Genomic DNA, 115,343 nt, shown 5'->3' on the forward strand with positions numbered 1-115,343 from the left:
TCTGGATGACGCCACCTGTGCTGCAGGAATCGGCTGTCTGGTTCTTTCATACCGCAAAAACGATGAACAAAAAAAGCTTTTTTACGTGTTGATGAAGTTTATTTTTCCGAATGACGATCCGACCTTGGCGAAGCCCCGGCATGGGTCTAGAGTCATATATCAAGCTCAATCGTCATCACCCGCCTGCGCCGTTGCGTCAGCGTCTGCGCCGCGCTCGTATTCCTTGCAATCCTGCCAACCGATACCGCTCTGCACCGTGTGCTGCAGCAGCCACTCCAGCGCCGGCTGAGCCTTGCTCTGGTTGTCATGAAACTGGATAACGCCCTTGCGCCACAACAGCATCAGCGTCACCACACGCTGGGCTGATGCCTCGGCGGTCAGTGCGCCATCGTCCATTGCGTCGATATCCCACAACGACACCTGCAGCCCTTCGCTGGCCATGAACGCCTCACCATCGCTGCGCCGCTGGCCATAGGGCGGACGGAACAGCGGCACGTACTGCTCGGGCAACTCGGCCTGCACCCACGCCTGGCTGCGCCGCAGCGAATCCTGCCACCCCTGCCATTGCGCGTGGGAGCGATACTCCCAGCCCTGGATGCCGACGCACTGCTTGCGGTACACGTCCTGCAATCGGCCAGCGCCGCTGTCGCGGCGCTGCTGCAGGCGGTTGCCAAGGACGAAGAAGGTGGCGTTGAGTTTCTGCCGGCGCAGGTAATCGGCCAGGTTGTCGGTGCTGCTGCCCTGCCCGCCTGGTCCGCCAACAAAGGTCAGCAGGAACATCCGGTCATTCAGTTCATCGCCGTTGCGCTCGCGGCTGGACAGCCGTTCGATCTCGCTGCTGGTCTGCGGGAACAGCGCCGCCTTGCGCAGCTGTTCATCCAGGTAACGCCGATGGAAGCTATGGCTGGGTTCGGTCCAGCCGACGTAGAACTCGCCGACATCGGCATTGAACGTGGCCGCCCGGGTGCGCAATTCGGCCATCGACTCGAGCGGATAGCAGAACGACGCATCCTGCTCGCAACTGCGCTGCGCCTGCTGGTAGTTCTGCCACAGCCGCTGCCACATCCGCGCCCGCACCGCACGCACTACCGGCAGGTTGACCTGCCTGAGCTGCAGCCGCGCCGCCAGCGCCGGCTCGTCGAGCATTTCGCTCTCCTGCAGCACCTGGGCAAACGACAGGATCTCGGCCCGCGACGCCACATCGAACAGCACCGGGCTGTCCAGTTGCTCAGGCCACAGGCTGCGATCAAAGCTGGCCGGGACGACCGGGGCGGCTTGCACGGCCAGGCTCAACACACTGGCCAGCACGGCCAAGGCAATGCGCACGATCAGATTCTCCATTTCATCCTGGCCGGCACTATAGCGCGACCCTCGTCGATGTTCTGTGACTATCGTCGGCATAGTTTGGACTTGCCCGGTTCAGCCCGTAGAATTGGCCCCATTCGATTTCAGGAGCCGACCCGATGCTGACGGTGATTTCCCCCGCCAAAACCCTCGACTACGACACCCCGCCGGTGACCGAGCGTTTCACCCTGCCGCAGTATCTGGATCACTCGCAGGCGCTGATCAGCCAACTGCGCGACCTGAGCCCGGCACAGATCAGCGAGCTGATGCACCTCTCGGACAAACTGGCCGGCCTCAACGCCGCACGCTTTGGCAGCTGGAGCGCAGACCTCACCCCAGACAATGCCAAACAGGCGCTGCTCGCGTTCAAGGGTGACGTATACACCGGGCTCGACGCCGAAAGCCTCAGTGAAGACGACTTCAGCTACGCCCAGGATCACCTGCGCATGCTCTCCGGCCTGTACGGCCTGCTGCGCCCACTCGATCTGATGCAACCCTACCGCCTGGAGATGGGCACCAAGCTGGCCAACCCACGCGGCAAGGACCTGTACGCCTTCTGGGACACGCGCATCAGCGAATGGCTGAACCAGGCACTGGCCGAGCAAGGCGACGACGTGCTGCTCAACCTGGCCAGTAACGAGTACTTCAGTGCGGTCAAACGCAGCGCGCTCAAGGCACGGATCATCAATGTCGATTTCAAGGACTGGAAGAACGGCCAGTACAAGATCATCAGCTTCTACGCCAAGAAAGCCCGTGGGATGATGAGCCGGTTCGTGATCCAGGAGCGGATCGCCGATCCGGAGCAGCTCAAGCAGTTCGATGTGCAGGGTTACTACTACAGTGCCGAGCAGTCGAAGCCGGATCAGCTGGTGTTTCTGCGGGATCATCTGTAGGAGCGGCCTTGTGTCGCGAAAGGCCCGCACGGCGAAGCTGAAAATGAGGGCACACTACGCGCGCCTTTCCGACCGGTCCGGCGTTCCGGCAAGGCCGCTCCTACACGCCAAAGGACGTGCTGACCGCCAGCGTCTTACTCCACCCAGACCCAACCCGCCTCCAGCCCTTGAACTTCGACGCCTTGCGGCACTGCGCGCAGGGGCGTGACGACAACATTGCGCCCTGGCTGATAGTCGTCCGCGCGATACAGCACGTAGTGGCCACTGCCGTCGTCAGTACGCAGCGCCGCTGCGGGCACCGCCAACGCTCGCTCATTGCTGTACAGCAACACGGTCACCTGCGCGCTCATCCCCAGCCGAACGCCCAGCGCGACCGGGTCCGGCTGAGTATCCAGAGCAATCAACAAATCGAACCAGGCGCCCTGCCCCTCCTCGGTCCTGGCCTGCTGACCAACCGCGACGACCCGGCCGTTGAGCGTGTGCCCAGCAAACCCCTCCCCGCTTACCTGCACGAACATCCCCTCGTGGACCTTGTGCAGATCGCTTTGCTCCAGTGCGGCGCGCACCTGTAACTGGCTCAGATCGACCAGCACAAACAGCGGCGTGCCTTGACTGGCCAACTGGCCGACTTGCAGCGCAAGTTGGCGGTCCTCACTTGGCCGAGGCACCAGCAGCCCACTGAACGGTGCGCGTACCTCGCGCTGGTTACGTAACGCCGCCAACTCGCGCTGGCGCGCTTGAGCAGCGTCGAGTTCAATGCTCGCCAGTCGCAAATCTACGCCTTGCCCGCGCTCACGGGTTTGTCGCAGATGCTGCCTGGCATCAAGCAGGTCCTGCTGCAGCATCACCATTTGTTGCTGCAAGGCCTCCACTTCCTGACGGGCGACGATACCCCGGTCGAACAGCCGCTGCGTCTGCTTCAAGGCTGCCTGCGCGAGCTCCAGGCTGCTGCTGGCCATAGCCTGCGCTCGTTTGGCCTGGGCCATCTCCGAGCTGCTTGCCCAGGCTTGCAGTTGCCGCAACGCGCGCTGGCTCTGCAGCAGCTGCGCTTCAGCTTGGCGAAGCTGCGGGTCCAGTTCGGCAGTGTCGAGTACAGCAATGATATCTCCCGCTGCCACCTGCTGCCCCGGCGCTATCGGCAGCGCCTGAAGCAGGCCGGCAAACGGCGCCGCCACGGTCACTTGACGAACAGCCTGAATCCGCCCGAGCACGCCAAGGCGCTGCTCGATGAGTTGCGGCTCGATCCGTAGCCATGACCCGACGCTATTCTCGCTCACCTCTGCCGGCCAAGGGCGCCATGGGCTAAGCAGAAGGCAGCCAAGCACCAGCATCGAAATTGCCAACACCTGCTGCCTAGTCATTGATGGCCACGTCCCAGCTGTCCAATGTCGTGCCCAGAATCAAGTCAAGAGCGGTCTGCGCATTCAAATAGGCGATCTGCGCGTCCAGCCGTGCACTCTGTGCGCCGCGCAGATCGCTCTCGAAACTGAGCACCTGAAAGTTGCTCGACAGGCCGAGCGCTAGTTTCTCCTGTTCGATGGCGAGCTTGCGCCGTGACAGATCCAGTGCTCGCCCGGCGATTTGCAACTGGCGCCAACTGACCTGCACTTCGCGCACGCCATCGACAACCTCGCGCTGCAGTTGCTGACGGGCGTCGGCCAGTTGCAAGCGTCGACTATCAACGGCGACTTGGGCCCGTACCAGCCCTTGCCGCCGGCTCAAGTCAGCAATTGGGATTTCCAACTGCAACCCCAGATAGTGTTCCCAGACCTTGCCGGAACTTGGCCGCTCACGGGCCTGGCTGGTAGCACCGATCAACGACAAGTCCCAGCGCTGCTGATCCTTGGCAAGGCGCAGATCGAGGTCTGCCTGCTGATCGGCCAGCAACTGCAGCAGATAGATCGGCTGTAAGGCTTCAGCCTGGGCTAAAGCCCGCCTCGGATCTAGCCCGGTCGGCTCGGCTTCCGCCTCTTCGCTAACGCGCAAGGGCGTGTCCAGGTCCAGAGCCAGTGCTTGCAGCAGCGCCAGGCGGCCAGCGTGCAGGTTATTACGACTGCCCTCCAGAGCCAGTTCCTGATTGGCCAGCTCTGCTTCGGCCTGAACAATCTCGAACGCGGCCATGCGCCCGGCGTCAATCAGCTCGCGGTTGACGGCAATCAGCTGGCTGGCCCGTTGCCGTGCATCATCGGTGATGTTTAGTCGTTCCTGCGCACGTAACAGGTCGCGATACAAGCCAATGATGCTGGTGATGGTGTGTGACACTTGATCTTTGAGGGCCAGTCGATTGGCCTGCTCAGCCAGTTCCGCCTGATGCAACGGTGCCATGGCTATGTCACGCCCTGCACCTCTGAGCAGCGGCTGGATCAGCACAAGGTTAGCGCCGTCACGGTAACGCGGCCCAGCTGCATTGCCCCGAGTCTGGCCGTAGGCCCAGTCGAGACTCACGCGGGTGCCGTAAGCCGTCAGCACACTCGCGCTGGGCGTTAACTCCCCCTGGCGATAGCGATCGTCCTGATTGCGGTTGGCCTGATACTGCGCCTTGAAGGAAAGTTGTGGCGCGTAGCGGTCAGCTGCAACGCGCAGCTCGAACTTGTCAGCAATGCGCTGCAAGTAAGCACTGCGAATACTGCGGTTGTCGCGCAAGGCCAAGGCAATCGCGTCGCTCAGACTCAACACCAGCTCGTCACGAGCTGTAACCGCCTTGGCCGAAACCGCCCCGGGGATGATCTGGCCAGGCGAGCGCAAGGCGGCTGCGGTGATACCAGGCAGCAGGCACAGCAGCAGGCAGCAGCGCATCATCCGGTCATTCATCACGCAGCGCTGCCACGGGTTGCAAACACGCAGCAGCCAGCGCCGGCTGCAGGCCGAAGAACACCCCGATCAGCAGCGCACTGACCACGCCCAGCGGTATCGACCAGGGATCAAGGGCAAAATCCCAGCCCGACAGCCAAGCGAACAACCAGGCGGCCAGTACCCCAACCATCGAACCAAGCACAGCCCCGCCACTTGCCAGAATCACCGCCTCGAGCAGAAACAACCAAGCGATATCCACAGGCCGTGCGCCGAGCGCCATACGTACGCCGATCTCACGCCGCCGCTCGATGACGCTCATCAGCATTACATTCATGACGCCTACGCCGCCAACCAGCAGTGCGATAGCGCCCAGGCCTGCCAACAACCAGCTGAACAGACGCGCCTGGCTGGCCATGCCATCAAGCAACTGCTGGGGTACCTGCACTTCGACTTCAGCGCCGGGCAGTTGCATGCGCAGATCACCGGCCAATTCATCAGCAGCAACGCGCACGCTTTGTGAATTGCGCGCCAGCGCCACTACCGCGCTGATCTGCGGTGCCGATGACAAGCGGCGCATGGCTTGCAGCGGTATCAGCAAGCCGTCATCGACCGCCACTGGCAGCAACGGGTTGGAGCCAATCGGAGCAAGGATGCCGATCACTTCGAACAGATAGCGACCCAGCTGCAACTGGTCGCCCACGCACGCCTGCAGTTGCTGCGCAGCGATCGCCCCCAGCAGCAGGTAAGGGCTGTGGGCGTCATGCTCTGACAACAACCGTCCCTGGTCGGCGGTCAGGTCGAGAACAGTGGCTAACGCCGGTGTACTGCCTGTGACCATGAGCGCTTCACTGATAGCGCCCAGACGCACCTCGACCGGCGCCATCGCCAGCGGCGCTGCGCTGATCAGCAGTGGTGAAACCGCTGACAGCTGCGGCGGCTGAACCGTCATCGCCGGGGTCTCGCTATCACGCTGCAAAGTGGCGACCAGCAACTCGCTGCCCATGCCTTGAAATAACTGCCGAGATTGCAAGGCGGCGCTATGGCCGACATTGAGCAACGCCACCACTGCGGCGCAGCCCACCGCAATGCCCAACAAGCCCAGCCAGGCGCGACGCCCCATCGTGCCCAGGTTTGCTATCGATTCGGCCAGCCGCTGAGAAGCGCTCGGCCCGTAATGTTCAGCGAGCATCGCCGACCTGCCCTGCCCGCACGTTCAAGCAGCGCTGCATGTGGCTGGCCATCGCCGGATCATGAGTGACCAGCAACAGCGTCACACCGCGCTCACGATTGAGCGCTTTCAATAGCTCAAGCACATCTGCCGCCGCTTCGCCATCAAGGTTGCCGGTGGGCTCATCGGCGAGTAACAACTGCGGCTCGCCGACCAAGGCGCGGGCGATCGCGACGCGTTGACGCTGGCCGCCGGAAAGCTCGGCTGGCCGATGGCTCATGCGCGCCCCCAACCCGACCGACTGCAGCTGCCGTCGTGCGGCGCATCTGGCCCGCAGCACAGGCATGCCGCGATAAAAAAGCGGCAAGGCAACGTTGTCCAGCACAGTCAAGCGCGGCAGCAAGTGGAAGCTTTGGAAGACGAAGCCGATGCTGCGGTTACGCATCATTGCCCGTTGCGCACCGCTGGCACCGGTCATGTTCTCACCACCGATCAGCACACGGCCCTGACAGGGTTCATCGAGCAGACCGATCAGGTTAAGCAGCGTGCTTTTGCCAGAGCCTGACGGGCCAACTATGGCGCAGGATTGACCATGAGCGATCGACAGCGAGACATCACCAAGGATTACCTCGCCGCCGAGTGAACGGTGGACGTGTTCAAGCGAGATGGCGGCGCTCATGAGGGACTTGCCTCGTTGCCAAGACCTTTGGCGCTGCCCTGGTCGCCGGCCGCATCCTCGCGTTCATTAGCTGGTTTCCATTCGTTGGCGACCATGTCCAGAAGCGACGTATTGAATTCTGGCCACTCTATTTCCACAGCGCCCATCTGCATGCGGATCATGGCCTCGTAGTTACCATACCCGGCAACTTCGATGCGCGGCAGTGAGTCATAGTAATGGATAGTCTCCAGCAATGCGTCATCGCTGCGCCCGGTACGCTGACGCTCAGCATCCATCTTGTCGATTATATATCTGGCCCAGTCCTGATGTTGAGCATCCGCCTCCCATGATGCCGCACGGCGTTCATTAACCGTGAAGCTTCCGCTTTCATCGTAGGTAATCAGGCTTAGTTGATCACGCGACAGTCCCCTGAACGGGTTACTGCCCGTGCCATTGATGAAATCAGTGGCGTGCCGTGCCCTATCAAGTAACTCGACGTTATCGGTATCCGGTTTTTGCGCATCGTAAAACTCCTTTGCCGACGTATAATTCGCCCCACCAATCCTATCCCTGATCTGAGCGGCCAATTCTGCCAACTCCTTGCGTGAAAGCAGGCTATCACGAAGGGCGGCACGCGCGGATGCTTCGCTTAACTGCTTGGCCAATGGTGACAACTGCGGTTCTTCTCGCGCAACGCCAGCATCCAATTTTGCGACAATCTCAGCTTCAGAGGGCTGCACTTGGCGCCTAACGACGGCAGCACTCGCTGAAGCAGAAATAGAAGGTAGTTGCTTGTTAACAGCATCCATATTGCACACCTCCGGTAGTTTAAGAATCCAGCGTCCTTAGTTAAGCCATTACAGGAATTCAGGTAGGGCTTTACAGATCCCTAATTAGCTACTTCATTGAGAATTCGACCTTCCAGCTATAATCGGCAGCGGTACTCGTTATAGTTGCCACGCACGTAGCGCCACCACTGGGCGTTGCTGTTTTTGTCCACTGTGGTTGTTTTATTCCACCTGGCATCATCCGCATCTGAAAGGTCGTACCAAACGCGCAGGTCTTACTGCCAATGGTGTAGCGGACCATCGCTGCATTGACGTCTGGGCTGATAATCCGCTGAACACGGAAGAGTATCGAAGTGTTCGCCTCTACCTTTTCGCGGGGCTTTGGGCTGGCGATCTGATATGTGCTGGATTCGTTAGTTGTAACGATTTTCAGCACTGCCTGCTCGCGTCCCAGATTCTTGAATGTGACATCGACGAGAGGCCCTGCCTGAGCTAACCCAGCCGCCAAAGATGCCAGCGCAAGAATCACGCTCATCACCGATTTTTTCATAGCTGCTTCCATCCTTTTTTCTCAAAGTGATGCAGCCCGCGAACATGCAGGGCTACAGAGGCAGTACCGCATCCCCATCGTTGTGTGCAGGTTCATCTGCAGTGCTCTCACCGTCTCTAACGGCACCCCGCCTCTAACCCTTAGGGTTCGTAAGGTCTTGCTCTGTTACGGCATGTGAGCCCCATTGCAGAGCACCGCGTGATAGACGGGGCGGAGCGGCATTAAACGCCAAACATCAGGCGCCAAATAATCGACAAGCCAAGCTCGACGCCCCCGTGCCGGCAGACCGTTCGTAGTTTTTTGACGAATTTTGCAATTATTTTTCCGGTGATGGCATATAACCATCCCGCTGGGTTTTCACCCTTTATATACCGGGGTGAAACCGTCGCGTGCTATCACCATGCAACTATGCGCACTTAGATAAATATTTAGAAATCTTTCATTTCGTCAGTTTCGGTTCAGGAACTTTGCCCCCAAGGTGCCCCTCATAGGACCCGTAACGAATCTTCATCGCTGCATGTGAGAGATGACTTACAGATGACAAGCGGCAGGTACCTACTACCCGGCCGAAGAACTTAGGCAGACGCCACGGTAACCACCAAGCGCGCTGCCAGCTGAAGGAGATGCAAGCCCCTTAAACGTCCTAGTGGTTGATTTCAAAGGATTTATCCACTTGAAAGAACAAGCACAGCAGTTCGCCACGTAGCGCGCTGCAGTAAAGACGGCTGCATTTCAGGGCACGTTTTTTAATGATCAGTCTTTGACTGCCTACTTAGAGTGCACACCGTTGTGCACTCCGGATTTATTCATGCCTGCGTTCGGTGAAGTGTGCACTCGCCTTGGCAAAGTGCGCCCGAATTAATGCTGGTTAATCAAACCGGCCGGCACTTCCGTGGAAGAGTCGGCGTGATAAACACTTGAGGTGAAAGCGATGCGTATCAGCATTTTTGGTTTGGGTTATGTGGGTGCAGTGTGTGCAGGCTGCCTGTCGGCACGGGGCCATGAAGTGATTGGTGTGGATGTGTCGCAGACCAAGATCGACCTGATCAACAAGGGCAAGTCGCCCATCGTCGAGCCGGGCCTTGAGCAACTGCTGCAACAGGGCATCGCCAATGGCCGTCTGCGTGGCACCACCGACTTCGCCGAGGCCATCCGCGCCAGCGACGTGTCGATGATCTGCGTGGGCACGCCTAGCAAGAAAAACGGCGACCTGGGCCTTGAGTACATCGAATCGGTTTGCCGCGAAATCGGTTACGTGCTGCGTGACAAAGCCAGCCGCCACACCATCGTGGTGCGCAGCACCGTGCTGCCTGGCACCGTCAAGAACGTGGTCATCCCGATCCTGGAAGACTGCTCGGGGAAAAAGGCCGGCGTCGACTTCGGTGTCGCGGTCAACCCTGAATTCCTGCGTGAAAGCACCGCGATCAAGGACTACGACCAGCCACCGATGACTGTCATCGGCGAGTTCGACACCGCCAGCGGCGACGTCCTGCAAGCGCTGTACGAAGAGCTCGATGCGCCGGTGATCCGCAAGGACATCGCCGTTGCCGAAATGATCAAGTACACCTGCAACGTCTGGCACGCAACCAAGGTCACCTTCGCCAACGAAATCGGCAACATCGCCAAGGCGGTCGGCGTCGATGGCCGCGAAGTGATGGACGTGGTCTGCCAGGACACCGTGCTCAACCTGTCGCAGTACTACATGCGCCCAGGCTTCGCCTTCGGCGGCTCGTGCCTGCCCAAGGACGTGCGCGCCCTCACCTACCGCGCTGCCAGCCTCGACGTACGTGCCCCGCTGCTCGACTCGCTGATGCGCAGCAACGAATCGCAGGTGCAGAACGCCTTCGACATCATCGAGAGCCACGACAAACGCAAGATCGCCCTGCTCGGCCTGAGCTTCAAGGCCGGCACCGACGACCTGCGCGAGAGCCCGCTGGTGGAACTGGCCGAGCGCCTGATTGGCAAAGGCTACCAGCTCAACATCTACGACCAGAACGTTGAGTACGCCCGTGTCCACGGCGCCAACAAAGAGTACATCGAGTCGAAGATCCCGCACGTCTCGTCGCTGCTCAACGCCAACTTCGAGCAAGTCATCAACGACGCCGAAATCATCATTCTCGGCAACCGTGACGAGCAGTTCCGCGCCCTTGCCCAGCAAGCGCCGGCCGGCAAGCAAGTGATCGACCTGGTTGGCTTCATGAGCAAGCCCACCTGCAGCACCAGCCGCACCGAAGGCATCTGCTGGTAAGCCAGCCTGACGCGGGGCCGCAAGGCCCCGCTCTCTACTGAATTTCGTGACGGATGCCGAACATGCATAGGTTCCAGACAGTACTGATGCAGTGCGCCGGATGGCTGCTCTACATGAGCTTGCTCATGTTGATCGCCCTCGCCCTGCCCAGCGACATCTTCGATTCCGAGTCGAAGCATTTCATCTTCCTGGTCGGTGCGGTCGGCATCTGGCGTTACTCGATGGGCGCCACCCATTTCATCCGCGGCATGATCTTCCTGTATGGCGTCTATCCGTACCTGCGCAACAAGGTACGCAAGCTGGGCGACGACGCCGCGCCATCGCATGTGTACCTGATGGTCACGAGCTTTCGCATCGATGCGCTGACCACCGCGCAGGTCTACAGCTCGGTGATTCGCGAAGCGATCAACTGCGGCTACCCGACCACCGTGGTCTGCTCGTTGGTGGAAAAGTGCGATGAGCTGTTGGTGAAAAGCCTGTGGGCCAAATACAACCCACCAGAGCACGTCACCCTCGATTTCGTGCGTATTGCCGGTACCGGCAAGCGCGATGGCCTGGCCTTCGGCTTCCGTGCCATCTCGCGGATGATGCCCGACCAGCATGCCGTAGTGGCCGTGATCGACGGCGACACCGTGCTCGGCGACGGCATCGTGCGCAAGACCGTACCCTGGTTCAAGCTGTACCCCAATGTCGGTGGCCTGACCACCAACGAATTCTGCGAAGTGCGCGGCGGCTACATCATGAGCGAGTGGCACAAGCTGCGCTTCGCCCAGCGCCACATCAACATGTGCTCGATGGCCCTGTCCAAGCGCGTACTGACCATGACCGGGCGCATGTCGATGTTCCGCGCCAGCGTGGTGACCAACCCCGAGTTCATCGCCGATGTCGAAAGCGACTCACTGATGCACTGGCGCCTGGGCCGCTTCAAGTTCCTTACCGGTGACGACAAGTCGAGCTGGTTCAGCCTGATGCGCCTTGGCTACGACACCTTCTACGTACCGGACGCGGCGATCAACACGGTCGAGCACCCGCCGGAAAAGAGCTTCCTCAAGGCCAGCCGCAAACTGATGTACCGCTGGTACGGCAACAACCTGCGGCAGAACTCGCGCGCCCTTGGCTTGGGCCTGAAGCGCCTCGGCCCGTTCACCAGCCTGGTGCTGTTCGACCAGCGTGTGTCGATGTGGACCAGCCTGCTCGGGCTGACCGTGGCGGTGATCGCCAGCCTGAAATTCGGCATGGCATACCTGCTGGTGTACCTGCTGTGGATCGGCATCACCCGGCTGATCCTGACGATCATGCTGCTGTGCTCGGGGCACAAGGTCGGCCCGGCCTATCCCGTGATCCTTTATTACAACCAGATCGTCGGCGCAATGATGAAGATCTACGTGTTCTTCCGCCTCGACAAGCAGTCCTGGACGCGTCAGCCGACTGCCCTCAAGCGTGACCTTGCCAGCTTTCAACAATGGTTCAACACCTGGTCCTCGCGGACCATGACCTTCTCGGCGGCCAGCATCTTCGTTGCTGTGCTGTTCATGGTCGTGTGAGCCCCTCCGGATCAGAACTAACAGGAACTTGAAATCGCCATGAATAACGCCGTCAACGTCAATGTCGTGCATGAGTCCGAAGCCCAGCGCCAACACGCCCGGGTGCGTATCCCCGCCAAGCTGCGTTTTGTGGACGGCAACCGTGAGCCGCAAGAGGCCAAGGTCGATGACCTGTCTGCTGGCGGCCTGTCCTTCCAGGCCAAGCGCGCACTGCCGATCGGCGAAGTGATCCGCGGTCGCCTGCAGTTCGTGGTCGACAACCTCGGCCTTTCGATGGACATCGAGTTTTTGGTGCGCACCAGCGACGCCGCCACCGGCCGTACCGGTGCGGAGTTCCAGAACCTCGAGCCACGCGACATCGCCACCCTGCGCCACATCATCACCTCGCACCTGTCGGGCGAGTTGATCACTGCCGGTGACGTGCTCAGTACCCTGCAACGCGACAACTTCACCAAGGCGCGCAAGCAGAAGGACGGCGGCTCGGGTCTGAGCGCGTTTGGCCGCCTGCGTGCCGTGACCGTGACCCTGGGCGTGTTCGTGGTCGGTATCGCCGCCTTTGGTTTTGTCGCCAAGTCGCTGTATGGCATGTACTTCGTCAGCCACGCCGAAGCCGGTGTGGTCGCCGTGCCGACCACCACCGTGACCATGCCCCGCGACGGCACCGTCAAGAGCCTGGTCGAAAGCGGCGGGCAAGTGGTCAAGGGCGCGCCACTGGCAAGCTTCAGCACCAGCATGCTGGACATGCTCAAAGGCCACCTGGACGACTCGCAGCTGGAGCCGGCCAAGGTCGAGGAACTGTTCGGCAAGCAACTCGCCGGCACCCTTACCAGCCCGTGTGATTGCGTCGTCGCCGAGCAACTGGTGGATGACGACCAGTACGCCAGCAAAGGCCAGCCGATCTTCCACCTGGTACCGCGCACCACCAACCCGATGATCGAGGCGCGCTTCAGCTACCGCCAGTTCGACGAGGTAAAGCCGGGCACCAAGGTTAACTTCCAGATCGCCGGTGAAGACGAAGTGCGCACTGGCCAGATCGTCAGCAGCGCAAGCCTCAACAGCGAAGACCTGGCCTCCGACATCCGCGTGCAGATCAAACCCGACGGTGCCTTGCCCGCCGAACTGGCCGGTCGCCCGGCAGCGGTCAACAGCGATCGCGGCCCTTCGCTGGATTGGCTGATCAGCAAAGCTGCGGCCCGTGGGCTGTAAGAGGATCTGACCATGAGCCTGTTCAACCTACCCATGGCGTCGCCCGGCGCGCGCCCAGCCACCTGGTGCTCACTGGCGATCGCCATTGCCCTGAGTGGCTGCGCCGGCCTGCCCGATCAGCGCCTGGCCAACGAAGCGCTCAAGCGTGGCGACACCGCCACTGCCGAGCGCAACTACAAGGCCTTGGCTGATCTCGGCTACAGCGATGCGCAGGTCGGCCTGGCCGATATTCAGGTGGCCTCGCGCGACCCTGCGCAACTGCAGCAGGCCGAAGCCACCTACCGCGCCGCCGCCAGCACCTCGTCGCGGGCCCAGGCCCGTCTTGGCCGCCTGCTGGTAGCCAAACCGGACAGCACCCAGGCCGAGCGCGAAGAGGCCGAAAGCCTGCTCAAGCGCGCCGCCGCCCAGGGCGAAAGCAACACCCTGATCCCGCTGGCGATGCTGTATCTGCAATACCCGCAGAGCTTCCCCAAGGTCAACGCGCAGCAACAGATCGAACAATGGCGCGCTGCCGGCAACCCGGAAGCGGGCCTGGCGCAGATCCTCCTCTACCGCACCCAGGGCAGCTACGATCAGCACCTGGATGACGTCGAGCGCATCTGCAAAACCGCCCTGAACAGCACCGACATCTGCTATGTCGAGCTGGCCACCGTCTACCAGAAACGCAACCAGGCCGAGCAACGCACTGCCCTGCTTGAGCAGCTCAAGTCGGCCTATGCCCGCGGTAGCGTACCGGCCAGCCGGGTCGACAGCGTGGCGCGGGTACTGGCTGATCGCAGCCTGGGCCAGACCGACGAGAAAACCGCCAAGGACCTGCTCGAGCAGGTTGCCCCGGCCAACCCGGCCTCCTGGGTCAGCCTGGCGCAGTTGCTGTATGACTTCCCCGAGCTGGGCGACACCGACCAGTTGCTGGCTTACATCGACAAAGGCCGCGCCGCCGAACAGCCGCGTGCCGAGCTGCTGCTGGGCCGCCTGTACTACGAAGGCAAGACCCTGCCAGCCGATGCGGCCAAAGCCGAAACTCATCTGCAAGCCGCCGCCGCTGCCGGCGAAATCAGCGCCCATTACTACCTCGGCCAGTTGTACCGCCGTGGTTACCTCGGCCAGGTCGAGCCGCAAAAGGCGGTCGATCACCTGCTCAACGCCGCCCGCGGCGGTCAGCTCAGCGCCGACTATGCGCTGGCTCAGCTGTACAGCGAAGGCCACGGCATCCGCCCGAACCCTGGCAATGCCTGGGTATTCGCCAGCCTGGCGCAGGCCAACCCGTCGCAGCAGTCGACCGAACTGCTGCAGCAACTCGATCAGCAACTGACGCCTGAGCAGCGCAGCCAGGCCCAGCGCCTGCTTGCGCAAGAGCAGCAGGCGCGCGGCAGCATGGCCAAAGCCGGCAACAGCATGATGGCCATCGAAGCCCTGCAAGACGATGAAGACGCCGAGGATTCCTCCCTATGACGCTCAACCCCTTCGTGAAGGCCGGGATCGGCCTGAGCTTCGCCCTGCTCTGGTCGTGCCCGACCTTGGCCGATATCACCGCCGAGAAGAACTTCGGCCTCGACGTGAAAATCACCGGCCAGTCGGAAGACGACCGCGACCTCGGCACCCGCTCCGGCGGTGATGTGCAAGGCCTGGGTCTGGACCTGCGCCCTTGGGTCTACGGCGAGCGTGGCAACTGGAGCGCCTTTGCCATGGGCCAGGCGGTCGCGGCCACCGACACCATCGAGACCGACACCCTGCGCCAGTCCGACGATGGCAGCACCGTCGACACCGCTGCCGACGGCCGCAAAGCCGACAAAAGCTACCTGGCCATGCGCGAGTTCTGGGTCGGCTACAGCGGCTTCACCGCCTACCCCGGCGAGCAACTGCGGCTCGGCCGCCAGCGCCTGCGTAACGACGACGGCATGTGGCGTGACAGCAACATCGAAGCGCTCAACTGGACCTTCGACACCACCTTGCTGCGGGCCAACCTGGGCATGGCACAGCGCTTCAGCGAATACCGCACCGACCTCACCGAGCTGGCTCCGGAAGACAAGGACCGCACCCACTTCTACGGCGACGTTGCCACGCAGTGGACCCCCGGGCACTGGGTTGGCCTGCGCGCGCACCACACCCATGACAGCGGCAGCCTGAAAAACACCGGCGAGAGCCTCGACGGCCTGGACAAGCGCCGCACCGGCGACCTGACCTGGCTGGGCCTGGAAGCCAACAGCGATGCCTACAACTGGCGCAACCAGCACACCGTCAACTACTGGGGCAGCCTGACCTGGCTGACCGGTGACCGCGACAAGCTCAACAGCGAGCTGGTCGGCAACGAGCAAGTCGCCACCGGCAAGCAGAGCGGCGACGTCAATGCCTGGGCCACCGATCTCGGTATCCGCCTGCGCCTCGACCCGCAATGGCAAGTCGGCGCGGCCTACGCCCGTGGCAGCGGTGGCGGCGGCAGCAAGGGTTCGAACAACTACGAGCAGACCGGCCTTGAGAGCAATCGCTCCAGCTTCACCGGCACCCGCTCGCGGGTGCACCGCTTCGGCGAAGCCTTCCGCGGTGAGCTGGGCAACCTGCAGGCAGCCACCCTGTTCGCCTCCTGGCAGCTGCGCGACGACTACGACGCCAGCTTGATCTACCACAAGTTCTGGCGCGTCAACGGCCAGCAGAACATCGGCTCCAGCGGCATCAACGCGGTGGTCGATGACGAAGGCGTCAACCGCCCACTGGTCAACGGCGAGAAGGACCTGGGCCAGGAGATGGACGTGGTCGTCACCAAGTACTTCAAGCAAGGCCTGCTGCCAGCATCGCTGAGCCAGTCGATCGACGAACCGTCGGCGCTGGTACGCCTGCGTGCTGGCGTGTTCAAGCCTGGCGATGCCTACGGCAAAGAGGCCGACTCGTACATGCACCGCGCCTTTGTCGACGTGATCTGGCGTTTCTGACGTGCGCCGAGGACTGGATATGAACCTGCAACCCAAGCTTCGCTACAGCCTGCTCGCCAGCGCCCTGCTGCTGGCCGCAGGCGTGGCTCAGGCCGCCGAGCCAGGCACGGCCAAGGGCCTGCAGCAGGCCAAGACCTACACCGTGACCAGCGCGCCAGTCGAGCCGCTGCACATGGAGCCGCCCAAGCTGCCTGATCTGACTGGCTACACCGCGCAAGCGGTGCAAGCCAAGATCGATCGCAGCCGCAAGGGCAAGGTCAGCGTGCGCCGCATGCTTCAGGAAGAATCGCTCAAGGAATTCATCGGCGGCGACAACAAGGCCGCCGAGTGGGTCCAGCGCCAGCAGGGTATCCCCCAGGCGATCTTTGTCGACGACGGCCATGTCGACCTGACCGAACTGAGCAAGCAAGTGCCCAAGCAGTACCTGAGTGAAGTGTCGCCGGGCGTGTATCTGGCACGCTTGCCGATCGTGGTCGGGCAGAAGGGCGTGCTGGAAATCAACGGCAAGGTCAAAGAGCTGCGTCTGTCGCAGGAGCGCGGCGCGTTTCTGGTCAACGACGGCAAGCTGTTCGTCAGCGACACCCAGGTCACCGGCTGGCGCGAGAAGGACAACGGCCCGGCCAGCTTCCGCTCGCCCAAGGAGTTCCGCCCGTTCCTGCTGTCGTGGGGCGGCACCGAGACCTACATCGTCAACAGCAAGATGGCCAGCTTTGGCTACTCGCAGTCCAAGTCGTACGGCGTGAGCATCTCGCAGTACACGCCGAACATGGCGAAAAAGATGGGCCGCGCCGAACCGACCGGCTGGATCATCGGTTCCGAATTCAGTGACATGTGGTACGGCTTCTACTGCTACGAGACCAGCGACTTCGTGGTCAAGGACAGCACCTACCGCGACAACATCGTCTACGGCATCGACCCGCACGACCGTTCGCACCGCCTGATCATCGCCGGCAACACGGTGCATGGCACCAAGAAAAAGCACGGCATCATCGTTTCGCGTGAGGTCAACGACAGCTGGATCTTCAACAACAAGAGCTACGACAACAAGCTCTCCGGGGTGGTGATCGACCGTAACAGCGTCAACAACCTGATTGCCTACAACGAGATCTACCGCAACCACACCGACGGCATCACCGTGTACGAAAGCGGCGATAACCTGATCTGGGGCAACAAGGTCATCAACAACCGTCGCCACGGCATCCGCGTGCGCAACAGCGTCAACATTCGCCTTTACGAGAACATCGCCATGGCCAACGGCCTGGTCGGTGTTTACGGGCACATCAAGGACCTGTCCGACACCGACCGCGACATCGCCCTCGACCCGTTCGACGCCAAGGTTTCGCTGATCGTGGTCGGCGGCGAGTTGACCGCCAATGGCTCCGGCCCCTTGTCGATCGACTCGCCGCTGTCGGTCGAGCTGTACAAGGTGGCCATGCTCGCCCCGCGCAAAGCCAGCGGCATCAGCCTCAATGGCGTGCTCGGCGAGCGCCAGGACGAAATCCTCGACCTGCTGGTGCGCCAGCAGAAGGCTGTGCTGATCGACCCGGTCGAACGCCAGACCGAAATGATCGATTAAGGAATGCTGACCATGACCACTGCACCTTTGATGAAACTGCTCGGCCTGACTGCCGCCCTGCTGGCGATCAGCCAGGGCGTGCGCGCCGAACAGGTCCAGGCGCCGAGCTTCACCGCCGAGCCATGCTGCCAGCTGTGCCCGGAAGCGCACGACGCCAGCCGCTACACCACCCGCTACCAGCAGAACTTCACCACCCTGGTGCAGGCGCAGGGCGACTGGTTGTTCCGTACTCGCGAAGACCTGCGCACCGAGTTCAGCACCAGCGCTGCCGGCTACCAGCGCCTGCAGCAGGTGCACGACGCCTTCAAGAAACGCGGCATCGAGCTGGTGATGGTCTATCAGCCAACCCGTGGCCTGGTTAACCGCAACATGCTCAATCCGGCCGACAAGGCCGCGTTCGATTACCAGAAGGCGCTGGGCAACTACCAGGCCATGCTCAAGCGCTTTGCCAAGATGGGCTACACCGTGCCGGACCTGTCGCCACTGACCAACGAGCAGCTGGCGGCAGCCGATCAGGGCAAGGACTTCTACTTCCGCGGCGACCAGCACTGGACGCCGTATGGCGCTGAACGAGCGGCGAAGATCATCGCCAAGAGCGTGCAGCAGATGCCGGCCTTCGCCGACATTCCGCGCAAGGAATTCGAAACCCACAAGTCCGGGCGCATGGGCAAGACCGGCACCCTGCACAACGTCGCCGGCCAGCTCTGCGGCAGCAGCTACGCGGTGCAGTACATGGACCAGTTCGCCACCGAGCCGAAAGGCGCCGCCGGCGACGACGACCTGTTCGGCGACAGCGGCAATGCCGAGATCACCCTGGTCGGCACCAGCCACAGCGGCAAGAACTACAACTTCTCGGGCTTCCTGCAGCAATACATCGGCGCCGACGTGCTCAACGTCGCCTTCCCGGGCGGTGGCCTGGAAGGTGCGATGATCCAGTACCTGGGCAGCGAAGAGTTCAAGACCCACCCGCCAAAGATCCTCATCTGGGAATTCTCGCCGCTGTATCGCCTCGACCAGGAAACTATCTGGCGGCAGATCCTCGGCCTGCTCGACAACGGCTGCGATGACCGCCCAGCACAGATGAGCGCCAGCACCACGCTCAAGCCCGGCACCAACGAAGTCATGGTCAACGGCAAGGGCGGCGTGATCAAGGACCTGGTCAACCGCAACCTGCAGATGGACATCAAGTTCGAAGACACTTCGGTCAAGGTCCTGCAAGCGACCCTGTGGTATCTGAACGGGCGCCACGAGGACATCAAGATCGAAAAACCAGAGACCTCCGACACCGACGGGCGCTTTGTCTTCCAGCTGCGTGAAGACGAAGACTGGGCCAGCCAGAACCTGCTCGCGCTGGAGCTGCAAGGCCCGGAACAAGGCACCCAGAAAGTCGAAGCCAAGCTCTGCAAACGCAACAACTTCGCCAGCCCTGCGCACACAGCGCAGGCTGGCCAGTGAGGCGCACATGATCAAGCCACGCACGACCTTCGCCCCTGCCCTGCTCGCCCTGGCCCTGTTTGCCGGCGCTGCGCAGGCCGAGCTGGTACCCCCACAGGGTTACTACGCCGGCATCGAGCAGATGAAAACCACCGACGGCAAGTTCCGCTGTGAACAGGCGCCCAAGCCTTACACCGGCGCCTTGCAGTTTCGCAGCAAGTACGAAGGCTCGGACAAGGCCCGCTCGACGCTCAACCTGCGCTCGGAAAAAGCCTTCCGCGACTCGACCAAAGACATCACCACCCTCGAGCGTGGCGTCAGCAAGATGGTCGGCCAGTACATGCGCGACGGCCGCCCGGCGCAGCTCGATTGCGCGCTTGGCTGGCTGAGCCAGTGGGCGCAGGCCGACGCCTTGCTCTCGACCGATTACAACCACACCGGCAAGTCCATGCGCAAATGGGCCCTGGGCAGCATGAGCGGCTCCTGGCTGCGCTTGAAGTTCTCCAATTCGCAGCCGCTGGCGGCGCACAAGGCCGAAGCCGAAGCCATTGAAAAATGGTTCGCCCGCCTGGCCGAACAGACCGTCAAGGACTGGAGCGACCTGCCGCTGGAGAAGATCAACAACCACAGCTACTGGGCCGCCTGGTCGGTGATGGCTACTGCCGTCGCCACCGACCGCCGCGACCTGTTCGACTGGGCCGTGAAGGAATACCGCGTCGGCGCCAACCAGATCGACGAGCAGGGCTTCTTGCCTAACGAGCTCAAGCGCCGCCAGCGCGCGCTGGCCTACCACAACTACGCTCTGCCGCCGCTGGCGATGATCGCCAGCTTCGCCAAGGTCAACGGGGTCGACTTGCGCAGTGAGAACAACTTTGCCCTGCAGCGCCTCGGCGAAGGGGTGCTGGCCGGTGCCCGTGATCCGCGTCAGTTCGTTGCCCGTACCGGCGTCAAACAGGACATGAAAGACCTCAAGGTCGACAGCAAGTACGCCTGGCTCGAGCCGTGGTGCGCGCTGTACCAGTGCGTTGGCGACACGCTGTCGCGCAAGCATGGCATGCAGCCGTTCGACAGTTTCCGCCTGGGCGGCAACATGACCCGGGTGTATGACCCGAGCGCAGCTAGCAACAAGTAACACTCATCCCTATGGGAGCGGGCTTGCCCGCGAATGAGGCTCCGCGTGATGCCAGGCAAAGGCTACGCCTTTGTTCGCGGGCAAGCCCGCTCCCACAGGGTATTAAGTTGCTCCCCGGTCCAGGCTGGGGGGTTTGGGGGGCTGCTGCCCCAGCTACGTACATCCATCAGGAGAACGAGGATGGTCTTCTCGTCAAATGTGTTCCTGTTCCTGTTCCTGCCGATCTTCCTCGGCTTGTACTACTTGAGCGGGCAACGCTATCGCAACCTGCTGCTGCTGGTCGCCAGCTACATCTTCTACGCCTGGTGGCGGGTCGACTTCCTCGCCCTGTTCGCCGGCGTGACCCTGTGGAACTACTGGATCGGCCTCAAAGTCGGCGCCGCAGGCGTGCGCACCAAACCCGCACAGCGCTGGCTGCTGCTCGGTGTCGGTGTCGACCTGGCCATTCTCGGCTACTTCAAGTACGCCAACTTTGGCGTCGACAGCCTCAACGCAATCATCACCTCGTTCGGTTTCGAGCCGTTCATCATCACCCACGTGCTGCTGCCGATCGGGATCTCGTTCTACATCTTCGAGTCGATCAGCTACATCATCGACGTGTACCGCGGTGATACCCCGGCGACTCGAAACCTGATCGACTTTGCAGCGTTCGTGGCGATCTTCCCGCACTTGATCGCCGGCCCCGTACTGCGCTTCAAGGACCTGGTCGACCAGTTCAACAACCGCACTCACACCCTCGACAAGTTCTCCGAAGGCTGCACCCGCTTCATGCAGGGCTTCATCAAGAAGGTGTTCATCGCCGACACCCTGGCGGTGGTTGCCGACCATTGCTTCGCCCTGGAAAACCCTACCACCGGTGACGCCTGGCTCGGCGCCCTGGCCTACACCGCGCAGCTGTACTTCGACTTCTCCGGCTACAGCGACATGGCCATCGGCCTCGGTTTGATGATGGGCTTTCGCTTCATGGAGAACTTCAAGCAGCCGTACATCAGCCAGTCGATCACCGAGTTCTGGCGGCGCTGGCACATCAGCCTGTCGACCTGGCTGCGCGACTACCTGTACATCACCCTGGGCGGCAACCGCAAAGGCACCTTCAACACCTACCGCAACCTGTTCCTGACCATGTTGCTCGGCGGCCTGTGGCACGGCGCCAACATCACCTACATCCTCTGGGGCGCCTGGCACGGCATCTGGCTCGCGATCGAACGTGCGCTGGGCCTGGACACCAACCCGCAGCGCTTCAACCCGATCAAGTGGGCGTTCACCTTCCTGCTGGTGGTGACCGGCTGGGTGATGTTCCGCTCGGAAAACCTCGACGTGGCCGGGCGCATGTACGCCGCCATGTTCAGCTTCGGCGAATGGCAGCTGTCGGAACTCAACCGCGCCAACCTCACCGGCCTGCAGGTGGCAACCATGTTCATCGCCTACGCAACCCTGGCGTTCTTCGGCCTGCGCGACTTCTACCGCAATGCCAAGCCAACGCCCAAGGCAACCCCGGTACAGATCAACAGCGACGGTTCGATCGGCCTGGACTGGAGCCGGGTCATGGCCCGCGTGCTGGTGCTGCTGTTGTTCGTTGCCTCGGTGCTGAAACTCTCGGCGCAAAGCTATTCGCCATTCCTCTATTTCCAGTTCTGAGGCACGGACGACCATGACCCGGACACTTCGCATCACCTACTCGCTGACCTTCCTTGGCCTGCTCACCGGCCTTGGCGTGTGGTCGCTGAGCGGCGCTTCGAGCTTTCAGCGCACCGAGCAGATGACGGTGCTCAACGGCAAGCTGGCCAAGGCCGCCGAGACCCATTACGACGAGCAGTTCCCGATCAAGCGCCTGAGCACCAACCTGTGGGCCGCACTGGACTACAAGCTGTTCAACGAAGGCCGCCCCGGCGTGGTGCTGGGCCGCGAGCAATGGCTGTTCAGCGACGAAGAGTTCAAACCCACCGCCGGTGCCGACCAGCTGATGCAGGACAACCTGGCGCTGATCCGCGGCGTGCGCGACACCCTGCAACGCCAGGGCGTGCAGCTGGTGCTGGCGATCATCCCGGCCAAGGCGCGGATCTACTCCGAGTACCTCGGCGAAGAGCAGCCGGCCAGCCTGCATGGTGACCTGTACAACCAGTTCCATGCCCAGGCACGCCAGGCCAACGTGTTTGCCCCTGACCTGCAGGCGCCAATGGAGCAAGCCAAAGCCCGCGGCCAGGTATTCCTGCGCACCGACACGCACTGGACCCCGCTGGGCGCCGAAGTCGCCGCGCAGACCGTGGCCCAAGCCGTGTCCCGGCAAAAACTGCTGCAAGCCGAACCCCAGGCCTACGTCACCGACGCTGGCAGCAGTGCGCCGTACAAAGGCGACCTGACCAACTTCCTGCCGCTCGACCCGCTGTTCAGCGAGTTGCTGCCAGCGCCGGACAACCTGCAAAAACGCACTACCCGCCCAGCGGCCGGCAACGCCGACAGCGGTGACGCGCTGTTCGCCGACAGCCAGATCCCGGTGGCGCTGGTTGGCACCAGCTACAGCGCCAACCCGCACTGGAATTTCCTCGGCGCGCTGCAGCAGGCGCTGCACAGCGATGTCGCCAACTACGCCGAAGACGGCCATGGGCCGTTGCTGCCGATGCTCAAGTACCTGCAAAGCGACGCCTTCAAGGATGCCCCGCCGCAAGTGGTGGTGTGGGAGTTCCCGGAACGCTATCTGCCGATGAAAAACGACCTCAGCGGGTTCGACCCGCAGTGGATCGCGCAATTGAAGAACACCCGTAAATCCGAAGAAAACCTGGCCCTGTCGTCCAATCGGACGGAACACTGAAAGAGAGGAACACGCACATGTCCAACAAGCCATCTTTTGCCAAAGTCTTCACCCTCGCTGCGGGCCTGTCGCTGGCCTCGCTGCAAGCCTTCGCCGGCGCCGACGCCGCACTGTACGGCCCAAGCGCACCGAAAGGCTCAAGCTTCGTGCGCCTGTACAACGCCAGCAGCGCACCGGCTGCCGCCAGTGTCGGCAACACCCAGATCAAGCAGGTCGGCGCGCAGTCCAGCAGTGACTTCAGCTTCCTCCCGGGCGGCGACTACAGCGCCCAGGTCGGTGGCAAGTCGGTGCCGGTGAAGCTCGCCTCGGACAAGTATTACACCCTGGTCAACAACGCCAGCGGCAGCCCGCAACTGATCGAAGAGCCACCGTTCAAGAACAAGCAAAAGGCTTTGGTGCGGGTGCAGAACCTCACCGACCAGGCGCTGACCCTGAAAACCGCCGACGGCAAGACCGAAGTGGTCAAGCCGGTAGCGGCCCATGCGCGCGGCGAGCGCGAGATCAATCCGGTCAAGGTCAACCTGGCCCTGTACCAAGGCGACAAGAAAGTCAGCGACATCAAACCTGTCGCGCTGGAACGCGGTGAAGCCGCCGTGCTGTACGTCACCGGCTCCGGCAGCAGCCTGGCCCCGGTGTGGGTAACCCGTCCTGTCTCGACCAACTGATTTCTGCCTCTATCAACCTTTGGAGAAACATCATGATTCCGGTAATCCTTTCTGGTGGTAGCGGTTCGCGTCTGTGGCCTTTGTCGCGTAAACAGTTCCCCAAGCAGTTCCTCGCCCTGACCGGTGAGCACACGCTGTTCCAGCAAACCCTCGAGCGCCTGGTGTTCGACGGCATGCAAGCGCCGATCGTGGTCTGCAACAAGGACCACAAGTTCATCGTCAACGAGCAGCTGACTGCACTGAACCTGCAGACCCAGGCGATCCTGATGGAGCCGTTTGGCCGCAACACCGCGCCGGCCGTGGCCATCACCGCGATGAAACTGGTCAATGAAGGCAGCGACGAGCTGATGCTGGTACTGCCGGCTGACCATGTAATCGATGACCAGAAGGCCCTGCAACGTGCCCTGGCCCTGGCCACCGTGGCGGCCGAGCGTGGCGAGATGGTGCTGTTCGGCGTGCCGGCGACCAAACCGGAAACCGGCTACGGCTACATCCGTTCCAGCCAGGATGCCCTGCTGCCGGAAGGCGTCGCCCGGGTTGCGCAGTTTGTCGAAAAGCCTGACGAAAAACGCGCCACCGAGTTCGTCCGCAGCGGCGGCTACTTCTGGAACAGCGGCATGTTCCTGTTCCGCGCCAGCCGCTTCCTCGAAGAGCTGAAAAAACACGATCCGGATATCTACGACACCTGCCTGCTGGCACTCGAGCGCAGCGAAGAAGACGGCGACTACCTGAGCATCGACGAAGCCACCTTCGCCTGCTGCCCGGACAACTCGATCGACTACGCCGTGATGGAAAAGACCCAGCGCGCCTGCGTGGTGCCACTGACCGCAGGCTGGAGCGACGTCGGCTGCTGGTCGTCGCTGTGGGATGTGCATGAGAAAGACGCCAACGGCAACGTCACCAAAGGCGACGTGGTGGTGCAGGACAGCCACAACTGCATGATCCACGGCAACGGCAAGCTGGTCTCGGTTATCGGTCTTGAGAACATCGTCGTGGTCGAGACCAAGGACGCCATGATGATTGCCCACAAGGACAAGGTCCAGGGCGTCAAGCAGATGGTCAACACCCTCGACAAGCAAGGCCGCAGCGAGACCCAGAACCATCTTGAGGTGTATCGCCCATGGGGCTCGTACGACTCGGTGGACATGGGCGGCCGCTTCCAGGTCAAGCACATCACCGTCAAGCCCGGCGCCAGCCTGTCGCTGCAGATGCACCACCACCGCGCCGAGCATTGGATCGTGGTATCGGGCACGGCTGAAGTGACCTGTGACGAGAACGTGTTCCTGCTCACCGAAAACCAATCGACCTACATCCCGATCGCCTCGGTGCACCGCTTGCGCAACCCGGGCAAGATCCCGCTGGAAATCATCGAAGTGCAGTCCGGCAGCTACCTGGGTGAAGACGACATCGAACGCTTCGAAGACGTCTACGGCCGCAGCGCCACGCCGATCGAGCGCGGCGTTTCGGTGAAAACCATCGCCCAGTAATCCTTCCAGCCATACACGGTCCGTGTAGGAGCGGCCTTGTGTCGCGAAAGGCCAGCGTAGCTGGCCCGGCAATGTCAGCGGCGAAGCTGAAAATGCGGGGCCGCTACGCAGCCCTTTCGCGACACAAGGCCGCTCCTACACGCGACCGCGTCGTCCATGTCGCACCGTTTTTCACCCCCACCACTATTTCAGCTAGGATGTGCAAAACCCGCACACCCAAGGCTTGCCCTTCCCATGATCATCGGCGCCCTGCTCATCCTGACCTGGCTGGTCCTGCTCATTCGCTACCCGGCCAAGGCCCTGCCGATTTCCCTGGCTGCTGTACTCGGCCTCGGTTTGATCGCCCTCTGGGTTGCCTGGCAGGACACCCGCGAATCCAACCAGCTGGCCCGCCTCGACCTGCGCCTGCAATATGCCCCTGAACTGTGCCCAGCCGACCGCAGCCTGCGCGTGAGCATGAAAAACGCCAACAGCGTGCCGCTCACCGAACTGCGCTGGCAGGTCGGCGCCTACGCCCCCGGCGACACGGTCAACCTCGCCGAAAACACCTACAGCACGCCGCGCTATCGCGGCCCCGGCGACTTGCAGCCAGGCGCCGAGTGGAACGACTGCCTGCCACTGCCGCCGTTGCGCTCCGGCTACCGCGCGCAAACCCTGGAGTTTCGTGCCGAACGCCTGCAAGGCTCGTTTGCCAACTAGCCGCAGGCTGATTTGTCTGGGGTATGATCGAGTACCTTGCACAGCCCACAGGCCCCGCCATGCCCACAGTCCTGATCACCGGTTGCTCCAGCGGCATCGGCCGCGCCCTTGCCGATGCCTTTCGTGATGCCGGTCATGAGGTCTGGGCCACCGCGCGCAAGCCCGAAGCTGTTGCCCAACTGGCTGCAGCGGGCTTTACCGCGCGACAGTTGGACGTCAATGACAGCGCCGAGCTGGCACGCCTCACAGATGAGCTGCAAGCCAGCCATGGCGGCCTCGATATCCTCATCAACAATGCCGGCTACGGCGCCATGGGCCCTGTGCTCGATGGCGGTGTCGATGGGTTGCGCGAGCAATTCGAAACCAACGTGTTCGCGCTGGTTGGGGTCACTCGCACGCTGTTCCCGCTGCTGCGGCGTAATCGCGGCCTGGTCATTAACATCGGTAGCGTCTCTGGCGTGCTGGTGACGCCATTTGCCGGTACTTATTGCGCGTCCAAGGCCGCTGTGCACGCGCTGAACACCGCGCTGCGCCTGGAGCTGGCGCCGTTTGGCATTCGCGTGATGGAAGTCCAGCCCGGCGCCATCGCTTCGCAATTTGCCAGCAACGCCCAGCAGCAGGCTGAACACCTGATAGCGGCAGATTCACCGTGGTGGCCGCTGCGCGAGCACATCCGCGCGCGAGCGCGCGCCTCGCAGGACAAGCCAACGCCAACCGCCGAGTTCGCCCAAGGCGTGCTGGCGGCAGCGGGCAAGTCACCGGTGCCGGCCCTGGTGCGGCTGGGCAACGGCAGCCGGGCGCTGCCACTGTTGGCGTGGCTGCTGCCGCGACGTTTGCTCGACAGCATCCTGCGCAAGCGCTTTGGCCTGTTACGACCGCTCTGACAGCCAAGCCTTCGGCGGCGCCTCGGCGAACGCTTGCCAGCCGCCACCGAGCGCCTTGTACAAGCCGACCATCGCCTGCGAGACGGCCGCCGAGCTGTCGATCCACTGCTCTTCGCTGGCCAGCAGCGCCGTCTGCACCGTGAGCACGTTGAGAAAGTCCACCGCGCCTTCCACGTACTGCTGCTGAGCGGTGTCCAGGGCGATGCGGTTTTCGCGCACGGCCTCGGCCAGGTGATCGCGGCGCAGCTGGCTGGCGTTGTACAGGCGCAGCACATTGTCGATTTCGTGCCAGGCGCCGAGCACCACCTTGCGGTAGTTCAGCGCGGCCTCCTGCTGCTGCGTTTCACGCAACTGCAGCGTGCCCTTGAGCCGGCCACCTTCAAAGATCGGCAGCGACAGTTGCGGGCCAAAAGCAAACCGTCGTGAGTCCCAGCCGCCAAAGTCCGCCAATTGCAGGGCCTGCATACCGACGTTGCCCGACAGCCGAATACGCGGATAGAAGTCCGCCTTGGCCACGCCGATGCTGGCAGTTGCCGCATGCAGGCGTGCTTCGGCCTGGCGAATATCCGGGCGGCGCTCGGCCAACTCCGACGGCAAGCCAACCGCAAAGCGCTGCTGCGGCACCGGCAGTTCGCCCGGCGCCAGCAGCTCGGCCTGCAAACTGCGCGGCGGTTCGGCGGCGAGCAGGCTGAGGGCATTGATCAGGTCGTCACGCCTCGCTTGCAAGGTAGGTAAACGCGCTTCGATCGAGGCAACCTGAGCGCTGGCCTGGGCAACATCCAGGCGCGTCGCGACGCCCTCGGCCTGACGGTCGCGGGACAGTTGCAGGCTGTGCCGGGCGACCTTGAGATTGTTTTCGGTCACCTCCAGCGTTTGCTGCACGGCCCGCAACTGGATGTAATCGCCGGCGGTCTCTGCGAGCAGCGCCAGCAATACGCCGCGGCGGTCCTCTTCGGCAACCGCCACGCTCGCATCGGCAGCTTCCACCTGACGGCGCACCCGGCCCCACAGATCCAGCTCCCAGCCCGCAACCAGGTCGCCCTGCCAAAGGTTGTAGGCCGATTTGCCGGCATTGCCGGACGGGTCATTCAGACCCTCGGCACTGTTGCGCGCGCGACTGTAGCCGGCATCCAGACCTAACGAAGGCGTCTCGTCAGCTGCAATCGTGCTGCGCAGCGCGCGGCTTTGCAGCAAGCGCGCACTGGCAATCTGCAGATCGAGGTTGTTGGCGGCGACGCGCTGGATCAGCGCGCTCAGCCTGGCATCCTGAAAACTCTCCCACCAACGCACTTGCAGTGGTTCGGCCAGGGGCTGGCTGGCGGCGGCCTCACCTTGCACCGGCGCCCATTGCTGTGGAGCCTGGCTGGCCGGGCGCTGAAAATCTGGGCCCAGGCTGCAACCGGCCAATGCGACAGCGAGCAGCAACGGGCTGAAGCGGACAAGTGCGCTCATCGCGTGCTCACCTGCTGGCTGTCGAGCGAATCGCCCTGTGTGTCGATAGTGACCACCACCGACATGCCCACGCGCAGGCGCGACAGCAACGGCTGGCCATCATCGAAAACGATCTTCACCGGTATCCGCTGCACAACTTTGGTGAAGTTGCCGGTGGCGTTGTCGGGTTTGACTGCGGCAAAGGTCACGCCGGTGGCAGGGGCGATGCTCTGCACATGGCCTTTGAGGGTCACGTCGGAATAGGTATCGACGCTGATGCTGACCGGCTGCCCCGGTTGCACATGGGTCAGCTGGGTTTCCTGGAAGTTACCGACCACGTAGGCCTGCTCCAGCGGCACCACCGACAGTAGTCGGGCGCCGGGGGTGACATAGGCGCCAACCCGCAGGGCGCGCTCGCCGACCATGCCCGCTACCGGCGCAGTAATGCGGGTGTGCGACAGGTCCAACTGGGCCTTGTCGACACCGGCTTCAGCGCGCTTGAGCTGGCCATCGGCGCTGGCGACCTGAGCCGTGAGAATATCCACCTGCTTGCGCGTCGCTACCAATGCGGCCTGGCTGTTGGCTTGTTGCGCCCGCGCCTGATCGACCCGGCTGCGCGCTTGTTGCGCGTTCTGCACGGTGCCCGCGCCCTGCTCGGCCAGGCGGCCGTAGCGTTTGACCTCCTGTTCGGCAAACGCCGCCTGCGCCTGAGCCGCCTTGAACGCGGCCTCGGCCTGGGCGATCAGCGCAGCCTGGCGTTCGAGGGTGGCGCGCGCATCGGCGCTCTGCGCCTGGGCGACCAGCACCTGTGCCTGCGCGGCGGCCAACGCCGCCTCATAGTCGCGGGCATCGATGGTGGCCAGCAGCTGACCAGCCTGGACCTGCTGGTTGTCTTCGACCAGCACCTCCTGGATAAACCCGGCAACCTTGGGCGCCACTACGGTGTAGTCCGCGCTGACATAGGCATCGTTGGTCTGCTGCCGGTGATCACTGCCCAGCAGCCACGGCCCAACCAGTGCAGCCAGCACAGCCACGGCCAGCACCGAGCCGATGACGATAGTCTTGCGATTGTTGCTCATGTTCAGTGTTCTCGAATTCAGTCGGGTTCAGGCCACCGCGCGGGGTGGGTAAACCCGGGTGGGCGCAAAAGGAATCAGGCAAATCAGGATCACGGCGACGCAGGCCAGCAGCAGGTAGAGGTCGGCCGAGGTCAGCACCAGCGCCTGCTGGTGCACGCGCTGAGCCAGCCCGGCTGTGCGGTCATCAAGCAGCGGTGCATTGCCCAGGCTGTCCACCAGGTGATTGGAATGAAAGTGCCGGCGCAGCGTGCCGACGGCTTCCAGCAGGCCCGCAGCGATCACTGCGGCAAGGCCTTTGACGGTGTTGAACCAGGCCGAAGCGAACGGCCCTTCCTGCGGCGACATGCCGTTGGTGGACAGCATCAGCAACGGCAGCACGGCCATCGGTTGGCCGAACACCTGCAACAGGTAAAAGCCGTAGAAATCATTGCGAATCCACTGCGAGGTCAACTGGCTGCTGCCCACACAAGACAGCGCCAGCATGCCCAGGCCCAGCGCCAGCACCCAGCGGCAATCCACCGCGCGGATGTTGCATAGCGCGGCCGTCAACGGCAGCGCGATCAGTTGCGGCATCGCCACCAGCAGCATCAGCGGGCTGGACTGCGCCGGCCGGTAGCCCTGAATCTGCGCCAGGTACGCCGAAGGGATCGAGCCCAGCCCGGACAACACAATCAGCACCCCGGCGAGGGTCAGCAGGGCAAAACTCAGGTTGCGCCGCGAGAGCATGCGCAACTGAAAGAACGGCACCGGCTCGGACCACTCGTTGTACATGAACAGCAGCAACAGCAGCAGGCCGCCGCCGAGCAGCCAACAGATCAGCGGCGAGTCCAGCCAGCCCCAGCGGTCGCCCAGCGACAACCCGAGGACGATGCAGCTCAGTGCAGGCAAGCCCAGCAGCACGCCGCGCCAGTTAAACTGCTTGAAGCGCTCCAGCCGCAACGGGTCCTGCGGCAGGCCCCAGGCCACACAGGCCATGGCCAGCAGCGACGGCAGGATGATCTGCCAGAACGCCCATTGCCAGCCGACGTATTCGGTCCACAGGCCCGCCAGAGGTGTGCCGAGATTGGGTCCGAAGGTGGCGGTCAGGGCATAGCAGGCCAGGCCATAGACTTTGATTCCCGGTGGCAGAAAGCGCAGCGCCACGCTCATCAGCATCGGCGGCAAGGCGCCTGCGGCCAGGCCCTGAACGATCCGCAGCAGCATCAGGCTGTGCAGGTTCGGCGCGTAGGGTTGCAGCAGGCCCAGCAGGGCAAACACGGCTATTGCGCAAAGGGTGAAGCGACGCAGGGAAAAGGTCGTCGCCAGCCACGGCGAAAAGGCCATCGCCGACACCGACGCAGCCGCATACACCGCCAGCAACCAGGCGCCCTCGTCGGCACCAATGCCCATCGCGCCGCGAATGTCGTTCAAGGAAATCTTGGTGACCGCCTCGTTCAACCCGGCGCAGAGCACAGCCAGCAGCACACCGAACAGCCCGACCACCACGCGCAGGCCAAATGCGGCCTGAGCGGGGGCGGTAGCCGCAGGGGTGGCGGAAAGCGAGGTCATATCAGGGAAATCTCCAGCAACAAATTGCACTGGAGGCATTTTAAAAAGATCGAATGCTTACGAAAACTGACTTATCGCCAGCTTTAAAGTGCGTCAGACGCAATCCGCATGTGTCTCGAGTTCAAGGTTCAAGCCCGCAACAGGCCTTCAAGGTCTGGCGCAGCCAACGGTGCGCTGGGTCGCTATCAAAGCGCGGGTGCCAGGCCTGCATGACATTGACCCGCTCCAGCGCCAGCGGGATCTCGAACGAGCGCAGCGGCAGGCCGAGCTTGCTGACACTGCTGAGAATATTCGCCGGCATCGGCAGGATCAGGTCCGAATCGGGCAGAGAAAACAACGCCGAGTGGAAGCTCGGGGTGATCAGCGCTACCCGCCGCTGCACCTTGCAGTGGGCCAGTTCGACATCGATCGGCCCGTTGGCGCGCCCCCGGCGCGATACGCTGATCTGTGGATAACTGGCAAAGCTCTGCGCGGTCACCGGCTCGGCGAAGATCGGATGGTCCTGCCGCGCCAGGCCGATATAGAACGTCTGAAACAGGCTCTGGATCTTGATCTCCGGGCCCAGATCGACAGTCGAGCTGATGATCAGGTCGGTGCGCCCGTCACGCAGCACACTGTCGTCGTCCCCGCCTGGGCTTTCCGGGATGAAGCGCAGCACCGTGCGCGGCGCCTGCTCATGCATCATGCGCAGCAACTGCGCGCCGTACAGGGCAATGAACAGGTCATTGGTGCGGATGTTGAAGGCGCGGTCGAGGTTGGCCAGATCGACCGTATCGGCACTGCGAAAGACCTGCCCGGCCTGCTCCACCAGCACGCTGACCTGCTCGCGCAGGGCGAGCGCCCGTGGCGTCGGCACCAGGCCACGACCGGCGCGGACCAGAATCGGGTCACCGAGCGCATCGCGAATTCGCCCCAAGGTCCGGCTCATCGCCGCCGGGCTCAGGTTCATCCGCTGCGCAGCACCGACCACACTGCCCTCATCAAGCAAGGCATCAAGGGCAACCAGCAGGTTCATGTCCGGGAGTTGCATGGCCGGTTTCCGTGACTGTTGTGGGAATGTGCATGTTAACAGCTCGCACGATTGCGCCAGACGCAACGACGCCGTGCGTGCGGGGCCATTTATCCACAGCTGGCGCTCAGCTCAGAATGGCCTGCCGGCCACATCGCCTCGCGAGGACCCCCTATGCTCCGCTCTGTACTGATCGCCATCGACGCATCCCCTGCCACCAGCAACCTGCTGGCCCTGGCGCAACGCTTCTGCCGCCCCGATCTGCACCAGTTGCATGTGCTGCTGGCGATCGACTCGACCTTCGCCGTGCACGAGCAACCCGCGCCCTTCACCCAGGCTGAGCGCGAGGAATACCCCGCTGCCTGCGAAGAGCAGCAACACGCAGAGGCCGCCATCGCCGCCGCGGTACAGACCTTGCGCGCTGCCGGCTTTGCAACCGACGGCAGCCTGCGTGCCGACCAACCGGTAGACGCCATCGTCGCTCAAGCCCAGGCGCTGGACTGCGAACTGATCGTCATGGGCCACCGCCACCTGTCACGGCTGGGCCGGCTGCTGGATCCGTCGATCAGCGCCAAGGTGCTGGATCGGGTCGAAATACCGGTGCTGGTGGGGGTGACGGATTAGAAGCTTGCGTCTGGTTCGAGTACGCCGGGGGCGCTGCGCACCCCTTTCGCGACACAAGGCCGCTCCTACGGGGACCGCGTAAGTTGATCGTGCGCGGTCACCTGTAGGAGCGGCCTTGTGTCGCGAAAGGGCCGCGAAGCGGCCCCAGCAGTAATGGCCACTATCGCGTTCGCTACTTTCCACCTGGCCTCACCACCACCGTACAGGTCGTCCCCGCCGCCAACAGAAACCCCTCCGGCACTGCATCGATATGAATCCGCACCGGCACGCGCTGGGCCAGACGTACCCAGTTGAAGGTCGGGTTGACATCGGCGATCAGCTCACGGCTTTGTGGGTTGTCGCGGTCGTAGATGCCGCGGGCGATGCTCTCGACATGGCCGCTGAGGCGCTCGCCACTCATCATCTGCAACTCGGCCTGATCGCCGACACGCACGTGCGGCAGCTTGGTCTCCTCAAAAAAGCCGTAGACCCAGAACGAGTGCTCGTCGACCACCGCCATCACCGGCTCACCGATGCGCGCATAGTCGCCGCGGTGGACGTTGAGGTTGGTCACGTAGCCGTCGACGGTGGCAAGGATGCGCGTGCGTTTCAGGTCCAGCTCGGCGGCGGCCAGCTGCGCAAGGGCCTGCTGGTAATCGGCCTGGGCCGAGTTGGCGATGTTGCTGGCGTCGTCACGGTTTTCCTTGGAAATAACCAGGTTGTCGAGATCGGCCCGGCGCCTGGCGTTGACCTTGCGCATCTCCCAGGTGGCCTTGCGTGAAGCCACCAGCGCCTTGGCCTGGTCGAGCGCAACCTGGTAATGCTCGGCGTCGATCTGGATCAGCACATCGCCCTTCTTGACCCGCTGGTTATCGCGCACCGGCACATCGGTGACGTAGCCCGGCACATCGGCGGCGACATTGATGATGTCGGCGCGCACGCGGCCGTCGCGGGTCCACGGGGTAGTCATGTAGTGCAGCCACAGCTGGCGGCCGATGGCCACGGCTGCGACCAGCACCAGCAGGGTGGCGATCAGGCTGAAGAACTTTTTCATCGAGGGGTTCTCACCAGTAGACAGTCAGCGCCAGCGCGCCGAAGAGGCAGATGAACAGGCACAGGCGCAGCAGCGCCGGGTGCCAGAAGAAGCGGTAGCCGTCATGGCTGGCGATAAACCGGTCGAGGCCCCAGGCCAGTCCTGCGGCAAGCAGAAACAACAAGGTCATGGTCGGCATGTACACACCATGGAAGGCAATTTCACGGGGCATGCGGAAGTCCTTGCGCCAGTGGCGATTGCGGGTCGAGCAGCGAGCTGCGGATGAAGTGCAGGTAGCTCTGCGCACGGCGCAGCAGCGAGGTGTCGAAGTGCCGGGCGAACGGCTCGTCGGTGGCCTGCACGCGGCTGATGGCGTGGTCGACGGCGACCAGCGCGCGTTCGTGGTTGCTGGCGCTGGGCTGCAGGAACAACCGCGCCAGGGCACGGCCCATGACTCGGATCGCCTGGCGCCACGGCTGCGACTCGGCATAGGCCGGGTGCACGGGTGCGTTGTGCTGCTCCTTGCGCAGCTCGATCACGGCGTGGCCGATTTCCAGCACGACGAACATCCAGCGCATCAGTTGGCTCTGCACCTGCGGCTTGCCGGCAGCCAGGCCGTAGGCTTGATGGAGCAGGTCGCGGGTGCGGCTGTCGAAGGCCGAACCGAGCCCGCGCAGGCGCCCACCGATGGCGAACAGCACCTGCTCGCGCAAGTCCTGCTCCAGCCGGCTCCATAACCAGCGGCTGTTCGGCGGCAGGATGATGGCCCCGGCGGCGGCGCAGACCAGCATGCCCAGGAGCATGCCGATGTAGTCGTTGATGAAGGTGTACGGGTTGTACACAGTCAGGTTGTTCGGCACCGAGCCGATCGCGAAGAACACCAGCAGGCCGATCCCATAACCGGCATAGGCTGGTCGCGACGAGAGAAACGCGCCAAGCACGAACACCGGCGCCAGCACTATGCACAGCAGCGGGAAACCGTCGATCCAGGGGAACACGAAAAAGGTTTCGAAAAAGCCGATGAAGGCCCCGAGCAAAGTGCCGCAGGCCATCTGGAACGACATGCGTTTGGGGTTTGGCGAAGCCGCCGATAGACCGGCGGTGACGGTCGCGATCAGGGTCATCATCGCCCCGCTCGGCCAGTCGCTGAGCAGCCAATAGCTGCCGAGCAAGAGCAGTACCGCCGAGGCGCGCAGGCCGGCCGCCAGCGACACCAGCCAGTTGGTCCGCGACACGTACGGTTCGTCCCACTGCTCGCGCTGGTGGCTGTGCGCCGACAGTGAGGCGTGGGTCTGGGCATAGCTGAACATCTCGTCGACCAGGCGATAGAGCAGCTCAAAGGCCGTATGAAAATCGAGCAGCTCGGCTTCGCTGGGATGGGTTTGCAGATACTCGCTGCGCAGGCCGCGCACCTGGGCTTGCAGGCCATCTTTGTAGGCGGCCAGTTCGAGGGTCAGGCGCAATGCGTCGGCTTCGGTCAGGGCCCGGCCCACGTAGGGTTCGAGCAGCTCGACGAGGGTTTCCAGGCCCGGCTCGATGGCGCCGACAATCTGCAAAGGGCCGCGCGCGCGCAGCCGTTCGAGCAGTTGATAGAGGGCATTGAAGCGGGTGCTGATGGCCATGAACTCGCTGTTCATGCGCACCAGTCGGCCGCTGCGACGGCGCATGTGCGGATCTTCGAAGGCGGTGACGTTGCGCAGGCTCTCCAGGCCCACCGCCTCGGCGATGAAGCGCACATTGCTGGCCTCGAAACGGTCGCGCGGAGTGTTGCCGCGCAGCGCCTCGACCACCACCCCGGCAAACACGCCAAAGCGCTGGTACAAGGCGTTGCGCATGGCGGCGCTGGCCGACTGCGGCAGGATCGCCGCGCTGACCAGGGTCGACACGAGGATGCCCAGGGAGATTTCCAGCACCCGCCACACCGCCGCCATAAAGGCTTGATCGGGGTGCTCCAGTACCGGCAGGCCGATCATCGCTGCGGTGTAGCCGGCCAGCACGAAGCCATAGGCACGGAAGGTGCGATAGCGCATGGCCCCGGCCGAGCACAGGCCGACCCACAGCGCCAGGCTTGGCAAGAACAGCTCGCTGTTCTGCGGGAAGATCGCAATCAACGCGACCATCATCGCCGAGCCCGCCAAGGTGCCTAACACACGGTAAAAGCTCTTGGCGAAGACATGCCCACTCTGCGGCTGCATGACGATGAACACGGTGATCATCGCCGTGCGCGGCTGCGGCAGTTCCAGGCGCATGGCCAGCCACAGGGTAATGAACGCCGCCACCAGCACCTTGAAGATGTACACCCAGGTCACCCCGTCGGTGCGCGCCCAGGCAAAGAAGCCGCGGCGCCATTCCAGGCTGTGCAGCCAGTTCCAGAGCAGGCTCATCGGCGGTCGCCCAGACGATCGACTATGGCCAGGCTGGCCGGCGGTTTCGGCGCGGCCTGTTGCGCTGGCGCGGGCACGTCGTCCCCGGCCTGCAAGCCGCCGCCCAGCGCCGTGACCAGCTCGGCGTGAGCAGTCAGGCGCGCGGCCTGTACCTGCTGCTGAATCTGCTGCTGGCGAAACAGCAAGGTCTGCGCATTGAGCACGTTGACGTAGTCGGTCAGGCCGCGCTGGAAGGCCACCAGGGCGATGTCGTAGGTCTTCTGCGCGGCGGCCACCGACTGCTCGGCGAAGTGCGCCTGCTCGTGCATCGACTCACGGCGGATCAACTGGTCGGAGATGCCTTTCAACGCGCTGACCACCGTCTGGTTGTAGCGCGCCACCGCCACGTCATAACCGGCCGAAGCCACCCCCAGCTGTGCCCGCAGGCGGCCGCCATCGAACACCGGCAGGCTGATCGCCTGGCCGACGTTGTAGTTGAACTTGCGCCCGCTGAGAAACGCCAGCGCACCACCGCCGGTGGCCATGAACCCCAGGCTGCCGACCAGATCGACATTGGGCATGAAGCGGGCGTGGACGACTTCGATACCGCGCGCCTGAGCCGCCACCTGCCACCGCCTGGCGACTACATCCGGGCGCTGGCCGACCAGCTCGGCGGGCAGTGTCGAGGGCAATTGCAGCGGCGCGGCGAGAGCCAGAGTCGGCCGCTGCAACTGCGCGCCCTCGCCCGGGCCTTTGCCTGCCAACGCTGCCAGCTGGTTACGCGCCAGGGCAATCGCCTCGTTGACTGCATCCAGCTGGCGGTGGGTTTCGGGCAGCGGCGCCTCGGCCTGGCTGACTTCGAAGTGGGTGCCGATGCCGCCGTCAAGGCGACGCTTGGCCAGGACCACGAGCTGCTCCTGCTGCTCAAGCTCGGCCTGGACGATGTCGCGCTGAGCAAAGTGCAAGGCAAACTGGATGTAGACCTTGACCAGGTTGTTTTCCAGCTCGAGCTGGGCCTGCCGCGCTTCGGCCACGTTCATGTGCGCGAGGTCGAGCGCCTGCTCGCTGGCACTGCGCTCACCGCCCCACAGGTCGAGCGCGTAGCTCAAACCAAGGCCAGCGTTGTTGTCCCAGGTGTTGGCACCCGACAGCGCACCGGGGCCGTAGAACTGGTCCTCCGGCCAGTTGTGCCGTTTCAGGTTTGCCTGGCCATTGCCCTGCAGCTGCTCGGCCGCTTGACTGACACCGGCCAGTGCCCGCGCTTCGCGGACCCGCGCGGCGGCCATGGCCAGGCTTGGGCTGCCGGCTATGGCCAGTTCCAGCCAGCGATCCAGCTGGCGATCGCCATAGGCCTGCCACCACTGCTGGCGCGGCCAGTGGGCGTCCGTGGCGGCCTCGGCGATGGCGTGGTCAGTGAGCAGGGTGTTGGCTTGCAGCGTCTGGGTTTGCGGGGCGATGCCCCAGGTTCCGATACAGCCCGACAAGGTCAGGCTCAGGGCACAGGCACTGAGCGCACTCAGCGCTCCGATGATGCGACGCGGCACAGCTGCGATTTCCCGAGAAGTGGATGAGGCCGGGCAATTCTAGGGGGCCGCCGGACTGGCGATAAGCGCATAATCCTGCGAATCTTTGTTACCAAAACAGCGATAATCCGCCTTTGGTCGAAGCAACGAATTCGTAACTTCATGTCACAATTTCGGCCTCTATTTTGAGAGTGACCCATGGACACCCTGCAAAACATGCGTGCGTTCAGCTGCGTGGCCCAGCTGGGCAGCTTCACCGCCGCCGCTGTGCAACTGGATACCACCACCGCCAACGTGTCGCGAGCGGTCTCCAACCTGGAAGCCCATCTGCAAACCCGCCTGCTCAACCGGACCACCCGGCGCATTGCCCTGACCGAAGCGGGCAAGCGCTACCTGATGCGCTGCGAGCAGATCCTTACCTACGTCGAGGAAGCCGAAGCCGAAGCCAGCGACGCCCATGCGCGGCCCGGCGGGCAGTTGAAGGTGCACTCGATGACTGGCGTCGGCCAGCACTTCGTGGTCGATGCCATCGCTCGCTATCGCGAAACCCACCCGGACGTGACCTTTGACCTGACCATGGCCAACCGCGTCCCGGACCTGCTCGACGAGGGTTACGACGTGTCGATCGTGCTCGCCAGCGAGCTGCCCGACTCCGGCTTCGTCTCGCAGCGGCTGGGCATCACCTATAGCATCGTCTGTGCATCGCCGGAATACGTCGCCCGCCATGGCATGGCGCACAAGCCGGCCGATCTGCTCAAGCACGCCTGCTTGCGCATGGTCAGCCCGGTCATTCCGCTGGAAAAATGGCTGTTCGACGGGCCTGAGGGCCAGGAGCTGGTCAACATCAACAGCTCGCCGTTTCAGGTCAACTCAGCCGATGCGATGAAGACCGCGATCCGCTCGGGTATGGGCGTGGGCGTGCTGCCGATCTACTCGGCCATCGATGGCCTGCGCGATGGCAGCCTGGTGCGGGTGATGCCGGACTACCGCCTGCAGGAGCTGAACCTGTACGCGATATACCCGTCCCGGCAATATTTGGATGCCAAGATCAAGACCTGGGTCGAGTACCTGCGCAACTCGCTGCCGGAGATCCTCGCCGCCCATGAAGCCGACCTGAAAACCCACGAGCTGCTGGTTGCCCACTGAAAAAGCTGCTGCATTGGGGCCGGGACCAATGGTAGGTTGCTATGCATTGTTCTGGCGCCAGCCTCGACCTACGCGGTCGAGGCCGGCATACCCGTAGCGCCTTGCAGAGAGTTGCCGATGAAAAAGACCGTCCTGGCCTTCAGCCGCATTACCCCGGCCATGGCCGAGCGCCTGCAGCACGACTTCAACGTGATCGTGCCCAACCCCAAATTGGGTGACATCAGCGCCCAGTTCAACGAAGCACTGCCAGAGGCCCACGGCCTGATCGGCGCTGGGCGCAAGCTCGGCCGCGCGCAGCTGGAAGGCGCGGCCAAACTGGAAGTGGTATCGAGCGTATCGGTCGGCTACGACAACTACGACGTCGACTACTTCAACGAGCGCGGCATCGCCCTGACCAACACCCCCGACGTGCTCACCGAAAGCACCGCCGACCTCGGCTTCTCGCTGATCATGGGCTGCGCCCGACGCACCGCCGAGCTGGATGCCTGGACCAAGGCCGGCAATTGGAAGGCCACGGTCGGCCCGGAGCGCTTCGGCACTGACGTCCACGGCAAGACCCTCGGTATCATCGGCATGGGCAATATCGGCGCGGCGATTGCCCGGCGTGGCCGCTTCGGTTTCAACATGTCGATCGTGTATGCCGGCAACAGCCGCAAGCAGGCACTGGAACAAGAGCTCGGCGCGCAGTACCGCAGCCTCGAGCAACTGCTGGCCGAAGCCGACTTCGTCTGCGTGGTGGTGCCGTTGTCGGAGGCTACGCGCAAGCTGATCGGCGCCCGCGAGCTGCAACTGATGAAGCCCAGCGCGTTCCTGATCAACATCGCCCGCGGGCCGGTGGTGGATGAGGCGGCGCTGATCGAGGCGCTGCAGGCCGGGACCATTCGTGGCGCGGGCCTGGACGTCTACGAGCATGAGCCGCTGGCTGAGTCGCCGTTGTTCCAGCTGCCCAACGCGCTGACCTTGCCGCACATCGGCTCGGCCACCGCCGAAACCCGCGAGGCGATGGCCAACCGCGCGCTGGACAACCTGCGCGCAGCGCTGCTCGGCGAGCGCCCGCGGGATTTGGTCAATCCGCAGGTTTGGAAGCACTGATCACTACCGTTGGGGGCCGCTTCGCGCCCCTTTCGCGACACAAGGCCGCTCCTACAGGGACCCGTGTAGGAGCGGCCTTGTGTCGCGAAAGGGCCGCAAAGCGGCCCCGGCGATCTGAAGGTTACGGCGCCACCGCTACAGCTCCGGGCCGCTTGACCTTGGGCTTGCGAAACACCAGCACGTTGCCTGCCATCACCGCCACCAGGCCCAACAACGCTGGCGTGGTCCATTGGTAGCCTTCGGCAAACGCCGACACGTTCAGCGCTACCAGCGGGAACAGCACCGTGCTGTACGCGGCCCGCTCCGGGCCTATGCGCCCAACCAGGGTCAGGTACGCGGTAAAAGCGATCACCGAACCCGGTATCACCAGGTACAGCAGCGAGCCGATGTAACGGCTGTTCCACTCCATGTCGAACGGAATCCCGCGCAGCACGCAGTACATTCCCAGCATCCCGGCACCGTAGAGCATGCCCCAGGCGTTGGTGGTCAATGGCCGCAGCCCGGCTTTCTGCTGCATGCTCGAGAGCATGTTGCCTGCCGAAAAACACAACGTGCCAAGCAAGGCCAGGCCGATCCCGTACAAGGTTTCGCGGCTGGCGCCGTGGCTACTCAGTTCTGGCGAAAATAGCAGCCCCAGCCCGAACAGGCCCAGTGCACCGCCGGCCAGCACGTTGCTGGCGATGCGCTGGCCGAAGAATATCCGCGCATTCAGCGCATTCCACAGGGTTGCCGTGGAGAACACCACCGCCAGCAGGCCGCTGGCGATCCATTGACTGGCGGTCAAAAAGCACATGAAGTTGACACAGAACAGGCACAAGCCCTGCGCCAGGCAGATCAGATGCCCGCGCCGGTTCATCGGTTGCAGGCGACGGGAGAGCACCAGGATGACGAACAGCAGCAGCCCGGCCAGGGCGAAGCGGTAGACGATCGATACCGGGATGGCGACCACCCCCAGCTGCAGTTTCAGGGCGATCCAGGTGGTACCCCAGATGAGTACGGTCAGCAGGTACAGCGACAGGTTCATGGCGGGACTCTCTGGCAAGGCATGACGATGCAGGCAGTGTCCGGTTCGGCTGCTCGCGGCGCTTGCACAAACTTGCGCTTTTGCGTCGCCAGCGGCTGCCATCCGCGCGCCAGCGCAGTAGGATGGCAATCAGAGGATTTCACCATGACCCCATTCAGCCAGTTGCAAGTCTTCAACGTCATGCATGCGGCGCCCAACGCACGCCTGGAGCACAGCGTGCAGTTGGCTGACGGCCTGTCGGCGGCGGTGTGGAGCAACCGCGACGACGCCCGCGATTATCAGGCGCCGAGCCACCACACGCTGTCGTGCTACATCAGCGACGGCACCGGCACCTTTCGCCGTCAGCGCCCTTCGGACAAGGGCGCCCCGGACAAGCTGTGCATCATGCCAGCTGGCTCCGAGTCGAACTGGGTAGTCAACGGCTCGATCCGCCTGGCCCACCTGTACATCAGCGAGGAACAGTTCGCCCTCGGCTGCATTCGCCTGCTCGACCGTGAACCGCGGGAAATGCAGCTGCGCGAAGCGACCTTCGTCGATGACCGCGAGCAGGCGCAGCGCTTTCGCCAGCTGATCGGCATGGCCTGGGACGAACCCGGCGAACGCCTGCTGGCGAGCAGCCTGGCGCATGCCATCGTCGACCATGCGGTGCTCAGCCAGGCCGGGCTGCGCCAGGGCTTACGCCTCAAGGGCGGCCTGGCGCCAAGTGTGCGCCGGCAACTGGCCGAGTACATCGAAGCGCACCTGGACCAGCCGCTCAGCCTCGGCGAGCTGGCGCTGCGCTGCAACCTCTCCGAATACCACTTTGCGCGGATGTTTCGTGCAAGCTTCGGCCTGCCGCCGCATCAATACCTGCTGGCCCGCCGCCTGCAGCGTGCTTGCCAGATGTTGCGTTACGGCCAACAGCCCTTGCTGCAGATTGCCCTGCACTGCGGTTTTGCCAGCGCCAGCCACTTCAGCAACCGTTTCCGCCAGGCCTTTGCGGCGACGCCTGGCGAATACCGGGCAGCCTGGCGCGGTTAGAACTCCAGGGTGGTCGACAGGCTGACCTGGCGCGCATCGCCAACAGCAACGAAGTAACTATTCACTGCCGAGCTGTAATAGACCTTGTCGAACAGGTTCTTCACGTTCAGTTGCAGACGCACCTTGTGCTCGTCGAGCTGGGTTTCGTAGCTGGCGAAGGCATCGGCCACGGTGTAGGCCGGCAGGTCGAAGTCATTCGCCGCGTTGCCGGCACGCTCGCCGACATAGCGGGCGCCAGCGCCCAGGCGCAGGCGGTCGCCACCGAACAGGCTGCCGTAGTCATACACCGCCGACAGCGAGCCACTGTTGCGCGCCACGTTCTGCAAACGCTTGCCCTTGAGCTCTGGATCCTTGGTCACTTCGGCATTGGTGAAGGCATAGCTGCCGATCAGGCTCCAGCGCTCGCTGAGCTGACCGCTCAGGTCCAGCTCCAGGCCGCGCGAGCGGACTTCACCGGCGTTGCTGTAGATGATCGTGCCTGGGTTGCTGTCACCGTCGGCGACCAGCACGTTGCGCTTGGCGATGTCGAACAGGGCAATGTTGCCGGTCAACTGCCCTGGCATGTCCAGCTTGGCGCCTAGCTCCCACGACTTGCCCTCCTCCGGGGCAACACCGCCGTCCAGCGTCAGGGTCTGACCGCCGCCGACGCTCAGCGGCGCGATGGTCGAGTTGGGCTTGAACGACTCGCTGTAGCTGGCATACAGCGACAACTGCTCATCGACCTTGTACACCACGCCAGCATTCGGCACCCAGGTCTGGCCATTGCTGTCGGTGTTGGCCTTGAACGGGCGGCCGCGGCCGGCGTACTGGTCGTACTGCTGGAAGCGCGCGCCGGCCACCAGAATCCAGTGTTCATCGAGGTGCAGCGCGTCCTGCACGAACAGCGAGTCGGTGCGCAGCTTGTCGGTCTGGTCGCTGTCGCTGGCGCGCACGTTGCTGCCTTCCACCTCCTGGCCATACACCGGGTTCTGGTAGCTGAAGGTCGAGCGGCTGGTCTGGCGGATCAGGTCGCCGCGAAACACCTTGCGGTCTTCGTGATCAAGGCCGAGCAGCAGGTCATTGCGCAGCCCGGCCAATTCGAGGTTGCCGTTGAGGCTGACGGTGGCGAATTGGTCGCGGCTCATCGCGCCGTGGGTGCCATCGATACTCCGGGTCAAGGTGCCACGCGCCTCGTTGACGCCGGTCACGCGGACCTGGCTGGCATCGTAGGTTTCGCGGTTGAAGCTGTAGCCGGCATGGACCTTCCAGTCGTCGCTGAGCTGGTGGTCCAGCTCGAGCCGGTACAGGTCGCTGCGCCCCTGCATGTCGTTGAACGGCTCATCAAGACGCCGGGTTGCCGGGATATTCAACGGGTGGCCATTGCTGCCGAAGGCGGTACCGCGGTCGAACGGATAGAGAAACTCGCGGTGCTCGTAGGCCAGCACCACTTGCGTATCCTCGCCCAACCAAGCCAGCGACGGCGCGACCATCGACTCGCGGTGCACGCCGTAGTTGCGCCAGTAGTCTTCGTCTTCGTGGTCGACGATCAGCCGGTAGGCCAGCGGCGTGTCGCCCAGCGCGCCAGTACTGTCGAAGCCGCCGCCGCTGCCGTTCTTGCCACTGCCGTAGGTCGAGCCGCGCAGGTTCAGGGCGTTGTACTGCTCCAGTTGCGGGCGCTTGCTGACCACGTTGATCACCCCGCCCGGGTCCTGGATGCCATACAGCAGCGAGGCCGGGCCCTTGAGTACTTCGACCCGCTCGGTGCTGGCATTGAGGCTGCGCCCCTGCACCAGCGGCATGCCGTCGCGCATGATCGAGCCGTCGCGGTTGTCGCCAAAACCGCGTTTCATCACCGTGTCCGCAGTGCCGCCGAAATTGTTGCCCTGGGTAATGCCGCTGACGTTGGCCAGGGCATCGTCCAGGTTGCGCGGCGCCTGGTCGCGGATGACCTGGGCCGGAACCACGTTGATGGTGTGGGGGATGTCCTGCACCGCGCCCTGGCCGCGCATGATCGAGGCGTTGGCGGGGGGTTGATAGCTGTACAGGTCGCTCTGCGAGTTGACGTTGATCGCCTGCAGGTTGAGCGCACCGGAAGTGTCCACCGGCTCCAGCGTAAGGGTGCGTGCATCGACGCGCCGCCAGCTCAGGCCGGCATTGCCCAGCAGTTGCTGCAAGGCCTGTTCGGCGCTGAGCGAACCGCTCAAGGCCGGGGCCTGCAGGTCGGGCAGTTCGACGGTATAGACCAGGCTCTGGCCGGTGGTGCGGCTAAAGGCGTTGAGTGCTGCCGGCAACGGCTGGCTGGGCTGGGCGAAGCTGTACAGCTGTGCTTGCGCCGCAGCACTGGCAGGCGGGGCAACGACGGCGCCGGACAGGCTGGCAAGACCCAGCCAGAGGGGAACGCAACGCGAGGTGAACTTCATGGACGCTGACCTGAAAGAGGGGTGATCGCATGCGAATGAATCGCTTTTCACTCACTACACGGATGGCGTCGCCGGTTACCTCACAACAATTCGCAATTATTTTTCAGAGCCGGCTGATGATGTGAGCAAAGTCAGCCGGCCGAGCAACGTCTGTCGCGAGAAACCCACCACCTGGCCCAGCGAATCCAGCGCCAGCAGCGGCTGATTGGCCGGGATGCTGGCACTGACAAGGCGCTGGCCCAGGGTGTCATCGAGCAGCACGATCCGCCCTGGGTAATAGCGACGCAGGTCTTCCAGCACGTCGGCCAACGGCACCTGTTGATAACTTAGCCAGCCCTGACGCCAGGCCAGGCGGCTGTCACTGTCGACGGCTTCGATCTGCCCGGCGCGGCCTGCGGCATAGGTCAGTTGCTGATTGGCCGTCAGCTCGCGGGCCGACTGACCTGCCGTCGGCGTTACTGCAACGCGCCCGCTGCGCACCGTGACCTGCGCGCCCTCGCCTTGCTCGCGTACTTCGAACTGGGTGCCGAGCACGCGCACTTCACCGCCAGCGGCGTCGACCAGAAAGGGTTGACCGGTGTGGGTCACGTGGAAGAACGCTGCGCCGCGCAAAAGCTGAACCCGCCGCTCACCGTGGTCGAAGTCGACCGCCACCGCGCTGCCCGCATCCAGGGTCATCTGCGAGCCATCGGCCAGGGTGATTTGCTGCAACTCAGCGCCACTGCGATAGTCGGCCTGGGCATCCTGTAACCAATGCTGCGGCTGCCAGCCGCCGACGCTGCCCAGCGCCAGCAGCAGACAGGCGGCGGCAGCCAGAGCACCACCACGACGGCCCCAGCGCTTGGGCTGGCGAGCCTGGCGGATAGCGTCCAGGTATGGCTGCAGACTGGCCTGCTGTTCTTCGGCCAGTTTGGCCGCCGGCAGTTGGCTCAGTTGCCAGACATGCTCTGCGTGCGCATACGCCTCGCGATTGGCCGGGTCGGCCAGCAACCAGCGTTTGAACGGCGCAGCCTGGGCTTCGCCTGGATTGTGAATGATGCGGTTCAGCCAATGCAGCGCCGCCTGCTCGGTAGCCTGGCTGCTTGGCTCGGTGTGGCTGGTCATCGGCCGCCTCCTGGCCTACGCGGCGCGGCAACGCTTGCCTTGCACGCTTCGAGGGCGCGCATCATATGCTTTTCCACAGCGCTCTGGGACAACTGCATGGCCTTGGCGATTTCGCCGTAGGTGCAGCCGTGGACGCGGCTGAGCAGAAATATCTGCCGGCTGCGCTCGGGCAGGCCGCGCAACGCGGTCTCGATCCGCTGCAGATCATGCTCGGCGGCCAGCGCCTGCTCTGGCGCCGGGCTGTCATCGGCAACCGGCAAGCCTTCGACTACTCGGCCACGGCTGCCCTCACTGCGCAGGTGGTCGATCGCCAGGTTACCGGCGCAGCGCAGCAGGTAGATATCCAGTGCTTCGACCTTGACCTCGGGCCGGCGCCAGAAGCGCAGGAACAACTCCTGCACCAGGTCCGCCGCCGTCGCCCGGCAGCCCACCCGGCGGCTGACCAGTGCTTCCATGCGCCCGCGCTGGGCGAGAAACACCTGGACGAAGCGCGCCCGGCCACTGGCGGCGTCGGCGTCTGCCGGGTTGCTGGGCGTTGGCTCGTTCAAGCGCTCACACACCCAGCGCAGCCAGCACCGGCCCGAGCAGCACGCTGACCAGGGCCAGGCCAAGCAACAGCCGTGGCTGATAAGGCAGGCCGAACACCCACAGGGTCAGCCCGGCCATCACCAGCGCAAACCACTCAACCAGGCCGAAGGCCAGGCCGCGGATGTTGACGGCAAGGATCAGCGACAGCACCAGCAGCGCCCAGCCAGCCCAACGCAGGGCAGGTAATTGCCCAGGCTTGGGTTTGCGCTTGAGCAGCTCACCGAAGTGCTTTTCCATCGCCAGACACAGGGCCACCAGCCCGGCGAAGGTGATCAGAGCAACGCTCAGCATCAGTTCACCTCGGCCGTGGTCGAGGCGGCTTTGGCAGCACGCGGTGCGCGCTTGGCCTGCACGTTGGGCGTGCGCAGCATCTTGCCAGCGGCCCAGGCGAGGAACAGCCCGGTACCCAGCGCGGTAAGGTCAAAGCCGGCCATGGCCCAGTCGCCCCGGGCGATCGACTGATCAAGGCCGTGGCCGGTGACCACCGCGTTGAGCAGCGGCAGCCCGGCAAACGCCAGTGCCCCCAGCGCCAATTGCTCGCCCCAGGCCTTGCGCCCCGGCCGCAGCAGCGCGTGCAGCGGCGACAGGGCCCAGGCCAGGAAGAACACGTTGATCTCCCAATCAGCCCGCCCCGGCATGCCGATTGGCAGCAACCGATTGGCCCAGAAGAACCCTGCCACGCCGAGCAACAGCCCGCTCATGCTGGCGATATTGAGCACTTCAACCAGGCGCAGCTCGAACGGCAAGCGGCCACTTTTGGCATGCTTGAGCTGGCGCTTGCCCAGCCACATCACCAGGCCGGTGCCGATCACCGCAGTACCGGCCACGCCAAACACAAAGTACAACCAGCGCAGCCACGGCCCGGCAAAGTTGCCCATGTGCAGGCCGGCGATAGTGAACGAGGTCATCATCGCCGCGCTTTCCGGCTCGCCCTGGCTGAGCTGCGCGCCGCTGACGCCATCGAAGGTCCAGTTGGCGCTGCGCTGATAGGCGACGTGATCGGCGGCGGCCTGGGTCACGGTCACCCGGGCATTGCTGTCGCCGGGGTTGGCAACCTGCAGGTAGCCGATGCGGGCGCCGGGCACGATGGTCTGCACCTTGGCATACAGCGCCGGCAGATCGGTCAGCGGCGCTGCCACGCCGGCGGCCTTGGGCGCTTCGTCACGGCCGAACAGCTCGCTGAAGTAAGTGTCGGATTCGCCCTTGTACGCCGCCATGATGCTCGCCGGCATGACCATGTACATGAACAGCAGCAGGCTGCTGTAGCTGATCATCAGATGAAACGGCAGCACCAGCACGCCGATCGCGTTGTGGCCGTCCAGCCACGAGCGCTGGCCCTTGCCTGGGCGGAAAGTGAAGAATTCCTTGAAGATCTTCTTGTGGGTGATTATCCCGGTGACCAGCCCCAGCAGCATGATCAGCGCGCAGAAAGTCGCCAGCCAGCGGCCCCACGGGTGCGGCATCTGCAACTGGAAGTGGAAGCGGTAGAAGAAGTCGCCACCGCGGCTGTCGCGCACCTCTACCCGCTCACCGCTGCGCGCGTCCAGCTCATGGCTGATGAAACCGCGCCGCCCGGTGGCGTTGGGGTCGCGCCAGCTGACGCTGAGGGCAGGTTCGCGGTCGCTGGGCAGGCGAATGAACCAGCTGCCGGCAGTCGCGGCGTTGCTCTGCAGATACCGCTGGGCGAGGCCAAGGCTGGCAGCCGGGTCGAGCTGATGGCGCTGTACCTCGGGCTGGCTCCAGTGGGTGATCTCGTCCTTGAAGTACGACAGCGTGCCGGTCAGGAAAATTGCGAACAGCAGCCAGCCAAACAGCAGCCCAGTCCAGGTGTGCAGCCAGGCCATGGCCTGGCGAAAGCCTTCTTTCATGGGTTCTTCATCCAGTAAGCCAGCCCATTGATCAGCGCCAGCGCAAGGCTTGGCAGCAGTACACCAAGCCAGGCGCGGGCGGCCGTGCGGCAGGCGAAGCACCAGATGAACGCCAGCAGGTAAAACACGAACGACAGCATCATCCCGGTCAAGGTCGCGTCGACCGGGGTCATGGGCACCAGCAAGGTGATACAGACGCTTGCCATCGACGCCAGCAGGTAGCCGCCAAGCAAGGCCGCCAGGCAGCGCGAGGCTACAGCCAGTCGATAGCTCAGGAGAATCCCGCCAGCTTTGCGCTTCATGACAAGGTCCGCTAGGTGAAGCCACCAATAATAATGATTTCAATTCTCATAAGCAAAGCTCGGCTGCGGCTGCTATCGGTTTTTGATGATTGCCGACATGCTGCAGGGAAATTACAATGCGAACCATTCTTACTAGCACTCGCGCTAATCAGCGCCGGAGTCGTTACGGTGTCCAGCGCCCTTTCTGCAACCGTCGAAGGCCTCTATCACGAGCATCACAGCTGGCTCACCGGCTGGTTGCGGCGTCGTTTGGGCTGCCCGCACAGCGCTGCCGATCTGGCCCAGGACACCTACCTGCGCCTGCTCCAGGCCCGCGAGGCGCCGCAACTGCTAGAGCCGCGGGCATTTCTCGCCACCGTGGCCAAGCGGGTGCTGTGCAATCACTTCCGCCGCCAAGAGCTGGAACGCGCCTACCGCGAAGCTTTGGCGCAGGTGCCTGAGCAGTTCGCCCCGTGCGAAGAACAGAAGGCAATCATCTTCGAGACCCTACTGGAGCTGGACCGCCTGCTCGACGGCTTACCGCCGCTGGTCAAGCGCGCCTTCCTGCTGGCCCAGGTCGATGGCCTCGGGCAAAGCGAAATCGCCCGTGAACTGGGTATCTCGCTGGCCACGGTGAAGCGTTATCTGAGCAAGGCAGCCCTGCGCTGCTACTTCGCCCTGTGAACAGCAGCTTTGGCGCCGAGGTCGCCGAGCAGGCGGTGCACTGGCTGATCGAATCCCAGGGCGATGATTTCGACGTGCGCCAGCAGCATGCGCTGCAGCGCTGGCTGGAGGCTGACGGCGAGCACCAGCGCGCCTGGGCGCATATCCAACAGGTCAACCAGCGCTTGCGTGGGGTCGCCTCGCCCGTTGTGCATGCGACTTTGCAGGCGCCGCCATCGCCTGCCCGGCGGCGTGCGCTCAAGGCTTTGTTGCTGCTTGGTGTGGCCAGCGCAAGCGGGCTCGCTGTGCAGCAACATAGCCCCGTGCCGGGGCTGCTGGCCGACTACCGCAGCCCGGTCGGCCAACGCCGGCGGCTAACCCTCGATGACGGCAGCCAGTTGCAACTCAACACCGGCAGCGCCGCCGATGTGCGCTTCGACAGCCAGCAGCGGCTGCTGCGGTTGGTCGAGGGCGAGCTGCAAGTTGAGGTGGTCAACGATAGCCGGCCAATGCTGCTGCGCAGCGCCGAAGGCGTGCTGCGGCTGGAACCGGGGCGCTTCAACCTGCGTCAGTTCAGCGGCTTCAGCCAACTGGCGGTGTACAGCGGCCGCGCCAGTCTCGACGGGCAGTCATTGCTGGCGGGCCAGCAGGCAGCTTTTGCCAACGCTGGCTGGCAGGGTATTGCGCCGTTGCAGGCGGATCGCGGTGCCTGGGTCGACGGCATGCTGGTGGCCGCGCAAATGCGCCTGGCGGACTTTCTCGACGACCTCGGTCGCTACCGCCACGGCCGCTTGAGCTGCAGCGAGCAAGTCGCCAACCTGCGTATTTCCGGCTCTTATCCGCTGGATGACAGCGAGCGGATCCTGCAGATGCTCGAAGTGGCACTGCCGGTCAGCGTGCGCCGTTTCACCCGCTATTGGGTCACGGTCGAGCGCCGCGTTGGCTAGTCAGCAAGTATTTTTCAAATAACCTGAGCCATTTCTGCAAGCTCGCGTGACAGACAAGGCAGACCCCCTCTCAAGGACCCGCTCATGCTGTTGCGTCCCAGCTCCCTCGCCCTGTTGCTTGCCTCCACCTTCAGCCTCGCCGCGCCTGCCGTGCTGGCCGCCGAGTACCACATCGCCGCCGGCTCGCTGGAGCAGGCCTTGAACCAGTTTGGCCGCGAGAGCGGTGCGCTGATTTCGTACGGTTCGCAACTCACCCAAGGCTTGCAGAGCCCGGGCCTGCAAGGCGAGTACGCGCTCGATCAGGGCCTGGAGGCACTGCTGCGCGGCAGCGGCCTGCAAGCTCGCCAGGAAGGTGCCAATGCCTTCAGCCTGCAGCCTGTCGCGGCACCTGCGGCCAACGCGCCGATCGAGCTGGGCGCGTCCACCGTGGTCGGTGACTGGCTGGCCGAAGCGCAAGCCGACAATGTCTTCGACCACCCCGGCGCACGTGACGTGATCCGCCGCGAGCAGTTCGAACGCAGCGGCGCCAGCAGCCCGCGTGAAGTGCTCAACCGCATCCCAGGGGTGAATGCGCCGGACACCAGCGGCACCGGCGGCCACGACCTGGCGCTGAACTTCGGCATCCGCGGCCTCAACCCGCGCCTGGCCTCGCGCTCGACGGTGCTGATGGACGGCATCCCGGTGCCGTTCGCGCCGTATGGCCAGCCACAGTTGTCGCTGGCCCCACTGAGCCTGGGCAACATGGACGCGGTAGACGTGGTGCGCGGCGGCGGTGCGGTGCGCTATGGGCCGCAGAACGTCGGCGGTATCGTCAACTTCGTGACCCGGGCGATCCCCGAACAGGCCACGTTCAAGGCGGCCATGCAGAACCAGCTGACGCCGTCGTCCAGCCACGATGGCATCAAGAACAGCGCCAACCTGCTGGTCGGCGGCACCAACGCCAATGGCCTGGGCGGTGCCCTGCTGTATTCCGGCAGCCGCGGCGGCGACTGGCGTGAGCACAGCGATACGCAGATCGACGATTTGATGCTCAAGGGCAAGCTGCAGCTCGATGAGGCCAACAGCCTGCACGCCATGGCGCAATACTATGAAGGCGAAGCTGAGATGCCCGGCGGCTTGAGCCAGGCAGCCTACGACGCCGATCCATATCAGTCGACCCGACTCAAGGACAAGTTCTGGGGCCGGCGCACGCTGGTCAACGTCGGTTACGACTACAAGCAGGATGATCGCCAGGTCAGCATCAACAGCTTCTTCACCAAGACCCTGCGCAGCGGCTATCTGGACCAGGGCAACTTCGTCTCGCTGTCGCCACGCGAATACTGGGTACGCGGCATCGAAACGCGCTTCTCGCAAGGCCTGGCCCTGGGAGACAGCTGGCATGAAGTCGGCGTCGGCTACCGTTACATCAACGAAGCCGGCCACGAGTTGCGCTACCAGGCACCGGTCAATGGCGACCTGCCGACCAGCAGCAGCTTTCTCGGTCGCGACACCCGCGGCAGCACCGAAGCGCATGCGATTTACCTGGACGACCGTATCGATATCGGCCGCTGGACCATCACCCCGGGCGTGCGCTACGAGATGATCGACTCCGAGCAGAGCAACAAGATCAGCGGCCAGCGTTACCAGGGCAGTTACAACACCGCCCTGCCCGCCCTGAACGTGCTTTACCACCTGACCGACCGCTGGAATCTGTATGCCAACACTGAAGGCTCATTCGGCAGCGTGCAGTACAGCCAGATGCCCAATCGCGTCAGCAGCGGCGAAGTAAAACCGGAAAAAGCCCGCACCTGGGAGGTCGGCACGCGCTACGACAATGGCGACCTGCAGGCGGAGATCGGCGCATTCTTGATCAATTTCGATAATCAATATGAAAGCAACCAGAGCAACGACGCGGTCATCGCACGCGGCGAAACGCGCCACCAGGGCATCGAGACCAGCCTGCGTTACGCGCTCGATGGTTTGAGCCCGGTATTAAGCGGCTTCGATGTGCACCTTGGCTACGCGTTCGTCGATGCGACCATCCGTGAAGACGGCGCCAACAAGGGTAATCAGGTGCCGTTCTCGTCTCGCCACAAGGGCACCCTCGGCCTGGGTTATACCGATGGGCCGTGGCAGCTGAACCTGGACAGCAGCTTCCAGAGCAGCCAGTTCGCCGACAACGCCAACACTCGCGAGGAAAGCGCCAATGGCGCCAATGGGCGCATCCCCGGCTACATGCTGGTAAGCACCCGCGCGGGCTACGACTTTGGCCCGCAGCTATCTAACCTGAAGCTCGCCGTTGGGGTGAAGAACCTGTTCAACCGCGAGTACTACACGCGCTCGTTCGACGATAACAATCGCGGCAAATATGTCGGTGAGCCACGCACGTTGTACGTTCAGACCTCGGTCGAATTCTGACGGGGTGAGGGGCGCATCGGCGCCCCAAGCCGAATCATGCTGCGCTCGGCTGCGTCCATCCAGCGCTGATTTAATTCAAAAAATTTATATTTTAAAAGGGCTTGAAATCGCCGCGCGGATGCCTGACCTTACAGTCAAGAGGCGATAAATTTCCACAGGCCTCAATGGCCTGGGCGACTCTTGCGAGCAAGCTGAATAAGGATTGAAGTCATGCAAATCCAAGTCAACAGCAGCAACCAGATCGACGGCAGCATCCGGCTTGAAGAGTGGGTACGTAGTACTCTTGAGAGCAGTCTTGAACGTTACGAGGACGATCTCACCCGCATCGAGGTGCACCTGCGCGACGACAACGGCGCCAAGCCCGGACCGCATGACAAACGTTGCCAGATGGAGGCTCGCCCCAAAGGCCATCAACCGATTTCCGTAAGCCACACGGCCACTTCGCTGGAGCAGGCTGTCGAGGGTGCCACGACCAAGCTCGACCACGCGCTGGATCACCTGTTCGGCAAACTGCGCAGCAAGCGTGTAGTGCTGGAAGTGAACGAAGAAATCGAGGAGTGATGACAGCGCTGTTCGGTTAGTTGCACAAGGGCCGCTCCGCGGCCCTTTCTGATTCAACCAACTCACCACAAAGCCACGCCGATCAGCGGCTGTGAACCATCTGCGCGGACACCCGGTCAACTTTTCCATCCAGTTAACCTGCAGATCCGCGACCATGCACAATCCATTCGATCAGATCAGCAATGCCTTCGCCCCGCGTTATCGGGTCAACCTGAGCATCACCCGCCTCGACGGCAGCATCATGCTGACCCTGTCCGACGACAGCGGCGCCGTCGCCAAGCGTTTGATCAGCCAGGCGCAACGCAACGATCCGGTACGCTTGCAGCGGGTCATCGACAGCATCCGTCTGGGCCTGGCCATCGAACAAGGCGAAAACCCGCTACAGGTACTCGCCGCCCTCACCCGCGACCCTGGCCAGCAACGTCACGCCGCCAGCCAGCTCGCCAACTGAGCGCTAGCGGCCTTCGTCGACTTCCTTGCCGTGAGCGTCCAGCGCCCGGCTTGAGGGATAGCGGTACGATGCATAGCGCACCACCAGAATCGCGAAGGCCAACAGCAAGATGCCGCCGCACAAGTACAGCAGGCCGACGTCCGGCGCCTTGTGATGGGACACATCGCCAATCAGCAGGCGCGTCAGGGCCGTGATTGCCACGTACAGCAGGAAGCGGATCGGCATGTGGTTGGTCTTGAAATAGATCCCGACCATCGCCCCCAACTCCAGGTAGATGAACAGCAGCAGAATGTCATCGACGCTGACCCCGCCCTTGCTGAGCATGTCCAGAAACGCCTCGACCGCCGCCCACGCGGTAATCCCGCCGATACCGAACAACGCCAGGTAGTGAAACCCCTCGACGCACAGGTTGCCCAGCGAGTCGGCAGAGCCGTGCAGGCCCTTGCGCATTTTTTCTGCCCATTTGATGTTCACGATGCTCGATTCCCCGATACGACTGAAGGATGGTGCGCCACCTGTGTGACGCTTGTGCCATGCAGTTAAAAGGCCAGACACGAGGGTTGGAAGGCGACAGATTGCCGCAAGGCACCTATGAGCTACGCTTTCGTGCAGATAAATGGCCACTATCCGGGTTGCGCTGGGGTGGCCTATGCGAGTACTGTACACCCATACAGTAAATTATTTGCATAACCCGCTATAAAGGCACAGAGGTGATGAATGGCCGTCGAAGTGGTATACCGCAGCAGTCGCGACCCGGAGCAGTTGTTCATGGATAAAGCCGAAGCGGATCGTCACGACAAGATGCTCGAGCTGGCCGAGCGCCTGGCTGATGTGCTGCAAAAAGCGGTGCCGTCGCTGACCGAACAACAAGTCGAGGAAGCCGGCATTTACATGGCGAAGAATCGCGATGTGTTCGCCCGAGCGTTCAAGAGCCAGCCCGATGCCTTGGCCGAATTGCTTGAGGGCAACGCGGCAGAATAACTGCCGTCAGCCATACAGCAAACGCTCCGCCAGCATCTGCGCCACCCGCGCTGGCGAGCGTTTCTCCGCCTGGGCATGGCCGAACACTTCGGTCAGGCGTGACGGAATTCGGGCCAGATGCGCGGTAATGGTGCCGAGGCTCTCGCCACGGTGGGTCAGTGCCACGTAGATCAAGCCACCGGCATTGATGACATAATCCGGCGCATAGAGTATCCCGCGCTTTTCCAGATGATCAGCCACCTGCAAGGTCGTCAGCTGGTTGTTGGCAGACCCCGCCACGGCAGCGCAGCGTAATTGCGTGACACTTTGGCCACTGAGTACCTGACCCACGCCACAAGGTGCGAAGATGTCGCACGGGGTGCTGACCAGCGCATCATTGGTCACTGGTTGGGCATTGAATTGCTCCACCGCCAAACGTACCTTGCCCGCGTCAAGATCGCTGACCAACAGTTCCGCGCCCGCCGCGTGCAGTTGCTCGGCCAACGCGAAGCCAACGTTGCCCAAGCCCTGTACAGCAATCCGCAAGCCTTCCAGATTATCGGTGCCCAGCCGTGCCATTGCTGTGGCCCGGATGCCAGCGAACACCCCGATGGCTGCATGTGCCGAGGGGTCTCCCGAAGCGGTGGTACTGGTAACGTGGGCAGTGCTCTGGGCAATGCAGTCCATGTCCAGGGTTGAGGTGCCACTGTCGACGGCGGTGATGAAGCGCCCATTCAAGCTGTCGAGCGCGCGGCCAAACGCCTCGAACAGTGCTGCGCGGTTTTCCACATGGGCGCCGCGCATGATCACGGCATTGCCACCGCCCTGTGCCAGGCCTGCCAGTGCAGCCTTGTAGCTCATGCCCTGAGCCAGGCGGATGGCGTCGGTGACGGCGCTTTCGTCGTCGGCATAGGCCAGGTAGCGACAGCCGCCCATGGCAGGGCCCAACTGCTCGTTGTGGATCGCCACCACGGCTCTGAGGCCGCTGGGTGGATCGACGAACAGGTGCAGTGACTGCGTGCGGGTGCTTTGCATGAGCGCGAACATCGACCGCCTCCAGCGAGGTGCTCCTGACAGTATAGGCAGCGCGATGCACAGCGCAGGCTGGTCGGACCACTGGACGAACCCCGCTGTCAGAGCTAATACTCAAGCATGTCGGGGGAGAGTCTGATGAACCCACGTAAAGCCTGCCTGGCGTGCCTGGAACGCGCGCCCGTCGACCTGCTGGAAGCAACCTTGTGGATCGCCGCCGAGCACGATGCCAGTGTCGTGCCCGCCCACGCCCTCGCCCAGGTGCGCGAGCTGCACCAGCAAATCAATGCCAGCCTGCCGATGTTGCCGCTCAGTGAGCTCGCCCAGCCGCTGTTGCGCCAGCTCAACACGCTGGGCTTTCAGCAAGACGAAATGCTGCCACTGCGTGCCCACGCGGCACTGATGGACAAGGTGTTGCAGCGCCGCCGTGGCCAGCCGCTGGCGCTGGCAATCCTCGCCCTGGAGTTGGCTCGGGGTTTGTCGATCCCGCTGGAAGGGGTCAACTTCCCGGGCCATTTTCTGCTGCGCGTGCCTGGCGCGGATCACCTGCTCGACCCGTGCGGCGGTCGTCGTCTGTACCCGGCTGAGTGCCGTCAGCTACTGGCCCGTCAGTTCGGCCCACAGGTAGCGTTGACGGCTGAACATATGCAGGTGGCCAGCCCGTTGCAGATGCTGCAGCGGCTGTCACGCAACCTGCGCCAGCTGCATATCAGCAACGACAATGACCTCGCCGCATTGATCGACGCCGAACGGGTCATGCAGCTGGGGCCGGTGCTGGTCAGCGACTATCTGGCGCGAGCCACGCTGTACCAGCGCCTGGACTGCCCGCAGGCCGAGCGCTTTGACCTGGAACGGGCATTGCTGCTCAGCGAAGACCCGGCGCAGCGCTTGAAGCTGAGCGAACGTCTTGGCCACCTGCCCGCCAGCAGCCCATCGATTCACTGAAGCGGGGTATCAGGCTGACGTGATGGATGCGCCTGGATAAACGCCGGATGCTGCGCCGCCAGCGCTGCCACCCGGTTGATCCGCGGGTAGCGGCTCAGATCGACACTGAACCGCTCGGCCGCATACAGCTGTGGCAGCAGGTAGGCATCAGCCAAACCCGGCGCAAGATCAAAGCAGAAGCCCTGATCATTGATCAACTGCTCCACCGCTGCCAGACCCTGGCCAATCCATTGGGCAATCCATAGATTGACCTGCGCCTCGTCCAGCCCCAGCTGACGCAACTGATTGAGTACGCTGACGTTGTGCAGCGGGTGCACATCGCAGCCGATGATCGCCGCGACGCCCCGTACCTTCGCCCGCGCCTCAGCCTCGGCAGGCAATAGCGGCGGCTGTGGATAAACCTCCTCCAGGTACTCGATGATCGCCGCCGATTGCACCAGCACACTACCGCTGTCACAGCCCAGCGCGGGCACCCTGCCCTGCGGATTGAGCGCAAGGTAGGCATCGCCGTGCTGCTCGCCCTTGAGCAGGTTGACCGGCACGTTGTCGAACGCGAGGCCCTTTAACGCCAGGGCAATCCGTACCCGATAGGACGAGGTCGAACGGTAATAGCCGAACAGCTGCATGGCCTGCCCTCTCAGTTGGCCGCGACGACTTTGCCGCGGCACTCGCCGAAGCCGATGCTGACCGCGCCGTCGCGCTTGCAGCGAGCACGCAGGATGATCTCGTCACCGTCTTCAAGGAACTTGCGCACCTCGCCGCTGGCCAGTTCGATCACCTGCTTGCCGCCATCCGTCATCTCCAGCAGGCTGCCAAATGCCCCTGGCTGCGCGCCGGACAATGTCCCCGAGCCGAACAGGTCGCCTGCTTGCAACTGGCAGCCATTGACGCTGTGATGGGCAACCATCTGCGCCACGGTCCAGTACATGCTCAGGGTGTTGCTCAGGCTCAGGCGGTGAGGCGGCAAGCCCTGTTCGCGCAGGCCTTCGGTGATCAGCAGCACTTCCAGTTCGATGTCGAGCGCGCCGTTGGCCTGATCGCGTGCATCGAGCAGATACGACAGTGGCTGCGGATCACCCTCGGGACGCGCCGGCTGAGCGCAACGGAAAGGTTCCAGTGCCTCGGCAGTGACTACCCACGGCGACAGCGTGGTGATGAAGCTCTTCGACAGGAACGGCCCCAACGGTTGGTATTCCCACGCCTGGATATCGCGCGCCGACCAATCGTTGAGCAGGCAATAACCAGCGACATGCTCGGCCGCATCGCCAATCGGGATCGCTTGCCCAATGTCATTGCCCTGGCCAATCCAGATGCCCAGTTCCAGCTCGAAGTCGAGCCGGGCGCATGGGCCAAAGCTTGGCTCGGTCTGACCCGCAGGCAGGGTCTGGCCCTTTGGCCGACGCACATCGGTGCCCGACGGGCGCAGGGTCGAGGCGCGGCCGTGGTAGCCGATTGGCACGTACTTGTAGTTGGGCAGCAGCGGGTTGTCCGGGCGGAACAGCTTGCCGACGTTCTTCGCGTGCTCGATGCCGACATAGAAGTCGGTGTAGTCGCCCACCTTGGCCGGCAGGTGCATTTGGCAGTCGCTGGCGAGGTACAGCGCCGCTTGCAGTGCAGCCTGATGTTCGCTGTGCTCGCCCAGCAGTTCCAGCAAACGCTGGCGCAACGCAACCCGGGCCGAACGGCCAAGGGCGAAATAGGCATTCAGCGTGGCGTCGGCGGTGGCCTCGACCGCAGTTTTGGCGTCACCCTCGAACAGGCCGGCGGCAAGCACGGCCTGCAGGTCGAGAATCGAATCGCCGATGGCCACGCCACAGCGCTGCGCTTCACCCGGCCGGCTGAAAATCCCCAATGGCAGGTTCTGCAGCGGGAAGTCGCTGTGACCGTTGGCCTGTTCGACCCAGCTACGGGCAGTCGCGGTGTGGTTCATGGGTTATCTCCGATTCGGGTTGAAGGTGCTCGGCAAGGTGGCCCAGCAGCTGTCGTAGTCGGCCTGCAATTGCGGGCATTCAAGCGCACTCTGGCTCGGGCGCAGGACCTGGCTGGTCTCGAACATGAAGGCCATGGTGTTGTCGATCTTGTGCGGTGCCAGCTCGCCATTGATGGCCTTGTGGCAAGTCTCGGCATCCGGGCCATGGGCGCTCATCACCCCATGCAACGACGCGCCACCGGGCAGGAAGCCGTCGGCCTTGGCGTCGTAGGCGCCCTGGATCAGGCCCATGAATTCGTTCATCAGGTTGCGGTGGAACCACGGCGGGCGGAAGGTATTCTCGGCGACCATCCAGCGTGGCGGGAAGATCACGAAGTCCATGTTGGCCAGGCCGTGGACGCTGCTCGGTGAAGTCAGCACGGTGAAGATCGATGGGTCCGGGTGGTCGAAGCTGACCGTACCGAGGGTATTGAAGCGACGCAGGTCGTATTTGTACGGGACGTTGCTGCCGTGCCAGGCGACCACATCCAACGGCGAATGCTGCAGTTCGCAGGCCCAGTGTTCGCCGAGAAACTTCTGCACCAACTGGACCGGGCCGCTGCTGTCTTCGTAATGCGCCATGGGGGTGAGGAAATCTCGCGGGTTGGCCAGGCCGTTGCTGCCGATCGGGCCAAGATCGGGCAGGCGCAGTGGCGCGCCGTGGTTTTCGGCCAGATAACCACGCGCCTGACCGTCGAGCAGCTCGACGCGAAACTTCATACCGCGCGGAATCACGGCGATTTCCAGCGGTTCGACATCGAGTACGCCCAGCTCGGTGGCGATACGCAGGCGGCCTTGCTCAGGCACCAGCAGCAGCTCGCCATCGGCATTGAAGAACACCCGCTGCATCGAGCGGTTGGCGCTGTAGATATAGATGCTGACGCCGGATGGCTTGTCCGCCGCGGCGGTGGCAACCATCGGCCGCCAACCTTCGATGAAATCAGTGGCTTCGGCCGGTAGCGGCTGCGGGTTCCAGCGCAGGCGGTTGGGCGTCACCGCGCCCAGTGGCGCCGCCAGCGGTTGGCGCGCAAGGCGTTCGAAGCGCGGGTGCAGCGCCGACGGGCGAATGCGATACAGCCAGGTGCGCCGCAGTTCGCTGCGGGCCATTGTGAACGCGGTGCCCGAGAGCAACTCGGCGTACAGGCCGTAAGGCGCACGCTGGGGTGAATTCTGCCCGACCGGCAGGGCGCCAGGCAGCGCTTCACTGGCAAACTCGTTGCCAAAGCCGCTGAGGTAGTCGAGGGCGGTGTCGCGGGTCATCTGTGCCTCCAGGCTCACTGAGAGCCATGCTGGCAGGGGCTGCTGGGCTGAACCGGGCCGTATCACGGTGGCTGGCAGCGCGTCTGCATTGTTATTGTCGTAATCAGATTACGAATAACGTAATTTGCTCGCCGCCCGTCGTCAAGTTATAAAGTCGCCACCTGTCAATGTGGATTCCTTTCCCCATGTCCAAAGCCAGCACCCCTGCCGACACCGGCAAGCAAAAGGTCCGCTCGGCGGAAGTCGGCACCGATATCCTCAAGGCCCTTGCCGAGCTTTCGCCGTCGACCTCGCTGTCGCGCCTGGCCGAGCACGTCGGCATGCCGGCGAGCAAGGTGCATCGCTATTTGCAGGCGCTGATTGCCAGCGGTTTCGCCGAGCAGGATCGCGCCACCAACCACTACGGCCTGGGCCGCGAAGCGTTGCGAGTGGGCATGGCCGCGCTGGGCAGCATCGATGTGCTCAAGGTGGCGGCGCTGCCGCTGTCGGCATTGCGCGACGCGCTCAACGAGAGCTGCTTCATTGCTGTGTGGGGTAATCAGGGCGCGACCGTGGTCAGTATCGAGCCGGCGGTGCGCGCCGTTACCGTGGTGACGCAGATCGGCTCGGTGCTGCCGCTGCTCAGCTCATCGACCGGGCTGGTGTTCGCTGCGCATTTGCCCGAGCGCGAAACGGTTGACCTGCGTGAACGTGAGTTGGCCGCCATGACGCAGACATTCGACGCCTATCAGCCACTTTTGGCAGGGATTCGCGAGCAGGGGCTGCACCATGTGCATGGGCTGTTGATGCCTGGCGTCGACGCACTTTCGGCGCCGATCTTCAATGCCATGGGGCACATCGTAGCGGTGATGACCGTGGTTGGGCCGACCTCGATTTTCCATGCCGATGAGCATGGCCCGGCGGCGCAGCAGTTGCTGGCGGCCACCCGCGACATCAGCTGGCGGATGGGCTACGCGGCCTGAACAGTGACTCTTACTCGGCGCGTAAAGGTGAATGTCGCCTGAGGCTATTTTTCTCGCCGCAACAGCGGCTTATGCTGACTTCACTGGCCAGCACGCAGCGCACTCCCCCGCCCTGAGTGCAGGCCACGCTCGACGACGTTGATTTTGAAGCTCCTTGATCTAACGTCCAGATTGGCCACTGCACATGCAGTGGCCTTTTTTTTTGCTCAGGTCAGCGCGGCAAAGCCTGCACGGATCTCGTCTTCGGGCAGTTCATCGCCGATAAACACCATCACACTTTCACGCGCCTCGTCGGCCTTCCATTCGCTGTCCCAGTCGAAGCCGTACAGCTTCAACACGCCCTGAAACACCAAACGGCGCTCATCCCCAGCGATATTGAGCACGCCTTTGTAGCGCAGCAACTGCTTGCCGTGGTTTTCCAGCAGCTCGTTCATGAACTCGCTGAGGCGATCGATATCCAGCGCCGTGCTGGTACGCAAAACCAGCGTCGAGATGCGATCCGGGGTCGCCGGCTTGAGCACCGGGCGCAGGCTGCGGGTGATACTCGCGCCCAGGTCAGGATTGAGATTGAAGCCGCGCACATCAAGCAACTCAGCCAGGTCGATGCGGCCCTGCTCGACGATGCGAATCGCCGCGCGGCCGTTGATCCGCGCCAGGCGCTCCTGCAAGGCCTCGACAGCCTCAGCCGTGACCAGATCGGTCTTGCTCAACAGCAAGCGGTCGGCAAAGCCGACCTGAGCCTGGGCAATGGCCTGGGTCAGGTGGACATCGGCGTGGGCGGCGTCGACCAGGGTGATGATGCCGTCGAGGATGTAGCGATCGCGCAGCTCTTCTTCGATGAAGAAGGTCTGCGCGACTGGCGCCGGGTCAGCCAGACCGGTGCATTCGATCACCAGCCGGTCAAACGCGATGTCGCCGGCATCCAGCCGCTCCAGCAGCAGGTACAGGGCTTTGGTCAGGTCGGTGTGGATGGTGCAGCACACACAACCGTTGGCCAGGGTCATGACCTGCACCGGCTCGTCTCCGAGCAATTGGCTGTCGATGCCGGCTTCGCTGAATTCGTTTTCGATCACGGCGATCTTCAGGCCATGCTCGGCCTTGAGCATGTGCTTGAGCAGGGTGGTCTTGCCCGCACCGAGAAAACCGGTGAGGACCGTTACAGGAATAGGCGTTTGCACGCAGACATCTCCTTTGGCCATAAATGAAAGTGGGAGCCCGGTTGCCCGGGCTCCCACTCGATCACACTTGCCGCTGGTTCAACAGCACTTGGGCCCGGACTTGCCGCCGTAACGGGCTTCCTGTCGCTCGCGGAAGAACTCCTCGTAGCTCATCATCGGCTTGTCCGGGTGCTTGCCCTGCATGTGCTCGACATAATTGTCGTAGTCGGGCATGCCGACCATCAGCCGGGCAGCTTGCCCCAGGTACTTACCCAGGCGACCCAGGTCGTTGAACATGGCTGCAGTCCTCTCGTTTACGCGTCAGGCAGCGCCTGGAACGGGGTTTCTTTATCGCTGCGCTCTTTGCGACCCAGTGCCGAGTAACCGACTCTGAGGGCGAAGAACAGGATGCTGAACACCACCACCAGGAACAGGATGGTCAAGCCAGCGTTGGTATAGGCGTTGAAGATCACGTGCTGCATCTGACCAACGTCCTTGGCCGGGGCCAGTACCTGACCGGCGTCCAGCGCGACGCTGTACTTGTTCGCGAGGGCCAGGAAGCCAACAGCCGGGTTCGGATCGAACAGCTTGATGAAGCCTGCAGTAGTGGTGCAGATCAGCAGCCATACCGCCGGTACCAGGGTGACCCACATATAGCGCTGGCGCTTCATCTTGATCAGCACCACGGTGCCGAGCATCAGCGCGATACCGGCCAGCATCTGGTTGGAGATACCGAACAGCGGCCACAAGGTGTTGATGCCACCCAGCGGATCGATCACGCCTTGATACAGCAGGTAGCCCCACATCGCTACGCAGCCAGCAGTGGCAAGCAGGTTGGCGCCCCACGATTCGGTGCGTTTGAGTGCAGGCACGAAGCTGCCGAGCAGGTCCTGCAGCATGAAGCGCCCGGCACGGGTACCGGCGTCCACTGCGGTGAGGATGAACAGCGCCTCGAACAGAATCGCAAAGTGGTACCAGAAGGCCATGGTGTTTTCACCCGGCAATACCTGGTGCAGGATCTGCGCGATACCGACTGCCAGCGTTGGCGCACCACCGGCACGGGCCAGAATGGTGTGCTCGCCAATGTCGCGGGCAACCGCTTCAAGTTGCTCAGGGGTGATCAGGAAGCCCCAGCTGCTGACCGTCTGCGCGACGCTTACCACGTCGGAGCCGACCACTGCTGCCGGGCTGTTCATGGCGAAGTACACGCCTGGCTCGATCACCGAAGCAGCAACCATGGCCATGATAGCCACGAACGACTCCATCAGCATGCCGCCGTAACCGATGTAACGGGCGTTGGTTTCGTTGTCGAGCAGCTTGGGCGTGGTGCCCGAGGAGATCAACGCATGGAAACCGGATACCGCACCGCAGGCGATGGTGATGAACAGGAACGGGAACAGCGTGCCCTTCCAGACCGGGCCAGTGCCGTCGGTGAACTGGGTCAGCGCAGGCATCTTCAGTTCAGGCGCGAGGATCAGGATGCCCAGCGCCAAGGCGACGATGGTACCGATCTTGAGGAAGGTCGACAGATAGTCACGCGGCGCCAGTACCAGCCATACCGGCAGTACAGCGGCAACGAAGCCATAGCCCACCAGCATCCAGGTGATCTGCACACCGGTGAAGGTGAACGCCGGGCCCCAGACCGGGTCGGCAGCCACCAGGCCACCGATCCAGATCGACAGCAGCAGCAGGACCACGCCGATGATCGAGATCTCACCAATCCGCCCCGGGCGGATGTAGCGCATATAGATGCCCATGAACATCGCGATCGGGATGGTCGCCATCACCGTGAACATGCCCCACGGGCTTTCAGCCAGGGCCTTGACCACGATCAGCGCCAGCACCGCGAGGATGATGATCATGATCAGGAAGCAGCCGAACAGGGCGATGGTGCCCGGGATCCGGCCCATTTCTTCACGGACCATGTCACCCAGCGAGCGGCCATTGCGGCGGGTGGACATGAACAGGACCATGAAGTCCTGAACGGCACCTGCCAGGACCACACCGGCAATCAGCCACAGCGTACCGGGCAAGTAACCCATCTGCGCGGCGAGTACCGGACCGACCAGCGGCCCCGCGCCAGCGATGGCGGCGAAGTGGTGACCGAAGAGGATGTGCTTGTTGGTCGGCACATAGTCCAGACCATCGTTGTTGAGTACCGCAGGGGTTGCCCGACGCGAGTCGAGCTGCATCACCTTGGTGGCGATGAACAGGCTGTAGTAGCGATAGGCGACCAGATACAGGGCCACTGCCGCAACCACAATCCACAAGGCGTTGACTGCCTCGCCGCGACGCAGGGCAACTACACCCAGCGCACAGGCTCCCAGTACTGCCAACACCAGCCACGGAATGTGGCGTAGCAGGCTATTATTGTTGTTCATGGTTTACTTCCAGCTGGTGGATTGGAAAGACCGCCAAGCGAGTCTAGGGCCAGTCAAGGCGCATTGCCACATTTGCTTTGTTCTAGAGCCTTTGCCGCCCGATTGCGCAAGCACATACGCCCATACCTTCAACTATAGTCAGGATGTCTTGCAGAGGGCTTTGACCATGAGCGATCACGACGAACGTCGGCGTTTCCAGCGAATTGCTTTCGATGCCACCGCAGAACTGCGCCAAGGCTCGCGAAAATGGCAGGTAAAGCTGCTGGATATCTCCCTCAAGGGCATTCTGGTCAGCCGCCCCGAGTGCTGGGAGCCAGATGCCACGCAGGATTTTGAAGCGACGGTACACCTCAGCCCTGAGGTGCAACTGGAAATGCAGGTCGAGCTGCGTCATGAAGAAACCGGCAAGCTGGGTTTCGTCTGCCTCCACATCGACCTCGACTCGATGAGCCATCTGCACCGTCTTGTGGAATTGAACCTGGCTGATCGCACCGAAATGATGCGCGAACTGCGCGAACTCATCGAATAATACTATCTGTTAGCTAGCTAACCTGCCCCTCCTCCATGTGTTTCCTGTCTACCCAGACAGCTTCTTGCAAGCGGTTTGGGGACTTGTACACAACTTTATAATCACGCTTGCGCTCTGTTGGAACGCTTTCTGCATTCAGCTAAGACGCTGTTTACGGGCACTCTTGTGCGCGCTCCGATCAAAATATTGTATACAATTTTTGTGGCCATCCTTTGTAGGAAGTGTCTACAGTAGCCCCACAACAATAAACAGAGAGCCTGCTCCATGACGACGCCCCCTGGAACATCTGCGACCCAACGTCCCGAGGACGAAAACCTCGGCCTTGGCGCCAACCTGGCCTACGGTCTGCAGCATGTGCTGACCATGTATGGCGGGATCGTTGCGGTCCCGCTGATTCTGGGCCAGGCAGCGGGCCTGAACCCCGCCGAGATCGGTCTGTTGATCGCCGCCTCACTGTTTGCCGGTGGCCTGGCGACCTTGCTGCAAACACTTGGTTTACCGTTTTTCGGCTGCCAGCTGCCGCTGGTTCAAGGTGTGTCCTTCGCCGGTGTGGCGACCATGGGCGCGATCCTCAGCAGTGAAGGTGGCGGTGGCCTGCCGGGGGTGCTCGGCGCAGTGATGGCGGCCTCGGTGCTCGGCTTTTTGATCACGCCGGTGTTCTCGCGGATCACCAAGTACTTCCCACCGCTGGTGACCGGCATCGTCATCACCACCATCGGCCTGACCCTGATGCCGGTTGCGGCGCGCTGGGTCATGGGCGGCAACAGTGCCTCGCCAGAGTTCGGCAGCATGGCCAACATGGGCCTGGCCGCGCTGACCTTCGCCATCGTGCTGGTGCTGAGCAAACTCGGCAGCGCGACCATCTCGCGACTGTCGATCCTGCTGGCGATGGTGGTCGGTACGTTGATTGCCTGGTCGCTGGGCATGGCCGATTTCAGCAAGGTCGCCGAAGGCCCGATGTTCGCCATGCCCTCGCCGTTCCACTTCGGCATGCCGACCTTCCATATCGCCGCGATCCTGTCGATGTGCATCGTGATCATGGTGACCTTGGTCGAAACCTCGGCAGACATCCTTGCGGTCGGTGAGATCATCGATACCAAGGTTGACTCCAAGCGCCTGGGCGACGGTCTGCGCGCCGACATGGCCTCCAGCATCCTGGCACCGATCTTTGGCTCCTTCACCCAGAGCGCCTTCGCCCAGAACGTCGGCCTGGTGGCTGTGACCGGAGTCAAGAGCCGCTATGTAGTGGCTACCGGCGGCCTGATCCTGGTCGTGCTGGGGCTGCTGCCGGTGATGGGCCGGGTGATCGCCGCAGTGCCGACGCCAGTACTTGGCGGTGCTGGCATCGTGCTGTTCGGCACCGTGGCTGCGAGCGGGATTCGCACCTTGTCCAAGGTCAGCTACAAGAACAACGTCAACCTGATCATCGTCGCCGCCTCGCTGGGCTTTGGCATGATCCCGATTGCCGCACCGAACTTCTACCACCACTTCCCGAACTGGTTCGAGACCATCTTCCACTCCGGCATCAGCTCGGCGGCGATCATGGCGATTCTGCTCAACCTGATGTTCAACCACTTCACCACCGGTAACTCGGAGAACCAGTCGGTGTTCGCCGCAGCCTACGAGCGCACCATCCAGTACTCGGACATCTCCGCCCTGCGTGATGGCGACTACTTCAAGGACGGCAAACTGTTCGACGCTGAAGGCATCGAGGTGCCACTGCAAGAGGGCTCAGAGCAGGACGGCGCGGCGCGACGGCGCAACGCGGTGGCCGAGCACTGACGCCTGTAGGAGCGGCCTTGTGTCGCGAAAGGCCCGCAAAGCGGGCCCAGCAATATCAGCGGCGAAGCTGAAATGCGGGGCCGCTACGCAGCCCTTTCGCGACACAAGGCCGCTCCTACAGTTACTCGAACAGCGCGTCGAGGGCCTGTTCAAGCCGGGTCACGGCAATCACCTGCAGCCCCGGCGGAGACTCCTTGGGCGCATTGCCCTTGGGCACGATGGCACGCTTGAAGCCATGCTTGGCGGCTTCCTTCAAACGCTCCTGACCGCTGGGCACCGGCCGTACTTCGCCAGACAGGCCGATTTCACCGAACACCAGCAGGTCATGGGCCAGAGGCCGATTGCGCAAGCTCGACATTACTGCGGCCAACAACGCCAGGTCAGAGGCCGTTTCGAGCACCTTGACCCCGCCTACCACGTTGAGGAACACGTCCTGATCGTGGGTCGGGATGCCGCCGTGACGGTGCAAGACGGCCAGAAGCATGGCCAGGCGGTTCTGGTCCAGGCCCAGGGTGACCCGGCGCGGGTTGGCCAGGTGGCTGTCGTCGACCAGCGCCTGCACCTCGACCAGCATCGGCCGGGTGCCTTCCCAGGTCGCCATGACCACACTGCCGGGGACTTCTTCCTGGGTGCGGTTAAGGAAAATCGCCGACGGGTTGGAGACCTCTTTCAAGCCGCGATCGGTCATGCCGAACACGCCCAGTTCGTTGACCGCGCCAAAGCGGTTTTTCACCGCACGCAACAAGCGCAGACGGCCATCGGACTCGCCCTCGAAATACAGCACGGTATCGACCATGTGCTCGAGCACCCGCGGCCCGGCCAGCGAGCCTTCCTTGGTCACGTGACCAACGAGGAAGATCGCCGTGCCGCTCTGCTTGGCGTAACGCACCAGCAATGCCGTGCTCTCGCGCACCTGGGCGACCCCGCCCGGGGCGGATTGCAGCTGTTCGGTGAAGATGGTCTGGATCGAGTCGATGACCATGACCCGCGGCTGCTCGACGCGAGCGGTGGCGATGATGGTCTCGATGCAGGTTTCGGTCATGACCTTGAGCTTGTCCTGCGGCAGGCCCAGACGCCGTGAGCGCATCGCTACCTGCTGCTGCGACTCTTCACCGGTGACATACAGTGCCGGCATGGCGGCGGCCATGTGGCACAGGGTCTGCAACAGGATGGTCGATTTGCCGATACCTGGGTCACCACCGATCAGCACCACCGAACCATCGACCAGACCGCCACCGAGCACCCGGTCGAGTTCGCCGCTGCTGGTGCTGAAACGGGGGATTTCTTCGACGCTGACTTCGGCCAGGGTCTTGAGCTGGGCCTGCTGGCCAGTCCAGCCGGCACGCCCGCTGGGCGCCGCGGCGCCACCGCTCTCGATCATGCTCTCGACCAAGGTGTTCCAGGCGCCGCACTCGCCGCACTGGCCCGCCCATTTGGGAAAGGTCGCGCCGCACTCGGTGCAGCCATACAAGCGCTTGGCTTTGGCCATAAGGCAGTCTCCCGGAAAAAAGTGGTCATGATAGCCGAGCCAGACGTGTCTCGAACGCTGCAGGATGCGACAAAACTATTCGATCTAACCGCAGTCACTTACTAACCTCAGTCACTGCAGCGTCACGCATGAAGCGTTTTAGTGGCTTACACTGCGTTTTACTTATCCATTTGTTACAAGGAATAAACCATGGGCATGATCAGTGAATTCAAGGCATTTGCCGTCAAAGGCAATGTGGTCGATATGGCGGTCGGTATCATCATCGGCGCCGCCTTCGGCAAAATCGTTTCGTCGTTCGTTGGCGACGTGGTGATGCCGCCACTGGGCCTGCTGATCGGTGGCGTCGACTTCAGTGACCTGGCAATCACCCTGAAAGCCGCGCAAGGGGATATCCCGGCTGTCGTGCTGGCGTATGGCAAGTTCATTCAGACCGTGATCGACTTCGTCATCGTCGCATTCGCCATCTTCATGGGCGTCAAGGCGATCAACCGCCTCAAGCGCGAAGAAGCCGTGGCGCCTACCACGCCACCGGTGCCAACCCCTCAGGAAACCCTGCTGACCGAGATTCGCGATCTGCTCAAGACGCAGAATCAGAACCGTCTGCCCTGATCGAGCAAAGGGGCGCGCCGCGCCCCTTACCAGTAGTTTTCCACTGCTACCTGGCCTGGACGTTTGCTCAAGTTGAGTTGCAGATCGCGCGCCTTCAACACTTGGCGCGTGTCGTCGATCATCTGCGGGTTGCCGCAGAGCATGATCCGCGAATGCTCGGGGGATAATTCAAGCCCCGCCGCCCGCTCCAGTTCGCCGCTTTCAATCAACTGGGTAATCCGGGCATTCAGTGCACCCGGATACGCTTCGCGCGTGACGACTGGAATGAACTGCAACTTGCCGGCATATTCGGCCAGATAGTCGCGCTGCTCCAGCCCGGCAATTTCATCGACGTAGGCCAATTCCGCGGCCTCGCGTACCGAATACACCAGTTTGATGTTGTCGAAGCGTTCCCAGACTTCGAAGTCCTGCAGGATCGACATGAACGGTGCAATGCCGGTGCCGGTTGCCAGCAGCCACAGATCGCGGCCAGCTGGCAGTCGATCAAGGGTCAGATAGCCGAACGCCTGGCGATCGATAAGCAAGCTGTCGCCCTGCGCCAGGCGGCTGAGCTCGCTGGTGAATTCGCCGCCAGGCACAACGATCGAGAAGAAATCCAGATACTCGTCATGCGGCGCACTGACCATCGAGTACGCGCGCCAGACCACGCTGCCATCGGCTTTGCTCACGCCCAACCGAGCGAACTGCCCTGCGCGAAAACGAAAGCCTGGATCGCGCGTCACGCGCAGGGAAAACAGGTTAGGCGTCAACGGCCGAACGTCGAGCAGAGTCTGGCGGGTGAACTTGTCGGCGCTGGCGGTCATGACGGGCTCCATAAATCAGATGCGCCCAGTTTCGCCTAAAGCTGACTGAATGAACACCGACGGTTTGCAGGGGCAAGGCGCGAAGTGAATGGCGGGAACAGCGTTAATGAGAAAGAAAACAAACAAGAGGACGACTCTTTTCCTACACTGAGTCAGGCAGGTTGAGCAACGCCTCCAACAAAGCCGGCGGCATCGCCATCGCAGCCAGCCGTGGGCTGTTCTGAGCGCAACCTCCCCCCCGTGGATAAAGCCCTGTAGAATCTCGCCCCTCAAGCTCGTCGTGGTCTGCGCCGAGCAGATTCATAGCTGAGCCCCACGCCATGCCCCTGCTGACCAGCCCCTTCGCCGAACTCGATCTGATCCGCCAACCGGAACAGGCCGACGACCCGCTGCAAGCGTTCGACGCTGCCGACCAGTACCTGCTCGAGCACCTCGCCAGCCAAGGTTTGCCCGCCGACTGCCGTGTGCTGGTACTCAATGACAGCTTTGGCGCATTGGCGGCCAGCCTGTGCGACAGCCTGCAAGTGACCAGCAGCGGCGATTCGCACCTGGCCCGCATGGCTCTGGAAAAGAACCTCGTGCGCAACGCCAAGGCGTTCGACAGCGTGCCGTTCGTGCCGTCCAACCAGGTCTGGCAGGGGACGTTCGATCGGGTGCTAGTGCGGGTGCCGAAAACCCTGGCCTTGCTTGAAGAGCAGTTGATCCGCCTGCAAGGCCACCTGGCACCGGGCGCCGAGGTGATCGCCACGGCCATGATCAAGCACTTGCCGCGTGCCGCTGGCGACTTGCTGGAAAAGTACATCGGCCCGGTGCAGGCCTCGCTGGCGCAGAAAAAAGCGCGCCTGCTGACGGCCAGCTTCAGCGAACGGGCTCCGGCTCAATCGCCCTACCCTAGCCGTTACACCTTGGATCAACCGCCCCTGGAGCTGGTCAACCACGCCAATGTGTTCTGCCGCGAAGGACTGGATATCGGCACCCGTGCGTTTCTCCCGCACCTGCCGCGCGATCTTGGTCAGGCCCGGGTCGCCGACCTGGGTTGCGGTAACGGCGTGCTGGCGATCGCCTGTGCGCTGCTCAACCCACAGGCGCAGTTCAGTCTGGTCGATGAGTCGTACATGGCCGTGCAGTCAGCACTGGAAAACTGGCAGGCAGCTTTGCCCGAGCGGCCGGTTGAGGTGCTCGCGGCAGACGGCCTGGCCGGGTTCGAGAAGCAATCACTGGATGTGGTGCTGTGCAACCCACCGTTCCACCAACAACAGGTGGTCGGTGACTTCCTCGCCTGGCGCATGTTCCAGCAGGCCCGCGATGCGCTGGTGGTGGGCGGCGCGCTGTACATCGTCGGCAACCGCCACCTGGGCTATCACAGCAAGCTCGCGCGGTTGTTCCGTGGGGTCGAGCAAGTTGCCGCGACCCCCAAGTTCGTCATCCTCAAAGCGCGCAAGTAATTCGCCCGGTCAATGCGTGCTCAGCCCGGCTGCGCTCATGAACATGCGCATCAGCCAAGCCAGCACACCCAGGGCGGCGACACTCGCCGCCCAGATCATCACCAGCCAACCTAGCCGCTGCCACAGTGGCTTCTTCTGTTCGATACCGGTCATGCCGCGCACCTCCTAGTGATAGCCCTGGTCATGGGTGACTTTGCCGCGGAACACGTAATAGCTCCAGAACGTGTAACCGAGGATCAACGGCAGTATGAACAGCGTCCCCACCAGCATGAAGCCCTGGCTCTGCGGCGGTGCGGCGGCCTCCCAGATCGAGATCGACGGCGGGATGATGTTTGGCCAGACGCTGATCCCCAGGCCGCTGTAGCCCAAGAAGATCAACACCAGGGTCAGCAGAAACGGCGTGTAGTGCGCTGAGCGGGCAATCGCCTTGAACAAGCCGTAGAACGTCACTATGACCAGAATCGGCACCGGCATGAACCACAGCAGGTTAGGCATGCTGAACCAGCGCTCGGCAATCTGCGGGTAAGCGATCGGCGTCCACAGGCTGACGATGCCGATGACCGCCAGCAGTACCAGAGCCAGGGGCCGGCCAAGCACATGCATCTGCTGTTGCAGCGGGCCTTCGGTTTTCATGATCAGCCAGGTGCAACCCAGCAAGGCGTAGGCGACGATCAGGCCCAGCCCGGAGAACAGGCTGAACGGCGTGACCCAGTCCCAGGCGCCGCCGGCATAGTGGCGGTCGACCACCTTGAAGCCCTCGATGAACGCGCCCAATGCCACACCCTGAAAGAACGTCGCCAGCAGCGAGCCGCCGATGAACGCCTTGTCCCACACGTGGCGCTTGGCAGCAGTGGCCTTGAAGCGGAATTCGAAGGCCACACCGCGGAAGATCAACCCGATCAGCATCAGGATCAGCGGCAGATACAGTGCCTCCAGCACCACCGCGTAGGCCATTGGAAACGCCCCGAACAAGCCCGCTCCGCCCAGCACCAGCCAGGTTTCGTTGCCGTCCCAGACCGGCGCGACGGTGTTCATCATCACGTCGCGGTCATGCTCGGCCTTGACGAACGGGAAGAGAATGCCGATGCCCAGGTCGAACCCGTCCATCACCACATACATCATCACGCCAAAGATGATGATCACAGCCCAGATCAGCGGAAGATCGATACCCATGGCTCAGTTCCTCTCGGTCAGGCTGGAGTTGGCCTCATGGCCGTCATCGGCAGCGGACAAGGGCCGCGCCGGGGTCCGTTTTTGCCCTGGGCCGCCAGGTGGCTGCTCTTCTTCACCGGTATGCGGGCCTTTGCGCACCAGGCGCATCATGTACGCCAGGCCGGTGCCGAACACCGCAAAGTAGACCACCACGAACATCACCAGCGTGAAGCCGAGCTGGCCGTAGCTGTGGTTGGAGACGCCATCGGCCGTGCGCATCAAGCCATACACCACCCACGGCTGGCGGCCGACCTCGGTGGTGAACCAGCCAGCCAGAATAGCGATCAGCCCGGATGGCCCCATCCACAACACGAAGTACAGGAACGGCCGCGAATGGTAGATCGCGCCGGTTCTACGCAGCCACAGGCTCCACAGGCCAGCGGCAATCATCAGCATGCCCAGCGCAACCATGACCCGGAACGACCAGAAGATGATCGTCGAGTTGGGCCGATCCTCTTTGGGGAATTCCTTCATGGCCGGCACTTGCTTGTCCAGGCTGTGGGTCAGGATCAAACTGCCGAGCACCGGAATCTCGACCTTGAAGCGAGTGGTTTCGGCTTCCATGTCGGGGATGCCGAACAGAATCAGCGGGGTCGCCTCACCGGGTTTGTTCTCCCAGTGGCCTTCGATCGCGGCGATTTTCACCGGCTGGTGCTTGAGCGTATTGAGCCCATGGAAGTCGCCGATGATCGCTTGCACCGGGGCCACGATCAGGGCCATCCACATCGCCATCGAGAGCATCTTGCGCACGGCCGGGTTGTCGCGCCCGCGCAGCAGATGCCAGGCCGCCGAGGCGCCGACGAAGAACGCCGTGGCGACGAAGGCGGCGGTGGCCATGTGCGCCAGGCGGTAGGGGAACGACGGGTTGAAGATCACCGCCAGCCAATCCACCGGGATTACCCGGCCATCGATGATTTCGTGGCCCTGTGGGGTCTGCATCCAGCTGTTGGAAGCCAGGATCCAGAAGGTCGAGACCAGCGTGCCCAGCGCCACCATCAGCGTCGAGAAGAAGTGCAGGCCTCGGCCTACTCGGCTCCAGCCAAACAGCATGACGCCAAGGAAGCCCGCTTCGAGGAAGAAGGCAGTGAGCACTTCGTAGGTCAGCAATGGCCCGGTGACGGCGCCGGCGAAATCAGAGAAGCGGCTCCAGTTGGTGCCGAACTGATAGGCCATGACCAAACCCGAGACCACGCCCATACCAAAGTTGACGGCGAAGATCTTCGACCAGAAATGGTAGAGATCGCGGTAGATGCGGTTGTCGGTTCTCAACCAGAGGCCTTCGAGAACGGCCAGATAACTGGCCAGGCCAATGGTGATGGCCGGGAACAGGATGTGAAAGGACACGGTAAAGGCGAACTGGATTCGGGCGAGCTCTAGGGCTTCTAAGCCGAACATGGTGCTTCCTCTTCAGGTGAACCGGCATTTCGGGCTTGTGGCCCTGATGCCCACTGCCCCCACGGTTATCGAGTGCGACCTGTTGGAATTGTTCTATTCGATTGCAGGGATTCACGCCGCACAGGCCGATCAATGCATTTGCAACGATTGACCCAGATCAATGGCTGTATCCAGCATAGCCCCGAATTCCGCCCCAGGGCCTGTGGCTGGATGCCGCGTGGCGCATTGCCCCACCCTCTTCCATGCAATGGCAAAAGGTGCTTGAGCAGGACTTATGCAACTCTTTGTTACAAACAGATGATAGGCTGCAGAGCCCCGGGTTTCTTATAGGTCGCAGGCTGCCGATGTCCGACTCTGCTCCGCTGTTGTTGCGTCACCACCGCCCCTTTCTCGCGTTCTGGCTGGCCCGCGTATTTACCGCGAGCGGCTTTCAGATGCTCACTGTGGCGATTGGCTGGCAGCTCTATCAGCTGACCGGCAACGTGCTCGATCTGGGCCTGGTCGGCCTGGTCGAATTCGCCCCGCGGGTGTTGTTCATGCTGCATACCGGGCACGTGGCCGACCGCTATGACCGGCGCCGGGTGGCGGCGCTGTGCCAGAGCCTGCAAGCGCTGATTGCGCTGGCACTGGTGCTCGGCAGTGCCACCGACAACGTCAGCCGTGAGCTGATCTTCTGCCTGGCCTTCCTGCTCGGCGCCGCACGTTCGTTTGAAATGCCGGCGACTCAGGCCCTGCTGCCCAACGTGGTCCCGCCCGGACTGTTCCCGCGGGCCGTGGCAGCCTCGGCATCGGCGACCCAGGCCGCCACTATCGTCGCCCCTGCGGTCGGCGGCTTGTTGTATGCGCTGGGCAGCATCTGGGTGTACGGCCCGACCGTGGCGCTGTATGTGATCGCCTGCGGCCTGACCCTGAGCCTGGATGCCCGCCAGCAGGTCCAGCAGCGCGGCCGGGCGACGCTGGAGTCTCTATTGGCCGGGATACGCTTCATCCGTAGCCGGCCGGACATCCTCGGTGCCATCTCGCTGGACCTGTTCGCCGTGCTGCTGGGCGGCGCCACGGCGTTGTTGCCGGTGTTTGCCAAGGACATCCTGTTGACTGGCCCGTGGGGCCTGGGCCTGCTGCGTTCGGCGCCGGCAGTCGGCGCGCTGTTGATGTCGGTATGGCTGGCGCGCTTCCCGTTCGAGCGCAAGGTCGGCCGGACCATGTTCACCGCAGTCGGCGTGTTCGGCGTGGCCACCATCGCCTTTGGCCTGTCGACCTCGTTCTGGTTCTCGCTGGCGGTGCTGGTGGTGCTGGGCGCGGCAGACATGATCAGCATGGTCATCCGCAGCGCTTTCGTGCAGCTGGAAACGCCTGACGAAATGCGCGGCCGGGTCAGCGCGGTAAATGGATTGTTCATCGGGGCTTCGAACCAGCTCGGGGAGTTCGAGTCAGGCATTACCGCGCACTGGTTCGGCACCGTACCGGCAGTGGTGCTGGGCGGCGTCGGCACGCTGGTGGTGACCGGGGTGTGGATTAAGTTGTTCCCGACCCTGGCCAACCGCGATCAACTGCACAGCCAGCCGGTAGCAGAAGCGCCAGCGGCGTCAGCCGCACCGATCAAAGGTTGACCCCGCCAGCAGCAGGCTCATCTGCTGCTCGTAGCCGACCCGGGCGCGAAAGCCATTGCCGCTTTCGCGCCAGCCGGTTGCACGGTACAAGGCCAAAGCGCCGAGGTTGGCGCGGTCCACTGACAACTGCAGGCGCCTGATCTCAGGCCACATGGTGCGCAAGAGAGCCGGTAGCGCCTGCATGCAAAAGCGCCCAAGGCCCTGCCCCTGAAACCTGCAGTCGACCTGCAACGCAGTCATCATCGCTGCATCAGGTTGACCCCAGGCGGGCAGAAATGCGCCACGCTGAAGCAGCAGAAACGCTCTGGGCACATCATCGAGCAACAGCGCGACGCCGCGGCGCTGATCAGAGCCGCAACCGAGTAACAGATACAAGGCATCAGCGATATCGCCGGCGAAGCACTGCTGCTCTGACGGCAGCTGGATCTCCAGCAGTTGCCCACGCTGGGCCGGGGTTAGCTGCGAGTAGTCAATCAGCTGCACAGCGGCATCTCGGCGGCGGCCGTCTGGGTGATCGGCACTGAATGCACAGTGTATCGCGACATTGATTACCGCTCAGCAAGCATGCTGGTATGATGCGCGGCTTTTTTCTACCCCAGATAAAACCACGGCATCCGGTACGGTCTGTGCTTTGCTGATGAGGTCGATACATTAACGGCGCCCCGGAGGCGTCTTTGGGAGCGGGCATGCTGGAAAGGCTGTTTCAACTAAAAGCACACAACACCAACGTGCGCACCGAGATACTTGCGGGCGTGACCACGTTCCTGGCCATGGCCTACATCCTCTTCGTCAACCCGAGCATCCTCGGCGAGACCGGTATGGACAAGGGCGCGATCTTTGTCGCGACGTGCCTGGCTGCGGCCATCGGCTCGGCGACCATGGGCCTGATCGCCAACTACCCGATCGCACTGGCGCCGGGTATGGGCCTGAACGCCTTCTTCACTTACACCGTGGTCCTGCACATGGGCCATACCTGGCAGGTGGCGCTGGGTGCGGTATTCATCTCGGCGGTGTTGTTCTTCCTGCTGTCGATCTTCCGCATCCGCGAGTGGATCGTGAACAGCATTCCGCTGCCGCTGCGCTCGGCCATCGCCGCCGGTATCGGCCTGTTCCTCGCGCTGATTGCGCTGAACAATGCCGGCATCGTCGTTGATAACCCAGCCACCCTGGTTGGTTTGGGCGACCTCAAGAAGCCTGCTCCGGTGCTCGCTGCACTGGGCTTCTTCCTGATCGTCGCGCTGGAAGCGATGAAGGTTCGCGGTGCAGTACTGATCGGCATTCTAGCCGTCACCGTAGCCTCGATCCTGATGGGCGTGACGCCGTTTGCCGGTGTAGTCTCGATGCCGCCATCGCTGGCGCCGACCTTCCTCCAGCTGGACATCGCTGGTGCTTTGGATGTGGGCCTGGTCAGCGTGATCTTTGCCTTCCTGTTCGTCGACCTGTTCGACAACTCCGGCACCTTGATCGGCGTGGCCAAACGCGCAGGCCTGATGAGCAAAGACGGCCACATGCCGAAAATGGGCCGAGCACTGATCGCCGACAGTACCGCAGCCATGGCCGGCTCGCTGCTGGGTACCTCGACCACCACCAGCTACATCGAGTCGGCAGCAGGTGTAAGCGCCGGTGGCCGTACTGGCCTGACCGCCATCGTGGTCGCGGTGCTGTTCCTGCTGGCGCTGTTCTTCGCGCCGTTGGCCGGCAGTGTGCCGGCCTTCGCCACCGCACCGGCGCTGTTGTTCGTCGCCGTGCTGATGGCCTCGGGCCTGGCTGAAATCAACTGGGACGACGTCACCGAGGCCGCCCCTGTGGTGGTGACTGCCCTGGCCATGCCGCTGACCTACTCGATCGCCAACGGCATCGCCTTCGGCTTCATTGCCTGGACCGCGATCAAGCTGCTGTCGGGCCGCCGCCAGGACCTGAACCCGGCGCTGATCATCCTGTCGATTCTGTTCGTTATCAAGCTGGGCTGGTTCAACGCATGAGTTCTGTTTTCGATCCATCTGCCTACCAAAGCCTGCTGGCGCCAAAGGTCGAGCGCCTGCGCGAGCTGCTGGCGCCGTTCAGCGCGCCCGAGCCTGTGGTGTTCGAGTCGCCGCGCGAGCATTACCGCCTGCGCGCCGAGTTTCGCCTGTGGCGTGAAGACGGCCAGCGTCACTACGCCATGTTCGCCCCGGGCGAAAAGCACAAGGCGATCCTGATCGAGGATTTCCCGATTGCCAGCCAACGCATCAATGCGCTGATGCCGCGGCTGAAAGCGGCCTGGCAGGCGAGCGAGACGCTGAGCAATCGGCTGTTCCAGGTGGAGTTCCTGACCACCCTGGCCGGCGATGCGATGATCACCCTGTGCTATCACCGCCCGCTCGACGACGAGTGGGAAGCTGCCGCCCGCGAGCTGGCCGCCGAGCTCGACGTGAGCCTGGTCGGCCGCTCCAAAGGCAAGCGTTTGGTAATTGGCCGTGACTATGCGGTGGAAAAACTCGACGTCGCCGGCCGCACCTTCAGCTACCGCCAGCCCGAGGGTGCTTTTACCCAGCCCAACGGCGCGGTCAACCAGAAGATGCTCAACTGGGCCTTTGAGGCCATCGGCGAGCGCGATGACGACCTGCTCGAGCTGTACTGCGGCAACGGCAACTTCACCCTGCCGCTGGCAACCCGCGTACGCCAGGTGCTGGCCACCGAGATCAGCAAGACCTCGGTCAATGCCGCCTTGCACAACCTCGACGAGAACGGCGTGGATAACGTGCGCCTGGTGCGCCTGTCGGCCGAAGAGCTGACCGAGGCACTGAACGAGGTGCGCCCGTTCCGCCGCCTGCAGGGCATCGACCTGAAGAGTTATCAGTTCGGCACGGTGTTCGTCGACCCGCCGCGCGCGGGGATGGACCCGGATACCTGCGAGCTGACTCGACGCTTCGAGCGCATCCTGTACATATCCTGCAACCCGGAAACTCTGGCGGCCAACATCGCCCAGTTGCACGATACGCACCGGATCGAACGCTGCGCCCTGTTCGACCAGTTCCCCTATACCCACCATATGGAAAGCGGTGTGCTGCTGGTCCGACGCTGAACCGACCTCTGCCGGGGCTGCAATGGCCTCGGCACGGCCACCCCACCAGCATCGAGCAACTGGCCAGCCAGGCCCTGCTCGGCTACAGCCGCCTGACCCACCCGCAGCGCTTGCAGCTGCGCAGCCCGGCAGACGAGCAGTGCGATGTACTGATGCCGGCGCCAGCGAGGCTTTTGGGGGCCTCGCTGGCGTAGGCTGGTTTCAGGCTTGTATCAGAAGTCGAAGAACACCGTCTCGCCTTCGCCCTGAATCCGCATGTCGAAGCGATAGGCAGTCTTGCCGTCGACTTCGCAGCGTTTGGCAATCAGCGTCTCGCGCCGTTGCGGCTGCTCGATCAGGTTGAGCACCGGGCACTTGGCGTTGGCCTCGGCTTCGTCATCAAAATACAGCCGCGTGTGCAGTTGGATATTGATGCCGCGGGCAAACAGGCTGATGTTGATGTGCGGCGCCATTGGCACGCCGGCGGCATTCTTGACCACACCCGGTTTGACCGTGTGCAGCGTCCAGTCACCGGAGTCGAAGGTGGTGGCGGTACGGCCAAAGCTGTTGAACGGGTTTTCCAGGTTGTACTGATCCTGGTACTGGCCGTCGGCATCGGCCTGCCACACTTCCAGGAACGAATCACGCACCAGATGGCCATTGCCATCGTAGACCTGACCGATCAGCAGGATGTGCTCGCCGGCGGCTTCAGGGCGCGCCAGGGTGTTCCAGATTTCGCTCGGCCGAACCGGGTTACCCGCTGCTTGCAGGGCCAGGCCGATGTGCACGTAAGGGCCGGCAGTCTGCGACGGGGTTTCCGGCAGCAATTCAATTGGCATGTCGCGGCTCCTCAGCGGTTTTCGAAGTGGGTCTGGCGCTGACCGCGCAGAACGATGTCAAAACGGTACGCCAGGCAATCCATCGGATTGGCGTTGCTCATGTCGAGCTTGGCAATCAGTTGCTGCACCGCTTGCGGGTTGGCGATCGACTTGACGATCGGGCACAGCGGGATCAGCGGGTCACCTTCGAAGTACAGTTGGGTAATCAACTTGGTCGAGATCGACGGGCCGCTGATCGAGAAGTGAATGTGCGCCGGGCGCCAGTCATTCGGGCCGTTGCGCCATGGGTACGGGCCGGGCTTGATGGTGCGGAAGCTGTAATAGCCATCGCGGTCGGTCAGGGCCCGGCCGACACCGCCGAAGTTGGGGTCCAGCGGCGCCAGGTAACGGTCGTTCTTGTGGCGGTAACGGCCGCCGGCGTTGGCCTGCCACATTTCCACCAAGGTGTTTGGCACTGGTTTGCCGTACTGGTCGATCACTCGGCCGGCGACGATGATGCGCTCGCCGATCGGCAGGCCACCGTTGTCGAAGTTGAGCAGCAGGTCGTTGTCGTGCTGGCCAAAGCCCAGGTGAGTGAAGTCCGGGCCGGTGGTTTCACTGATCGACTGCGGGATGCTGACCAGCGCCTGGCGCGGCGAGCGGGCAATCGATGTCTTGTAATCTGGGGTCAGCGCTTTCGGGTGCCAGTTGCGATCACGGATCACGAAGCGGCTGGTGTCCTCGGCAGGCATACCGGTGTTCCTCTTATTGGAGTTGTGCGAGCGCCCGTGCGTGGCGGGCGGACTTGCAGTTTCCGATAGCCTGGATGGGATGAATATTGAAATCAGCGGTCTTAGCCATAACTGTTTGGTTATGCCTTGCAGCGTGCCTGCACAAGGCAGCAGCACTGAACTAATCTATACCCTCAACCTCGCGGTTTGGAGAAGCTCGATGGAATGGCGAAAAGGTCGGCGTAGCGACAATGTGGTCGATGCTCGCGGTGCAGGCGGCGGCGGTGGCGGCGGCATGCGCTTTGGCGGCGGCAAGGGGCTGGGCCTGGGCGCCATCCTGCTGATCGTCGGCATCGGCTGGATGACCGGCCAGGACCCGCTGCAGATTCTCGGCCAACTGACCGGGCAGATGCAGCAAAGCGCGCCGGCCAACGTCGAAGGCAAGGCGCCGCCGGCCAATGATGATCAGGCAGCGTTCGTTGCCTCGATCCTGGGTGACACCGAAGACACCTGGAAGGCGCTGTTCGCCCAGGCCGGCAAGCAATACCGTGACCCCAAGCTGGTGCTGTTCAGCGGCCAGGTCAATTCGGCCTGCGGCTTCGCCTCCTCGGCGGTCGGGCCATTCTACTGCCCGGCTGACCAGAGGGTGTACCTGGACATGACCTTCTTCCGCGAAATGGAAACGCGCTTTGCCGCCGCCGGCGACTTCGCCCAGGCCTACGTCATCGCGCACGAGATCGGCCATCATGTGCAGACGCTGCTCGGCGTCTCCAATCAGGTCCAGGCCGCTCGCCAGCGCGGGCAGAAGATGGAAGGTGACAACGGCCTGCTGGTGCGTCAGGAATTGCAGGCCGACTGTTTTGCCGGGGTCTGGGCTTATCAGGCGCAGAAACGCCTGAACTGGCTGGAACCGGGTGACATCGAAGAGGCACTAAACGCCGCCAACGCCATCGGTGATGACCGCTTGCAACAGCAAGGCCAAGGTCGCGTGGTGCCGGATTCGTTCACCCACGGCACGTCGGCGCAGCGCGTACGCTGGTTCAAGACCGGCTTCAGCGACGGTGACGTCAACCGCTGCGATACCTTCAACGCACGCACGCTGTAATTCCCCGCCAATCTGCATGCAACAACGCCTCTTGAGCACTTTGCGCTCAGGAGGTGTCGTTGAATGCACCGCTTTTTAACGCCAATGCCGCAGTAAAACTCTCGGATTTTCAGACAGTTACAAATCTGCTGAAAAAGCGTTTCAGCTAGCCCGATTGTGGCCGATAACTCATGCACGAATCAGCGGGCCCCGGGAAGAATAACGCCAGCGATTGACAACAACTGAGCGAATGATCTTTATGGAGTGCGTGCATGAACAGTTGGTTTGCCAACATCAGCGTCAACCTCAAATTGGGCCTGGGCTTTGGCCTGGTCCTGCTTTTGACCGGCCTGCTGGCCCTGACCGGCTGGAACAGCTTGGGCAGCTTGATCGACCGCAGTAACTGGATGAGCGACATCAGCCAGCTCAACAAAGACCTCACCGACCTGCGCGTAGCACGTCTGCAGTACATGATCGCCAACGGCGATGACGCCGCTGCGGCCAACACCCAGACCAAACTGGACACCTTCAGTGCCCAGCAGCAGCGCTTGGTGGCCTCGTTCAAGAGCCCTGAAAACGTCAAGCTGCTCAACGAGCTGGGCGCGATCATCAGCGACTACAAACTGTCGCTGAGCAAGATGCGCGCGGGCTACAAGACCACCCTCGCCAACCGCGAGAACATGAACCAGACTGCCGCCAAGTCCGATCAGATCCTTGATGCGATCAGCCGCGACGTGTTGGCCCAGCCGGAAGTCGACAGCGTACGCCTGGCCCAGTATCAGGCCATCAGCAAGACGCGTCAGCAGTTGCTGCAAGTGCGCGTCGATGTACGCGGCTACATCGCTGACAACAGCGCAGCCAATGAACAGGCCGCCCTGCGCCAGCTCGACGCGGCCCTGGTCGAGATCGACAACCTCAAGCGCCAGCTACCCAACGAAAGCACCCGCCTGCAACAGTTCGACCAGAGCGTGCAGGCTTACCGCTCGGCCGTGCGTGACTTCCGCGACGCCACCGCCGCCATCGCCGTGGCCCGCGCCGAGATGACCATGCAAGGTGCCGACATCGTCAAGCGCAGCGATGCCCTGTACAAGATCCAGCTCGAGCGCCGCGACATCGAAAGCGACCAGGCGCGCCATCTGCAGATCATCTCGACCCTGCTGGCATTGTTGGTCGGGGTATGCGCCGCGATCATCATCACCCGCCAGATCACCCGCCCGCTGCGCGAAACCATGGACGCCGTCGAGCGTATTGCCGGTGGCGACCTGTCCAGTGAGCTGCGGGTCACCCGCCGTGACGAGTTGGGCGTGCTGCAACAAAGCATCAGCCGCATGGGCAGCACCCTGCGCGAGTTGATCGGTGGTATTCGTGATGGCGTAACGCAGATTGCCAGCGCCGCCGAAGAGCTGTCGGCCGTGACCGAGCAGACCAGCGCCGGTGCCAACAGCCAGAAAGTCGAGACTGACCAGGTTGCCACTGCCATGCACGAGATGGCTGCGACCGTGCAGGAAGTCGCCCGCAACGCTGAACAGGCTTCGCGCGCGGCAACGGGTGCCGATGATGAAGCGCGTGCCGGTGACCGGGTGGTGGGCGAGGCGATCAACCAGATCGAACGCCTGGCCGACGAAGTCCAACGCTCGACTGACGCAATGAACCTGCTGCAGCAGGAAAGCCAGAAGATCGGCAGTGTCATGGACGTGATCAAGTCGGTTGCCGAGCAGACCAACCTGCTGGCATTGAACGCGGCCATCGAAGCTGCCCGCGCCGGTGAAGCCGGGCGTGGTTTCGCCGTGGTCGCCGACGAAGTGCGCGGCCTGGCGCAGCGTACGCAGAAGTCCACCGAAGAGATCGAAGAGCTGATCGCCAGCCTGCAGAACGGCACCCAGCAAGTGGCCAACGCCATGCTGGGCAGCCGCAACCTGACTGAAAGCAGCGTCGAGCTGGCGCGCAAGGCCGGTGGTTCGCTGGAGAACATCACCCGCACTGTGTCCAACATCCAGTCGATGAACCAGCAGATCGCCGCAGCCGCCGAGCAACAGAGCGCGGTTGCCGAGGAGATCAGCCGGAGCATTCTCAATGTACGCGATGTGTCGGAACAGACAGCCGCAGCCAGTGATGAAACCGCCGCGTCGAGCGTCGAGCTGGCACGCCTTGGCAGTCATCTGCAGACGCTGGTAAGCAAGTTCCGCGTGTGACCGCTGCCTTGTGAACTGCTCAGCCCGGACAGCGCAATGCTGGCCGGGCTGAGCAGCACTGGCGTTACTTGACGATCATGCCAACACCACGACCGCGCGGGTCGGAGGCGGTTTCAAGCTTGCCATCGGTGACGCGAATGGCCTGGATATCGCCCATCTCCCAGCCCTGATCCTCAAGCACATAGCCCATCTTTTTCAGCTCGTCGGCGACCTTGCCGGTCAACGGTGCATAGCTGTCGAAGTAGATAGTGTCCTTGGGCAGCAGCTGGTGATGCACGCGCTGCGCTGCAACGGCCTTGGCCAGCGGCATGTCGTAGTCGTAGAGGTTGTTCATCACCTGGAAGATCGAGGTGAAGATGCGCGAGCCCCCCGGCGTACCGATGACCAGGCTGACCTTGCCGTCGCGGGTCACCAGGCTTGGGCTCATCGACGACAGCATGCGTTTGCCCGGAGCAATCGCGTTGGCATCGCCGCCGACCACGCCAAAGGCATTGGCGGTACCGGGCTTGCTGCTGAAGTCATCCATCTCGTCGTTGAGCAGGAAGCCTGCGCCCTTGACCACCACACCACTGCCGTAGTCGAGGTTGAGGGTGTAGGTGTTGCTGACCGCGTTGCCCTGTTTGTCGACGATCGAGAAGTGCGTGGTTTGATGCGGCTCCAGCCCCGGGCGGACCTTGTCGGTGGCGGAGATGGCGGTTGGGTTGACCTGCTCGGCGCGCTTTTTCAGGTAGTCCTTGGCCACCAGCTTGTCTACCGGTACCTCGGTGAAGGCCGGGTCGCCAAGATAGTCGGCGCGGTCGGCGAACACGCGCTTTTCAATCTCGGCCAGCAGGTGGATGTAGCGCGCCGAGTTCTGCTCGACGCCCTTGAAGTCTGCCGCGCGGTTTTCCTTGATCCCGAGCAACTGCGCCAGTGCTACGCCGCCGGAGCTTGGCGGTGGCGCGGTGTAGACCACGTTGCCGCGCCAGTCGATGGCCATCGGCTCGCGCCAGAGGGCTTTGTAGTCCTTCAGGTCGTCTTTGCTGATCAGGCCGTTATCGGCCTTCATCTGCGCAACCAGCAGGTCGGCGGTCTTGCCTTGATAGAACTCGCTGACGCCTTTGTCGGCGATGCGTTCGAGGGTCTGCGCCAGCTCCGGCTGCTTGAACAGCTCGCCGACTTTCATGCTGCCGAAATAATCGTTGAAGTTGGTCGCGGTCTTGAACAGGCCTTGGGCATCGTCGCGATACTGGTACTGCTTCTGGGCGATCTTGAAGCCGTTGTTGGCGTAACCGATGGCCGGAGTCAGCAGCTCGCTCCAGGGCAACTTGCCGAACTTTTGATGCGCCTCCCACAAGCCCATTACTGTGCCCGGTACGCCAGCGGCGCGCACGCCGACCAGGCTGAGGTTCTCGATGACCTCGCCTTTTTCGTCCAGGTACATATTGCGGGTGGCCGCCTTGGGCGCCACTTCGCGGTAGTCGAGGAAGTACGCTTTGCCGTCCACGTACAGGGTCATGAAGCCACCGCCGCCGATGTTGCCGGCTTCTGGATAGGTGACTGCCAGGGTGAAGGCAGTGGCCACGGCGGCATCGACGGCGTTGCCGCCTTTTTTCAGGATATCGGCGGCGACCTGTGCGCCATATTGATCGGGCGCGGCCACTGCGCCACCTTCAAGAGTCACCGCGAAGGCCGACGAACAGCTCAGGATCGCGGCCCCGAGGGCCATGGACTGGAACATGACGAGACGCATGAGCACTTCCTTGGTGTTGTTTTTGTTGATCACTTATTAACACTGAAGCGTTTTGACTAAGCAAACGCACCAGACACAGGACGACGGCATTGCGTCATTCGTGTCGTTTTTAGAACGGTTCTTAGGATCGAGATTGCTGGGGCCGCGTCAGCCTGAGTGGACGCGGTCGGCGTAGGAGCGGCCTTGTGTCGCGAAAGGGGTGCGCAGCACCCCCGGCAATCCCGGACCAGTACCACGCGCTCAGCAGGCATACGCCGCCAGCTTGGCCTGGATGAAATCAAGGAAGCACTGAATCCGCAGCGCCAGCTGGGTGTTGCGGTAGTAAACCGCATGAATCGGCTGCCGGTACCCATTGTTGGCCTCGCTCAACAGCACGTGCAGGCGCCCGGCGCGGATATCTTCGTGGGTCATGAAATGCGACAGGCAGACGATACCCTGCCCGGCCAGCGCCAGCTGGCGCAAGGTCTCGCCACTGGATGCGGTCAACTGCGGGCGGATCCGCCAACTGTCGCCGTCGGCGTGGCGCAGCGGCCATTGGTTGAGGCTGTCCAGCGAGCTGAAGCCGAGCAGGCAGTGCTCGCTCAAGTCACTGACCTGGCGCGGCACGCCGTGGCGTTGCAGGTATTCGGGGCTGGCCAGAATCTGGATCGGGCTGCAGCCCAGCGAGCGCGCATGCAGGCTGGAGTCGGCCAGCTCGCCGATGCGGATGGCGACGTCGGTGCTTTGCTGGAGCAGATCGATGATCAGGTCATCGGTGTTCAGCTCCAGCTCGATGGCCGGGTACAGCGCGCGAAACTCAGCGATCCAGGGCACGATCGCGTGCAGCATGAATGGTGCTGCAGCGTTGATGCGCAGGCGCCCCGACGGCGTCTGCCGGTGCAGCGACAGGCGCTCTTCGAGCTCGCTCATCTGTTCGAGGATGGTCCGCGCGTGCAGTACAAAGAACCGCCCTTCTTCGGTCAGGTCCATGCGCCGCGTGGTGCGGTTGATCAGCGTGGTGCCAAGCTTGCCTTCCAGCCGCGCCAGGGTGCGGCTGACCGCAGACGGGGTTTGCCCGAGTTGCTCGGCAGCGGCGGAAATCGAGCCGCAGTCGATCACGCTGACGAATACCTGGAGTTCTTCTGAGCGGGTTTTCACGGCAGTGCCTGGGCCAGGATGAGGCCTGGATTGTCGGCCGTTTATTGCCGGGCAAGCAACTGCCGCGTCGGTCACGCCGCGCATCGCTTACCGGGCCTGGCCGAACACCTTGGCCAGATGCGCCTCGTAGGCTGCCACGGTAGCGGCCACATCCGGGCGCTTCATCACATCGACGGCGAGGAAGGTTGGCAGGCCGCTCATGCCGAGGAACTGGTTGGCCTTGTGGAACGGGAAGTACACCGCATCCACGCCCTTGCCTTCAAAGAAGTCGTTGGGGTCGTCGAAGGCCTGTTGCGGCGCGTTCCAGGTGGCCGAAATCATGTACTGCTTGCCCTGGATCAGGCCGCCACTGCCGTACTTCTGCGAAGCGTCGGAGCGGGTCCGGCCGTCGCTGGCGTAGAGGCTGCCGTGGCCTTCGGTGAACACTTCATCCAAGTACTGTTTGACGGTGTACGGGGCACCCATCCACCAGCCGGGCATCTGATAGATGATCACGTCGGCCCAAAGGTATTTCTGCACTTCTTCCTTGATGTCGTAGCCGCCGTCGATGAAGGTTTGTTTGACATCGAAACCGGCCCGGTCCAGATAGGCCAGCGCGGCATCGTGCAGGGTTTCGTTCAAGCGGCCGTCGGAGTGGGCGAACTGTTTGCCGCCATTGAGCAGAAGAATCTTTTTCATATCGAGCCTCTAAGGTTCTGTGTCGATGCGCAGACCGATGCACTTCAGATGGCTGCAGGTTAGAGGCTCGCCCGTGGCGGAAACAGCCAGCATTGGGCAAATCAGTTTTGCCTTGTAATCACGAATCATCACCAGACTGTTGCTTTAAAATCGCTTCTCCACTTATTTGCAAGGTGCAGTCATGAACGCTCAATACGCCTTTATTCTCAAAGCCAAGACCCGCCCGGAAAAGGCCGAAGCATTCGAGCAACTGTTCCGCGCCTACGTCGAACCAAGCCGCCAGGAACCGGGCTGCGTCGAATACCACATGTTGCGCGATCAGCAGGACCCGAGCCTGTTCATCTTCTATGAGGTGTGGGCCGATCAGGCGGCGTTCGATGCGCACTGCGCGCTGGCCCATATGCAGCAGTTTGCCGCGCAGCGCATGGACTATCTGGAGCGCGATTTCGAGGTGCAACGCATCGACATGCTCAGCGCCGCCTCGGGTAAACGTTGAGCCGTTCAAATAGCTGACAAATGTCGCTTGCCGCCAGCGGCCGGGCTTCTCACAATCCACCGATTGGCTTTCATTGCGCACCCGATAAGGATCTCCCCGTGCCGTCCATTTATCAGCTCAAACCCCGCTTCCAGGCCCTGCTGCGGCCCACCGTGCAGCGCCTATACGACCGCGGGGTGACGGCCAATCAGGTCACGGTTGCCGCTGGGATAGTCTCGCTGCTGCTGGGCCTGCTGCTGGCCTGCTTTGCCGACATCCACGGGCTGTTCATCCTGCTGCCGATCTGGATGCTGCTGCGCATGGCGCTCAACGCGGTGGACGGCATGCTCGCCCGCGAGTTTGGCCAGCAGTCCAGGCTTGGTGCCTACCTCAATGAACTGAGCGACGTGATCGCCGACGCTGCGCTGTACCTGCCGTTTGCCCTGCTGGTCGGGGTATCGCCCGTGCTGGTGGTGGTGCTGGTGTTGAGCGCGCTGATCAGCGAATACGCGGGGGTGATGGGCCCGCTGGCCGGTGCAGCGCGGCGCTACGACGGGCCGATGGGCAAGAGCGATCGCGCGTTTGCCTTTGGCCTGCTCGGTACCGGCGTCGCCTTTGGCCTGCTCGATCCAAGCTGGATCAACGGCCTGCTGCTGGTGATTCTGCTGCTCTCGCTCTATACCCTCTACAACCGGGTACGTCAGGGCCTGACCCACGCCAACTGATCGTCGCCACTGACCGCACCGCCGCCAGCCAAAAGGACCTTTGCCATGCGCCAGGCGCAATCGCTGCACTTCTCTACCCATGACGGCGTCGAGCTGCACTATCGCTACTGGCCGGCCATCCGCAGCGAGCATCAGCCGCGTCGGGCGGTGGTGATGTTCCACCGCGGCCATGAGCACGGCGGGCGCCTGGCGCACCTGGCAGACGAACTGGACATGCCCGGCTATGACTTCTTTGCCTGGGACGCACGTGGCCACGGCCAGTCGCCAGGGGCGCGCGGCGACAGCCCGAGCTTTGCCATCAGCGTGCGCGATGTGCAGACCTTCATCGAGCACATTCAAACCCGCCACGGCATCGCCGAAGACAACACCGTGGTGCTGGCGCAAAGCGTCGGTGCCGTGCTGATTGCCACCTGGGCGCATGACTACGCGCCCAAGGTACGCTGCCTGGTGCTGGCCTCGCCGGCGTTCAAGGTCAAACTCTACGTGCCGTTCGCCCGCCCAGGCCTGAAGCTGATGAAAGCCGCGCGCGGCAACTTCTTCGTCAACAGCTACGTCAAGCCACGGCTGCTCACCCACGACCCGGAGCGGGTGGCTTCGTATGTGGCCGACCCGCTGATCAGCCGGCCCATCTCGGTGACCATGCTGCTCGGCCTGTATGAAGCCGCAGACCGGGTAGTGGCGGACGCTCAGGCGATCCAACTGCCGACCCAATTGCTGGTTTCGGGCGCCGACCTGGTGGTCGAGCGGGCGCCGCAGGAGCAGTTCTTCGAGCGCCTGGGCAGTGCCCGCAAAGAGCTGCACCTGCTGCCTGGGTTCTTCCACGACACCCTTGGCGAGCGTGACCGCAGCCATGTACTGCCGCGCATCAAGCGCTTCGTCGAGCACTGCTTCGATGCCCCGCTGGCGGCACCTTCGCTGCTCGATGCCGACCAGTCCGGCGCCAGCTGCGCCGAAGCCGAAAGCCTCGCAGCAAAGCTGCCGCGCAACTCGCCACGGGATCTGTACTGGCGCGCCACCCGCGCCGGCCTGCGCCTGGGCAAAGGCATGGCAGACGGGGTCAAGCTGGGCTTCGATACCGGCTTCGACTCCGGCAGCACCCTTGACTATGTCTATCGCAACCAGGCCACTGGCAAGGGCAAGCTGGGCCAGATGATCGACCGCAACTACCTCGACGCCATTGGCTGGCGCGGTATTCGCCAGCGCAAGCTGCATGTCGAAGAGCTGCTGCGCGAAGCGATCCGGCGCCTGCGCGAGCAGGGCCGCACAGTCGATATCGTCGACATCGCCGCCGGCCATGGCCGCTACATTCTTGAAGCCTTGCAGGAACTCGAGCAACTGCCGGACTCGATCCTGCTGCGCGACTACAGCGAACTGAATGTGCAGCAGGGCACGGCGCTGATTGCCGAAAAGGGCTTGGGCGATATCGCGCGTTTCGTCCAGGGCGACGCCTTTGACCGGCAGAGCCTGGCCACACTCGAGCCGCGCCCGAGCCTGGCTGTGGTTTCCGGGCTGTACGAACTGTTCGCCAGCAACCAGATGGTCAGCACCTCGCTGGCCGGCCTGGCTGATGCCGTCGAAACGGGCGGCTATCTGGTCTATACCGGCCAGCCGTGGCACCCGCAGCTGGAGATGATCGCCCGCGCCCTGACCAGCCACCGTGGCGGTCAGGCCTGGGTCATGCGTCGACGCAGCCAGGCCGAAATGGATCAGCTGGTTGCCGCCGCTGGTTTTCGCAAGATCACCCAGCGCATCGACGAATGGGGCATCTTCAGTGTCAGCCTGGCGCAGCGGGTCGAGTGATGGCGCGTGAAGCCGGGCTGATCCGTCGTGGGGTCTTGTGGCTACTGCTGCTCGGGCCGTTTTTCTTTCTCAGCTACGGCCTGGCCAACACCTACACGGCGGGCCGTGCCGATGTCGGCAGCCTGGTGTTCGGCTGGGAAAGCCAGATGCCGTTGTGGCCGTGGACGATCATCCCGTACTGGTCCATCGACCTGCTCTACGGCCTGTCGTTTCTGCTGCCACGCAACCGCCGCGAGATGGATCGCCACGCCCTGGCCTTGTTGAGCGCGCAGCTGATCTGCGTGGCCGGCTTTCTGCTCTGGCCGCTGCGCTTTACCTTCGAGCGACCGGAGCTGAGCGGCCTGTTCGGCTGGCTGTTCGATGTGCTGATGGGCTTCGACAAACCGTTCAATCAGGCGCCCTCGCTGCACATCGCCCTGCTGGTGATCATCTGGACTATGTTCGCCCGCCACCTGCGCAACCCGCGTGGGCGCTGGCTGATGCACGGCTGGATGGCGCTGATCGGGGTGTCGGTGCTGACCACCTGGCAGCACCACTTCATCGACTTGCCGAGCGGTGCGTTGGTCGGGCTGCTATGCGTCTGGCTGTGGCCTCGCGACGGTCAACCACCGTTGCAAGCTGCGCGTCTGGCGCAGGATCCCAAGCGCTGGCGGCTGGCGCTTTACTACACCCTGGGCGCTGCGCTGTGCACCGGTTTGGCGAGTTGGGCCGGCGGCGCCTGGCTGTGGCTATTGTGGCCGGCACTGGCGCTGCTGCTGGTGGCCTTGAGCTACGCGGTACTCGGTGCCAGCGCGTTTCAAAAAGGCGCTGATGGGCGCCTGTCGATGGCCGCCAGCTGGCTGTTTGCACCCTACCTGCTCGGCGCCTGGATCAACTCGCGGCTGTGGACGCGACGCCATCCGCAGGCGGACGAAATCTGTGACGGGGTCTTCCTCGGCCGTATTCCGGCAGCCGGTGAGGCGGGGCAGTTTTCGGCGATTGTCGACCTGTGTGCCGAACTGCCATGCCTGGCAGCCAAACCATTGGCAAACCATTACCGTAGCCTGCCGGCCCTGGATCTGGTGGTCGCCGATCTACAGCTGTGCCGCGCCGCCGCCGACGCTATCGAGACGCTGCGCCAGCAAGGGCCGTTGCTGGTCTGTTGCGCGCTGGGTTACTCGCGCAGCGCCACCGCCGTCGCCGCCTGGTTGCTGCTCAGTGGCCGCTGCACGAGCCTGGCTGAAGCCGAACTGCGCTTGCGCCAGGCGCGCCCGGGCATCGTCCTGCGCAGCGCACACCAGCACATGCTCAGGCAACTGGAGGGGCAAGCATGCACCTGCGCGTAACCGCCAGCCTGCTCGGCCGCGGCCAGCAACTGGAGCGACTGTCCGACGGCATCAGCCTGATCGCGCTGGGCTATGGCCTGGCGCCGCTGCTGGGCGCCCCACTGCCGCTGCTGGGCAGTGGCTTATGCGCCCTGCTGGTGATACTCGGCCTTGTGCATAAATACCTGGCGGTGCGAGTCGCGCTGGATGCCGAGTTATTTGCCGAGCTGGCTTCGCGGAGCGACCTACCAGCCGCTACGGGCCAGCTCGACCGCGCCTTGTTCGACCTCAACCTCAAACCCAGCGCCAGCGACCCGCGCGACTGGACCACGCGCAGCCAGGCTGCGCTCGGCCTGTTACGCCGCCAAGGCCTGTGCCTGGCCCTGCAGATCGCGCTGTGCCTGACTACGCTGCTGACACTCCCTTTGATCGGATAAGACCCGTGCCATGCTCACCGCCCTGACTGCCTTTGCCATCACCTCCGCCGCGCGCCTGATCACCGGCGCCCGCGCCCTCTGGCTCGGCTGCACGCCGCAGCCGGTGCAGCGCCTGTACTTCGCCAACCACAGTAGCCACGGCGACTTCGTCCTGCTCTGGGCGTCGCTGCCGGGGCCGCTGCGCCAGCGCACGCGACCGGTTGCAGGCGCCGACTACTGGGCCAAACCGGGCCTGCGCAACTTCGTCATCCGCAAGGTATTCAACGGTGTGCTGATCGACCGGCAGCGCAGCGAAGTCCAGGCCAACCCGCTGCAGCCGGTGCTTGATGCGCTGTCCGGTGGCGATTCGTTGATCTTCTTCCCCGAGGGCACGCGCAATCTCGGCGATGAGCCACTGTTGCCGTTCAAGAGCGGTTTGTTCCACCTCGCCGTCGCCAACCCCGACATGGAAGTGGTGCCAGTGTGGATCGCCAACCTCAACCGGGTCATGCCCAAGGGCCGCGCCCTGCCGCTGCCGCTGTTGTGCACCTTGAGCTTTGGCGAACCGCTGCAGGTGCAGGCCGCTGAAGACAAGCACGCGTTTCTCGAGCGGGCCCGCCAGGCCCTGCTGAACCTGGCCCCCAAGGAAGCCTGAGATGGACCACAACACTGTTTTGCTGTTTGCCGGGATCGGCGCGCTGCTGCTGCTCGCCAGCATCATCGGCCGCCTGCTCAAGTGGCGCGCCGGCGCCGGCCCCCATGCGGTGATCGACAACCTCAATGCGCGGATCAACGCCTGGTGGGTGATGGTGCTGGTGATCGGCATCGCCTTCCTGTTCGGCAAGTACGGCGTGATCGTGCTGTTCTACTGCGTGTCGTTCTATGCCCTGCGCGAGTTCATGACCCTGACCCCAACCCGGCGCAGCGACTACCCCGCGCTGGTCGCAGCGTTCTATGTGGCATTGCCGCTGCAGTATCTGCTGATCGCGATGGACTGGTACGGCCTGTTCAGCATCTTCATCCCGGTGTACCTGTTCCTGTTGCTGCCGATTCTGGCCAGCTTTGGCGGCGATACCACGCGCTTTCTCGAACGCGCCTCAAAAGTGCAGTGGGGGCTGATGATTGCCGTGTACTGCGTGTCGGCGGTGCCGGCGCTGATGACCCTCGACATCCCCGGTTTCGAAGGCCGCAACCTGCTGCTGATCGCCTGGCTGATCCTGGTAGTGCAGATCAGCGATGTGCTGCAGTACGTCTGCGGCAAGCTGTTCGGCAAGCGCAAAGTGGCACCCAACCTGTCGCCGTCGAAAACCCTCGAGGGCCTGCTCGGCGGTGTAGCCCTGGCCACCCTGATCGGCGCCTCGCTGTGCTGGATCACCCCGTTCAGCTTCTGGCAGGCGGCGTTGATGGCGCTGACCGTGAACGCCATGGGCTTCTTCGGCGGGCTGGTGATGTCGGCGATCAAGCGCGACCGCGGGGTCAAGGACTGGGGGCACATGATCGAAGGCCACGGCGGCATGCTCGACCGCATCGACTCGGTGTGTTTTGCCGCGCCGGTGTTCTTTCACTTTGTGCGTTACTGGTGGGCATAACCGCGCGGCGATAGCGCGGGCAGGCAGGTAGAGGTCGAGCGCAGGCAACTGGGCCACGCGCGATAGCCCTATGGTGATGCGTCCATAAGCATCCCAAAGGGAACACCTGCCATGTCCGATTTCATTACCGTCCTGCGTGAAACCTGCCCGATCCCGGTAGTCGACGCGACCAAGTGGAAGCGCATTGGCGGTGACCCGCACACGGTCAACCTCAACGCCTACCTGTCGGCTGACGGCAGCAAGATCATGGGCACCTGGATCTGCACCCCGGGCAAGTTCGAGGTCAACTACGACAAGTGGGAATTCTGCCACTTCCTCGACGGCTACTGCATCATCACCCCGGAAGGCGAAGAGCCCAAGCACCTCAAGGCCGGCGATGTGTTCGTCATCGAGCCGGGCATGAAAGGCACCTGGGAAGTGGTCGAAACCGTGCGCAAGTATTTTGTCTTTGCCTGATCAAAGATTGAGTTGATCGGCTAAACGCAAGGCAAAAAAAATCGCGACTCGAACCGCCCTCCCCCAGGTGCGCAGTTACAGTGGGAGGGCGCTTCGAGCCACGATCAAGACACGTGACGCTCAATCCTTCTTGCGATAGCCCTCGACGATTGCCGAGAAGTCCTTGCCGCCATCGCCGCGCAGGCTCATCGCCTGATACAGCTGCTGCGCCACGGCACCGAGAATCACCGGCTGATGCGCCTGTCGCGCAGCTTCAGTGGCCAACCCCAGATCCTTGAGCATCAGCTCGGCACCAAAGCCGCCGGTATAACCGCGCGCGGAAGGCGCCGTGTCGATCACACCCGGCCATGGGTTGTAGGTATCCGAACTCCAGCAACGGCCTGTGGAACTGTTGATGATGCCGGCCAGCACCTGGGTGTCGATGCCCAACGCATTGCCCAGCGCCATCGCCTCGGACACGCCGATCATGGAGATGCCCAGCAGCAGGTTGTTGCAGATCTTGGCGATTTGCCCGGTACCGACTTCGCCGCAATGGACGATGTTGCGGCCCATGTCCTTGAGCACCGGCTCCAGGCGAGCAAACAGTTCAGCGCTGGCGCCGACCATGAAGGTCAGGGTGCCGCCCGCTGCGCCACCGGTACCGCCGGACACCGGCGCATCGCCCATGTCGACGCCCTTGGCCGCAGCAGCCTTGGACACTTCGCGGGCGGTCTGTGGGTCGATCGTGCTGCAATCGACGGTCGGCGTACCTGGGCGAATCCCGGCCAGCACGCCGTCATCGTTGAGGTAGACGCCACGCACATGCGCTGCCGCCGGCAGCATGGTGATGACCAGCTCGCTGTTGGCCGCAGCGTCCTTGGGTGAGGCGCTGATCTGCCCGCCAAGCTCGGCAAGTTCGGCCAGTACGCTCTGGTTGAGGTCGAACAGGTTGAGCTGATGCCCAGCCTTGATCAGGTTGCGGGCCATGGGCGCGCCCATGTTGCCCAGACCAATGAATGCAATACGCATGGAGCCTCCTTAGCGCAGGCTGATGGTGGTGTTGACGCCGTCGTTGACGCTGTCGTCATCGAACCAACGGGCCGTGACCGTCTTGGTCTGAGTGTAGAACTGCACCACCTGCTTGCCATACGGGCCGAGGTCGCCGAGCTTGGAGCCGCGCGAACCGGTGAAGCTGAAGTACGGCACCGGCACCGGGATCGGGATGTTGATGCCGACCTGGCCGACGTCGATCTCGCTCTGGAACTTGCGCGCCGCAGCGCCGCTCTGGGTGAACAGGCCGGTGCCGTTGCCGAACGGGTTGCTGTTGACCAGGGCGATGGCCTCGTCGAGCGTGTCGACTTCAAGGGTAATCAGCACCGGGCCGAAGATTTCCTGGGTGTAGATCTGCATCTCGGTGGTGACCCCGGAGAACAGCGTCGGGCCGACGAAGTTGCCTTGCTCATAGCCCGGCACGCTGACGTCACGGCCATCCAGCTCCAGCTTGGCGCCCTCGGCGATGCCGCTTTCGATCAAGCCCAGCACGCGCTCCTTGGCCCGTTTCGAGACCACCGGGCCAACATCCGTGCCTGGCTCGCAACCGGCGTTGACCTTGAGCTGGCTGGCGGCAGCCTTGATGTCCGGCAGCCACTCGCGGGCCTTGCCGACCAGCACCGCCACCGAGGTGGCCATGCAGCGTTGCCCGGCGGCACCAAAGGCAGCGCCGACCAGGGCGTTGATGGTTTGCGTGCGGTTGGCGTCAGGCAGCACCACCGCGTGGTTCTTGGCCCCCATCATCGACTGCACGCGCTTGCCGTGCTGGCTGCCGAGGTTGTAGACGTGGGTACCGACCTCGGTCGAACCGACGAACGAGATTGCCTTGATGTCCTTGTGCGTGCAGATCGCATCTACCACCTGCTTACCGCCGTGGACCACGTTGAGTACACCGGCCGGCACCCCGGCCTGCAGCGCAAGCTCGACCAGCATCAGGGTCGACAGCGGGTCCTGTTCGGACGGTTTGAGGACGAAGGTGTTACCGCAGACGATGGCCATCGGGAACATCCACAGCGGGATCATCGCCGGGAAGTTGAACGGGGTGATCCCGGCGCAGACGCCGATCGGCTGACGCAGCGTGTAGGTGTCCACGCCGCCAGCGACGTTCTCGGCGAACTCACCCATCTGCAAGGTGCCAATCGACGCTGCGTGTTCGACCACTTCCAGGCCGCGGAAGATATCGCCCTCGGCGTCGGCAATGGTCTTGCCCTGCTCGGCACTGAGGGTCTGGGCGATGCGTTTGCTGTGCTCGCGGATCAGCGCCTGCAATTTGAGCATGATGCGCATGCGCGCCCCGATCGGCGTGTCGCGCCAGCTGGCGAATGCACGCTGGGCGGCAGCGACAGCAGCATCGACCTCGTCGACCGTGGCAAACGGCACCCGCGCCAGCACTTGCTGGGTGGCCGGGTTGACGACATCGCGCCATTCGGTGGTTTTCGACTCGACCCATTGGCCATCGATCAGCAGCTTGACCTGCTCAATCTGAGTCTGGGTCGGGGATTGGGGTGCGTTCATCTGCGCGTTCCTTGGAATTATTGTGGGAGACGAGATCGCCAGGCGGGGCTGGCGTCGAGGCGCTGATTTCGAGTATAGATGTGCAAACATCCAATAAGAACGCACATAAAAACCGGATCATCATGCAAAAAGACCTTACCTCCCTCAGTTCGCTGAACTGGGATGACCTGAAGTTCTTTCTTGAAGTGGCGCGCACGCGCAAGGCCAGCAGCGCGGCGAAACGGCTGAATGTCGACTACACCACGGTGTCGCGGCGGATCAGCTCGCTGGAGGCGGCGCTGGGCACGTTGCTGTTCGAAAAGTCGCGCACCAATGGCTTTGTCCTGACCAACGAAGGCCAGCGCCTGCTCGGTTACGCCGAATCCGTCGAGAGCACTCTGCACATGGCCTGTGAGCAGGTATCGGGCTCCGGCGTGGCCTTGTCCGGGCACGTGCGCATGGGCTGCACCGAAGGTTTCGGCAGTTTCTTCGTCACCCCGCAGCTGAGCCACTTCGTCGACGCCTGGCCGGCGATCACCGTGGACATCCTGCCGCTACCGCACTTCATCAGCCTGTCCAAGCGCGAAGCCGACATCGTTATCGCCCTCGAGCGTCCAGAACATGGCCCCTACGTGTGCTGCAAGCTGACCGACTACCGCCTGCGCCTGTACGCCACCCAGGACTACCTCGACAACCACGCGCCGATCCGCCAGGTCAGCGACCTGGCCGAGCACCCGTTCATCAGCTACGTCGACGACCTGGCCTTCAGTTCAGAGCTGCTGTACCTGGCCAACCTGATCCCCAACGCCCACGCCCACCTGCGCAGCACCAGCGTCATTGCCCAGTACACGGCTGCGCTGCAAGGGCGGGGGTTGGCGATTCTGCCATGCTTCCTGGCTGCACAGGATCCACGGCTGGTGACAGTGTTGCCGGAGGAGATCGCGATTACCCGGCAGTTCTGGATGTACTGCCGGGAGGATTTGCGCAAGCTCAAGCGGATTACCCTGTTGTGGGATTACATCCGCGAGGTGACCGAGGCCAATGCGCCGCTGTTGCTAGGCGAATCACGCGAGATGCGCTTCGCCCAGGACTGACTCAGTTGGACGCCACCACGATCGACACCCGGCGGTTTTCCGTGCGCCCGGCGCTGGTGCGGTTGTCGGCGACTGGCTGGCTGCTGCCGAGGCCGCGACTTTGAATGTTCTGCGGTTGCATGCCGATCTCGATCAGCGCCTTGGCCACGCTCTGGGCGCGGCGTTCGGACAGTTGCTGGTTGTAGGTCGCTTTGCCCGAGGCATCGGTGTGGCCGTCAACGCGGACACGCTGGATATCGACGCTGAGCAAGGCCCGGCCAATACGCTCGACGATGGTTCGGCTCTGGCTGTTGAGGCTGTCCAGATCACTGCCGAACAGCACTTTGCCGGACAGATCGAAACTCCATCCATCATCGGTGGGGGTGAAGCCCTCGCGCTTGAGCACGGCGATCTGCTCGGCAGTCAGTCCCGGCGGTGGCACACTCTGGCAACCGCTCAAGGCCAGCAGACTCAACAACACTGCCATGCAAGGCAGGCGCAAACGTACAAACAGTTGCAACACGATCAGCTCCTTTTTTCAAATTCTGCGGCGCTACTTTCCGTATGCGCCACATGCCACTGGCCGCGGCGTGCGCGTTTGGCCTGGTACATCGCCGCATCAGCGGCATTGAGTAGACTGGCCGGGTCATGGCCATCGTCCGGGTAACACGCGATGCCAACGCTGAGTGAGGCGCTGATGCTGGTGCCATCGTTCAGGGCTATCGGCAGCTTCATGCTGGCAACGATCTTCTCGGCAATCCGTTGGGCGTCCTCGCAGGATTGCAGCGGGGTCAGCAATACCGCGAACTCATCACCGCCCAGCCGCGCGACCAGATCATGCTCGCGCAACTGCGCACGCACCCGCGCAGCAACGGTGACCAGCACCTCGTCGCCAACGGCATGGCCCTGGCTGTCGTTGATCTGCTTGAAGTGATCGCAGTCGATGAACAGCAGCGCCAGATACTCCTGGTGACGCTCGGCAGTGCGCAAGGTGCGGCTCAGGCGCCCCTCGAAGAAAGCGCGATTCGGCAACCCGGTCAGGCTGTCGTGACTGGCCAGATGGGCCAGGGTGGCGTTCTCGCTGCGCAGGTGGTTCTGCCAGTTCTCCAGTTCGTCGAGCAGGGCATTGAAGTCGTTGCCCAGCTCGTTGAGCTCGGCGATGTGGGTTTCCGGTACGCGGCGGTCGAAGCTGCGCTCGCGACGGGCGGCATGGGCGACGCTGGCAAGGTTGCGCACGGGCCGGATGATGTCGCCGAACAGGCGCCGCGACCAGTGGCTGGCGACCCAGGCGCTGAGCAGCATGCACAAGAGGATGCCGGTCAGCCCGCTGAGCAGAAAGCGCAATACGCTGCGGCCCTGGCCGGTGACTTCAATGTGGCCGACCTGCTGTTGCTGATGGAGAATCGGCATGTGCACCGGCTCGACCAGAAAGCTGCTTGCCAGCGACCGTTCCAGCGGCGCCAGCACGCCGTCTTCGGGCCTTTGCCAGCGGGCCAGCAGCTCACCATCGCTGTTGAACACCTTGGCGTCGGCCACGCCTTCGTTGGCGGCGATCAGCGCCAGTGACTCGTTGGCGGCGGCGCTGTCGTCGAACACCACCGCGGCTTCGACTGTGTAATTGATCGAGCGCGCGATCAGGTGCAGGTTCTGGTTGGCATATACGCGCAAGGCCAGCACGCCAAGCAGGGTCACGCACAGGCCAGCCAGGCCGACCGCAAGCAGGGCCACGCCCAAATGCCCGCGGCCGAGCACAGCGCGCAGGGTCGGCCGGCGGTCGCGCCTGGCTGAGCGGATCATGGCTGCACCGCGCGGCGACGCGACAGCTGCAGCACGCTGGGGTGGATACGCACACCGCTGCGGGCTACCGAATCGAGGTTGACCTCGAAGGTTACCTGCTCGTCGCTCACGCGCAGGCAGAACAGGCTACCGACCGTGCAGGGGTCGTCTGCTTCGCTGATGCTCAGCACCGGCCGGCCGCTGAGGGCATGGAACAACCGCTCGCGCTGGCCACGGTCGAGCTTGCCGATATACACCGCATCGCAAGCACCGGCGGTTTGCGGATCGTCGGCCAGAAGGCGACGGGTCTGCAGCGGCTTGCCAGAGTTCTGCTCGGTGCCCTTGATCAAGTCATCGGCGTATTCGGTCGGGCCGATCAGGCACAGCCGCAACGGGGCCGGCTCACTGGGCCAGCGCGCGTAGCTGAAAATGCCCAACACCACCTGGGTCACGGCCTTGCCCCGCTGCTGCGCCAGGGCGGCGCTGGCAGCGGTCTCTGCCCGGCTGGGGCTGGCGTAGAGCAATAGGGCGGCGAGCAGCAGGGCAAGCGCAGCGCCCGTTGCGCGCGCCCAGGTCGAGACAGCCACCATCATGTGGGAATTTTCTCAAAATCTTGTCAGATGATGCCGCAACGATAGCATATTGCCGCTGCGGCAGAACGTCAGCCTTGCTCCAACATCAGGCCGGAGATGCGCCGCACGCGGCGTTCAACCGCCTCCTCGAATACTCCCGCACGCGGCTCGATCAAGCTGAAGCAGTGCTTGGCGCGGGTGATGCCGGTATATACCAGCTCCTTGGTCAGCACCGGATTGAGCGTGTCCGGCAGCACCAGAGCGGTGTGGCTGAACTCCGAGCCCTGCGACTTGTGCACGGTCATGGCATAGACGGTTTCGACTTCATTGAGCCGGCTGGGCAACACGAAGCGCACCCCGCCACTGCCGTCGTTACGCGCAAAGGCCACGCGCAACAAGGCGACGCCGCGCTCGTCGGGCAGGCGCAGGGCAATGCCGATATCGCCGTTCATCAGGCCCAGACCATAGTCGTTGCGGGTGACCAGCACCGGCCGGCCTTCGTACCACGGCTGCTGACTGTCGATCAGACCAGCGTTGTGCAGCACGCGGGTGACGCGCTCGTTCAGACCCTGCACGCCCCACGGCCCCTTGCGTACAGCACAGAGCAGCTGGAACTCCTCGAAACTTCGCAGCACCTGGCCGGCCCACTGCTCCCAGCGCGGGTCGTCTGCTGCGGTCGCGGGCGGGGGGCGCAGGCGACCGATGTTGCGCAGGTAATGGCGGTAGCCCTGTGGGCCGTCGGTGCCGCGATCAAGGCCATCGAGCAGCAGTCTGTCGAAGCGTCGATCATGCTCGCCTTGCAGCGACAGGCCGTGCACGTCGTCGAGCTTTTGCGTCAGCAGTTCGCGCGCCGCCTGAGCTTGCTGGCGGTTGACCAGGCGGGCCAGCTGACCGATCCCGCTGCCTTCACCAAAACGCCGCGAGTGGCGCAACATCACCACCTGCTGCGCAAGTGGGTGCTGCTCGGCGTCGCCGGGGGTTAGCCCGCTGTCCTGCAGGGACTGTCCGCCGACCTGCTCCAGCCAGGCGCGGGTGGCCGCCGAATAGAAACCCTCCTCGGCGTCGCGGCACAGGTCACCGAGCACTGCACCGGCTTCGACCGAGGCCAACTGGTCCTTGTCACCCAGTAGCACCAGCCGCGCCGATGGCGGCAAGGCGTCGAGCAACACGGCCATCATCTCCAGGTCGATCATCGATGCTTCATCGATCACCAACACATCCAGTGGCAACGGGTTGCCAGCATGGTGGCGGAAATGGCGCGAGCCCGGGCGGCTGCCGAGCAAGCGGTGCACGGTGCTGACGTCGGTCGGAATCTGCTGGCGGACCTCAGCGCTGACCTCAAGCAACTCGACCTGTTGGCCAATCGACTCGGTCAGGCGCGCAGCGGCCTTGCCGGTGGGCGCTGCCAGGCGAATCCGCAGCGGCCTGCCCTGCTCCACCGCAGGCCCTTGCAGCAGTGCCAGCAGGCGCACCACTGTTGTGGTCTTGCCGGTGCCGGGGCCGCCGGTGATGATGCTGAACGAGGCGCGGGTAGCCAAGGCGCAGGCGAGTTTCTGCCAGTCGACCTGGCCTTGCGGCGCGCCCCCCTTGAACAGTTGCTCAAGCCGTTCCGGCAGCGCTGGCGCGATGACTTGATCCGCTGCCAGGCGCTGGCGCAGCGCGTTGTCGATCTGCCGCTCGTAGCTCCAGTAGCGGCGCAGGTACAGGCGCAAGCCGCTGAGGACCAGTGGTCGCGCGCTGTGCCCCGGCGTATTGCCAGTGGCCACTAGCGGGCTGGCCGCGATGCGCTCGCACCAGGTGTGCTGATCGAGCTTGGTCAGCAGTTGGGATGGCAGCAGCAATGGCCCGTCGAGGGCATCACCTTCCGGTGGCAGCGACAGGGCGAAGTCCGGCTCGGCCAGGGTCTGGCCGAGGTCCAGGCAGACATGCCCGTGACCCAACTGGTGGCTGGCCAGGGCAGCGGCGAGCAACAGCAGCGGATCGCTGCCGGGCGCACGCTCTTCAAGAAAACCCACCAGTGCGCGGTCGAGCGCGCGCAGCCAGCCGCGCTCAACCCAGCGGTCGAGCAGGATCAGCAGGTCATGGCTGCTCTGCAGCGGCGCCAGGGCAGCCAGCTGCTCGGCTTGCAGGGGGGTTGGCAACAGGTCTTCAAGGCGGCGGCTCATGGCGCGGCTCCGGCAAACAGGTCCTGCTGTGCCGGCACCGGGGCACCGCGGAACAGGGCATCGAGGGCTTCGATCAGCTCACGTGGCGGCTTGCTGAAATACACCCCGTGGCCTGCCCGGCTGGCGCCACGCAGGAAGATGAACAGCGCACCGCCGACATGGCGGTCGTAATCGTAGTCGGGCATGCGCGCGCGCAACTGGCGGTGCAGCGCGAGCAGGTAGAGCACGTACTGCAGGTCGTAGCGGTGATCGAGAATCGCCTGTTCCATGGCCAGCGCGTTGTAGCTGTGCAGGTCCGGGCCGAGCCAGTTGGATTTGTAGTCGGTCACGTAATAACGGCCGTCCAGCTCGAAGGCCAGGTCGATAAAACCTTTGAACATGCCGTTGAGCTGGCTCGGCTCGGCGGCGGCACGCGCGGCGCCGCCGTGGGTATGCCGGGTCACCAGCTGATCAAGCTCGATGACATCGACCTTGTGACTGGCAAACCAGAATTCCATCTCGATCTGATACTGCTGCAGGTGCGCCAAGGTCAATTGGCGATCCTCGCCATGTAACGGCAGCGGCTCGACCAGCAGATGCTGCAGCCACTCGGTGAGGCCCGGAATCCAGCCTTTCCAGTCCCGCCGGTTGCAGCGTTGGCCGACCGTATGTTCGATGAGCTGAGGCTGCTGGCTGACTTCGGCGAAGCCCTCACGCCCGGCCCACTCGAGCAGACCGTGCAGGAAGGTGCCGGGATTGGGCCCGCGTGGGAAGCGATGAATGTCGCCGCTCTGAGCCGGGATATCACGCAACTGCTGGGCATCGATGCGCTCGTCATCGGTCAGCTGCTGGGCCAGCGAGCTGTCACCGGCAAGGCTCTGGTCGCCCACGCGCAGGGCGCTGTAGGAGGCGATCCACCAGTTCTCTGCCGCAGCTCGGCGTGGCTTGCGCGCAGCAATCAGCTCGTGACCATCTTGTGGGGGCAGATAGCGCTGTTCGTCTGCGCCGGGCAGCTCTTCACAGACGATATCCGCGCAGCTCGCTTGCAGGCTTTGCAGCCACTCGGCCAGCTGTGCCGACGAGGCCAGCGGCAGGCCGCCGCCGAGCAGATAGCCCAGGGCCGAGCGATGCAGCAGCGAGTGTTTCTGGTTACCGCGTTTGAGGTCGGCGACACCGAGCCAGCAGGCATGCTGGGCGCGGGTCAAGGCGACGTAGAGCAAGCGCAGATCTTCGGCCAGGCGCTCATCATCGGCGCGCTCGATCTGCTCTTGGTCGGGTGTCAGGGTCAGGTGCGCGTGGCCGTCGCTGTCGTGCCAGATCAGCGGCAGGCGCTGGCCATCGACCGGCTTGCTGGTGCAGATGAACGGCAGATACACCAACGGATACTCAAGGCCCTTGGACTTGTGAATGGTCACGACCTTGACCAGTTGCTCGTCGCTCTCCAGGCGCAGGATCTGCTCTTCGCCCGCCTGCCCGGAGCCGGCCAGGTTCTCGCCCAGATGGCGGATCAAGGCTTGCTCGCCATCCAGTTCACCAGCGGCCTGCTGCAGCAGTTCGGCCAGGTGCAGCAAATTGGTCAGCACCCGCTCGCCGTCGCTGCGGGCAATCAGCCGGCGCGGCAGTTCGAAGTCATGCAGCAGGCGCCGCAGCATCGGCAATACGCCCTGGCGCTGCCAGGTTTCGCGGTACTGGCGGAAGCGCATGACCCAGTCTTCCCAGACCCGCTCGTCCTGGTTCAGCCGCTCGAGTTCAAGCAGTGACTGCTCGAGGGTCGGGCTGGCCAAGGCGGTCTTGAGCAGGCGCTCGGAGTCGGGTTCGGCGCAGGCCTTGAGCCAAGCCAGCAGGTCGTGCGCCTCCTGGGCGGCGAACACCGAGTCTTTGTCCGACAGGTACACACTGCGCACATCGCGCGCTGCCAGCTCGGCGCGGACCAGCTGCGCTTCGCGACCGTCGCGCACAAGGATGGCGATATCCGAAGGCAGGCACGCCTTGAGTTTGCCATCGGTTTTTCTGAATCCACTGACGCCCTGTTGACCACCGTTGAGCAGCCCGACGATATGGCTGGCGCAGCTGGCGGCCAGTTGCTGACGATAGAGGGTGCTGGACACCGGTTCGTCGCTGTCCAGCCGCCAGCAATGCAGCGCGGCGGATGGCTGGTCGTTGATCAGCAGTTGCTCGCTGCGGCCCTTGGCGTGGACCTCGATGAACGGCAAGGGATTGTCTTGCCCCTCACGGAACAGGAATGCGCCGCGGCCACTGCTACGCCCTTCTGCGGCGAGGAACAGGCGGTTGACCGCACTGACCATGGCTTTGCTGGAACGATAGTTGGTGTCCAGGCTGTGCAGGCGCCCGGCAGTGGCGCGGCGGGCCGCCAGGTAGGTAAAGATGTCGGCACCGCGGAAAGCGTAGATCGCCTGCTTCGGGTCGCCGATCATGAACAGGCCGGTTTCGGCGTGGTTCTGACTGATCTGGTAGATGCGCTCGAAGATGCCGTACTGGACCGGATCGGTGTCCTGAAATTCGTCGATCAGGGCGACCGGGAACTGCTCGCGGATGAGCGCGGCCAAGCGTTCGCCGGACTCCTGATTGAGCGCGTGCTGCAGGCGCAGGAGCATGTCGTCGAAGCCCATTTCGGCGCGCCGGCGCTTCTCCTGCTCGAAGCGTGCCGACACCCAACTGGCGGCATGCTCGAGCAAAGGCACTTCGGGGCTGGCCAGGCCTTGTAGCTGCTGGCGCAGGGTTTCCATGGCGCGCAGGGCCGGGTGATCGGGTGGGTCACCCTGCTTCCAGGCTTCGGCCATGCCGGCTGGAGTCAGGCGGGTGAAGCCAGTGCCCAGATCCAGTTCGAGGACCTGATCATCACCGGCCCAGGCGCGCAGTTTTTCGAACCACGGCTCGAAGTAACGCGCCTGCAGCTTGCGCCCATCAGCGTGCTTGGCCGCAACCGCCGCGTGGCAGATCTGCTGCAACTCGTCGGCCCAGACGCCCCAAGGCGCCTTGAGCTGGCACAGCTGCTGCGCGCGTTGCTCCAGAGTGGTCTCGATCAGTGCCTGCGGCTCGATATCATCGGCGCTGCTGGCGACACGGCCAAACAGCGGACGCAGGCGCGGCAACAAGGCATCGGGGCTGACCCAGTTGCCGCGTACCCAGTTCAGGGACTCGCCGCGCATGCCATAGCAGAAGCGCCGCCAGTAGTCGCGCATGACCTGGCCGAGCAGTTCGCTGTGATCGGTCTCAAGACTTTGGGTAAACAGGCTGCCGCTGTCGAAGGCGTGTTCGCGCAGCATCCGTTGGCACCATCCGTGAATGGTCGACACGGCGGCTTCGTCCATCCACTGTACGGCCACCTCCAGGCGGCTGGCGCAACGTGGCCAGAGCTCTGCCGGGTAGTCGGCACGGAGCATCTGCAGCAGCGGGTCGGCGTCGGCCAGCTCGTCACGGAAGAACCGTGCGGCTTCGGCCAGTCGCATACGAATGCGCTCACGCAGCTCTTTGGTGGCCGCATCGGTAAAGGTCACCACGAGGATCTGCGGCGGCAACAGCTCGCGGCCAAAGCCGTGCGCATCGCCATGGCCGAGGATCAGCCGCAGGTACAGCGCCGAGATGGTGAAGGTCTTGCCGGTACCGGCGCTGGCTTCGATCAGCTGGCTGCCATGCAGCGGGAAGCTCAAGGCCAAGGGGCGGGCCTGGGTCATGCGGCACTCTCCGGATTGCCCTGGGTTTGCCAGGGCGCGGCGAACAGGGGGCGGTACAGGGCTTCACACCAGCCTTCGAAGGCTTCATCGGCGCTCAGTGCGGCGAAGTCGCGGAACTGGCGCGCCAGGGCGAGGCTTTCGCTGCGTTCGCCAAAGCTGTTCTGGCCGTCGCCTTCGTAGGCCCGGGCGGCAGCGGCCAAGGCCTTGTCCGGGTCGTCCTGGCCGAGCCAGGCGAAGGCGGTCTTGGCCGCCACCGGCAGCGGCGCGTTCATGCCGGCCTGGCGTGCGACCAGCAGATCAGCAAGCCGCTCACTGGCCTCAGCCTGTGGCAAAGGTTCCAGCAGCAGGGTCAGGTCGCTGGCCACCAGTGCACTGTGCAGCGGGTAGCCGGCAGCGCAGCCAGCCAGGTGCATGACCCAGGTCGGAATCAGCCGATGGCGCTTGAGGTTGTTACGCCCGGCACTGATGGTGTTGGGGATGGTAGTGATGCTCAGCAGGCTTTGGTCGGCCGCCTGATACACCCGCCCAAGCCAGCCTTGCAGGCGCTCGCGGCCATGCTCGAAGTGAATCGGCAGCGCGCCTTCGACCAGGCTCGGCCAGCGTTGCAGCAGGTGTCGATGACGTTGCAGCAGATTGGGCAGGGGCTCGATCAGCTCGGCCTGGAGGATCTCGCCAAAACCGGCCAACGGCAGCAGGCCATGGCCTTGCAGGCGGCGCGCCTGGGCGTACAGGGCCGATTCGGCGTTGCCTGGGTCAGCCAGGGCGGCATCCAGCAGGCTTTCGCTGAGGCCGTAGCGCTGCAGTGCGTCGAGCACGAACGGTTCTTCGTCCGGGGTCGGTGCCTCGAGTGACTCGAAGAACACCTTCAAGCGCTGGCGGAAGAAATGCCGCACCGGGTGACGCAGAAAGTCCTGCAGTTGGGTCAGGCTCAGCGGCTCGTCATTGACGTAGGGCGCTAGCGTGTCGTCTGCGGGCGGTGTGGCAGCCTCGGCCTGATGCAACAGTTGCCACTCATGGGCGTAACTGAACAGCGGGCTACCTTTCTGGAAGTAGCGCTGGCTAAAAGGCTGCAGCGGGTGCTCCTGAGTCAGGCCGTGCAGCAGTTGCTGGCCGGCGTCTTCGCGCAGGCCTGGCTTGGCGTTGGCGACTTGCCAACCGGCGGCCAGGTGATCGCGCAACTGGCCGATCAGGACCGAGGCCGGCCGCTCGCTGTTGTCGCGGATGCTGCGCCCTACCCAGCTGACATACAGCTGGTCGCGGGCAGACAGCAGGGCTTCGAGCAGCAGGTAGCGGTCATCCTCACGACGCGAGCGGTCGCCTGGGCGGTAGTCACTGGCCATCAGGTCGAAATCCAGCGGCTGCTGGGCTCGTGGGTAATCGCCGTCGTTCATGCCCAGCAGGCAGACCACCCGGAAGGGGATCGCTCGCATCGGCATCAGCGTGCAGAAGTTTACTGAGCCGGCGAGAAAGCGTTGCGAAAGTTTGCCTTGATCGAGACCTGACAGCCACGCCTCGCGCACTACCGTCAGTGGTAGTGGCTCGTGCAGGGCGACCGTATCGCAGGTTTGCAGCCAGGTGTCGCGTAGGTCCTGAAGCTGTACCAGAAGAAACTCATCATGCTCGTTTTCGGCCAGGAAAAACACCTGCAGCAGTGCATTCAGGCGCTCGCCCCACTCGACTGCTGTTGCCGCTTGAGCGAGCTCGACACAGGCCACATCAAGCGCATCGAGCAACGCCACCAGCGGCCCGATCAAGGCGGCATCGAGGCCGCCGATCTCGTCGTAGGGCTCGATGCCATCGCAGCCCTCGCCTACGCCCACTGCGTAACCGAGCAGCATCCGGCGCAAGCCAAACCGCCAGCTGTTCTGCTCCAGCCCTTCGGGCAGGCCGAGGCTGGCGCGCTGGGCGGCACTCAGGCCCCAACGGATGCCGGCGCCTTCGATCCAGCGATGCAGAGTCGGCAGGTCGCTTTCCTGAATGGCGAAGCGCGCGCGCAGTGCGGGCACGTCGAGCAGATCGAGTACCTCACTAACGGCAAAGCGACTGTCGGGCAGCTTGAGTAGATGCTCAAGAGCGATCAGTAAAGGGTCACGGCCACGCTGGCCCTGATCGGTCAGGGTGAACGGGATATAGCGCGGGTCGTGGCGATCGAGCTGGCCGAACACCGCGCGGATATGCGGGGCGTAGTCATCGATGGCCGGCAGCATGACGATGATATCGCGCGGGCGCAGAGTAGGATCGGCGCTGAAGCGGGCCAGCAGTTGGTCGTGGAGGATCTCGACTTCACGTTGGGCGCTATGGGCGATGTGAAACCTGACCGAGCGGTCCTTGGTCGGGTCCACCGCTGGCCAGACTTCGCGGGTTTCGGCCAACGGCCGCAACTCGAGAATGTCATCCTGCAACTGGTTGAGCAGATTGCCTGGCTGGGCCTCACTGAACAGGTCGATGCGGCCTTCGTTGAACACGCCAAGGTAACTGGCAGGGTCGTCGTAGCTGTCGAGCAGGTTGATGTAGTCACGGCCCTGTTTGCCCCAGGCAGCCAGCAGCGGGTGGGCATGCTGGTGCAAGCTCTCGTCGTCCAGTTGCAGGGGCATGCCCTGCTTGCGCTGTTGGCGCTTGTACTGGTGGCGGAGCAGGTCTTTGTCGGCAACGATATCGCCCCAGTGGTGACGACATGGGTTGTGCACGCAAAGCAGCACCTGGCTGAAACGGGCCAACGCCGCCAGAGCCTCGAGTGCCTGCGCCGGCAGGGACGAGATACCAAAGACGATGACTCGCGCTGGCAGGCCCTTGGGCGGCTGCTCGAGGCTGTTCATACGCTCGATAAAGCGCTGGTGCACGCCGGCACGGCTCTGCTCCATACCGGCCTGGCCGACATCTTCGAGCAACGCCCGCCACAGTTCGGCCTGCCAGCAGTTGCCGGCAGCCAGTGGCTTGCGCTGGGCGCGGGCGGTGTTGAGAACATGCTTACCGGCTGCCCAATCCTGCAGCCAGTCGGCGCGGTAGACCTGATATTGGTCGAACAGGTCAGCCAGACGCTCGGCCAGCTGGTAGCGCTTGCGCAGGTCGCTGTCGTCAGTCAGAAAGCGCCGTAGCGGCTCGAAGTGCGGGCGCTCGATGAGCGCCGGCAGCAAGCGCATCAGGCGCCAGGTAAGTGGGGCCTTGTCGAGCAGGGATACTTCAGGGATTTCGTCGCGGCCGAGCACCTTGCGGTACAGCTGCCACATGAAGGTACCGGGCAATTGCACATCGATGGCGGCAGCGATGCCACAGCCGCCGCTGTCATCGTCTTGTGGGTCTTCGGCCAGGGCGAGTTTCAGCCATTGGGCGATGCCATTGCTTTGCACCAGGGCGACTTCGTTTTCCAACGGGGCCAGAGGGAAGCGGCGCATCATACTCACCACCAGGCTGCGCAGGTCGTCCAGGCGGTTGCCGTGAACAATCATGAAGCCGGGGTGCAAGCGGGTATCTGCCATTGCGCTCTCTCTGAAAGGCGTTCGTCCTGGGGAGGAACCATATCATGGCCGAGCATCGCGCTCGCGTAGGAGCGGCCTTGTGTCGCGAAAGGCCAGCATAGCTGGCCCGGCAATATCGGCTGCGAAGCTGAGATCTGGGGCCGCTACGCAGCCCTTTCGCGACACAAGGCCGCTCCTACAAGGAACCGTGCTCGGCCGGAAAAGACAAAACCCCTACCTGCTCGCGCAGATAGGGGTTTTGCGAAATGAATCTTGACGATGACCTACTCTCACATGGGGAGACCCCACACTACCATCGGCGATGCATCGTTTCACTACTGAGTTCGGGATGGGATCAGGTGGTTCCAATGCTCTATTGTCGTCAAGAAATTCTGTAGCCAGAACGTCCAGATGAACGGCCCAGCAAATTCGGATATGTGATGTTTGTGTACGAATCTTCAGCGTTTCGTCTTCACCACCGCAACCTGCATGAGCAAATTGCTTGGGTGTTATATGGTCAAGCCTCACGGGCAATTAGTATTGGTTAGCTCAACGCCTCACAGCGCTTACACACCCAACCTATCAACGTCGTAGTCTTCGACGGCCCTTCAGGGGATTCTAGATCCCAGTGAGATCTCATCTTGAGGCAAGTTTCCCGCTTAGATGCTTTCAGCGGTTATCTCTTCCGAACATAGCTACCCGGCAATGCCACTGGCGTGACAACCGGAACACCAGAGGTTCGTCCACTCCGGTCCTCTCGTACTAGGAGCAGCCCCTCTCAAATCTCAAACGTCCACGGCAGATAGGGACCGAACTGTCTCACGACGTTCTAAACCCAGCTCGCGTACCACTTTAAATGGCGAACAGCCATACCCTTGGGACCGGCTTCAGCCCCAGGATGTGATGAGCCGACATCGAGGTGCCAAACACCGCCGTCGATATGAACTCTTGGGCGGTATCAGCCTGTTATCCCCGGAGTACCTTTTATCCGTTGAGCGATGGCCCTTCCATACAGAACCACCGGATCACTAAGACCTACTTTCGTACCTGCTCGACGTGTGGGTCTCGCAGTCAAGCGCGCTTTTGCCTTTATACTCTACGACCGATTTCCGACCGGTCTGAGCGCACCTTCGTACTCCTCCGTTACTCTTTGGGAGGAGACCGCCCCAGTCAAACTACCCACCATACACTGTCCTCGATCCGGATAACGGACCTGAGTTAGAACCTCAAAGTTGCCAGGGTGGTATTTCAAGGATGGCTCCATGAGAACTGGCGTCCCCACTTCAAAGCCTCCCACCTATCCTACACAAGCAAATTCAAAGTCCAGTGCAAAGCTATAGTAAAGGTTCACGGGGTCTTTCCGTCTAGCCGCGGATACACTGCATCTTCACAGCGATTTCAATTTCACTGAGTCTCGGGTGGAGACAGCGCCGCCATCGTTACGCCATTCGTGCAGGTCGGAACTTACCCGACAAGGAATTTCGCTACCTTAGGACCGTTATAGTTACGGCCGCCGTTTACCGGGGCTTCGATCAAGAGCTTCGCTTGCGCTAACCCCATCAATTAACCTTCCGGCACCGGGCAGGCGTCACACCCTATACGTCCACTTTCGTGTTTGCAGAGTGCTGTGTTTTTAATAAACAGTCGCAGCGGCCTGGTATCTTCGACCGGCAAAAGCTTACGGGGTAAACCCTTCACCTTCGCCGGCGCACCTTCTCCCGAAGTTACGGTGCCATTTTGCCTAGTTCCTTCACCCGAGTTCTCTCAAGCGCCTTGGTATTCTCTACCTAACCACCTGTGTCGGTTTGGGGTACGGTTCCCGATTGTCTGAAGCTTAGGAGCTTTTCTTGGAAGCATGGCATCAACCACTTCGTCGCCTAAAGGCAACTCGTCATCAGCTCTCGGCCTTGGGATCCCGGATTTGCCTAAGATCCCAGCCTACCACCTTAAACTTGGACTACCAACGCCAAGCTGGCCTAGCCTTCTCCGTCCCTCCATCGCAACAATCGGAAGTACAGGAATATTAACCTGTTTTCCATCGACTACGCTTTTCAGCCTCGCCTTAGGGACCGACTAACCCTGCGTCGATTAACGTTGCGCAGGAAACCTTGGTCTTTCGGCGTGCAAGTTTTTCACTCGCATTGTCGTTACTCATGTCAGCATTCGCACTTCTGATACCTCCAGCAAGCTTCTCAACTCACCTTCACAGGCTTACAGAACGCTCCTCTACCGCATCACCAAAAGGTGATACCCGTAGCTTCGGTGCATGGTTTGAGCCCCGTTACATCTTCCGCGCAGGCCGACTCGACTAGTGAGCTATTACGCTTTCTTTAAAGGGTGGCTGCTTCTAAGCCAACCTCCTAGCTGTCTAAGCCTTCCCACATCGTTTCCCACTTAACCATGACTTTGGGACCTTAGCTGACGGTCTGGGTTGTTTCCCTTTTCACGACGGACGTTAGCACCCGCCGTGTGTCTCCCATGCTCGGCACTTGTAGGTATTCGGAGTTTGCATCGGTTTGGTAAGTCGGGATGACCCCCTAGCCGAAACAGTGCTCTACCCCCTACAGTGATACATGAGGCGCTACCTAAATAGCTTTCGAGGAGAACCAGCTATCTCCGAGCTTGATTAGCCTTTCACTCCGATCCACAGGTCATCCGCTAACTTTTCAACGGTAGTCGGTTCGGTCCTCCAGTTAGTGTTACCCAACCTTCAACCTGCCCATGGATAGATCGCCCGGTTTCGGGTCTATACCCAGCGACTAAACGCCCTATTAAGACTCGCTTTCGCTACGCCTCCCCTATTCGGTTAAGCTCGCCACTGAATATAAGTCGCTGACCCATTATACAAAAGGTACGCAGTCACCTAACAAAGTAGGCTCCCACTGCTTGTACGCATACGGTTTCAGGATCTATTTCACTCCCCTCTCCGGGGTTCTTTTCGCCTTTCCCTCACGGTACTGGTTCACTATCGGTCAGTCAGTAGTATTTAGCCTTGGAGGATGGTCCCCCCATGTTCAGACAAAGTTTCTCGTGCTCCGTCCTACTCGATTTCATTGATAAGAGATTTTCGTGTACGGGGCTATCACCCACTACGGCCACACTTTCCAGAGTGTTCCACTAATCTCAAACCAACTTAAGGGCTGGTCCCCGTTCGCTCGCCACTACTAAGGGAATCTCGGTTGATTTCTTTTCCTCAGGGTACTTAGATGTTTCAGTTCCCCTGGTTCGCCTCTTGCACCTATGTATTCAGTACAAGATACTCAGCTTATGCTGAGTGGGTTCCCCCATTCAGAGATCTCTGGATCACAGTCTGTTTGCCGACTCCCCAAAGCTTATCGCAGGCTACCACGTCTTTCATCGCCTCTGACTGCCAAGGCATCCACCGTATGCGCTTCTTCACTTGACCATATAACCCCAAGCAATCTGGTTATACTGTGAAGACGACATTCGCCGAAAATTCGTACTGCCCTTTCGAGCATTCACAAATTTTACCTTAGCCTGATCACACACCAGTGAAAGTGCATGTCAGTCTATTTCTATCACATATCCGAATTTTTAAAGAACGATCTGACAAAAGTCAGAAATCAACATTCATCAACGAATGTTCATTTCTAAGTTCTGACAAGCTGTGAAGCGTGAAGCAAAATGGTGGAGCCAAGCGGGATCGAACCGCTGACCTCCTGCGTGCAAGGCAGGCGCTCTCCCAGCTGAGCTATGGCCCCGTGTATCTGCAATGGTAGGTCTGGGCAGATTTGAACTGCCGACCTCACCCTTATCAGGGGTGCGCTCTAACCAACTGAGCTACAGACCTATAACAGGGTCACGTTACAGCATCGTCTTTATACAAGTGAATCAAGCAATTCGTGTGGGAGCTCATCAGCAGGCTGATGTCTTCGATTAAGGAGGTGATCCAGCCGCAGGTTCCCCTACGGCTACCTTGTTACGACTTCACCCCAGTCATGAATCACACCGTGGTAACCGTCCTCCCGAAGGTTAGACTAGCTACTTCTGGTGCAACCCACTCCCATGGTGTGACGGGCGGTGTGTACAAGGCCCGGGAACGTATTCACCGCGACATTCTGATTCGCGATTACTAGCGATTCCGACTTCACGCAGTCGAGTTGCAGACTGCGATCCGGACTACGATCGGTTTTGTGAGATTAGCTCCACCTCGCGGCTTGGCGACCCTCTGTACCGACCATTGTAGCACGTGTGTAGCCCAGGCCGTAAGGGCCATGATGACTTGACGTCATCCCCACCTTCCTCCGGTTTGTCACCGGCAGTCTCCTTAGAGTGCCCACCATAACGTGCTGGTAACTAAGGACAAGGGTTGCGCTCGTTACGGGACTTAACCCAACATCTCACGACACGAGCTGACGACAGCCATGCAGCACCTGTGTCAGAGTTCCCGAAGGCACCAATCCATCTCTGGAAAGTTCTCTGCATGTCAAGGCCTGGTAAGGTTCTTCGCGTTGCTTCGAATTAAACCACATGCTCCACCGCTTGTGCGGGCCCCCGTCAATTCATTTGAGTTTTAACCTTGCGGCCGTACTCCCCAGGCGGTCAACTTAATGCGTTAGCTGCGCCACTAAAATCTCAAGGATTCCAACGGCTAGTTGACATCGTTTACGGCGTGGACTACCAGGGTATCTAATCCTGTTTGCTCCCCACGCTTTCGCACCTCAGTGTCAGTATCAGTCCAGGTGGTCGCCTTCGCCACTGGTGTTCCTTCCTATATCTACGCATTTCACCGCTACACAGGAAATTCCACCACCCTCTACTGTACTCTAGCTTGCCAGTTTTGGATGCAGTTCCCAGGTTGAGCCCGGGGCTTTCACATCCAACTTAACAAACCACCTACGCGCGCTTTACGCCCAGTAATTCCGATTAACGCTTGCACCCTCTGTATTACCGCGGCTGCTGGCACAGAGTTAGCCGGTGCTTATTCTGTCGGTAACGTCAAAACAGCAAGGTATTCGCTTACTGCCCTTCCTCCCAACTTAAAGTGCTTTACAATCCGAAGACCTTCTTCACACACGCGGCATGGCTGGATCAGGCTTTCGCCCATTGTCCAATATTCCCCACTGCTGCCTCCCGTAGGAGTCTGGACCGTGTCTCAGTTCCAGTGTGACTGATCATCCTCTCAGACCAGTTACGGATCGTCGCCTTGGTGAGCCATTACCTCACCAACTAGCTAATCCGACCTAGGCTCATCTGATAGCGCAAGGCCCGAAGGTCCCCTGCTTTCTCCCGTAGGACGTATGCGGTATTAGCGTTCCTTTCGAAACGTTGTCCCCCACTACCAGGCAGATTCCTAGGCATTACTCACCCGTCCGCCGCTGAATCGAAGAGCAAGCTCTTCTCATCCGCTCGACTTGCATGTGTTAGGCCTGCCGCCAGCGTTCAATCTGAGCCATGATCAAACTCTTCAGTTCAATACTGCTTGGGTTTTTAAGAAACCCTAAACTTGGCTCAGCAATCTCAAATGACTACTATGATTTCTCATGCGGCCACTTGTGATGCTGATAATCTTGGCGACTATCAAACCGTACTCACAAGCACCCACACGAATTGCTTGATTCAATTTGTTAAAGAGCGGTTGGTTGAGCGTTTCGTCTCAACCGAGGCGCGCATTCTACGCTTTCCTCTGTGTCTGTCAAGCGTTTATTTCGAAGTATTTTGCGAGAAACTCGTTCAACTTCAAACACTTGACTCGCTTGCGATCTCTCGTAGCGGGAGGCGAATTCTACAGCTTTACAACCTGCTGTCAACTGCCTTTTTCACCGCTGGCGATCTTTCGATCGAAGCCCTTGCAGCACCTCTAAAACTTCTAACTCTTTGAAACTCAAGGAGTTTTCCGCTCCAACTACGCTGGAAGTGGGGCGCATTATAAGCGCTTACAGAAACCCGTCAACCGTTAATTTCAGCTTTGTGCAATATCACTGGAGCAAGACTCTCACACCGCCCTGCCTCGCCTGCCGATCAACCGCGGAACGCGCCGCGCCACCAGCGGAACCCGCAGCAGCAACAGCAATGCGCCGATCGAGGCATAGATCGCCCACTCTTTAAGGTCCGAACGCACGATCCACAGGAAATGCAGCAAACCCAGCCCAAGAATCACGTACACCAGCTTGTGCAGCTTCTTCCAACGCGCACCCAGGCGCCGCTGACTGTAACGATTGGAAGTCAGCGCCAAGGCCAGCAAGCCGAGGAAGGCCAGCGCACCGACAATGATGTACGGCCGCTTGCGCAACTCAACGCCGAACTGCCCCCAGTCCAGGCCGAGGATGAACACCATGTAGGTGATCATGTGCAGCACTATATAAGCAAAGCTCCACAGCCCCAGTTGCCGGCGGATCACGATCCACCCCGACCAGCCTGTAAGCCGCTGCAGTGGCGTCATGCTCAAGGTGATCAACAGGAAGATCAGCGCCCCCAGGCCCAACCGGTCCATGATGATCTTGCCCAGGTCCGGGCCGAGCTGGTTGGTCGCCGCCTCATACAGCCACCAGCTGGGGAACAGGCAGCCCAGCACAAAGATGCCCAGGCGCAACCAGGGATAGCGCATCAGTAGTTCTTCCGCAGATCAAGGTCGCTGTACAACGACGCGACTTCATCGCCATAGCCGTTGAACATCAAGGTGTCGCGCACGTTCGGGCTGAACAGGCCACTCGGCAGCCGCCGCTCACGGGCCTGAGTCCAGCGTGGATGATCGACCGTCGGGTTGACGTTGGCATAGAAGCCATACTCGGTCGGCGCCAGGCGCTCCCAGGTAGTTTGCGGCTGCTCCGCCACCAGGCTGATGCGCACGATCGACTTGATGCTTTTGAAGCCGTACTTCCACGGCACGATCAGCCGCAGTGGCGCACCATTCTGGTTAGGCAGTTCACGTCCATACATGCCCACCGCAAGAATCGCCAAGGGGTTCATCGCCTCGTCCAGGCGCAGGCCTTCCACGTAGGGCCAGTCGATCAAGGCAAACGATGAGCGCTGGCCGGGCATGACTTTTGGGTCCTGCAGGGTTTCGAAACGCAGGTAGCGCGCCTTCGAAGTCGGCTCGACCTGCTTGAGCACCTGCGCCAGGCTAAAGCCCAACCACGGGATCACCATCGACCAGGCCTCGACGCAGCGCAGCCGATAGATGCGCTCTTCCAGCTGATAGGGTTTGACGAAGTCTTCCAGCGCATAGCGCCCTGGCTTGGCCACCTCGCCATCCACCACCAGGCTCCACGGCTCGGTTTTCAGGCTGCCGGCATTCGCGGCTGGATCACCCTTGTCGGTGCCGAATTCATAGAAATTGTTGTAGTGGGTGGCGTCCTTGAACGGCGTGATCGCCTCGTTCTCGACCGTCACCGCGCCCCACCGGGTAGCGCCGAGCTTGTCCTTGAACCAGCCCGGCGCGGCGCCAGGTTCGACATCGGCATAGCGCGAAGGCTCGGCGCCAAGCGCA

97 protein-coding genes, 2 tRNA genes and 3 rRNA genes (1 of these 102 only partly in view) are annotated in these 115,343 nt (G+C 62.7%); 46 read left to right on the forward strand and 56 right to left on the reverse strand.

Annotated features, from left to right (window positions below):
• Positions 1-165: 165 nt before the first annotated feature.
• The gene (locus CXQ80_RS19540) at positions 166-1,326 is read right to left on the reverse strand and encodes a polysaccharide deacetylase family protein (RefSeq protein ID WP_101323101.1); all 1,161 of its coding nucleotides are present in this window, start codon (positions 1,324-1,326) and stop codon (positions 166-168) included.
• Positions 1,327-1,463: 137 nt separating this feature from the next.
• Between CXQ80_RS19540 and yaaA the strand changes: the two genes are divergently transcribed.
• The gene (gene yaaA, locus CXQ80_RS19545) at positions 1,464-2,237 is read left to right on the forward strand and encodes a peroxide stress protein YaaA (RefSeq protein ID WP_101322035.1); all 774 of its coding nucleotides are present in this window, start codon (positions 1,464-1,466) and stop codon (positions 2,235-2,237) included.
• Between the two features lie 134 nt (positions 2,238-2,371).
• Here yaaA and CXQ80_RS19550 read toward each other — a convergent pair whose 3' ends face one another.
• From CXQ80_RS19550 to CXQ80_RS19575, 6 genes are all read right to left on the reverse strand, one after another.
• On the reverse strand, positions 2,372-3,514 hold the full coding sequence (locus tag CXQ80_RS19550) for an efflux RND transporter periplasmic adaptor subunit (protein ID WP_178080793.1): 1,143 nt from the start codon (positions 3,512-3,514) through the stop codon (positions 2,372-2,374).
• A 76-nt stretch (positions 3,515-3,590) separates the two neighbouring features.
• Positions 3,591-5,048: a TolC family protein gene (locus CXQ80_RS19555; protein WP_101322037.1), complete on the reverse strand. Its 1,458-nt coding sequence runs from the start codon at positions 5,046-5,048 to the stop codon at positions 3,591-3,593.
• Complete coding sequence (locus CXQ80_RS19560; RefSeq protein ID WP_101322038.1) at positions 5,041-6,219, reverse strand: ABC transporter permease; 1,179 nt, start codon at positions 6,217-6,219, stop codon at positions 5,041-5,043. The genes CXQ80_RS19555 and CXQ80_RS19560 overlap by 8 nt, the downstream gene beginning before the upstream one ends.
• Positions 6,209-6,877 carry an ABC transporter ATP-binding protein gene (locus tag CXQ80_RS19565; RefSeq protein ID WP_101322039.1) on the reverse strand — a complete coding sequence of 223 codons (669 nt, stop codon included), beginning with the start codon at positions 6,875-6,877 and terminating at the stop codon, positions 6,209-6,211. Before CXQ80_RS19565 ends, CXQ80_RS19560 begins: the two co-directional genes overlap by 11 nt.
• Positions 6,874-7,665 (reverse strand): hypothetical protein, encoded by a 792-nt coding sequence (locus CXQ80_RS19570; protein WP_101322040.1) that lies wholly within the window; start codon positions 7,663-7,665, stop codon positions 6,874-6,876. The genes CXQ80_RS19565 and CXQ80_RS19570 overlap by 4 nt, the downstream gene beginning before the upstream one ends.
• A gap of 88 nt (positions 7,666-7,753) precedes the next feature.
• Positions 7,754-8,194, reverse strand: coding sequence for a hypothetical protein (locus CXQ80_RS19575; protein WP_101322041.1), 441 nt, complete (start codon positions 8,192-8,194; stop codon positions 7,754-7,756).
• A 931-nt stretch (positions 8,195-9,125) separates the two neighbouring features.
• Between CXQ80_RS19575 and CXQ80_RS19580 the strand changes: the two genes are divergently transcribed.
• From CXQ80_RS19580 to CXQ80_RS19645, 14 genes are all read left to right on the forward strand, one after another.
• Complete coding sequence (locus CXQ80_RS19580) at positions 9,126-10,442, forward strand: nucleotide sugar dehydrogenase (protein ID WP_101322042.1); 1,317 nt, start codon at positions 9,126-9,128, stop codon at positions 10,440-10,442.
• 53 nt (positions 10,443-10,495) lie between these two features.
• Complete coding sequence (locus CXQ80_RS19585; protein WP_101322043.1) at positions 10,496-11,986, forward strand: glycosyltransferase family 2 protein; 1,491 nt, start codon at positions 10,496-10,498, stop codon at positions 11,984-11,986.
• A gap of 39 nt (positions 11,987-12,025) precedes the next feature.
• Positions 12,026-13,192 carry an alginate biosynthesis protein Alg44 gene (locus CXQ80_RS19590; protein WP_101322044.1) on the forward strand — a complete coding sequence of 389 codons (1,167 nt, stop codon included), beginning with the start codon at positions 12,026-12,028 and terminating at the stop codon, positions 13,190-13,192.
• A gap of 33 nt (positions 13,193-13,225) precedes the next feature.
• Positions 13,226-14,644 (forward strand): alginate biosynthesis TPR repeat lipoprotein AlgK, encoded by a 1,419-nt coding sequence (algK, locus tag CXQ80_RS19595; protein ID WP_101323102.1) that lies wholly within the window; start codon positions 13,226-13,228, stop codon positions 14,642-14,644.
• Positions 14,641-16,119: an alginate export family protein gene (locus CXQ80_RS19600; protein WP_101322045.1), complete on the forward strand. Its 1,479-nt coding sequence runs from the start codon at positions 14,641-14,643 to the stop codon at positions 16,117-16,119. Before algK ends, CXQ80_RS19600 begins: the two co-directional genes overlap by 4 nt.
• A gap of 19 nt (positions 16,120-16,138) precedes the next feature.
• Positions 16,139-17,695, forward strand: coding sequence for a mannuronan 5-epimerase AlgG (algG, locus tag CXQ80_RS19605; protein WP_101322046.1), 1,557 nt, complete (start codon positions 16,139-16,141; stop codon positions 17,693-17,695).
• A 12-nt stretch (positions 17,696-17,707) separates the two neighbouring features.
• Entirely contained in the window at positions 17,708-19,150 is a 1,443-nt protein-coding gene (locus tag CXQ80_RS19610) for an alginate O-acetyltransferase (RefSeq protein WP_101323103.1), read from the forward strand.
• A 7-nt stretch (positions 19,151-19,157) separates the two neighbouring features.
• Positions 19,158-20,261 (forward strand): mannuronate-specific alginate lyase, encoded by a 1,104-nt coding sequence (locus tag CXQ80_RS19615; RefSeq protein ID WP_101322047.1) that lies wholly within the window; start codon positions 19,158-19,160, stop codon positions 20,259-20,261.
• Between the two features lie 180 nt (positions 20,262-20,441).
• Positions 20,442-21,899 carry an MBOAT family protein gene (locus tag CXQ80_RS19620; RefSeq protein WP_101322048.1) on the forward strand — a complete coding sequence of 486 codons (1,458 nt, stop codon included), beginning with the start codon at positions 20,442-20,444 and terminating at the stop codon, positions 21,897-21,899.
• Positions 21,900-21,912: 13 nt separating this feature from the next.
• Positions 21,913-23,070 carry an alginate O-acetyltransferase gene (locus CXQ80_RS19625; RefSeq protein WP_101322049.1) on the forward strand — a complete coding sequence of 386 codons (1,158 nt, stop codon included), beginning with the start codon at positions 21,913-21,915 and terminating at the stop codon, positions 23,068-23,070.
• Between the two features lie 17 nt (positions 23,071-23,087).
• A complete protein-coding gene (locus CXQ80_RS19630) occupies positions 23,088-23,735 on the forward strand; it encodes an alginate O-acetyltransferase AlgF (RefSeq protein ID WP_101322050.1) in 648 nt (215 codons plus the stop codon).
• Between the two features lie 32 nt (positions 23,736-23,767).
• Complete coding sequence (locus CXQ80_RS19635) at positions 23,768-25,222, forward strand: mannose-1-phosphate guanylyltransferase/mannose-6-phosphate isomerase (RefSeq protein ID WP_101322051.1); 1,455 nt, start codon at positions 23,768-23,770, stop codon at positions 25,220-25,222.
• A 234-nt stretch (positions 25,223-25,456) separates the two neighbouring features.
• Positions 25,457-25,921 (forward strand): multidrug transporter, encoded by a 465-nt coding sequence (locus CXQ80_RS19640; protein WP_101322052.1) that lies wholly within the window; start codon positions 25,457-25,459, stop codon positions 25,919-25,921.
• A gap of 59 nt (positions 25,922-25,980) precedes the next feature.
• Complete coding sequence (locus CXQ80_RS19645; RefSeq protein ID WP_101322053.1) at positions 25,981-26,805, forward strand: SDR family oxidoreductase; 825 nt, start codon at positions 25,981-25,983, stop codon at positions 26,803-26,805.
• On the opposite strand, the gene CXQ80_RS19650 is transcribed toward CXQ80_RS19645, so the two are convergent.
• The 4 genes from CXQ80_RS19650 to CXQ80_RS19665 form a co-directional block, all read right to left on the reverse strand.
• Positions 26,791-28,257 carry an efflux transporter outer membrane subunit gene (locus tag CXQ80_RS19650; RefSeq protein ID WP_101322054.1) on the reverse strand — a complete coding sequence of 489 codons (1,467 nt, stop codon included), beginning with the start codon at positions 28,255-28,257 and terminating at the stop codon, positions 26,791-26,793. The genes CXQ80_RS19645 and CXQ80_RS19650 overlap by 15 nt on opposite strands.
• The gene (locus CXQ80_RS19655) at positions 28,254-29,315 is read right to left on the reverse strand and encodes an HlyD family secretion protein (RefSeq protein WP_101322055.1); all 1,062 of its coding nucleotides are present in this window, start codon (positions 29,313-29,315) and stop codon (positions 28,254-28,256) included. The genes CXQ80_RS19650 and CXQ80_RS19655 overlap by 4 nt, the downstream gene beginning before the upstream one ends.
• Positions 29,316-29,342: 27 nt before the next feature.
• Positions 29,343-30,863 (reverse strand): MFS transporter, encoded by a 1,521-nt coding sequence (locus CXQ80_RS19660; RefSeq protein WP_101322056.1) that lies wholly within the window; start codon positions 30,861-30,863, stop codon positions 29,343-29,345.
• A gap of 121 nt (positions 30,864-30,984) precedes the next feature.
• Entirely contained in the window at positions 30,985-31,893 is a 909-nt protein-coding gene (locus CXQ80_RS19665; RefSeq protein ID WP_101322057.1) for a LysR family transcriptional regulator, read from the reverse strand.
• Between the two features lie 153 nt (positions 31,894-32,046).
• Here CXQ80_RS19665 and CXQ80_RS19670 point away from each other — a divergent pair, with 153 nt between their 5' ends.
• On the forward strand, positions 32,047-32,496 hold the full coding sequence (locus CXQ80_RS19670) for a universal stress protein (protein WP_101322058.1): 450 nt from the start codon (positions 32,047-32,049) through the stop codon (positions 32,494-32,496).
• A gap of 172 nt (positions 32,497-32,668) precedes the next feature.
• Here CXQ80_RS19670 and CXQ80_RS19675 read toward each other — a convergent pair whose 3' ends face one another.
• The 4 genes from CXQ80_RS19675 to CXQ80_RS19690 are packed head-to-tail and all read right to left on the reverse strand — an operon-like array spanning position 32,669 to position 37,415.
• The gene (locus tag CXQ80_RS19675) at positions 32,669-33,529 is read right to left on the reverse strand and encodes an HlyD family secretion protein (RefSeq protein ID WP_101322059.1); all 861 of its coding nucleotides are present in this window, start codon (positions 33,527-33,529) and stop codon (positions 32,669-32,671) included.
• 10 nt (positions 33,530-33,539) lie between these two features.
• Positions 33,540-33,740: a DUF1656 domain-containing protein gene (locus CXQ80_RS19680; RefSeq protein ID WP_101322060.1), complete on the reverse strand. Its 201-nt coding sequence runs from the start codon at positions 33,738-33,740 to the stop codon at positions 33,540-33,542.
• Entirely contained in the window at positions 33,730-35,892 is a 2,163-nt protein-coding gene (locus CXQ80_RS19685; RefSeq protein ID WP_101322061.1) for an FUSC family protein, read from the reverse strand. The genes CXQ80_RS19680 and CXQ80_RS19685 overlap by 11 nt, the downstream gene beginning before the upstream one ends.
• The gene (locus CXQ80_RS19690) at positions 35,889-37,415 is read right to left on the reverse strand and encodes an efflux transporter outer membrane subunit (RefSeq protein WP_101322062.1); all 1,527 of its coding nucleotides are present in this window, start codon (positions 37,413-37,415) and stop codon (positions 35,889-35,891) included. Before CXQ80_RS19690 ends, CXQ80_RS19685 begins: the two co-directional genes overlap by 4 nt.
• Before the next feature lie 177 nt (positions 37,416-37,592).
• Between CXQ80_RS19690 and CXQ80_RS19695 the strand changes: the two genes are divergently transcribed.
• Positions 37,593-38,540, forward strand: a complete 948-nt coding sequence (locus CXQ80_RS19695) for a LysR family transcriptional regulator (RefSeq protein WP_101322063.1) — start codon at positions 37,593-37,595, stop codon at positions 38,538-38,540.
• A 117-nt stretch (positions 38,541-38,657) separates the two neighbouring features.
• Positions 38,658-39,632, forward strand: a complete 975-nt coding sequence (locus tag CXQ80_RS19700) for a D-glycerate dehydrogenase (protein ID WP_101322064.1) — start codon at positions 38,658-38,660, stop codon at positions 39,630-39,632.
• A 121-nt stretch (positions 39,633-39,753) separates the two neighbouring features.
• Here the strand turns inward: CXQ80_RS19700 and CXQ80_RS19705 are convergent, their stop codons facing one another.
• Entirely contained in the window at positions 39,754-40,656 is a 903-nt protein-coding gene (locus CXQ80_RS19705) for a DMT family transporter (protein WP_101322065.1), read from the reverse strand.
• A 144-nt stretch (positions 40,657-40,800) separates the two neighbouring features.
• Here CXQ80_RS19705 and CXQ80_RS19710 point away from each other — a divergent pair, with 144 nt between their 5' ends.
• Positions 40,801-41,676 carry a helix-turn-helix domain-containing protein gene (locus CXQ80_RS19710; RefSeq protein WP_101322066.1) on the forward strand — a complete coding sequence of 292 codons (876 nt, stop codon included), beginning with the start codon at positions 40,801-40,803 and terminating at the stop codon, positions 41,674-41,676.
• Here the strand turns inward: CXQ80_RS19710 and CXQ80_RS19715 are convergent.
• The 6 genes from CXQ80_RS19715 to CXQ80_RS19740 all read right to left on the reverse strand — a co-directional run bounded on the left by CXQ80_RS19715 (position 41,673) and on the right by CXQ80_RS19740 (position 47,937).
• Entirely contained in the window at positions 41,673-44,075 is a 2,403-nt protein-coding gene (locus tag CXQ80_RS19715; protein ID WP_101322067.1) for a TonB-dependent receptor, read from the reverse strand. The two genes, CXQ80_RS19710 and CXQ80_RS19715, sit on opposite strands and share 4 nt — an antisense overlap.
• Before the next feature lie 96 nt (positions 44,076-44,171).
• Positions 44,172-45,179 carry a FecR domain-containing protein gene (locus tag CXQ80_RS19720; protein WP_101322068.1) on the reverse strand — a complete coding sequence of 336 codons (1,008 nt, stop codon included), beginning with the start codon at positions 45,177-45,179 and terminating at the stop codon, positions 44,172-44,174.
• Entirely contained in the window at positions 45,176-45,727 is a 552-nt protein-coding gene (locus CXQ80_RS19725; protein WP_101323104.1) for an RNA polymerase sigma factor, read from the reverse strand. Before CXQ80_RS19725 ends, CXQ80_RS19720 begins: the two co-directional genes overlap by 4 nt.
• Positions 45,728-45,731: 4 nt before the next feature.
• The gene (locus CXQ80_RS19730) at positions 45,732-46,058 is read right to left on the reverse strand and encodes a DUF3325 domain-containing protein (protein ID WP_101322069.1); all 327 of its coding nucleotides are present in this window, start codon (positions 46,056-46,058) and stop codon (positions 45,732-45,734) included.
• Positions 46,058-47,635 carry a PepSY domain-containing protein gene (locus CXQ80_RS19735; protein WP_101322070.1) on the reverse strand — a complete coding sequence of 526 codons (1,578 nt, stop codon included), beginning with the start codon at positions 47,633-47,635 and terminating at the stop codon, positions 46,058-46,060. The genes CXQ80_RS19730 and CXQ80_RS19735 overlap by 1 nt, the downstream gene beginning before the upstream one ends.
• A complete protein-coding gene (locus CXQ80_RS19740) occupies positions 47,632-47,937 on the reverse strand; it encodes a DUF3649 domain-containing protein (protein WP_101322071.1) in 306 nt (101 codons plus the stop codon). The genes CXQ80_RS19735 and CXQ80_RS19740 overlap by 4 nt, the downstream gene beginning before the upstream one ends.
• Positions 47,938-48,105: 168 nt before the next feature.
• Here CXQ80_RS19740 and CXQ80_RS19745 point away from each other — a divergent pair, with 168 nt between their 5' ends.
• From CXQ80_RS19745 to CXQ80_RS19765, 5 genes are all read left to right on the forward strand, one after another.
• Entirely contained in the window at positions 48,106-48,600 is a 495-nt protein-coding gene (locus CXQ80_RS19745; protein WP_101322072.1) for a sigma-70 family RNA polymerase sigma factor, read from the forward strand.
• On the forward strand, positions 48,597-49,526 hold the full coding sequence (locus tag CXQ80_RS19750; protein WP_101322073.1) for a FecR domain-containing protein: 930 nt from the start codon (positions 48,597-48,599) through the stop codon (positions 49,524-49,526). Before CXQ80_RS19745 ends, CXQ80_RS19750 begins: the two co-directional genes overlap by 4 nt.
• 84 nt (positions 49,527-49,610) lie before the next feature.
• The gene (gene fecA / locus CXQ80_RS19755; RefSeq protein ID WP_101322074.1) at positions 49,611-51,923 is read left to right on the forward strand and encodes a TonB-dependent Fe(3+) dicitrate receptor FecA; all 2,313 of its coding nucleotides are present in this window, start codon (positions 49,611-49,613) and stop codon (positions 51,921-51,923) included.
• A gap of 210 nt (positions 51,924-52,133) precedes the next feature.
• A complete protein-coding gene (locus CXQ80_RS19760; RefSeq protein WP_101322075.1) occupies positions 52,134-52,484 on the forward strand; it encodes an HPF/RaiA family ribosome-associated protein in 351 nt (116 codons plus the stop codon).
• A 154-nt stretch (positions 52,485-52,638) separates the two neighbouring features.
• Positions 52,639-52,935: a DUF3509 domain-containing protein gene (locus CXQ80_RS19765; RefSeq protein ID WP_101322076.1), complete on the forward strand. Its 297-nt coding sequence runs from the start codon at positions 52,639-52,641 to the stop codon at positions 52,933-52,935.
• Positions 52,936-52,938: 3 nt separating this feature from the next.
• Here the strand turns inward: CXQ80_RS19765 and CXQ80_RS19770 are convergent, their stop codons facing one another.
• A complete protein-coding gene (locus CXQ80_RS19770) occupies positions 52,939-53,409 on the reverse strand; it encodes a phosphate-starvation-inducible protein PsiE (protein ID WP_101322077.1) in 471 nt (156 codons plus the stop codon).
• A 243-nt stretch (positions 53,410-53,652) separates the two neighbouring features.
• Between CXQ80_RS19770 and CXQ80_RS19775 the strand changes: the two genes are divergently transcribed.
• Positions 53,653-53,916: a YebG family protein gene (locus tag CXQ80_RS19775; RefSeq protein ID WP_101322078.1), complete on the forward strand. Its 264-nt coding sequence runs from the start codon at positions 53,653-53,655 to the stop codon at positions 53,914-53,916.
• A 6-nt stretch (positions 53,917-53,922) separates the two neighbouring features.
• On the opposite strand, the gene CXQ80_RS19780 is transcribed toward CXQ80_RS19775, so the two are convergent.
• Positions 53,923-54,942, reverse strand: a complete 1,020-nt coding sequence (locus CXQ80_RS19780; protein ID WP_101322079.1) for a Glu/Leu/Phe/Val dehydrogenase dimerization domain-containing protein — start codon at positions 54,940-54,942, stop codon at positions 53,923-53,925.
• Between the two features lie 123 nt (positions 54,943-55,065).
• Between CXQ80_RS19780 and CXQ80_RS19785 the strand changes: the two genes are divergently transcribed.
• Positions 55,066-55,872 (forward strand): SirB1 family protein, encoded by an 807-nt coding sequence (locus CXQ80_RS19785; RefSeq protein ID WP_101322080.1) that lies wholly within the window; start codon positions 55,066-55,068, stop codon positions 55,870-55,872.
• Here CXQ80_RS19785 and maiA read toward each other — a convergent pair.
• The 3 genes from maiA to hmgA are packed head-to-tail and all read right to left on the reverse strand — an operon-like array spanning position 55,866 to position 59,101.
• Positions 55,866-56,498 carry a maleylacetoacetate isomerase gene (gene maiA / locus CXQ80_RS19790; RefSeq protein ID WP_101322081.1) on the reverse strand — a complete coding sequence of 211 codons (633 nt, stop codon included), beginning with the start codon at positions 56,496-56,498 and terminating at the stop codon, positions 55,866-55,868. The genes CXQ80_RS19785 and maiA overlap by 7 nt on opposite strands.
• Before the next feature lie 11 nt (positions 56,499-56,509).
• Complete coding sequence (fahA, locus tag CXQ80_RS19795; protein WP_101322082.1) at positions 56,510-57,802, reverse strand: fumarylacetoacetase; 1,293 nt, start codon at positions 57,800-57,802, stop codon at positions 56,510-56,512.
• A 3-nt stretch (positions 57,803-57,805) separates the two neighbouring features.
• Positions 57,806-59,101 carry a homogentisate 1,2-dioxygenase gene (hmgA, locus tag CXQ80_RS19800; RefSeq protein ID WP_101322083.1) on the reverse strand — a complete coding sequence of 432 codons (1,296 nt, stop codon included), beginning with the start codon at positions 59,099-59,101 and terminating at the stop codon, positions 57,806-57,808.
• A gap of 185 nt (positions 59,102-59,286) precedes the next feature.
• Here hmgA and CXQ80_RS19805 point away from each other — a divergent pair, with 185 nt between their 5' ends.
• The gene (locus CXQ80_RS19805; protein WP_101322084.1) at positions 59,287-60,063 is read left to right on the forward strand and encodes an IclR family transcriptional regulator; all 777 of its coding nucleotides are present in this window, start codon (positions 59,287-59,289) and stop codon (positions 60,061-60,063) included.
• Positions 60,064-60,269: 206 nt separating this feature from the next.
• Here CXQ80_RS19805 and yjiA read toward each other — a convergent pair whose 3' ends face one another.
• From yjiA to CXQ80_RS19820, 3 genes are all read right to left on the reverse strand, one after another.
• Positions 60,270-61,241, reverse strand: a complete 972-nt coding sequence (gene yjiA / locus CXQ80_RS19810; RefSeq protein ID WP_101322085.1) for a GTPase — start codon at positions 61,239-61,241, stop codon at positions 60,270-60,272.
• A 78-nt stretch (positions 61,242-61,319) separates the two neighbouring features.
• The gene (locus tag CXQ80_RS19815) at positions 61,320-61,517 is read right to left on the reverse strand and encodes a YbdD/YjiX family protein (RefSeq protein ID WP_101322086.1); all 198 of its coding nucleotides are present in this window, start codon (positions 61,515-61,517) and stop codon (positions 61,320-61,322) included.
• Positions 61,518-61,534: 17 nt separating this feature from the next.
• Positions 61,535-63,601 (reverse strand): carbon starvation CstA family protein, encoded by a 2,067-nt coding sequence (locus CXQ80_RS19820; protein ID WP_101322087.1) that lies wholly within the window; start codon positions 63,599-63,601, stop codon positions 61,535-61,537.
• 166 nt (positions 63,602-63,767) lie between these two features.
• Here CXQ80_RS19820 and CXQ80_RS19825 point away from each other — a divergent pair, with 166 nt between their 5' ends.
• Positions 63,768-64,130, forward strand: a complete 363-nt coding sequence (locus tag CXQ80_RS19825) for a PilZ domain-containing protein (protein WP_101322088.1) — start codon at positions 63,768-63,770, stop codon at positions 64,128-64,130.
• Positions 64,131-64,394: 264 nt separating this feature from the next.
• Positions 64,395-65,912, forward strand: coding sequence for a nucleobase:cation symporter-2 family protein (locus CXQ80_RS19830; RefSeq protein WP_101322089.1), 1,518 nt, complete (start codon positions 64,395-64,397; stop codon positions 65,910-65,912).
• A gap of 121 nt (positions 65,913-66,033) precedes the next feature.
• Here CXQ80_RS19830 and radA read toward each other — a convergent pair whose 3' ends face one another.
• Positions 66,034-67,401, reverse strand: a complete 1,368-nt coding sequence (gene radA, locus CXQ80_RS19835) for a DNA repair protein RadA (protein ID WP_101322090.1) — start codon at positions 67,399-67,401, stop codon at positions 66,034-66,036.
• 189 nt (positions 67,402-67,590) lie between these two features.
• Here radA and mscL point away from each other — a divergent pair, with 189 nt between their 5' ends.
• Positions 67,591-68,010 carry a large-conductance mechanosensitive channel protein MscL gene (gene mscL, locus CXQ80_RS19840; RefSeq protein WP_101322091.1) on the forward strand — a complete coding sequence of 140 codons (420 nt, stop codon included), beginning with the start codon at positions 67,591-67,593 and terminating at the stop codon, positions 68,008-68,010.
• 26 nt (positions 68,011-68,036) lie between these two features.
• Here the strand turns inward: mscL and CXQ80_RS19845 are convergent, their stop codons facing one another.
• Positions 68,037-68,813: a ferredoxin--NADP reductase gene (locus tag CXQ80_RS19845; protein ID WP_101322092.1), complete on the reverse strand. Its 777-nt coding sequence runs from the start codon at positions 68,811-68,813 to the stop codon at positions 68,037-68,039.
• 320 nt (positions 68,814-69,133) lie between these two features.
• On the opposite strand from CXQ80_RS19845, the gene CXQ80_RS19850 reads away from it, so the two are divergent.
• A complete protein-coding gene (locus CXQ80_RS19850; protein ID WP_101322093.1) occupies positions 69,134-70,258 on the forward strand; it encodes a methyltransferase in 1,125 nt (374 codons plus the stop codon).
• Between the two features lie 9 nt (positions 70,259-70,267).
• Here CXQ80_RS19850 and CXQ80_RS19855 read toward each other — a convergent pair whose 3' ends face one another.
• Genes CXQ80_RS19855 through CXQ80_RS19865 form a run of 3 tightly spaced genes read right to left on the reverse strand, consistent with a single transcriptional unit; the run spans position 70,268 to position 72,865 of the window.
• Positions 70,268-70,411 carry a DUF2474 domain-containing protein gene (locus CXQ80_RS19855; RefSeq protein ID WP_101322094.1) on the reverse strand — a complete coding sequence of 48 codons (144 nt, stop codon included), beginning with the start codon at positions 70,409-70,411 and terminating at the stop codon, positions 70,268-70,270.
• Positions 70,412-70,423: 12 nt separating this feature from the next.
• Entirely contained in the window at positions 70,424-71,431 is a 1,008-nt protein-coding gene (gene cydB / locus CXQ80_RS19860) for a cytochrome d ubiquinol oxidase subunit II (RefSeq protein WP_101322095.1), read from the reverse strand.
• Positions 71,432-71,434: 3 nt separating this feature from the next.
• Positions 71,435-72,865, reverse strand: coding sequence for a cytochrome ubiquinol oxidase subunit I (locus tag CXQ80_RS19865; RefSeq protein ID WP_101322096.1), 1,431 nt, complete (start codon positions 72,863-72,865; stop codon positions 71,435-71,437).
• Between the two features lie 344 nt (positions 72,866-73,209).
• Here CXQ80_RS19865 and CXQ80_RS19870 point away from each other — a divergent pair, with 344 nt between their 5' ends.
• Positions 73,210-74,475, forward strand: a complete 1,266-nt coding sequence (locus tag CXQ80_RS19870; protein ID WP_101322097.1) for an MFS transporter — start codon at positions 73,210-73,212, stop codon at positions 74,473-74,475.
• Here the strand turns inward: CXQ80_RS19870 and CXQ80_RS19875 are convergent.
• Positions 74,452-74,958, reverse strand: a complete 507-nt coding sequence (locus CXQ80_RS19875; protein WP_101322098.1) for a GNAT family N-acetyltransferase — start codon at positions 74,956-74,958, stop codon at positions 74,452-74,454. The two genes, CXQ80_RS19870 and CXQ80_RS19875, sit on opposite strands and share 24 nt — an antisense overlap.
• A gap of 203 nt (positions 74,959-75,161) precedes the next feature.
• Between CXQ80_RS19875 and CXQ80_RS19880 the strand changes: the two genes are divergently transcribed.
• Positions 75,162-76,457, forward strand: coding sequence for an NCS2 family permease (locus CXQ80_RS19880; protein WP_101322099.1), 1,296 nt, complete (start codon positions 75,162-75,164; stop codon positions 76,455-76,457).
• Complete coding sequence (gene trmA, locus CXQ80_RS19885) at positions 76,454-77,539, forward strand: tRNA (uridine(54)-C5)-methyltransferase TrmA (protein WP_101322100.1); 1,086 nt, start codon at positions 76,454-76,456, stop codon at positions 77,537-77,539. The genes CXQ80_RS19880 and trmA overlap by 4 nt, the downstream gene beginning before the upstream one ends.
• A 212-nt stretch (positions 77,540-77,751) precedes the next feature.
• Here trmA and pcaG read toward each other — a convergent pair whose 3' ends face one another.
• Both pcaG and pcaH read right to left on the reverse strand, forming a co-directional pair.
• The gene (gene pcaG / locus CXQ80_RS19895) at positions 77,752-78,357 is read right to left on the reverse strand and encodes a protocatechuate 3,4-dioxygenase subunit alpha (RefSeq protein ID WP_101322101.1); all 606 of its coding nucleotides are present in this window, start codon (positions 78,355-78,357) and stop codon (positions 77,752-77,754) included.
• Positions 78,358-78,368: 11 nt separating this feature from the next.
• On the reverse strand, positions 78,369-79,088 hold the full coding sequence (gene pcaH, locus CXQ80_RS19900) for a protocatechuate 3,4-dioxygenase subunit beta (protein ID WP_101322102.1): 720 nt from the start codon (positions 79,086-79,088) through the stop codon (positions 78,369-78,371).
• A gap of 199 nt (positions 79,089-79,287) precedes the next feature.
• Between pcaH and CXQ80_RS19905 the strand changes: the two genes are divergently transcribed.
• Complete coding sequence (locus CXQ80_RS19905) at positions 79,288-80,172, forward strand: neutral zinc metallopeptidase (protein WP_101322103.1); 885 nt, start codon at positions 79,288-79,290, stop codon at positions 80,170-80,172.
• 251 nt (positions 80,173-80,423) lie between these two features.
• Positions 80,424-82,343: a methyl-accepting chemotaxis protein gene (locus CXQ80_RS19910; protein ID WP_101322104.1), complete on the forward strand. Its 1,920-nt coding sequence runs from the start codon at positions 80,424-80,426 to the stop codon at positions 82,341-82,343.
• A 64-nt stretch (positions 82,344-82,407) separates the two neighbouring features.
• On the opposite strand, the gene ggt is transcribed toward CXQ80_RS19910, so the two are convergent.
• From ggt to CXQ80_RS19925, 3 genes are all read right to left on the reverse strand, one after another.
• Entirely contained in the window at positions 82,408-84,075 is a 1,668-nt protein-coding gene (gene ggt / locus CXQ80_RS19915; RefSeq protein WP_101323105.1) for a gamma-glutamyltransferase, read from the reverse strand.
• A 240-nt stretch (positions 84,076-84,315) separates the two neighbouring features.
• Positions 84,316-85,212: a LysR family transcriptional regulator gene (locus tag CXQ80_RS19920; RefSeq protein ID WP_101322105.1), complete on the reverse strand. Its 897-nt coding sequence runs from the start codon at positions 85,210-85,212 to the stop codon at positions 84,316-84,318.
• 87 nt (positions 85,213-85,299) lie between these two features.
• Positions 85,300-85,890: an NAD(P)H-dependent oxidoreductase gene (locus CXQ80_RS19925; RefSeq protein WP_101322106.1), complete on the reverse strand. Its 591-nt coding sequence runs from the start codon at positions 85,888-85,890 to the stop codon at positions 85,300-85,302.
• A gap of 181 nt (positions 85,891-86,071) precedes the next feature.
• On the opposite strand from CXQ80_RS19925, the gene CXQ80_RS19930 reads away from it, so the two are divergent.
• The 8 genes from CXQ80_RS19930 (at position 86,072) to CXQ80_RS19965 (ending at position 92,655) form a co-directional block, all read left to right on the forward strand.
• Positions 86,072-86,386, forward strand: coding sequence for a putative quinol monooxygenase (locus tag CXQ80_RS19930; protein ID WP_101322107.1), 315 nt, complete (start codon positions 86,072-86,074; stop codon positions 86,384-86,386).
• A gap of 98 nt (positions 86,387-86,484) precedes the next feature.
• The gene (locus tag CXQ80_RS19935; protein ID WP_101322108.1) at positions 86,485-87,090 is read left to right on the forward strand and encodes a CDP-alcohol phosphatidyltransferase family protein; all 606 of its coding nucleotides are present in this window, start codon (positions 86,485-86,487) and stop codon (positions 87,088-87,090) included.
• Positions 87,091-87,135: 45 nt separating this feature from the next.
• On the forward strand, positions 87,136-88,890 hold the full coding sequence (locus CXQ80_RS19940) for a bifunctional alpha/beta hydrolase/class I SAM-dependent methyltransferase (protein WP_101322109.1): 1,755 nt from the start codon (positions 87,136-87,138) through the stop codon (positions 88,888-88,890).
• A complete protein-coding gene (locus CXQ80_RS19945) occupies positions 88,890-90,215 on the forward strand; it encodes a phosphatase PAP2/dual specificity phosphatase family protein (protein ID WP_101322110.1) in 1,326 nt (441 codons plus the stop codon). The genes CXQ80_RS19940 and CXQ80_RS19945 overlap by 1 nt, the downstream gene beginning before the upstream one ends.
• Positions 90,200-90,631, forward strand: a complete 432-nt coding sequence (locus CXQ80_RS19950) for a hypothetical protein (protein WP_101322111.1) — start codon at positions 90,200-90,202, stop codon at positions 90,629-90,631. The genes CXQ80_RS19945 and CXQ80_RS19950 overlap by 16 nt, the downstream gene beginning before the upstream one ends.
• A gap of 10 nt (positions 90,632-90,641) precedes the next feature.
• Positions 90,642-91,265, forward strand: a complete 624-nt coding sequence (locus tag CXQ80_RS19955; protein WP_101322112.1) for a lysophospholipid acyltransferase family protein — start codon at positions 90,642-90,644, stop codon at positions 91,263-91,265.
• Between the two features lies 1 nt (position 91,266).
• On the forward strand, positions 91,267-92,199 hold the full coding sequence (locus CXQ80_RS19960; protein ID WP_101322113.1) for a phosphatidate cytidylyltransferase: 933 nt from the start codon (positions 91,267-91,269) through the stop codon (positions 92,197-92,199).
• 111 nt (positions 92,200-92,310) lie between these two features.
• Entirely contained in the window at positions 92,311-92,655 is a 345-nt protein-coding gene (locus CXQ80_RS19965) for a cupin domain-containing protein (protein ID WP_101322114.1), read from the forward strand.
• 120 nt (positions 92,656-92,775) lie between these two features.
• On the opposite strand, the gene mmsB is transcribed toward CXQ80_RS19965, so the two are convergent.
• Both mmsB and CXQ80_RS19975 read right to left on the reverse strand, forming a co-directional pair.
• Positions 92,776-93,663 carry a 3-hydroxyisobutyrate dehydrogenase gene (gene mmsB / locus CXQ80_RS19970; RefSeq protein WP_101322115.1) on the reverse strand — a complete coding sequence of 296 codons (888 nt, stop codon included), beginning with the start codon at positions 93,661-93,663 and terminating at the stop codon, positions 92,776-92,778.
• A gap of 9 nt (positions 93,664-93,672) precedes the next feature.
• Entirely contained in the window at positions 93,673-95,199 is a 1,527-nt protein-coding gene (locus CXQ80_RS19975) for a CoA-acylating methylmalonate-semialdehyde dehydrogenase (RefSeq protein ID WP_101322116.1), read from the reverse strand.
• A 122-nt stretch (positions 95,200-95,321) separates the two neighbouring features.
• On the opposite strand from CXQ80_RS19975, the gene CXQ80_RS19980 reads away from it, so the two are divergent.
• Positions 95,322-96,272 (forward strand): LysR family transcriptional regulator, encoded by a 951-nt coding sequence (locus CXQ80_RS19980; protein ID WP_101322117.1) that lies wholly within the window; start codon positions 95,322-95,324, stop codon positions 96,270-96,272.
• Position 96,273: 1 nt separating this feature from the next.
• On the opposite strand, the gene CXQ80_RS19985 is transcribed toward CXQ80_RS19980, so the two are convergent.
• The 11 genes from CXQ80_RS19985 to CXQ80_RS20035 all read right to left on the reverse strand — a co-directional run bounded on the left by CXQ80_RS19985 (position 96,274) and on the right by CXQ80_RS20035 (position 113,328).
• Positions 96,274-96,738: an OmpA family protein gene (locus tag CXQ80_RS19985; RefSeq protein WP_101323106.1), complete on the reverse strand. Its 465-nt coding sequence runs from the start codon at positions 96,736-96,738 to the stop codon at positions 96,274-96,276.
• A gap of 38 nt (positions 96,739-96,776) precedes the next feature.
• Complete coding sequence (locus CXQ80_RS19990) at positions 96,777-98,048, reverse strand: diguanylate cyclase domain-containing protein (protein WP_101322118.1); 1,272 nt, start codon at positions 98,046-98,048, stop codon at positions 96,777-96,779.
• Positions 98,045-98,617 carry a YfiR family protein gene (locus CXQ80_RS19995; RefSeq protein ID WP_101323107.1) on the reverse strand — a complete coding sequence of 191 codons (573 nt, stop codon included), beginning with the start codon at positions 98,615-98,617 and terminating at the stop codon, positions 98,045-98,047. Before CXQ80_RS19995 ends, CXQ80_RS19990 begins: the two co-directional genes overlap by 4 nt.
• Positions 98,618-98,688: 71 nt before the next feature.
• Complete coding sequence (recD, locus tag CXQ80_RS20000) at positions 98,689-100,764, reverse strand: exodeoxyribonuclease V subunit alpha (RefSeq protein ID WP_101322119.1); 2,076 nt, start codon at positions 100,762-100,764, stop codon at positions 98,689-98,691.
• A complete protein-coding gene (gene recB / locus CXQ80_RS20005; RefSeq protein ID WP_101322120.1) occupies positions 100,761-104,438 on the reverse strand; it encodes an exodeoxyribonuclease V subunit beta in 3,678 nt (1,225 codons plus the stop codon). Before recB ends, recD begins: the two co-directional genes overlap by 4 nt.
• Positions 104,435-107,914: an exodeoxyribonuclease V subunit gamma gene (gene recC, locus CXQ80_RS20010; RefSeq protein ID WP_101322121.1), complete on the reverse strand. Its 3,480-nt coding sequence runs from the start codon at positions 107,912-107,914 to the stop codon at positions 104,435-104,437. Before recC ends, recB begins: the two co-directional genes overlap by 4 nt.
• A 250-nt stretch (positions 107,915-108,164) precedes the next feature.
• Positions 108,165-108,280, reverse strand: a 5S ribosomal RNA gene (gene rrf, locus CXQ80_RS20015).
• A gap of 126 nt (positions 108,281-108,406) precedes the next feature.
• Positions 108,407-111,299, reverse strand: a 23S ribosomal RNA gene (locus CXQ80_RS20020).
• A gap of 240 nt (positions 111,300-111,539) precedes the next feature.
• Positions 111,540-111,615 (reverse strand) — tRNA-Ala (locus CXQ80_RS20025).
• A gap of 12 nt (positions 111,616-111,627) precedes the next feature.
• Positions 111,628-111,704, reverse strand: a tRNA-Ile gene (locus CXQ80_RS20030).
• A gap of 87 nt (positions 111,705-111,791) precedes the next feature.
• Positions 111,792-113,328 (reverse strand): 16S ribosomal RNA (locus tag CXQ80_RS20035).
• Together the 16S, 23S and 5S rRNA genes with 2 tRNA genes alongside form the textbook arrangement of a ribosomal RNA operon.
• A 50-nt stretch (positions 113,329-113,378) precedes the next feature.
• Here CXQ80_RS20035 and CXQ80_RS24770 point away from each other — a divergent pair.
• Positions 113,379-113,735 (forward strand): hypothetical protein, encoded by a 357-nt coding sequence (locus CXQ80_RS24770; protein WP_157831767.1) that lies wholly within the window; start codon positions 113,379-113,381, stop codon positions 113,733-113,735.
• Between the two features lie 114 nt (positions 113,736-113,849).
• Here CXQ80_RS24770 and msrQ read toward each other — a convergent pair whose 3' ends face one another.
• Together msrQ and msrP are read right to left on the reverse strand one after the other, a co-directional pair.
• Entirely contained in the window at positions 113,850-114,461 is a 612-nt protein-coding gene (msrQ, locus tag CXQ80_RS20040) for a protein-methionine-sulfoxide reductase heme-binding subunit MsrQ (RefSeq protein ID WP_101322122.1), read from the reverse strand.
• Positions 114,461-115,343, reverse strand: partial view of a protein-methionine-sulfoxide reductase catalytic subunit MsrP gene (gene msrP / locus CXQ80_RS20045; protein ID WP_101322123.1) — the 3' portion only. It continues 131 nt past the right edge of the window; only the last 883 of its 1,014 coding nucleotides appear in the window; its start codon lies beyond the right edge, outside the window; it ends in the stop codon at positions 114,461-114,463. The genes msrQ and msrP overlap by 1 nt, the downstream gene beginning before the upstream one ends.

The sequence above is a fragment of the Pseudomonas sp. 02C 26 genome, assembly GCF_002843585.1.
Classification (GTDB): Bacteria; Pseudomonadota; Gammaproteobacteria; order Pseudomonadales; family Pseudomonadaceae; genus Aquipseudomonas; species Aquipseudomonas shirazensis.

Coding starts and splice junctions, on each gene's coding strand:
- yaaA (WP_101322035.1), top strand. CDS start 1,464: ATGCTGACGGTGATTTCCCCCGCCAAAACCCTCGACTACGACACCCCG.
- CXQ80_RS19555 (WP_101322037.1), bottom strand. CDS start 5,048: ATGAATGACCGGATGATGCGCTGCTGCCTGCTGCTGTGCCTGCTGCCT.
- CXQ80_RS19560 (WP_101322038.1), bottom strand. CDS start 6,219: ATGCTCGCTGAACATTACGGGCCGAGCGCTTCTCAGCGGCTGGCCGAA.
- CXQ80_RS19565 (WP_101322039.1), bottom strand. CDS start 6,877: ATGAGCGCCGCCATCTCGCTTGAACACGTCCACCGTTCACTCGGCGGC.
- CXQ80_RS19570 (WP_101322040.1), bottom strand. CDS start 7,665: ATGGATGCTGTTAACAAGCAACTACCTTCTATTTCTGCTTCAGCGAGT.
- CXQ80_RS19575 (WP_101322041.1), bottom strand. CDS start 8,194: ATGAAAAAATCGGTGATGAGCGTGATTCTTGCGCTGGCATCTTTGGCG.
- CXQ80_RS19580 (WP_101322042.1), top strand. CDS start 9,126: ATGCGTATCAGCATTTTTGGTTTGGGTTATGTGGGTGCAGTGTGTGCA.
- CXQ80_RS19585 (WP_101322043.1), top strand. CDS start 10,496: ATGCCGAACATGCATAGGTTCCAGACAGTACTGATGCAGTGCGCCGGA.
- CXQ80_RS19590 (WP_101322044.1), top strand. CDS start 12,026: ATGAATAACGCCGTCAACGTCAATGTCGTGCATGAGTCCGAAGCCCAG.
- algK (WP_101323102.1), top strand. CDS start 13,226: ATGGCGTCGCCCGGCGCGCGCCCAGCCACCTGGTGCTCACTGGCGATC.
- CXQ80_RS19600 (WP_101322045.1), top strand. CDS start 14,641: ATGACGCTCAACCCCTTCGTGAAGGCCGGGATCGGCCTGAGCTTCGCC.
- algG (WP_101322046.1), top strand. CDS start 16,139: ATGAACCTGCAACCCAAGCTTCGCTACAGCCTGCTCGCCAGCGCCCTG.
- CXQ80_RS19610 (WP_101323103.1), top strand. CDS start 17,708: ATGACCACTGCACCTTTGATGAAACTGCTCGGCCTGACTGCCGCCCTG.
- CXQ80_RS19615 (WP_101322047.1), top strand. CDS start 19,158: ATGATCAAGCCACGCACGACCTTCGCCCCTGCCCTGCTCGCCCTGGCC.
- CXQ80_RS19620 (WP_101322048.1), top strand. CDS start 20,442: ATGGTCTTCTCGTCAAATGTGTTCCTGTTCCTGTTCCTGCCGATCTTC.
- CXQ80_RS19625 (WP_101322049.1), top strand. CDS start 21,913: ATGACCCGGACACTTCGCATCACCTACTCGCTGACCTTCCTTGGCCTG.
- CXQ80_RS19630 (WP_101322050.1), top strand. CDS start 23,088: ATGTCCAACAAGCCATCTTTTGCCAAAGTCTTCACCCTCGCTGCGGGC.
- CXQ80_RS19635 (WP_101322051.1), top strand. CDS start 23,768: ATGATTCCGGTAATCCTTTCTGGTGGTAGCGGTTCGCGTCTGTGGCCT.
- CXQ80_RS19640 (WP_101322052.1), top strand. CDS start 25,457: ATGATCATCGGCGCCCTGCTCATCCTGACCTGGCTGGTCCTGCTCATT.
- CXQ80_RS19645 (WP_101322053.1), top strand. CDS start 25,981: ATGCCCACAGTCCTGATCACCGGTTGCTCCAGCGGCATCGGCCGCGCC.
- CXQ80_RS19650 (WP_101322054.1), bottom strand. CDS start 28,257: ATGAGCGCACTTGTCCGCTTCAGCCCGTTGCTGCTCGCTGTCGCATTG.
- CXQ80_RS19655 (WP_101322055.1), bottom strand. CDS start 29,315: ATGAGCAACAATCGCAAGACTATCGTCATCGGCTCGGTGCTGGCCGTG.
- CXQ80_RS19660 (WP_101322056.1), bottom strand. CDS start 30,863: ATGACCTCGCTTTCCGCCACCCCTGCGGCTACCGCCCCCGCTCAGGCC.
- CXQ80_RS19665 (WP_101322057.1), bottom strand. CDS start 31,893: ATGCAACTCCCGGACATGAACCTGCTGGTTGCCCTTGATGCCTTGCTT.
- CXQ80_RS19670 (WP_101322058.1), top strand. CDS start 32,047: ATGCTCCGCTCTGTACTGATCGCCATCGACGCATCCCCTGCCACCAGC.
- CXQ80_RS19675 (WP_101322059.1), bottom strand. CDS start 33,529: ATGAAAAAGTTCTTCAGCCTGATCGCCACCCTGCTGGTGCTGGTCGCA.
- CXQ80_RS19680 (WP_101322060.1), bottom strand. CDS start 33,740: ATGCCCCGTGAAATTGCCTTCCATGGTGTGTACATGCCGACCATGACC.
- CXQ80_RS19685 (WP_101322061.1), bottom strand. CDS start 35,892: ATGAGCCTGCTCTGGAACTGGCTGCACAGCCTGGAATGGCGCCGCGGC.
- CXQ80_RS19695 (WP_101322063.1), top strand. CDS start 37,593: ATGGACACCCTGCAAAACATGCGTGCGTTCAGCTGCGTGGCCCAGCTG.
- CXQ80_RS19700 (WP_101322064.1), top strand. CDS start 38,658: ATGAAAAAGACCGTCCTGGCCTTCAGCCGCATTACCCCGGCCATGGCC.
- CXQ80_RS19705 (WP_101322065.1), bottom strand. CDS start 40,656: ATGAACCTGTCGCTGTACCTGCTGACCGTACTCATCTGGGGTACCACC.
- CXQ80_RS19710 (WP_101322066.1), top strand. CDS start 40,801: ATGACCCCATTCAGCCAGTTGCAAGTCTTCAACGTCATGCATGCGGCG.
- CXQ80_RS19715 (WP_101322067.1), bottom strand. CDS start 44,075: ATGAAGTTCACCTCGCGTTGCGTTCCCCTCTGGCTGGGTCTTGCCAGC.
- CXQ80_RS19720 (WP_101322068.1), bottom strand. CDS start 45,179: ATGACCAGCCACACCGAGCCAAGCAGCCAGGCTACCGAGCAGGCGGCG.
- CXQ80_RS19730 (WP_101322069.1), bottom strand. CDS start 46,058: ATGCTGAGCGTTGCTCTGATCACCTTCGCCGGGCTGGTGGCCCTGTGT.
- CXQ80_RS19735 (WP_101322070.1), bottom strand. CDS start 47,635: ATGAAAGAAGGCTTTCGCCAGGCCATGGCCTGGCTGCACACCTGGACT.
- CXQ80_RS19740 (WP_101322071.1), bottom strand. CDS start 47,937: ATGAAGCGCAAAGCTGGCGGGATTCTCCTGAGCTATCGACTGGCTGTA.
- fecA (WP_101322074.1), top strand. CDS start 49,611: ATGCTGTTGCGTCCCAGCTCCCTCGCCCTGTTGCTTGCCTCCACCTTC.
- CXQ80_RS19760 (WP_101322075.1), top strand. CDS start 52,134: ATGCAAATCCAAGTCAACAGCAGCAACCAGATCGACGGCAGCATCCGG.
- CXQ80_RS19765 (WP_101322076.1), top strand. CDS start 52,639: ATGCACAATCCATTCGATCAGATCAGCAATGCCTTCGCCCCGCGTTAT.
- CXQ80_RS19775 (WP_101322078.1), top strand. CDS start 53,653: ATGGCCGTCGAAGTGGTATACCGCAGCAGTCGCGACCCGGAGCAGTTG.
- CXQ80_RS19780 (WP_101322079.1), bottom strand. CDS start 54,942: ATGTTCGCGCTCATGCAAAGCACCCGCACGCAGTCACTGCACCTGTTC.
- CXQ80_RS19785 (WP_101322080.1), top strand. CDS start 55,066: ATGAACCCACGTAAAGCCTGCCTGGCGTGCCTGGAACGCGCGCCCGTC.
- maiA (WP_101322081.1), bottom strand. CDS start 56,498: ATGCAGCTGTTCGGCTATTACCGTTCGACCTCGTCCTATCGGGTACGG.
- fahA (WP_101322082.1), bottom strand. CDS start 57,802: ATGAACCACACCGCGACTGCCCGTAGCTGGGTCGAACAGGCCAACGGT.
- hmgA (WP_101322083.1), bottom strand. CDS start 59,101: ATGACCCGCGACACCGCCCTCGACTACCTCAGCGGCTTTGGCAACGAG.
- CXQ80_RS19805 (WP_101322084.1), top strand. CDS start 59,287: ATGTCCAAAGCCAGCACCCCTGCCGACACCGGCAAGCAAAAGGTCCGC.
- CXQ80_RS19815 (WP_101322086.1), bottom strand. CDS start 61,517: ATGTTCAACGACCTGGGTCGCCTGGGTAAGTACCTGGGGCAAGCTGCC.
- CXQ80_RS19820 (WP_101322087.1), bottom strand. CDS start 63,601: ATGAACAACAATAATAGCCTGCTACGCCACATTCCGTGGCTGGTGTTG.
- CXQ80_RS19825 (WP_101322088.1), top strand. CDS start 63,768: ATGAGCGATCACGACGAACGTCGGCGTTTCCAGCGAATTGCTTTCGAT.
- CXQ80_RS19830 (WP_101322089.1), top strand. CDS start 64,395: ATGACGACGCCCCCTGGAACATCTGCGACCCAACGTCCCGAGGACGAA.
- radA (WP_101322090.1), bottom strand. CDS start 67,401: ATGGCCAAAGCCAAGCGCTTGTATGGCTGCACCGAGTGCGGCGCGACC.
- mscL (WP_101322091.1), top strand. CDS start 67,591: ATGGGCATGATCAGTGAATTCAAGGCATTTGCCGTCAAAGGCAATGTG.
- CXQ80_RS19845 (WP_101322092.1), bottom strand. CDS start 68,813: ATGACCGCCAGCGCCGACAAGTTCACCCGCCAGACTCTGCTCGACGTT.
- CXQ80_RS19850 (WP_101322093.1), top strand. CDS start 69,134: ATGCCCCTGCTGACCAGCCCCTTCGCCGAACTCGATCTGATCCGCCAA.
- CXQ80_RS19855 (WP_101322094.1), bottom strand. CDS start 70,411: ATGACCGGTATCGAACAGAAGAAGCCACTGTGGCAGCGGCTAGGTTGG.
- cydB (WP_101322095.1), bottom strand. CDS start 71,431: ATGGGTATCGATCTTCCGCTGATCTGGGCTGTGATCATCATCTTTGGC.
- CXQ80_RS19865 (WP_101322096.1), bottom strand. CDS start 72,865: ATGTTCGGCTTAGAAGCCCTAGAGCTCGCCCGAATCCAGTTCGCCTTT.
- CXQ80_RS19870 (WP_101322097.1), top strand. CDS start 73,210: ATGTCCGACTCTGCTCCGCTGTTGTTGCGTCACCACCGCCCCTTTCTC.
- CXQ80_RS19880 (WP_101322099.1), top strand. CDS start 75,162: ATGCTGGAAAGGCTGTTTCAACTAAAAGCACACAACACCAACGTGCGC.
- trmA (WP_101322100.1), top strand. CDS start 76,454: ATGAGTTCTGTTTTCGATCCATCTGCCTACCAAAGCCTGCTGGCGCCA.
- pcaG (WP_101322101.1), bottom strand. CDS start 78,357: ATGCCAATTGAATTGCTGCCGGAAACCCCGTCGCAGACTGCCGGCCCT.
- pcaH (WP_101322102.1), bottom strand. CDS start 79,088: ATGCCTGCCGAGGACACCAGCCGCTTCGTGATCCGTGATCGCAACTGG.
- CXQ80_RS19905 (WP_101322103.1), top strand. CDS start 79,288: ATGGAATGGCGAAAAGGTCGGCGTAGCGACAATGTGGTCGATGCTCGC.
- CXQ80_RS19910 (WP_101322104.1), top strand. CDS start 80,424: ATGAACAGTTGGTTTGCCAACATCAGCGTCAACCTCAAATTGGGCCTG.
- ggt (WP_101323105.1), bottom strand. CDS start 84,075: ATGCGTCTCGTCATGTTCCAGTCCATGGCCCTCGGGGCCGCGATCCTG.
- CXQ80_RS19925 (WP_101322106.1), bottom strand. CDS start 85,890: ATGAAAAAGATTCTTCTGCTCAATGGCGGCAAACAGTTCGCCCACTCC.
- CXQ80_RS19930 (WP_101322107.1), top strand. CDS start 86,072: ATGAACGCTCAATACGCCTTTATTCTCAAAGCCAAGACCCGCCCGGAA.
- CXQ80_RS19940 (WP_101322109.1), top strand. CDS start 87,136: ATGCGCCAGGCGCAATCGCTGCACTTCTCTACCCATGACGGCGTCGAG.
- CXQ80_RS19945 (WP_101322110.1), top strand. CDS start 88,890: ATGGCGCGTGAAGCCGGGCTGATCCGTCGTGGGGTCTTGTGGCTACTG.
- CXQ80_RS19950 (WP_101322111.1), top strand. CDS start 90,200: ATGCACCTGCGCGTAACCGCCAGCCTGCTCGGCCGCGGCCAGCAACTG.
- CXQ80_RS19955 (WP_101322112.1), top strand. CDS start 90,642: ATGCTCACCGCCCTGACTGCCTTTGCCATCACCTCCGCCGCGCGCCTG.
- CXQ80_RS19960 (WP_101322113.1), top strand. CDS start 91,267: ATGGACCACAACACTGTTTTGCTGTTTGCCGGGATCGGCGCGCTGCTG.
- CXQ80_RS19965 (WP_101322114.1), top strand. CDS start 92,311: ATGTCCGATTTCATTACCGTCCTGCGTGAAACCTGCCCGATCCCGGTA.
- mmsB (WP_101322115.1), bottom strand. CDS start 93,663: ATGCGTATTGCATTCATTGGTCTGGGCAACATGGGCGCGCCCATGGCC.
- CXQ80_RS19975 (WP_101322116.1), bottom strand. CDS start 95,199: ATGAACGCACCCCAATCCCCGACCCAGACTCAGATTGAGCAGGTCAAG.
- CXQ80_RS19980 (WP_101322117.1), top strand. CDS start 95,322: ATGCAAAAAGACCTTACCTCCCTCAGTTCGCTGAACTGGGATGACCTG.
- CXQ80_RS19985 (WP_101323106.1), bottom strand. CDS start 96,738: ATGGCAGTGTTGTTGAGTCTGCTGGCCTTGAGCGGTTGCCAGAGTGTG.
- CXQ80_RS19990 (WP_101322118.1), bottom strand. CDS start 98,048: ATGATCCGCTCAGCCAGGCGCGACCGCCGGCCGACCCTGCGCGCTGTG.
- CXQ80_RS19995 (WP_101323107.1), bottom strand. CDS start 98,617: ATGGTGGCTGTCTCGACCTGGGCGCGCGCAACGGGCGCTGCGCTTGCC.
- recD (WP_101322119.1), bottom strand. CDS start 100,764: ATGAGCCGCCGCCTTGAAGACCTGTTGCCAACCCCCCTGCAAGCCGAG.
- recB (WP_101322120.1), bottom strand. CDS start 104,438: ATGACCCAGGCCCGCCCCTTGGCCTTGAGCTTCCCGCTGCATGGCAGC.
- recC (WP_101322121.1), bottom strand. CDS start 107,914: ATGGCAGATACCCGCTTGCACCCCGGCTTCATGATTGTTCACGGCAAC.
- CXQ80_RS24770 (WP_157831767.1), top strand. CDS start 113,379: ATGACTACTATGATTTCTCATGCGGCCACTTGTGATGCTGATAATCTT.
- msrQ (WP_101322122.1), bottom strand. CDS start 114,461: ATGCGCTATCCCTGGTTGCGCCTGGGCATCTTTGTGCTGGGCTGCCTG.